Origin of the sequence: Bacillus sp. CH30_1T (assembly GCF_008364765.1) — a bacterium.
GTDB lineage: Bacteria > Bacillota > Bacilli > Bacillales > Bacillaceae_B > Rossellomorea.
Genome location: NZ_VTUY01000004.1, coordinates 1 through 115,343 on the forward strand (window position 1 = coordinate 1; position 115,343 = coordinate 115,343).

General features: G+C 40.9%; 118 protein-coding genes and 1 other annotated feature (1 of these 119 running past the window's edge). Of the genes, 109 read left to right on the forward strand and 9 right to left on the reverse strand.

Annotation, left to right across the window (positions count from 1 at the left end):
• On the forward strand, nt 1–250 hold a 250-nt coding region (locus F0342_RS07645), incomplete at its 5' end, for an IS3 family transposase (protein WP_149155403.1).
• A 57-nt stretch (nt 251–307) separates the two neighbouring features.
• On the opposite strand, the gene ytvI is transcribed toward F0342_RS07645, so the two are convergent.
• Both ytvI and F0342_RS07655 read right to left on the reverse strand, forming a co-directional pair.
• A complete protein-coding gene (gene ytvI, locus F0342_RS07650; protein WP_149155404.1) occupies nt 308–1,366 on the reverse strand; it encodes a sporulation integral membrane protein YtvI in 1,059 nt (352 codons plus the stop codon).
• Between the two features lie 213 nt (nt 1,367–1,579).
• Nucleotides 1,580–1,939 carry a YugN family protein gene (locus F0342_RS07655; protein ID WP_148968627.1) on the reverse strand — a complete coding sequence of 120 codons (360 nt, stop codon included), beginning with the start codon at nt 1,937–1,939 and terminating at the stop codon, nt 1,580–1,582.
• 252 nt (nt 1,940–2,191) lie between these two features.
• Here F0342_RS07655 and F0342_RS07660 point away from each other — a divergent pair, with 252 nt between their 5' ends.
• The gene (locus F0342_RS07660; protein WP_149155405.1) at nt 2,192–2,626 is read left to right on the forward strand and encodes a CBS domain-containing protein; all 435 of its coding nucleotides are present in this window, start codon (nt 2,192–2,194) and stop codon (nt 2,624–2,626) included.
• Nucleotides 2,627–2,851: 225 nt separating this feature from the next.
• A complete protein-coding gene (locus F0342_RS07665) occupies nt 2,852–3,895 on the forward strand; it encodes a CAP domain-containing protein (protein WP_262481675.1) in 1,044 nt (347 codons plus the stop codon).
• 60 nt (nt 3,896–3,955) lie between these two features.
• Here the strand turns inward: F0342_RS07665 and F0342_RS07670 are convergent, their stop codons facing one another.
• Nucleotides 3,956–4,444, reverse strand: a complete 489-nt coding sequence (locus F0342_RS07670) for a PaaI family thioesterase (RefSeq protein WP_149155407.1) — start codon at nt 4,442–4,444, stop codon at nt 3,956–3,958.
• A gap of 165 nt (nt 4,445–4,609) precedes the next feature.
• Here F0342_RS07670 and F0342_RS07675 point away from each other — a divergent pair, with 165 nt between their 5' ends.
• The 4 genes from F0342_RS07675 (at nt 4,610) to F0342_RS07690 (ending at nt 6,380) form a co-directional block, all read left to right on the forward strand.
• Nucleotides 4,610–5,026: a YlbD family protein gene (locus F0342_RS07675; protein ID WP_149155408.1), complete on the forward strand. Its 417-nt coding sequence runs from the start codon at nt 4,610–4,612 to the stop codon at nt 5,024–5,026.
• 13 nt (nt 5,027–5,039) lie between these two features.
• The gene (locus tag F0342_RS07680; RefSeq protein ID WP_149155409.1) at nt 5,040–5,282 is read left to right on the forward strand and encodes a YlbE-like family protein; all 243 of its coding nucleotides are present in this window, start codon (nt 5,040–5,042) and stop codon (nt 5,280–5,282) included.
• 95 nt (nt 5,283–5,377) lie between these two features.
• Complete coding sequence (locus F0342_RS07685) at nt 5,378–5,773, forward strand: hypothetical protein (protein WP_149155410.1); 396 nt, start codon at nt 5,378–5,380, stop codon at nt 5,771–5,773.
• A gap of 160 nt (nt 5,774–5,933) precedes the next feature.
• Complete coding sequence (locus F0342_RS07690; protein ID WP_113968331.1) at nt 5,934–6,380, forward strand: YlbF/YmcA family competence regulator; 447 nt, start codon at nt 5,934–5,936, stop codon at nt 6,378–6,380.
• 69 nt (nt 6,381–6,449) lie between these two features.
• Here F0342_RS07690 and F0342_RS07695 read toward each other — a convergent pair whose 3' ends face one another.
• Entirely contained in the window at nt 6,450–6,764 is a 315-nt protein-coding gene (locus F0342_RS07695) for a hypothetical protein (protein WP_149155411.1), read from the reverse strand.
• A 139-nt stretch (nt 6,765–6,903) separates the two neighbouring features.
• Here F0342_RS07695 and F0342_RS07700 point away from each other — a divergent pair, with 139 nt between their 5' ends.
• Nucleotides 6,904–7,179, forward strand: a complete 276-nt coding sequence (locus F0342_RS07700; protein WP_149155412.1) for a YlbG family protein — start codon at nt 6,904–6,906, stop codon at nt 7,177–7,179.
• Between the two features lie 87 nt (nt 7,180–7,266).
• Here the strand turns inward: F0342_RS07700 and F0342_RS07705 are convergent, their stop codons facing one another.
• Complete coding sequence (locus tag F0342_RS07705; RefSeq protein WP_149155413.1) at nt 7,267–7,656, reverse strand: DUF7147 family protein; 390 nt, start codon at nt 7,654–7,656, stop codon at nt 7,267–7,269.
• 99 nt (nt 7,657–7,755) lie between these two features.
• On the opposite strand from F0342_RS07705, the gene F0342_RS07710 reads away from it, so the two are divergent.
• The 4 genes from F0342_RS07710 (at nt 7,756) to coaD (ending at nt 10,915) form a co-directional block, all read left to right on the forward strand.
• Entirely contained in the window at nt 7,756–8,070 is a 315-nt protein-coding gene (locus tag F0342_RS07710; RefSeq protein ID WP_149155414.1) for a hypothetical protein, read from the forward strand.
• A gap of 87 nt (nt 8,071–8,157) precedes the next feature.
• On the forward strand, nt 8,158–9,567 hold the full coding sequence (locus F0342_RS07715; protein WP_149155415.1) for a hypothetical protein: 1,410 nt from the start codon (nt 8,158–8,160) through the stop codon (nt 9,565–9,567).
• Nucleotides 9,568–9,830: 263 nt separating this feature from the next.
• Nucleotides 9,831–10,418, forward strand: a complete 588-nt coding sequence (gene rsmD / locus F0342_RS07720; RefSeq protein WP_149155416.1) for a 16S rRNA (guanine(966)-N(2))-methyltransferase RsmD — start codon at nt 9,831–9,833, stop codon at nt 10,416–10,418.
• Nucleotides 10,418–10,915, forward strand: a complete 498-nt coding sequence (coaD, locus tag F0342_RS07725; RefSeq protein WP_149155417.1) for a pantetheine-phosphate adenylyltransferase — start codon at nt 10,418–10,420, stop codon at nt 10,913–10,915. Before rsmD ends, coaD begins: the two co-directional genes overlap by 1 nt.
• A 94-nt stretch (nt 10,916–11,009) precedes the next feature.
• Here the strand turns inward: coaD and ylbJ are convergent, their stop codons facing one another.
• The gene (gene ylbJ, locus F0342_RS07730; RefSeq protein WP_149155418.1) at nt 11,010–12,224 is read right to left on the reverse strand and encodes a sporulation integral membrane protein YlbJ; all 1,215 of its coding nucleotides are present in this window, start codon (nt 12,222–12,224) and stop codon (nt 11,010–11,012) included.
• A 177-nt stretch (nt 12,225–12,401) separates the two neighbouring features.
• Between ylbJ and F0342_RS07735 the strand changes: the two genes are divergently transcribed.
• Together F0342_RS07735 and F0342_RS07740 are read left to right on the forward strand one after the other, a co-directional pair.
• Complete coding sequence (locus F0342_RS07735) at nt 12,402–13,181, forward strand: patatin-like phospholipase family protein (RefSeq protein ID WP_149155419.1); 780 nt, start codon at nt 12,402–12,404, stop codon at nt 13,179–13,181.
• Between the two features lie 5 nt (nt 13,182–13,186).
• Entirely contained in the window at nt 13,187–14,230 is a 1,044-nt protein-coding gene (locus F0342_RS07740; RefSeq protein ID WP_149155420.1) for a SepM family pheromone-processing serine protease, read from the forward strand.
• 36 nt (nt 14,231–14,266) lie between these two features.
• Here the strand turns inward: F0342_RS07740 and F0342_RS07745 are convergent, their stop codons facing one another.
• Nucleotides 14,267–15,478, reverse strand: coding sequence for a nucleotidyltransferase (locus tag F0342_RS07745; RefSeq protein ID WP_149155421.1), 1,212 nt, complete (start codon nt 15,476–15,478; stop codon nt 14,267–14,269).
• A 239-nt stretch (nt 15,479–15,717) separates the two neighbouring features.
• On the opposite strand from F0342_RS07745, the gene F0342_RS07750 reads away from it, so the two are divergent.
• From F0342_RS07750 to F0342_RS07765, 4 genes are all read left to right on the forward strand, one after another.
• Complete coding sequence (locus F0342_RS07750) at nt 15,718–16,260, forward strand: YceD family protein (RefSeq protein ID WP_148968646.1); 543 nt, start codon at nt 15,718–15,720, stop codon at nt 16,258–16,260.
• A gap of 64 nt (nt 16,261–16,324) precedes the next feature.
• Complete coding sequence (gene rpmF / locus F0342_RS07755; protein WP_044337494.1) at nt 16,325–16,498, forward strand: 50S ribosomal protein L32; 174 nt, start codon at nt 16,325–16,327, stop codon at nt 16,496–16,498.
• A gap of 134 nt (nt 16,499–16,632) precedes the next feature.
• The gene (locus tag F0342_RS07760) at nt 16,633–17,391 is read left to right on the forward strand and encodes an enoyl-CoA hydratase/isomerase family protein (RefSeq protein ID WP_149155422.1); all 759 of its coding nucleotides are present in this window, start codon (nt 16,633–16,635) and stop codon (nt 17,389–17,391) included.
• Nucleotides 17,392–17,526: 135 nt separating this feature from the next.
• Nucleotides 17,527–18,150 carry an RsfA family transcriptional regulator gene (locus tag F0342_RS07765; RefSeq protein WP_149155423.1) on the forward strand — a complete coding sequence of 208 codons (624 nt, stop codon included), beginning with the start codon at nt 17,527–17,529 and terminating at the stop codon, nt 18,148–18,150.
• A 361-nt stretch (nt 18,151–18,511) separates the two neighbouring features.
• Here the strand turns inward: F0342_RS07765 and F0342_RS07770 are convergent, their stop codons facing one another.
• A complete protein-coding gene (locus tag F0342_RS07770) occupies nt 18,512–18,988 on the reverse strand; it encodes an N-acetyltransferase (RefSeq protein WP_149155424.1) in 477 nt (158 codons plus the stop codon).
• A 231-nt stretch (nt 18,989–19,219) separates the two neighbouring features.
• On the opposite strand from F0342_RS07770, the gene F0342_RS07775 reads away from it, so the two are divergent.
• The 46 genes from F0342_RS07775 (at nt 19,220) to pyrE (ending at nt 68,193) form a co-directional block, all read left to right on the forward strand.
• On the forward strand, nt 19,220–20,569 hold the full coding sequence (locus F0342_RS07775) for an acetyl-CoA carboxylase biotin carboxylase subunit (protein ID WP_149155425.1): 1,350 nt from the start codon (nt 19,220–19,222) through the stop codon (nt 20,567–20,569).
• 76 nt (nt 20,570–20,645) lie between these two features.
• The gene (locus F0342_RS07780; protein WP_113968315.1) at nt 20,646–20,861 is read left to right on the forward strand and encodes a biotin/lipoyl-binding carrier protein; all 216 of its coding nucleotides are present in this window, start codon (nt 20,646–20,648) and stop codon (nt 20,859–20,861) included.
• 85 nt (nt 20,862–20,946) lie between these two features.
• Nucleotides 20,947–22,488 carry an acyl-CoA carboxylase subunit beta gene (locus F0342_RS07785; protein WP_149155426.1) on the forward strand — a complete coding sequence of 514 codons (1,542 nt, stop codon included), beginning with the start codon at nt 20,947–20,949 and terminating at the stop codon, nt 22,486–22,488.
• Between the two features lie 137 nt (nt 22,489–22,625).
• Nucleotides 22,626–23,522 carry a ketopantoate reductase family protein gene (locus F0342_RS07790; RefSeq protein WP_149155427.1) on the forward strand — a complete coding sequence of 299 codons (897 nt, stop codon included), beginning with the start codon at nt 22,626–22,628 and terminating at the stop codon, nt 23,520–23,522.
• 1 nt (nt 23,523) lies between these two features.
• Nucleotides 23,524–23,910, forward strand: a complete 387-nt coding sequence (locus F0342_RS07795) for a DUF3397 domain-containing protein (protein ID WP_148968654.1) — start codon at nt 23,524–23,526, stop codon at nt 23,908–23,910.
• Nucleotides 23,911–23,999: 89 nt separating this feature from the next.
• Complete coding sequence (bshC, locus tag F0342_RS07800; RefSeq protein WP_149155428.1) at nt 24,000–25,619, forward strand: bacillithiol biosynthesis cysteine-adding enzyme BshC; 1,620 nt, start codon at nt 24,000–24,002, stop codon at nt 25,617–25,619.
• Between the two features lie 250 nt (nt 25,620–25,869).
• Nucleotides 25,870–26,301 carry a division/cell wall cluster transcriptional repressor MraZ gene (gene mraZ, locus F0342_RS07805; RefSeq protein WP_148968656.1) on the forward strand — a complete coding sequence of 144 codons (432 nt, stop codon included), beginning with the start codon at nt 25,870–25,872 and terminating at the stop codon, nt 26,299–26,301.
• 37 nt (nt 26,302–26,338) lie between these two features.
• Complete coding sequence (gene rsmH / locus F0342_RS07810) at nt 26,339–27,274, forward strand: 16S rRNA (cytosine(1402)-N(4))-methyltransferase RsmH (RefSeq protein WP_149155429.1); 936 nt, start codon at nt 26,339–26,341, stop codon at nt 27,272–27,274.
• Nucleotides 27,275–27,299: 25 nt separating this feature from the next.
• A complete protein-coding gene (gene ftsL, locus F0342_RS07815; protein WP_149155430.1) occupies nt 27,300–27,668 on the forward strand; it encodes a cell division protein FtsL in 369 nt (122 codons plus the stop codon).
• Entirely contained in the window at nt 27,668–29,869 is a 2,202-nt protein-coding gene (locus F0342_RS07820) for a penicillin-binding protein (RefSeq protein WP_149155431.1), read from the forward strand. Before ftsL ends, F0342_RS07820 begins: the two co-directional genes overlap by 1 nt.
• A gap of 231 nt (nt 29,870–30,100) precedes the next feature.
• A complete protein-coding gene (locus tag F0342_RS07825) occupies nt 30,101–32,017 on the forward strand; it encodes a stage V sporulation protein D (RefSeq protein WP_262481676.1) in 1,917 nt (638 codons plus the stop codon).
• A gap of 223 nt (nt 32,018–32,240) precedes the next feature.
• Complete coding sequence (locus F0342_RS07830) at nt 32,241–33,701, forward strand: UDP-N-acetylmuramoyl-L-alanyl-D-glutamate--2,6-diaminopimelate ligase (RefSeq protein ID WP_149155433.1); 1,461 nt, start codon at nt 32,241–32,243, stop codon at nt 33,699–33,701.
• Nucleotides 33,702–33,703: 2 nt separating this feature from the next.
• Nucleotides 33,704–34,114: a hypothetical protein gene (locus F0342_RS07835; RefSeq protein WP_149155434.1), complete on the forward strand. Its 411-nt coding sequence runs from the start codon at nt 33,704–33,706 to the stop codon at nt 34,112–34,114.
• A gap of 2 nt (nt 34,115–34,116) precedes the next feature.
• Nucleotides 34,117–35,091 carry a phospho-N-acetylmuramoyl-pentapeptide-transferase gene (mraY, locus tag F0342_RS07840; RefSeq protein ID WP_149155435.1) on the forward strand — a complete coding sequence of 325 codons (975 nt, stop codon included), beginning with the start codon at nt 34,117–34,119 and terminating at the stop codon, nt 35,089–35,091.
• Nucleotides 35,092–36,441 carry a UDP-N-acetylmuramoyl-L-alanine--D-glutamate ligase gene (gene murD / locus F0342_RS07845; RefSeq protein WP_149155436.1) on the forward strand — a complete coding sequence of 450 codons (1,350 nt, stop codon included), beginning with the start codon at nt 35,092–35,094 and terminating at the stop codon, nt 36,439–36,441.
• Between the two features lie 113 nt (nt 36,442–36,554).
• A complete protein-coding gene (spoVE, locus tag F0342_RS07850) occupies nt 36,555–37,655 on the forward strand; it encodes a stage V sporulation protein E (protein ID WP_149155437.1) in 1,101 nt (366 codons plus the stop codon).
• A gap of 667 nt (nt 37,656–38,322) precedes the next feature.
• Complete coding sequence (locus F0342_RS07855; RefSeq protein WP_149155438.1) at nt 38,323–39,108, forward strand: cell division protein FtsQ/DivIB; 786 nt, start codon at nt 38,323–38,325, stop codon at nt 39,106–39,108.
• Complete coding sequence (locus tag F0342_RS07860; protein ID WP_262481677.1) at nt 39,092–39,793, forward strand: DUF881 domain-containing protein; 702 nt, start codon at nt 39,092–39,094, stop codon at nt 39,791–39,793. The genes F0342_RS07855 and F0342_RS07860 overlap by 17 nt, the downstream gene beginning before the upstream one ends.
• 71 nt (nt 39,794–39,864) lie before the next feature.
• On the forward strand, nt 39,865–40,593 hold the full coding sequence (locus F0342_RS07865) for a DUF881 domain-containing protein (protein WP_149155440.1): 729 nt from the start codon (nt 39,865–39,867) through the stop codon (nt 40,591–40,593).
• Between the two features lies 1 nt (nt 40,594).
• The gene (locus F0342_RS07870) at nt 40,595–40,957 is read left to right on the forward strand and encodes a small basic family protein (protein WP_113968298.1); all 363 of its coding nucleotides are present in this window, start codon (nt 40,595–40,597) and stop codon (nt 40,955–40,957) included.
• 116 nt (nt 40,958–41,073) lie between these two features.
• The gene (ftsA, locus tag F0342_RS07875; RefSeq protein WP_148968668.1) at nt 41,074–42,372 is read left to right on the forward strand and encodes a cell division protein FtsA; all 1,299 of its coding nucleotides are present in this window, start codon (nt 41,074–41,076) and stop codon (nt 42,370–42,372) included.
• A 41-nt stretch (nt 42,373–42,413) separates the two neighbouring features.
• Entirely contained in the window at nt 42,414–43,586 is a 1,173-nt protein-coding gene (ftsZ, locus tag F0342_RS07880; RefSeq protein ID WP_149155441.1) for a cell division protein FtsZ, read from the forward strand.
• A 448-nt stretch (nt 43,587–44,034) separates the two neighbouring features.
• Nucleotides 44,035–44,961 (forward strand): sigma-E processing peptidase SpoIIGA, encoded by a 927-nt coding sequence (spoIIGA, locus tag F0342_RS07885; protein WP_149155442.1) that lies wholly within the window; start codon nt 44,035–44,037, stop codon nt 44,959–44,961.
• A 53-nt stretch (nt 44,962–45,014) separates the two neighbouring features.
• A complete protein-coding gene (sigE, locus tag F0342_RS07890; RefSeq protein ID WP_113968294.1) occupies nt 45,015–45,734 on the forward strand; it encodes an RNA polymerase sporulation sigma factor SigE in 720 nt (239 codons plus the stop codon).
• A gap of 200 nt (nt 45,735–45,934) precedes the next feature.
• Entirely contained in the window at nt 45,935–46,711 is a 777-nt protein-coding gene (gene sigG, locus F0342_RS07895) for an RNA polymerase sporulation sigma factor SigG (protein WP_113968293.1), read from the forward strand.
• Between the two features lie 524 nt (nt 46,712–47,235).
• Nucleotides 47,236–47,523, forward strand: a complete 288-nt coding sequence (locus F0342_RS07900; RefSeq protein ID WP_148968672.1) for a YlmC/YmxH family sporulation protein — start codon at nt 47,236–47,238, stop codon at nt 47,521–47,523.
• A gap of 50 nt (nt 47,524–47,573) precedes the next feature.
• On the forward strand, nt 47,574–48,401 hold the full coding sequence (gene pgeF, locus F0342_RS07905) for a peptidoglycan editing factor PgeF (protein WP_149155443.1): 828 nt from the start codon (nt 47,574–47,576) through the stop codon (nt 48,399–48,401).
• Nucleotides 48,398–49,072 (forward strand): YggS family pyridoxal phosphate-dependent enzyme, encoded by a 675-nt coding sequence (locus tag F0342_RS07910; protein WP_149155444.1) that lies wholly within the window; start codon nt 48,398–48,400, stop codon nt 49,070–49,072. The genes pgeF and F0342_RS07910 overlap by 4 nt, the downstream gene beginning before the upstream one ends.
• 16 nt (nt 49,073–49,088) lie before the next feature.
• Nucleotides 49,089–49,535, forward strand: coding sequence for a cell division protein SepF (locus tag F0342_RS07915; protein WP_149155445.1), 447 nt, complete (start codon nt 49,089–49,091; stop codon nt 49,533–49,535).
• 8 nt (nt 49,536–49,543) lie between these two features.
• Nucleotides 49,544–49,807 (forward strand): YggT family protein, encoded by a 264-nt coding sequence (locus F0342_RS07920; protein WP_149155446.1) that lies wholly within the window; start codon nt 49,544–49,546, stop codon nt 49,805–49,807.
• Between the two features lie 97 nt (nt 49,808–49,904).
• Nucleotides 49,905–50,675 carry a YlmH family RNA-binding protein gene (locus F0342_RS07925; RefSeq protein WP_149155447.1) on the forward strand — a complete coding sequence of 257 codons (771 nt, stop codon included), beginning with the start codon at nt 49,905–49,907 and terminating at the stop codon, nt 50,673–50,675.
• An 89-nt stretch (nt 50,676–50,764) separates the two neighbouring features.
• On the forward strand, nt 50,765–51,280 hold the full coding sequence (locus F0342_RS07930; RefSeq protein WP_098350955.1) for a DivIVA domain-containing protein: 516 nt from the start codon (nt 50,765–50,767) through the stop codon (nt 51,278–51,280).
• Between the two features lie 50 nt (nt 51,281–51,330).
• Nucleotides 51,331–51,568 (forward strand) — a binding site (T-box leader).
• Between the two features lie 106 nt (nt 51,569–51,674).
• Nucleotides 51,675–54,446, forward strand: coding sequence for an isoleucine--tRNA ligase (ileS, locus tag F0342_RS07935; RefSeq protein WP_149155448.1), 2,772 nt, complete (start codon nt 51,675–51,677; stop codon nt 54,444–54,446).
• A gap of 121 nt (nt 54,447–54,567) precedes the next feature.
• Nucleotides 54,568–54,849 (forward strand): hypothetical protein, encoded by a 282-nt coding sequence (locus F0342_RS07940; protein WP_149155449.1) that lies wholly within the window; start codon nt 54,568–54,570, stop codon nt 54,847–54,849.
• Nucleotides 54,850–54,955: 106 nt separating this feature from the next.
• Entirely contained in the window at nt 54,956–55,474 is a 519-nt protein-coding gene (lspA, locus tag F0342_RS07945; RefSeq protein WP_149155450.1) for a signal peptidase II, read from the forward strand.
• Nucleotides 55,422–56,333 carry an RluA family pseudouridine synthase gene (locus F0342_RS07950; RefSeq protein WP_149155451.1) on the forward strand — a complete coding sequence of 304 codons (912 nt, stop codon included), beginning with the start codon at nt 55,422–55,424 and terminating at the stop codon, nt 56,331–56,333. Before lspA ends, F0342_RS07950 begins: the two co-directional genes overlap by 53 nt.
• A gap of 187 nt (nt 56,334–56,520) precedes the next feature.
• On the forward strand, nt 56,521–57,066 hold the full coding sequence (gene pyrR / locus F0342_RS07955) for a bifunctional pyr operon transcriptional regulator/uracil phosphoribosyltransferase PyrR (RefSeq protein WP_113968281.1): 546 nt from the start codon (nt 56,521–56,523) through the stop codon (nt 57,064–57,066).
• Nucleotides 57,067–57,213: 147 nt separating this feature from the next.
• Complete coding sequence (locus tag F0342_RS07960) at nt 57,214–58,545, forward strand: uracil-xanthine permease family protein (protein WP_149155452.1); 1,332 nt, start codon at nt 57,214–57,216, stop codon at nt 58,543–58,545.
• 162 nt (nt 58,546–58,707) lie between these two features.
• The gene (locus F0342_RS07965; RefSeq protein ID WP_149155453.1) at nt 58,708–59,586 is read left to right on the forward strand and encodes an aspartate carbamoyltransferase catalytic subunit; all 879 of its coding nucleotides are present in this window, start codon (nt 58,708–58,710) and stop codon (nt 59,584–59,586) included.
• 16 nt (nt 59,587–59,602) lie between these two features.
• Nucleotides 59,603–60,889 (forward strand): dihydroorotase, encoded by a 1,287-nt coding sequence (locus tag F0342_RS07970; protein WP_149155454.1) that lies wholly within the window; start codon nt 59,603–59,605, stop codon nt 60,887–60,889.
• A complete protein-coding gene (locus tag F0342_RS07975; protein WP_149155455.1) occupies nt 60,886–61,977 on the forward strand; it encodes a carbamoyl phosphate synthase small subunit in 1,092 nt (363 codons plus the stop codon). Before F0342_RS07970 ends, F0342_RS07975 begins: the two co-directional genes overlap by 4 nt.
• Nucleotides 61,970–65,182 carry a carbamoyl-phosphate synthase large subunit gene (gene carB / locus F0342_RS07980; protein ID WP_149155456.1) on the forward strand — a complete coding sequence of 1,071 codons (3,213 nt, stop codon included), beginning with the start codon at nt 61,970–61,972 and terminating at the stop codon, nt 65,180–65,182. The genes F0342_RS07975 and carB overlap by 8 nt, the downstream gene beginning before the upstream one ends.
• Nucleotides 65,179–65,952 (forward strand): dihydroorotate dehydrogenase electron transfer subunit, encoded by a 774-nt coding sequence (locus F0342_RS07985; RefSeq protein WP_149155457.1) that lies wholly within the window; start codon nt 65,179–65,181, stop codon nt 65,950–65,952. The genes carB and F0342_RS07985 overlap by 4 nt, the downstream gene beginning before the upstream one ends.
• Nucleotides 65,949–66,890 (forward strand): dihydroorotate dehydrogenase, encoded by a 942-nt coding sequence (locus F0342_RS07990; RefSeq protein WP_149155458.1) that lies wholly within the window; start codon nt 65,949–65,951, stop codon nt 66,888–66,890. Before F0342_RS07985 ends, F0342_RS07990 begins: the two co-directional genes overlap by 4 nt.
• Nucleotides 66,862–67,569, forward strand: a complete 708-nt coding sequence (gene pyrF / locus F0342_RS07995; protein WP_149155459.1) for an orotidine-5'-phosphate decarboxylase — start codon at nt 66,862–66,864, stop codon at nt 67,567–67,569. The genes F0342_RS07990 and pyrF overlap by 29 nt, the downstream gene beginning before the upstream one ends.
• Nucleotides 67,570–68,193 carry an orotate phosphoribosyltransferase gene (pyrE, locus tag F0342_RS08000; RefSeq protein WP_149155460.1) on the forward strand — a complete coding sequence of 208 codons (624 nt, stop codon included), beginning with the start codon at nt 67,570–67,572 and terminating at the stop codon, nt 68,191–68,193.
• A gap of 108 nt (nt 68,194–68,301) precedes the next feature.
• Here pyrE and F0342_RS08005 read toward each other — a convergent pair whose 3' ends face one another.
• Nucleotides 68,302–70,005 (reverse strand): Rqc2 family fibronectin-binding protein, encoded by a 1,704-nt coding sequence (locus F0342_RS08005; RefSeq protein ID WP_149155461.1) that lies wholly within the window; start codon nt 70,003–70,005, stop codon nt 68,302–68,304.
• Nucleotides 70,006–70,217: 212 nt separating this feature from the next.
• On the opposite strand from F0342_RS08005, the gene F0342_RS08010 reads away from it, so the two are divergent.
• The 45 genes from F0342_RS08010 to sucD form a co-directional block, all read left to right on the forward strand.
• Nucleotides 70,218–72,899, forward strand: coding sequence for a cation-translocating P-type ATPase (locus F0342_RS08010; RefSeq protein ID WP_149155462.1), 2,682 nt, complete (start codon nt 70,218–70,220; stop codon nt 72,897–72,899).
• A 124-nt stretch (nt 72,900–73,023) separates the two neighbouring features.
• A complete protein-coding gene (locus tag F0342_RS08015) occupies nt 73,024–73,899 on the forward strand; it encodes a YicC/YloC family endoribonuclease (protein ID WP_149156051.1) in 876 nt (291 codons plus the stop codon).
• A gap of 56 nt (nt 73,900–73,955) precedes the next feature.
• Complete coding sequence (gene remA / locus F0342_RS08020; RefSeq protein WP_044337446.1) at nt 73,956–74,228, forward strand: extracellular matrix/biofilm regulator RemA; 273 nt, start codon at nt 73,956–73,958, stop codon at nt 74,226–74,228.
• On the forward strand, nt 74,229–74,843 hold the full coding sequence (gene gmk / locus F0342_RS08025) for a guanylate kinase (RefSeq protein WP_148968692.1): 615 nt from the start codon (nt 74,229–74,231) through the stop codon (nt 74,841–74,843). It begins immediately after the preceding gene.
• Entirely contained in the window at nt 74,844–75,065 is a 222-nt protein-coding gene (gene rpoZ, locus F0342_RS08030; protein WP_149155463.1) for a DNA-directed RNA polymerase subunit omega, read from the forward strand.
• 136 nt (nt 75,066–75,201) lie between these two features.
• The gene (gene coaBC, locus F0342_RS08035; protein ID WP_149155464.1) at nt 75,202–76,431 is read left to right on the forward strand and encodes a bifunctional phosphopantothenoylcysteine decarboxylase/phosphopantothenate--cysteine ligase CoaBC; all 1,230 of its coding nucleotides are present in this window, start codon (nt 75,202–75,204) and stop codon (nt 76,429–76,431) included.
• Entirely contained in the window at nt 76,418–78,841 is a 2,424-nt protein-coding gene (gene priA, locus F0342_RS08040; RefSeq protein WP_149155465.1) for a primosomal protein N', read from the forward strand. The genes coaBC and priA overlap by 14 nt, the downstream gene beginning before the upstream one ends.
• A gap of 32 nt (nt 78,842–78,873) precedes the next feature.
• The gene (gene def, locus F0342_RS08045; protein ID WP_149155466.1) at nt 78,874–79,356 is read left to right on the forward strand and encodes a peptide deformylase; all 483 of its coding nucleotides are present in this window, start codon (nt 78,874–78,876) and stop codon (nt 79,354–79,356) included.
• On the forward strand, nt 79,356–80,306 hold the full coding sequence (gene fmt / locus F0342_RS08050; RefSeq protein WP_149155467.1) for a methionyl-tRNA formyltransferase: 951 nt from the start codon (nt 79,356–79,358) through the stop codon (nt 80,304–80,306). Before def ends, fmt begins: the two co-directional genes overlap by 1 nt.
• Nucleotides 80,299–81,633 (forward strand): 16S rRNA (cytosine(967)-C(5))-methyltransferase RsmB, encoded by a 1,335-nt coding sequence (gene rsmB, locus F0342_RS08055; RefSeq protein WP_149155468.1) that lies wholly within the window; start codon nt 80,299–80,301, stop codon nt 81,631–81,633. The genes fmt and rsmB overlap by 8 nt, the downstream gene beginning before the upstream one ends.
• 318 nt (nt 81,634–81,951) lie before the next feature.
• Entirely contained in the window at nt 81,952–82,701 is a 750-nt protein-coding gene (locus F0342_RS08060; protein ID WP_149155469.1) for a Stp1/IreP family PP2C-type Ser/Thr phosphatase, read from the forward strand.
• Nucleotides 82,702–82,705: 4 nt separating this feature from the next.
• Entirely contained in the window at nt 82,706–84,730 is a 2,025-nt protein-coding gene (gene pknB / locus F0342_RS08065; RefSeq protein ID WP_149155470.1) for a Stk1 family PASTA domain-containing Ser/Thr kinase, read from the forward strand.
• Between the two features lie 140 nt (nt 84,731–84,870).
• A complete protein-coding gene (gene rsgA / locus F0342_RS08070; RefSeq protein ID WP_149155471.1) occupies nt 84,871–85,752 on the forward strand; it encodes a ribosome small subunit-dependent GTPase A in 882 nt (293 codons plus the stop codon).
• Between the two features lie 2 nt (nt 85,753–85,754).
• Nucleotides 85,755–86,405, forward strand: coding sequence for a ribulose-phosphate 3-epimerase (gene rpe / locus F0342_RS08075; protein WP_149155472.1), 651 nt, complete (start codon nt 85,755–85,757; stop codon nt 86,403–86,405).
• Nucleotides 86,406–86,465: 60 nt separating this feature from the next.
• Nucleotides 86,466–87,113, forward strand: coding sequence for a thiamine diphosphokinase (locus F0342_RS08080; RefSeq protein WP_149155473.1), 648 nt, complete (start codon nt 86,466–86,468; stop codon nt 87,111–87,113).
• A 113-nt stretch (nt 87,114–87,226) separates the two neighbouring features.
• Nucleotides 87,227–87,307: a stage V sporulation protein SpoVM gene (spoVM, locus tag F0342_RS08085; protein ID WP_032088878.1), complete on the forward strand. Its 81-nt coding sequence runs from the start codon at nt 87,227–87,229 to the stop codon at nt 87,305–87,307.
• A 681-nt stretch (nt 87,308–87,988) separates the two neighbouring features.
• Nucleotides 87,989–88,177 (forward strand): 50S ribosomal protein L28, encoded by a 189-nt coding sequence (gene rpmB, locus F0342_RS08090; protein ID WP_034755741.1) that lies wholly within the window; start codon nt 87,989–87,991, stop codon nt 88,175–88,177.
• A 322-nt stretch (nt 88,178–88,499) separates the two neighbouring features.
• The gene (locus F0342_RS08095) at nt 88,500–88,862 is read left to right on the forward strand and encodes an Asp23/Gls24 family envelope stress response protein (RefSeq protein ID WP_034755738.1); all 363 of its coding nucleotides are present in this window, start codon (nt 88,500–88,502) and stop codon (nt 88,860–88,862) included.
• Nucleotides 88,863–88,877: 15 nt separating this feature from the next.
• Nucleotides 88,878–90,542 (forward strand): DAK2 domain-containing protein, encoded by a 1,665-nt coding sequence (locus F0342_RS08100; protein ID WP_149155474.1) that lies wholly within the window; start codon nt 88,878–88,880, stop codon nt 90,540–90,542.
• Nucleotides 90,543–90,639: 97 nt separating this feature from the next.
• Nucleotides 90,640–91,302, forward strand: a complete 663-nt coding sequence (gene sdaAB, locus F0342_RS08105) for an L-serine ammonia-lyase, iron-sulfur-dependent subunit beta (protein WP_149155475.1) — start codon at nt 90,640–90,642, stop codon at nt 91,300–91,302.
• A 49-nt stretch (nt 91,303–91,351) separates the two neighbouring features.
• A complete protein-coding gene (sdaAA, locus tag F0342_RS08110) occupies nt 91,352–92,245 on the forward strand; it encodes an L-serine ammonia-lyase, iron-sulfur-dependent, subunit alpha (protein ID WP_149155476.1) in 894 nt (297 codons plus the stop codon).
• The gene (gene recG, locus F0342_RS08115) at nt 92,232–94,283 is read left to right on the forward strand and encodes an ATP-dependent DNA helicase RecG (protein WP_316252591.1); all 2,052 of its coding nucleotides are present in this window, start codon (nt 92,232–92,234) and stop codon (nt 94,281–94,283) included. The genes sdaAA and recG overlap by 14 nt, the downstream gene beginning before the upstream one ends.
• A 92-nt stretch (nt 94,284–94,375) precedes the next feature.
• On the forward strand, nt 94,376–94,957 hold the full coding sequence (gene fapR, locus F0342_RS08120; RefSeq protein ID WP_149156052.1) for a transcription factor FapR: 582 nt from the start codon (nt 94,376–94,378) through the stop codon (nt 94,955–94,957).
• Entirely contained in the window at nt 94,958–95,947 is a 990-nt protein-coding gene (gene plsX, locus F0342_RS08125; protein ID WP_149155478.1) for a phosphate acyltransferase PlsX, read from the forward strand.
• A gap of 1 nt (nt 95,948) precedes the next feature.
• Nucleotides 95,949–96,893, forward strand: coding sequence for an ACP S-malonyltransferase (fabD, locus tag F0342_RS08130; RefSeq protein ID WP_149155479.1), 945 nt, complete (start codon nt 95,949–95,951; stop codon nt 96,891–96,893).
• Complete coding sequence (gene fabG / locus F0342_RS08135; RefSeq protein WP_149155480.1) at nt 96,894–97,637, forward strand: 3-oxoacyl-[acyl-carrier-protein] reductase; 744 nt, start codon at nt 96,894–96,896, stop codon at nt 97,635–97,637. It begins immediately after the preceding gene.
• A gap of 92 nt (nt 97,638–97,729) precedes the next feature.
• A complete protein-coding gene (gene acpP, locus F0342_RS08140) occupies nt 97,730–97,963 on the forward strand; it encodes an acyl carrier protein (RefSeq protein ID WP_113968250.1) in 234 nt (77 codons plus the stop codon).
• A gap of 193 nt (nt 97,964–98,156) precedes the next feature.
• On the forward strand, nt 98,157–98,903 hold the full coding sequence (gene rnc / locus F0342_RS08145) for a ribonuclease III (protein ID WP_149155481.1): 747 nt from the start codon (nt 98,157–98,159) through the stop codon (nt 98,901–98,903).
• Nucleotides 98,904–98,914: 11 nt separating this feature from the next.
• On the forward strand, nt 98,915–102,481 hold the full coding sequence (smc, locus tag F0342_RS08150; protein WP_149155482.1) for a chromosome segregation protein SMC: 3,567 nt from the start codon (nt 98,915–98,917) through the stop codon (nt 102,479–102,481).
• Nucleotides 102,482–102,499: 18 nt separating this feature from the next.
• Nucleotides 102,500–103,489, forward strand: coding sequence for a signal recognition particle-docking protein FtsY (ftsY, locus tag F0342_RS08155; protein WP_149155483.1), 990 nt, complete (start codon nt 102,500–102,502; stop codon nt 103,487–103,489).
• 204 nt (nt 103,490–103,693) lie between these two features.
• Nucleotides 103,694–104,005, forward strand: a complete 312-nt coding sequence (locus F0342_RS08160) for a putative DNA-binding protein (RefSeq protein ID WP_395940676.1) — start codon at nt 103,694–103,696, stop codon at nt 104,003–104,005.
• A gap of 12 nt (nt 104,006–104,017) precedes the next feature.
• Nucleotides 104,018–105,361 (forward strand): signal recognition particle protein, encoded by a 1,344-nt coding sequence (ffh, locus tag F0342_RS08165; protein ID WP_149155485.1) that lies wholly within the window; start codon nt 104,018–104,020, stop codon nt 105,359–105,361.
• Nucleotides 105,362–105,479: 118 nt separating this feature from the next.
• On the forward strand, nt 105,480–105,752 hold the full coding sequence (gene rpsP / locus F0342_RS08170) for a 30S ribosomal protein S16 (RefSeq protein WP_032088859.1): 273 nt from the start codon (nt 105,480–105,482) through the stop codon (nt 105,750–105,752).
• A 12-nt stretch (nt 105,753–105,764) separates the two neighbouring features.
• Nucleotides 105,765–105,998: a KH domain-containing protein gene (locus F0342_RS08175; protein WP_149155486.1), complete on the forward strand. Its 234-nt coding sequence runs from the start codon at nt 105,765–105,767 to the stop codon at nt 105,996–105,998.
• A gap of 238 nt (nt 105,999–106,236) precedes the next feature.
• Nucleotides 106,237–106,623 (forward strand): YlqD family protein, encoded by a 387-nt coding sequence (locus F0342_RS08180; RefSeq protein WP_149155487.1) that lies wholly within the window; start codon nt 106,237–106,239, stop codon nt 106,621–106,623.
• A 17-nt stretch (nt 106,624–106,640) separates the two neighbouring features.
• Nucleotides 106,641–107,159, forward strand: a complete 519-nt coding sequence (rimM, locus tag F0342_RS08185; RefSeq protein ID WP_149155488.1) for a ribosome maturation factor RimM — start codon at nt 106,641–106,643, stop codon at nt 107,157–107,159.
• Nucleotides 107,159–107,893, forward strand: coding sequence for a tRNA (guanosine(37)-N1)-methyltransferase TrmD (trmD, locus tag F0342_RS08190; RefSeq protein ID WP_188048505.1), 735 nt, complete (start codon nt 107,159–107,161; stop codon nt 107,891–107,893). Before rimM ends, trmD begins: the two co-directional genes overlap by 1 nt.
• A gap of 136 nt (nt 107,894–108,029) precedes the next feature.
• Nucleotides 108,030–108,374, forward strand: a complete 345-nt coding sequence (gene rplS / locus F0342_RS08195) for a 50S ribosomal protein L19 (protein ID WP_032088854.1) — start codon at nt 108,030–108,032, stop codon at nt 108,372–108,374.
• Nucleotides 108,375–108,563: 189 nt separating this feature from the next.
• Nucleotides 108,564–109,103, forward strand: coding sequence for a signal peptidase I (gene lepB / locus F0342_RS08200; protein WP_149155490.1), 540 nt, complete (start codon nt 108,564–108,566; stop codon nt 109,101–109,103).
• A 28-nt stretch (nt 109,104–109,131) separates the two neighbouring features.
• Nucleotides 109,132–109,998, forward strand: coding sequence for a ribosome biogenesis GTPase YlqF (gene ylqF, locus F0342_RS08205; protein WP_149155491.1), 867 nt, complete (start codon nt 109,132–109,134; stop codon nt 109,996–109,998).
• A 100-nt stretch (nt 109,999–110,098) separates the two neighbouring features.
• Nucleotides 110,099–110,854 (forward strand): ribonuclease HII, encoded by a 756-nt coding sequence (locus F0342_RS08210; protein WP_149156053.1) that lies wholly within the window; start codon nt 110,099–110,101, stop codon nt 110,852–110,854.
• A 68-nt stretch (nt 110,855–110,922) separates the two neighbouring features.
• A complete protein-coding gene (locus F0342_RS08215) occupies nt 110,923–112,743 on the forward strand; it encodes a hypothetical protein (RefSeq protein WP_149155492.1) in 1,821 nt (606 codons plus the stop codon).
• On the forward strand, nt 112,740–113,021 hold the full coding sequence (locus F0342_RS08220; protein WP_149155493.1) for an EscU/YscU/HrcU family type III secretion system export apparatus switch protein: 282 nt from the start codon (nt 112,740–112,742) through the stop codon (nt 113,019–113,021). Before F0342_RS08215 ends, F0342_RS08220 begins: the two co-directional genes overlap by 4 nt.
• Before the next feature lie 262 nt (nt 113,022–113,283).
• Nucleotides 113,284–114,444 (forward strand): ADP-forming succinate--CoA ligase subunit beta, encoded by a 1,161-nt coding sequence (gene sucC / locus F0342_RS08225; RefSeq protein ID WP_149155494.1) that lies wholly within the window; start codon nt 113,284–113,286, stop codon nt 114,442–114,444.
• 16 nt (nt 114,445–114,460) lie between these two features.
• Nucleotides 114,461–115,343, forward strand: the 5' portion of a protein-coding gene (sucD, locus tag F0342_RS08230) for a succinate--CoA ligase subunit alpha (protein ID WP_149155495.1). It continues 20 nt past the right edge of the window; only the first 883 of its 903 coding nucleotides appear in the window; the start codon lies at nt 114,461–114,463; the stop codon falls past the right edge of the window.

The window sequence follows — 115,343 nt, forward strand, 5'->3', positions numbered from 1 at the left end:
ATTAAAGAAGAATAATGTATTCCAAAGCATGTCACGGAAAGCTACATGCGCAGACAACGCTGTAATGGAAAACTTTTTTGGTGTTTTGAAGCAGGAAATGTATTATGGAGAAAAATTAGTTACCTTTGAGGATTTAAGAAGCCGGATTGAAGAATATATCCACTGGTACAATCATGAACGTTCAAAAGAAAAATTGGATGGACTAAGTCCAGTCGAATACCGAACTCAGTCCATCCAATCAGCTGCATAACAAAACTCTAACTTTTGGGGTTAGCCACCTTCCCTGCGAATGGGAATTGGTCTTTTTTCATAACTTGAAATTCGTCTTTATTATACCTGCCTCTTTAGCCGAATTAAACACGATAAGGATGAGTGGCCCGATAATAAAGCCCAACATACCAAAGAGTTTTAGGCCGAGGTACATGGCGATTAATGTAGCAAGCGGGGATAATCCTATATGGGTACCCATCACTTTAGGCTCTACCGTTCTTCTTATGATAAGGAGAATGGCTGCCAATACTGCTAGTTGAGTTCCTAATGCAATATTACCTGTCAGCAGATGGAAAATAGCCCATGGTGCCAAAACGACGATTGAACCTATCAAAGGAATAAAATCAATCACCCATATGATAATCGACATCACGATTGCAACATCAGGAGCAATGAATAGAAGTCCGATTAAGGAAACGACAAAGATGATGATACTCACCAGGAATTGCGCTTTAAAGAATCCAAAAATAACATAGGTGAGTCGGGAAGTCATAAACGCGACTTTCTCTGCTGATCTTTCTGTCAGGTGACCATAAATGGATTTCTTAATTCGCGGTAAGTCCAACATGAAAAGAAAGAGCGCAATTAAGTAAACGAGAAAACTCACTAAGTAATTGGGTATATAAGATAAAAACACACTTATCTTTTCAATATTGACAGAGTTAAGAATCTTCGTCTTTCCGCTATTTAAAAAGTTTTGTACGTCTTCACTGAAACTTTTAACTAATTCATCAGGAAGATCTTCTGTAGCGTTCAACAGTCGATCCTCGTAATCAAGCCAAATATCGCTTAATTGGTTTACATATTTTGGTGCATCTTCTATCAGCTTGATACCTTCACCAACGACTTTTGTAGTAACAAAGAACGAGGAAACGCTTATAAGAAGCAGGAACAGTACAAAAACAGAAAGTACCGCCATTCGACGTTTTGCAAAGAAACGATTTTGTATAAAGCTAACGGCAGGCTCCAGGAAAAGTGCTGTTATAATCGCAGCAATCAAGGGGACTGAAACAGGTAATATAAAAAAAGCAACTATAGCAAGTATTAAGATGATAAGTGTGAACATTAAAACTTTTTTCGTGAAAAACTTGGACAATGGTGTACCCCTTTCTAACAGAAACCTATTACTATTATTATATGAGAGAATGAGAAGAATGAACAGTAGGAAGAAAGTGAAATTCCGAAGGTTTTACATCTATTTATATTAGAGTCCAAGCGTATATAGAATCTTAGTGATGAATTGATTCATGCTGTATGGATAATACAGAAAAGACTGTCCGAAGATAGACAGTCTTTTCATAAACAGATATTACCAGGCAAAGTTCGTTGCTTCTTTTTTGACATCTGCAATAAGTTTTTCACAAGAAGTGACCAGATGTTTAGGGAATTCTTCACCTTCACCGTATTCTATACCGTGTGGATAGTAATGTTTTCCTAATAATGGAGTCATTAGTTGAATAACGGCATCATGCTTTCCGATATCTCCCTCGACAGCAAGACCTTGGATTCGTAAATAGAAAATACCTTCTCTGATTTCAAATTTACGATCGTACGTCACTCTCTCATAATCCCATTGACCTGCACGAACAAGTCCGTGAGATTCCATGATCTCGTCTAATCGGTTTAAGTCCACTTTTAAGCTTTCAAATTCAGTTCCTTCAAAACGCATAAAAATTCCCTCCTATATTGTCCGGCATGAGGACTTTCGAGCCCTGATGCTTTTCGTATGGTAGAAGCATTTATATCGGTGTATGTACAATGATACTAAATGCGGTATTTCTCATTCTTAATAATAGTGGAAAAACCTTTATCTTGCAATGTCTTCAATCATTTGAATTTGTCATTTTTCTAAAATGTGAATATCCTGCAGGAGAAAGAGAAAAATATAGGTAGTAATTCGGAACGTATGAGGAGGATCCAAATGACAACAATCAGGGACATTATGACAATTGATATTGAAACTTGTTCGTTACTGGACAATGTGTTTGAGGTTGCTTTAAAAATGAAAGAATACAATGTAGGATCCATTCCCATAGTCGATGGTGATAGGATTGTGGGAATGATGACAGACAGGGATATAGTCCTCCGCTGTATTGCTGAAAAGCATCCTGCTTCTTCAAAAGTAGAAGATATCATGAGTAAACACCTAATAACGCTAGGACCTGACACCGAAGCACAAGAAGCGGCCAACATCATGGCTGAGCATCAGATACGAAGACTTCCAGTTGTCGAGGGAGATCGACTGATCGGTATGATATCTTTAGGTGATTTTGCTATTAGGGAGTCTCTGGGCAGACAGGCCTACGTTGCGTTGGAAAATATATCAGAATCAAACTTCAGAAATAAACCGTTTTAATCTAAGGGGGGATGATCCATACAGGATCATCTCTATTTAATTTGGTTTTGAAACCTTTCCCCACTCGAGATTCATTTGTTTTAGAAGGGATGAAAATATGCTATCCTTTATACTAGACTGAAGTTTTAGAATCATAAACCATGGTATAATAATTCTAGTATTTGTGGCATATCATGATAGAGAAAGTAGAGAGGAGGGAAATTTCTGAGAACTATTTTACGTATTTTGATCATTCTTGTCATTATTTTATTTATTGGTATTTATCAAGGTCAAAAACAAGAAAATGAGCCTCTTAAAGGACCAGAAACCCAAACTCTTAAAGAAGACAACGAAAACCAGTTAAATCAATCAATCGAAACTCCAGGTGAACGACCTGCATCAGGTTTATCAACTTGGATTGGCAAAGATACGATAAAGGTAACTGAAGCTTTTGGAGAACCAGAGCGGGTTGAACCAAGCTCCTACGGGTATGAATGGTGGATCTACCCGATATCGAATAAACAGTACATACAAATGGGCGTTAACAATCATAAAGTCGTTACGTTGTTTGCCATTGGGAATCAGGTGGATGTGGCTCCTTATAAATTGGGACAACGTTTAGAAGACATTTACCGTTTTACCATTGTGGATTCTGAAATCGTTGTAAATGACGAATCAGGTGCTTATCAGTTTGAATTAAATGAAGAAGACCTGAATACCCGGCTTCTCGTAACCCTCGGAGATATTTATGCCCAGCTTTATCTGGACAAATTCACAGGAAGGCTTACGAGTATCCGCTTTCTTGATAGTCAAACTTTGATCGAGATGCATCCATATGAAATGATGTATAGAGGGGAATTGGCTGAGGGACAAGAGCCAAGCGAGGAAGAATGGGATAAAGTGAATAGTGCAAGCGAAAAGCAGATCTTTGATATCACAAATGTGATCAGACATCAATTCGAAGCAGATATACTAAAATGGGATGAAGAAACGGCAATGGTAGCAAGAGGACATAGTCAAGAAATGTATGAAGAAGATTATTTTTCACATGATTCACCAACCTTCGGAAACCTATCCGAGCGTCTGGAAAGTGAAAATGTTATGTTCAAGACTGCAGGGGAAAACATCGCTTCCCAGTACACCGACGCTCCAGAAGCCGTTCATGGCTGGCTGAATTCGGAAGGCCATCGAAAGATTTTACTGGAACAACAATTCACCCATCTTGGCGTAGGGGTATATAAAAGGTACTACACACAAAACTTTATAGAGAAATTTGAAGACAAAGAATAAAAAGGTTGCTTCCCTGAGACGTATGGGGAAGCAACCTTTTCATATTGAAAAAAGGTCCGTCTACTGTTTCTTTTTGAAAATAAAAAACGAGCCGGTAGAATGAGCAACTACCTTACCATCTGAACTGATAACTTTCCCGTCCACTACAATTGTCTTGCTTCCCTGATGAACGATAGTAGCATGAGCAGTTAAACGATCTCCTATACCTGGTGCCAAGTAGTGTATGTTTAAATTTGTCGTTACAGCTCCATATCCTTCAGGAAGCATCATATTGGCTAATGTGCCCATAGCGGAGTCCACTAATGTAGCTGTTACTCCGCCGTGAACGATATGCAGTGAGTTATGTGTGACGGGTGTAATCGGGATACTTAATTCGAAATTCCCGTCTTTCACTTCTCGGTCCATGGCAAATATTCCGCCTATGATTGATCCATTTTCATTGTCTTTCTTACGTATAACTCCTTCGAGAAGCTGTTTCAAGATTAGAAGATCCTCATCCGATGCTCCTGAAAGACATTCATCTAACAACTGTTGTACTTGTTCTTTCATTTTCATACATCCTTTTCTTTATTCACAGCCAAAACATTCATTGGAAACTGTAAAATCAACGTTAATATACATGTAAATATTACTACAAAAAGGAATGTATCACCATTCTTTTGAATCCTTCATAAAGTGTAGTAGGTAGATGCCTGTAATGGAGGTGTTCATATAATGGGTAAATCACTACACCCTAAGGTAAAAGAGTTTAAAGGATTTGTGAGAAAGCATCCGAAAATTGTGAAAGATGTTCGTAATGGTGATGCCAATTGGCAGGATCTCTTTGAAGACTGGTACTTACTTGGGGAAGATGATACAAGGTGGGATAAGTATAAAGACGAAGCTGCGAAAGAATCAACCCCAACCAACAAAGGAAGTAAAAGCGGCTGGATGGATCAAGTTGGAGATATGGTGAAAAAAATGGACGCTAATCAATTGCAACAACATATTAACAGCTTAAGTGAAGCCTTAGGAGCAGTACAAGGAGTACTTAGTCAATTTCAGTCAAATAACAATAGAGGATCAGGGACAGCAACCAAAACTGAAACACCATCTAAACCCTCCCATCCATTTTCATTCCGGAAAGATTAGGGGGGTGCTAAAGATGCGAGCAGACATTATTGAGTATATTTATGCCAAAGAAGATCTGAAATTATTTTTAAGGGATCAGCCACAGTGGTATCGTACCCTTTCTCGAAATCCCAATGAATTAGAGAAATTCGAAATTGCCTCGATTAACCATTTTCAAAAAACGATTCCACATCGAGTACAAAAGTTTTCAAACGGAGTCCAAATGGCCACCATGATGATCAGTATGTTTCAATCAATGAATAGTGCCGATAGCTGAGGCACTATTTTTTTCTGTATGCAAGTACAAAATAATTTTGAGTAAAAAGCGAAACGGTTGGGCAAGGCTATTAGTAGTAAGGAGTGGTGTACACGATGAAGAAAATCATTTTTCTATCCATTACGTTACTTATGCTTTTAAGTGGATGTAAGGAAAAAATGCCTGAACCGGAAAGCTTTACGTTTACTAAAAAAGTTGAAGCTGCGAAATCTGAGGGAAAACCTCTTTCCATCAAACATATGGTACAAGGAAGTCAAGTGTATATTGAATGTATCGTTCCCAATATAACATTCACATCAGAAAAAAGCGGAGCGAAAAAAGGAAAGATCGTCGTTCGTTCAAATACCGGCAATTTGTATAAGGAGTATCATACAGCCGCCTTTGTTGTAAAAGGATTACCAAAGGGTGTGCATCTTCTCAACGTTGAAATAGTAGGGACGAATAACAAACCTTTAGGGATGAAGAAGCAGTTTTATGTGACGATTCAATAATCATTGATTTTCAATGTCCGTCGTGAAAATATTTTTTTACGGCGGTATTTTATATGGGTTGATACATCATTCAATAAAGTGGGAAAATCCAAAAAATTCATTTTGCATATTCGCTTCCTGAGGTGAAACGTGGTAAAATATCGTTACGGAGGTGAGCGTTATGCTTGCTACTATAGAAAGAATGGAAATATTGGATTCAGCTGACGAATTATCTCAGTGGATTTTAGAATCTGATGTGGCAGAAAATTATCGTAAGTCTTTATATAAACTTCGAAACAATTCTGAAACTCAACGAAAAGTACAAACCTTTTCTCGGATGAAAGAAAGTTACGAAGAAGTTCAACGCTTTGGTCGTTACCACCCGGACTACAAAACCATCATGAAAGAAATCCGTGAAGTGAAAAGAGAAATGGACCTTGATGAGAATGTAGCCGAGTTCAGAAGAGTGGAAAACGAGCTGCAAGATCTGCTTGATCAAGTGAGCCTGCTTATCGGACATTCTGTGTCTAAAAATGTAAAGGTTCCTTCAGGGAATCCTTTTTTCTCAAGTGGAGGATCATGCGGGGGAGGCTGCGGTTCTGGCGGAAGCTGCGGTTGTTCAGCCTAAACATATGAAAAGAAGAGCGGACAATGTGTCTGCTCTTCTTTTCATTTTATGGAGATTCATCCTTATCCCTTACTGTCTTAACCGAACACAATCCACGCAGAGGTTCCCACAGCAAAACATTTTTTCCTGGGGGACGTAGAACCGGTGCCGATATACATACAATGATTTTTCTTCCCTGAAAAAAATCGTATCAGAATGCAGTCTCTTTCCCCGCATTGCCCTAGCCGACCATTTTTTAATAGAGTACTCGATGTCACTTTTCTCTTTCATGGATCTTATATAGATAAATGGTATGCCTGCGCTCCATTTCACATGCGCATCTTCAATCCCGTCCTCTTGTCGAAGTTGATCGATAAAAAAGTCCCAAATCACATTCAAGTCCATGGTGGCCCTCCGTTCTCTCCTTCATTATGTAGTATTCACAGTACGCTCTGTTTAATGAAAGTTCGCACCATTACGTATTGCTTACCCCCGCATTATTATGCTAGACTTATAAAAAAGTGATTCCTAGAGGGGAAACTATATGTTAACGCAAAGACAAGGTTTAGTTGTTTGGTTACATAGTTTGAAGCATGCCAAATCCCTGAGGCGATTTGGGAATGTCCACTATGTATCGAAGAAAATGAAATATGTTGTACTTTACTGTAATCAGGATGAAATCGAAACGGTAATGGAAAGAATAGCTACCTATTCCTATGTGAAAAAGGTAGATCCTTCGCATAAGCCATTTATAAAGTCTGTTTTTGAAAATTCCCGCCCGGATAAGGCGAAGGAATATGATTACAAAATGGGATTTTAATGTTTGCTGCCAAAGAGTGTTGTTTTGGCAGCTTTTTTTTGGGGTGATACATTTCTCCGTTACAAAAAGCTGCACGATTAACATCCATTATTGTAAAGGCAGAATATAATGATTTAATCGCAGTATCGCGATCAGATGCTGATAGTACAATGCTTTTTCCGGATAGAGAGTGGAGGGTTTCACATCCATTTGGATGATGACCCTGTCTAATTCCTTAGCCGTTTCTTCAAAAAGGGAGTAGCGCTGGTTTGGTGTGATATTCGGATTTGGGATTCCTTCCCGGCAAACATAAATGGCTTGGAATTTGCCTTGTTCTGTAGGTTTCATCACAAGAGCCAAGGATGAAACGGCCCGCTTATTAACAATAGTATGAAATGCCATCATATGCTGTAAACGCTCTTTATTAGCTTTTGCAAGCTCCATTAGTTCATAAATATCTGAATATCCTTCTCCTAATTCAATAAAACGTTGAATCATTCATTCAATCTCCTTTTCTTACCGAGTTTATCAATTCCTTATTATTTCAAACATATAGTGATAAGTAAAGATTCAAAATAACTTATAGGGGTGATCGTGATGGTATGGTTATTTCTATTTATCGTCCTGGGACTATCATGTTTGTATGTTATTGGCGGGAGACACGATACGAAAGAAATTGATTTATTGAAAAGTGATTCTTTTATCGTGACAGCAATATTGTCTACACCGGCAGCACACGGAATTTTATCTCTGGTAGAGGAGGATGAATTGCAAAACTCTACTCTTCAAGATTTACAAGAAACTCTCATAAGTAATGGCTTTGTGGATAAAAGTGAATGGGATCAAATGCTTGTAGATCATTTAAACCAAGCTTCTTTTTCCGCAGACAGTAAAGATCTGGATATTGGTTAAATGATTGGAAATAATCTAAATATATTCCACCATCAGCTGCGTGAATCTGCTATTCTTTAAGTAACAGACGGAGTTAAGGAGTATAGTATGAAACGCATCCTATTTACATTTGGTCTACTTATGATTTTGATTAGTTCCAGCATTCTTTTCTTTCAATGGATGGGATTCACAACAGAAAGTGCCGAAGAGTCTGGGGCTGCAAAGGTAAATCAATCTTATTCCATCACGCATGAAGAAAACACATTTTTTGTGACACAAACCATTCATTTCCTATCAACAATCCCTAAACAAATAACCATTCAATGGCCAAGTGATGCAAGGGATTTTTCATGTGTGAATGACAGAGGGGATAAGTGTTTAATGAAAGAAAATGGAGAATTCCAATTAAATAATCTCTATAAAGAACTTAAGGAGATCACGATTACTTATTCATTCGATCAGCCGACTAAAACAGAAGGTATGTTGGTGAAAGATTGGCACCCTGCATTATCTTCTGTCGAAACATTAAATACAGATATTCACATAACAGAAAAGAGTTTGAGGACTGGAAAATGGGTAGCAGGATATAAATCTGCCAGCCATAAGAAAAAGAGTTATATCGATTATTATTCTTTCATTGGTCGGGGTGAGCCTTCCGCATTATATTGGACTGGAGATCCGTTGATGGAGAAAGCTTCATCTACAGTGAGAATGTTATACGACAGGTCCGTCATAAAAGAGGCTGAGACAGTCCAACCAGGCTCCTTTGAAGGGTTTGTGACCGTTATCATCACGGACAAAATAGGGCGCTATGTATCTCCATATTTGATTGTGAGGAACACAGCTGAAAAGGAGTTGCTAAATGAATTGAAAGGGAGCTTACTGTATCAACAGTATTTTTCCACTGATGAAGATGCTTGGCTTAAAGAATTTATCGTTAGCATCCTTTTGAAAAAACAACCGAACACTTCAAAATCTGCATGGGCTTATAAAGAAGTAGTGGAAGGACTGAGTCCTTCCCAATTGGATACATTTAAACGGAGGATGGAAGAGGACAAGACCAAATCGGTTGATGCAACAAAATTAGATGTGATGTTAGGAAAAGTTACAGGTTTTGACTCTACATTTTTTACTGAAAGTGTAAAAGGAAAAGAGAATGTCCCTATGATTCTTAAAAGCAATAATCCTGTACTCATCAACAAAATAACACATAACCTGTCTTACATTTCGTATAAACAGAAAGAACTTATTCAATTTCCAAAAGCAGTTAAGGCTTTGGGGCTGGAAATTAAAGAGATAGAGCCAAACGTATTCTTTACATCGTTAAATGGAAATACATTCAGGTTTTATGTGAATGAAGATTATTTTATTTATAATGAAGAAAATTACGGCTTATTAACGAATCCCATCCAAACGGTTGGGGGTTCCATTTATATGGATGTTCAATGGTTCGAGAAATTGTTCAAGGTAGAAGTGATGAATAAGGAAGTTTCCAGTAGAGATAATGAAAGAAAGTAAAAAGCCCTGCAGAACTTTCTGCAGGGTCCTTCTATATCCATTTCTGGAAAGAAGGCAAAGGGAGAGGAGAAACCGGAGGAAGAACTTATGGGGAATCGTAAGTCTTCTCCGCGGTTGGCAACAACATCAGTTAGGATGCTGTTACTTCCATTATCACCTATCAAAATGATTTTATACATGTTTTGGGACAATTTCAGTATGTAGCGATATCTGTCGAGATATGATAGGATAGTGAAGAAAAAATACATATATGGTGGATGATTATGAGAGTAATATCAGGTACGTTAAAAGGTAGACCGTTGAAAGCTGTTCCTGGCAGCGGGACACGGCCGACAACAGATAAGGTAAAAGAGTCTATATTTAATATGTTAGGTCCCTATTTTGAAGGGGGTACAGGATTGGATTTGTTTGCAGGAAGCGGTGGGCTCGGAATAGAAGCCCTGAGTCGCGGAATTGATTCTGTGATTTTCGTGGACCGTGATGCAAAAGCATTTCAAACCATTAAGGCAAACCTCCAGGATTGTAACCTGGCGGAGCAAAGTGAAGTGTATAGGAACGAAGCAACGAGAGCGTTAAAGGCAATTTTAAAAAGAGAGATAACCTTTGATTATATATTCCTGGATCCTCCTTATAAACAGCAGAAGCTTCAACAACTCCTGGAATTCATCGACGAGCACGATCTTCTAAATGAAAGCGGTTTCGTCATGTGTGAACATGGCTCGGATATTACATTGGGAGACAGGGCAGGGGGCTTGGAGAAAGTAAGGGAAGAAACGTATGGAATCATAAGGATCTCTATTTTCTCAAGGAGATCGAAGGAAGAAACGATAAATAGCGAGGGGGTAATATAATGACAAGCATTGCAGTTTGTCCGGGTAGTTTTGATCCCATTACATATGGACATTTAGATATTATTACACGGGGTGCAAAAGTTTTTGATCAAATTTATGTGGTGGTCTTAAATAACTCTTCTAAAAAACCACTATTCTCTGTAGAGGAAAGAATTGAATTGATTCGCGAGGTTACGGGGGATATTCCAAATGTAGTTGTCGATTCTTTTCAAGGGCTCTTAGTTGATTACGCAAAGAAAGTGAATGCGAAAGCAATCATTAGAGGGTTGCGTGCTGTATCAGACTTCGAATATGAAATGCAGATTACGTCAATGAACAGGGTATTAGAGGATGATATTGAGACGTTCTTCATTATGACGAATAATCAATATTCTTTCTTGAGCTCGAGTATAGTAAAAGAAGTAGCTAAGTATGGAGGCAACATTTCTGAATTAGTGCCGAAACGAGTGGAAGAATCGTTAAAGGAAAAATATAGTGATTTAAATAAGCCTGAATAAATAATACAGGGTTGATCCAAGTGTCAGACTTTACCATTCTCATGTTGTGAGAAGTATATTGTCGTAGGCAAAGTGATCAACCCATTCTTTATTTTTAAACTTGTCTTCTTGCATATAATACGATATAGAGAATCAAACTGAATATCGTGATCACTGGCCCTGCTGTCTTAAACCAATACAGCATTTCCGTCCAGAAGGCATCATTTTTCATGGCGAATACGGGTATGGCATTGGAGAGCTGCTCATCGGAAAATCTCTCGTATATCGGTTTCCAAATGATGATGGTCATGACGGAAGCGGCTATTCCATGAATAAATCGGGCATAGAAAAAGGGCTTGAATCGAATATCGGTTTCTGCTAATATGCTTGCAACTTGCGCTTGGACACTGAACCCACTGAACCCCAATATAAAACTTGTAATAATGGCTTGCTGAAGCAGAGTAGCTTCATTTACTCCACTTGTCAGCTTTGCGCCTAACGTGATTTCAAACAAGCCTGAAATAAAAGGAATGCTTAATTGCTCTGGTAATTGGAGCAGAATAAATAGAGTTGAAAAGCCTTCTGCAACAAAGGTCGTAATATGCAGATGATAAAGCATTTTATTAATGACCGAAAAAAGGATAATGAAACCACCGATCATCAGTAAGGTTTGAATGGAAGAGGTGACAGCATCTCCCAAGAGTTTCCCTATAGGGCGCTTATCTTGCAGTCTTGTGCGATGAAGAGCAGAAAAGGCTTCCCGAATGATAAAGCCTTTTTTCCCGGAAGACCGATTTCTCAATTCTTCCTTCTCTTTTCCACCATAGAATCTCATGACGACACCTACACAGATGTTTCCAATGTAATGAGCGGTAGCTAAAACAATTCCGAGGGTAGCGTTTTGAAAGAACCCAACCGACACAGCTCCAAATATGAATAAAGGATTGGAAGAATTCGTGAAAGAAACAAGGCGTTCCGCTTCTAATTTCGTGATCTGTTCTTCCTGTCTCAGACGGGCCGTCAGTTTGGCTCCCGATGGAAATCCTGATGCCATTCCCATTGCCCACACAAACCCGCCAACCCCGGGGACCCGGAATAATGGCCGCATCAAGGGTTCCAGCATGACCCCGATAAATCTGACTACACCAAATCCAATCAACATTTCAGACACGATGAAAAATGGCAATAACGAGGGAAATACGATCTCCCACCACATATCTAATCCCCGTATGGAGGCCTCAAGAGATTCTCCCGGCATTATGATGAGAGATGCCGCAAATAAAGTCACGCTCATCGATAAAGCCAAGGTTTTGATTTTCGATTTGAACAACCGGACTTCCCCCTCTTATGAAATAAGTTCCTTCTATATCAATTCCTTGTGAATTGGGAAAAGAATGATAAAATGGGATTAATTCAACTTGTCCTCATATTATTCAATATACTCATACATAATTGAAATAGACCATATGATGAAATGTACCGATAACTCGGCAAAAGGGGGAAGGGCATGGACAGACCCAAAATTGGATTAGCCCTCGGCTCGGGTGGGGCAAGAGGATTCGCACATTTAGGGGTGTTAAAGGCATTTGATGATGCAAAGATCCCTATAGATATGATTGCAGGTAGCAGTATGGGGGCTCTTGTGGGCTGCTTTTATGGGGTAGGGCATAAGATGGAAGACCTTTACAAGCTTTCCACGACCTTCAGAAGAAAATATTATTTAGACTTTACCGTTCCGAAGATGGGCTTTATTTCGGGTAAAAGGATAAAAGAATTCATTCAGCTTTTTACACATAATAAAAATATCGAAGATTTAAAAATTCCCATAAGTGTCGTTGCCACAGATATTACAAATGGTGAAAAAGTGGTGTTTACGACCGGTCCTATCTCAAGTGCGGTCCGGGCAAGTATTGCGATCCCGGGTATATTTGTACCTGAAAGAATAAACGGCCGCTTACTCGTGGACGGAGGAGTCATTGACCGAGTACCCGTTTCGGTTGTTAAAGAGATGGGTGCTGACATCGTCATCGGAGTCGATGTATCTCATGTGAAAAGGAATGCTGAAATCACAACGATTTATGACGTGATTATGCAAAGCATCGATATCCTTCAATTAGAAATCGTCGCACACCGTGAATTTGCTTCTGACTTTATGATCAGACCCCATGTACAAATGTATAGCACCAGAGCCTTTAAGAATATTGATGAAATCATCGATATGGGGGAGGAAGAGGCAAAGAAGGTTATTCCTTCTATTCAAAAAGCTTTAGATAATTGGAAGGAGTAAAGAGCATGAAAACGAAAACATTAATCAGAACTTTAGTCATCATGACCATTATCATGGTTGCTACATCCTTTTATTATCTTCCCTTTTATGTAACGAAGCCAGGGGGAGCCCATGAACTGGATCCGATCGTAGAGGTGAAGAATGGCTATGAGGACGAAGGTGAATTAATGCTTACAACCGTCAGGATGGGAAGAGCAAATATCTATGCCTATCTTATGGCAAGCTTAAAAAAATACGAATATATCTTTCCGGTTGAGGAAATTAGAAGCCCTCATGAAAGTGACGAGGAGTATAATCTTCGTCAACTGCACCTTATGGCTGACTCTCAAAACCATGCCATTGAAGTGGCCTTTAAAAAAGAGGGTAAACCCTATGAATATACCTACAAAGGTATATATGTCTTGAATATTTACCCATCAATGCCGGCAGAAGAAGTCTTAATGCCTGGTGATCGTATTACTGCCGTTGATGGGATTACATTTCAATCCTCAGAGGAATTCATTGAATATGTCAGTAAGAAAACAAGTGGGGATAAGGTGAAGATTACTTACGTTCGGGATAAGGAAGAAATGATGGAAACGATTTCCTTGGAATCTTTCCCTGATATGCCCGATAAAGTTGGTCTTGGAATTACGCTAAGTGACGATAAAGAAATCAAAACCGACCCACCGGTGGAACTGGATACTGAAGAGATTGGTGGCCCTTCCGCAGGATTGATGTTTAGCTTGGAGATTTATAATCAACTAACGAAGGATGACATTACGAAGGGTCATTCTATTGCGGGGACAGGGACGATTTCCGAAAATGGTGAAGTTGGACGCATTGGCGGTATAGAGCAGAAGGTCATTGCTGCTGACAAAGCAGGTGCAGAATATTTCCTTGCTCCACATGAAAACGTTACAAAAGAAATGAAAGAAAAGTATCCTGAACTTGAATCGAACTATATTGCTGCCAAAAGAACTGCTGAAGACATTGGTACTGATATGAAGGTAATACCTGTGAAAACCTTTGATGAAGCATTAGCATTTTTACAAACATTAGCAAAATAGTCAAAGAGGCTGTCCTAGGTCAGCCTCTTTCTATTTTTATACCATCATAGGCGGTTGGGACCATTCTTGATGAAGCAATTTTTTTCGGGCTGCCGTATTTTTTAATCCTAATGAAAATATTTCAGCTGCTCTGACATCTAATTCTATCTCGCTTTGATTAGCACTTGAAAGTTTACTGATTAAAGGCAAGGGCATTTCTTTTTTCTTAGAATGGAGAAAATCCCTCCCTATGTTGTTCATTCCAAGCAGGCGGATATAGCTTGGAGAGATGTGTCTGCAACGCATTTCTTCCTTGCGAGTATTCGTTAGAATATGAAGGAGCATTCGTTGAAGCCGTGTCCATGTATAGCGCTTTGTTTTAAGCTTCGTCATGAATTCTTCAAAGGAAGTCGAGATTTTAACATACTCCATCATCCGATTTTCTATCCCTTCTTCTATTTCATATATAACCTTCAATTCCTCTTTGGACGAAGAAAGAAGCTTATACTGCAAAATCGTCCAATAATTTTCCCAGCGATGGAATCCCCCATACTCGAGTTGATACTGAGTTAACTGATCTACAGATGTCGACGGGAGATAAGAATCTATCTTATGACCACCCTCGTTGCTGAATATATTTTTCCTTATGCTTGTTGCACTTGCAATTGAAGGAGAAGAGAAGTGTTGATCATGGTACCCGGCAGCTTCCCTTGTAATGGTGTACGCTTTTAGTGACGAGTGAATCTGGTTTCTCGCTTCCATATAATGAAACCCAAGTATATTATTTGGCTTACTTAAATCGATAACGGAGTCTCCGTTCCCTAATGTTTGAAAGGCTTTAGCAAGAGCGGAAGGATAGCTCATGCCATCCCGGATAAAACCACTAATATATGTGTTGTAACGCTCCCGATTTGCTTCAATGAATACGACCGTTTTCTCGAAAGTATCAATATCCCCATCCTCGCTTCCGAAACAAAAACTCTCACAGCCTATGGAATCAAGGAGTGAAATGGCTCCCCTCGAAAAAATTTCAGCATGCTGAGTGGCAAAACAATAGGGAAGTTCAATCACGATGTCAACCCCTGCTTCTAAAGCCATTCTGGTTCGGGACCATTTAGAGACCAGCGCAGGCTCACCACGCTGCAGGAAATGCCCACTCATAACTGCAACCACTACATCAGCTCCAGATACTATTCTCGTTTCCCTTAAATGATGTAAATGACCATTATGAAAGGGATTATACTCTACTACTACTCCTGTTGCTTTCATGAAATTCTCCACATCCTTTCTAAGTCAAAACTATCTGCTATATAGATTATTATATAAGGAAATGATATAGATTCTCTCCTTTTATGACATAACCATAACTAATATTATAAAATATTTGAAAGTCCTTATATTTAAACGTTATAATTACAACACTATGGTTGTAAAGAGTGTAAAGAAAAAATATTGACAAACGGTATTATGAAAGCTATAATTACCTTTGTTGCCTTGAGGTGATTACATTGAAATGGTCAATAATACAATTACAAAAATTTAGAGACAAGGGACTTTCCATTGACGAAACGATTAATTTGGATGAATTGAAAGAAATCGATCCCCAAATTATAGAAGTCTCACCTATTCGAGTGTCCGGAAAGGCAGATATCGGTTCAAACCGCGTCACTTTCCATCTCCATATAGAAGGGAAGTTAGTATTACCTTGCTCAAGAACCCTTGTGGATGTTGATTTACCAGTTGACATTCAAACGATTGAAACGTATCTTCTAAATGAAGCTGATTATGATCAGTATGAGGAAGAGGAAGTACATCGTATTCAAGGTGATGTTATTGATTTAAAACCTGCTATTAGAGAATTACTATTACTTGAGATTCCGATGCAAGTAATCAGTGATGAAGCGAGAGAACAAGATGAGATGCCTTCCGGTAAGAACTGGGAAGTACTAACGGAAGAACAAGCTTATCAAGTCGAGCAAGAGGAAGAGAAGAAAGTTGATCCCCGTCTCGCTGACTTAGCAAAACTTCTTGATCAAAACAAGAAATCTTAAAAGCGAAGTACCAGTTCGACTGGCTTCATAATGAGTATTAATCTCTTTTAAGGAGGTGGGAAGAATGGCAGTACCTTTTAGAAGAACATCTAAAACAGCAAAAAGACAACGTCGTACACACTTCAAACTACGTGTACCTGGTATGGTAGCATGCCCAAACTGTGGTGAAATGAAACTAGCACACCGTGTTTGTAAAGAGTGCGGAACGTATAAAGGTAAAGAAGTTGTAAACAAATAATATTGTTTACACCCGAAAAAAGCGTGAAAGAGGCCATGGCTCTTCACGCTTTTTTTATTGTCATTATTAAAGAAATATCTGTTCATCCCATACAGAAAACCATACACTATAAGTAAGACAGGAGGGGTCTGAAAGTGGGAGAATACATAATACATATGAACAAAGAGGGAATACTCCAGTTTATCATCAACCGCCCGGAGAAACGGAATGCAGTCAGTTATGAAATTATGGATGGGCTTGAAAAAGCTTTGAACGAGTGTATTAATAATAATCACGTGAAAGCGCTCCTAATAACGGGAAGCGGTGATCGTGCTTTTTGTTCCGGCGGGGATTTAACTCAATTTCATAACCTTAAGTCAGAGAGTGAAAGTTATGAAATGCTCAGTAAAATGGGGGGACTCATTACGAGGCTTGCCTTTCTGCCAAAGCCCACGATCGCCTTTATAAATGGAACGGCAATTGGCGGCGGATGTGAAATCGCAACGGCATGTGACTTTAGAATTGCTAAAAGAACTGCGAAAATGGGGTTCGTCCAAGGGAATCTTGCTATTACCACTGGTTGGGGAGGGGGAACCTTACTTCTTGAGAGGATTTCAGTGTCAAATGCGCTTTCACTCCTGATGACTGCGAGGGTAGGAGAAGCAGAATTCCTTCATGATATAGGGTTCGTAGATGAGTTAGTTGATGACATTGTGCCAATCCATGAAATTCCCCTCATTAAAATGATCTCATTGAAATCAGAGGGGGTATTGAAGGCATATAAGAAGCAACTCCTTGAGAGATGGGATAAAAAAAGAGTAGAAGAGAATATCACGAAGGAAATAAGGCAATGTGCTAAGCTCTGGGCAAGTGATGAGCACCACGAAGCAGTGGACAAATTTTTCGAAAAATAGGCGAAACATAACAAAAAGGAACAGGTGATAACTTCCTGTTTCTTTTTGTGTGTTTAAAAAAATAGTGGTGCAGATTCTATCTTCTCTAGTAAGAGCATATGTATGGATAAACTGGATCTTACAGGGGGGATGGAAATGTCTTCGAATAGACAGGATGCATGGAGTCAAGATGAAGATGTGTTGTTAGCTGAAGTGGTATTACGTCATATACGAGAGGGCGGTACCCAGCTTCAAGCATTTGAAGAGGTAGGAAGAAAACTATCAAGAACATCAGCAGCTTGTGGCTTTCGCTGGAACTCATTTGTTCGCAAACAATATAAATCTGGAATCGAACTGGCTAAAAAACAGAGAAAGCAGTCTAAGAAATATTCTCCAATTGTTAAGGTAAACGAGGAAAAGAAGGAAGTGCCGAAACAACAAGTTGAGAGTTCCCCGGAGCTTGAAGCTCCGGAAGTGTTTTCAATGGGAAGCATGATAAATTATCTTCAAAAAGCAGAGGAAGCCGTTCGAAATGGGGAAAAAGTAAAGAATGAAAATACTCAGCTGCATGGACAAATCTCTCTATTGAAAGAGAAGCTTCAAGATGTTGAAGAGGAGTTGAAAGAATACGAAGCAAAATTTAATCTCCTCGAAGAAGATCATAAGTCATTATTAGCTATTTTTGAAAAAGCAAGGAAAATGGCTCTATTGCAAGGAAATGAAGACAAAGTGAAGTTTCAAATGGATAAAAACGGAAACCTTCAGCGGTTGAATAAATGAAGAGGAAAAAGGCTGACTAAAGAATATCTTTAGCCAGCCTATTTTAGTTACTTGTGATTAGGGTGTAGTATGCTTGTCGCCTCTGGTCGAGCCGCCTCCGCTTTTGGTTTCATCCAGCTGTGGCGGCTAGAGGCTCGAGGTCATAAGTCAAACCTGCCAAAAAGGCAAAGGACGCCTTTCCAGCAGGTTCGTCTTATGCTTGTCGCCTCTGGTCGAGCCGCCTCCGCTTTTGGTTTCATCCAGCTACGGCGGCTAGAGGCTCGAGGTCATAAGTCAAACCTGCCAAAAAGGCAAAGGGCGCCTTTCCAGCAGGTTCGTCTTATGCTTGTCGCCTCTGGTCGAGCCGCCTCCGCTTTTGGTATTAACTTATTTTTTGTTCTTTAACTCCTTCAGGGAACCATACGTATGGATTTTCGCCTAAATCTCTTTCCACTTCATATGTCACGGCTGCGAAGCCCATTTTCTCCCAGAATCCCTGTGATTTAATACGGGAATTTGTTTTAATGGGTAAGCCAAGGCTTTTTGCGAATTCTACCAGCATTTTTCCATAGCTTTTGTTTTGATATTTTGGTAATACTTCAAGCTTCCATAGCTCCAAGTAATTTTGAGGAGGATCGAAATACTGATCAAATCGGGCATTGCGCTGGTACAAACTCATTCTTGCAACCAGTGTATCGCCAAAATAAATTCCATAAAATGGTGATTCGCTATCGTTTTCAATAATGTTTGCTTGTAAGTCTTCTAACATGGATAATTCCTGTACACCATATTCTTTAAATTTCTTAAACTCTTCGAGAGTTTTATAGTTTACTTTTAATTTCTCCACTTTCACTGCCATTGTATGACCTCCTAAAATGCTGAAAAATATATCTGGAAAACATGATGAATCATGTATCCGTTTACAGCTGATCGTATGATCAAGCAAGTATTTATTATTATTATATAACAAATAAACAAAAAATTCTGCACTTAATTAAGAAAACGTTTACAATAAAGAAGAAGGAATTCGACGATTTTTGTAGAATTCGTAATATGAACAGATGTGTTCTATAAAGAAAGGGGAGAGATTGTGCAGAAGATTCTAATTGCAAATAGGGGAGAAATTGCTTCAAGAATTATTAAAACCTGTAAACAATTAAACATTCAAACAGTCGCGGTTTATTCCGATGCAGATCAGGATATGCCCTTTGTTAAAGAAGCGGATATTGCTCACCGCATAGGTGAATCACAAGTGAACCGCTCATACTTGGTAGTGGACAATATACTCGAAGTTGCGAAAAAGGAAAAAGTGGATGGGATCCATCCTGGATATGGTCTCCTATCAGAAAATGCGGACTTTGCTAGAAGAGTTGCAGAAGAAGGCATCTCCTTTATTGGACCTGCTCATGATATCATCGAAAAGATGGGCGACAAGGTAGAGGCTAGAAGAGTGATGCAGGATGCGTCCGTACCAGTCGTGCCTGGAAGTGATGGAGGAGTGGAATCCCTTGATGCTGCCAAGAGTGTAGCATATGAAATTGGTTATCCTGTTATGTTGAAAGCCAGTGGTGGAGGCGGGGGAATCGGTATGATTCGCTGTGAAAATGAGCAAGCGCTCGTTCAAAGCTTCGATTCTACTAAAAACCGGGCTAAAGCCTATTTCGGGAAAGAGGAAGTCTTTCTTGAGAAATGTATTGAAAATGCGAGACACGTTGAAGTGCAAATCTTTGGAGATCATCATGGGAATTTGGTGCATCTATTTGAGCGTAATTGCTCTGTGCAAAGACGAAACCAAAAAGTGATAGAAGAATCACCTTCTCCAGGCCTTTCTCGAGAAACGAAGGAGAAAATGTTCGCATCTGCTATCCAAGCTGGTAAAGCAGTCGACTATACGAATGCTGGAACAGTTGAGTTCATCGTTGATGATGAGGAAAATTTTTATTTTTTGGAAATGAATACACGACTTCAAGTGGAACATCCGGTCACTGAAACCATCACGGGATTAGATTTAGTGAAGTGGCAGCTTTTGGTAGCTTCTGGAGAGCCTCTTCCTCTTTGCAAACAGGAGGAAATCCATATAAACGGTCATGCCATTGAGTTCAGGGTATATGCTGAGGACCCAAAGACTTTTTACCCGTCTCCAGGTCAGCTAACGACCTTACGATGGGGTATTGGGGATGATGTTCGAATAGATAGCGGTTATGAAGAAGGGAATAAAGTCACTCCTTTCTATGATCCGATGATTTCTAAATGCATCATCAAGGGAGATGATCGTGAAGACGCGTTACATAAAGCCAAGGTCTTCTTTAAAGGGGTAACCATTGAAGGAGTTAAAACAAATGTCACTCTCTTCAAGGATATCATTGAAGATAGAGGCTTTATTGAAGGAACTTATACAACGAAATGGCTTCAGGACTTTTTAAAGGCAAACCAGACGTAAAAACAATAAATACAGGACAATATGCTAGTGTCTGTAAAGAAATCAACTAAAAGAGAACAAACTGGAGGAATCAATCATGAAGGAAATTACATCATCAATGGCAGGAACGGTTTTAAATGTACTGGTAGAACAAGGTGGAGAAGTGTCTGTTGGAGATACTGTCTTAATGCTTGAATCAATGAAAATGGAAATCCCTGTTGAAGCTGAAACGGGAGGGAAGGTTTCTGAAATTAAAGTGAGTGTAGGGGATTTTGTCAATGAAGGGGATGTATTACTCGTTATTGAAGGTTAACTCGAGTATGCAGACATTAAGTCAGAGATGATGTGTTCATCTCTGACTTGTTTACGCTTTTACATAAAACGACGGAGGGGATATTATGTCGACATCTAAAACGATCATCAACACTCTCGAACAAACGAGAGAAAGGATTACTTCGGGTGGTCAGCCGAAATATCATGAGAAATTGAAAGAACAGAAAAAGATGTTTGTTCGTGATCGACTTCAACAATTATTTGATAATGGGGATTATCAAGAAGATGGTATGTTTGCAAACAATAAGGCCGACGATCTGCCTGCGGATGGAGTCGTAACGGCAATTGGAAAGGTTGGAGGACAAACTGTTTGTGTAATGGCCAATGATTCCACAGTTAAAGCAGGATCATGGGGAGCAAGAACCGTTGAGAAAATCATTCGAATTCAAGAGACCGCTCTGAATTTAAAAGTGCCTATATTTTATTTAGTAGATTCAGCCGGAGCTCGTATTACCGATCAGTTGGATATGTTCCCTAATCGACGTGGGGCAGGAAAGATTTTTCACAATCAAGTGAAAATGTCAGGAATGGTTCCGCAAATTTGTGTTCTTTTTGGTCCTTCAGCAGCTGGTGGAGCGTATATCCCTGCTTTTTGTGACATAGTGATCATGGTTGATGGGAATGCGTCTATGTATCTTGGTTCTCCTCGAATGGCAGAGAAAGTGATCGGTGAGAAAGTAACGCTTGAAGAAATGGGTGGTGCAAGAATGCACTGCACTGTCAGTGGATGTGGAGATCTTCTTGCAGCATCTGAAGAGGAAGCGATTGAAGAAGCGAAGAGATATATAAGTTATTTCCCAGCGAATTATCAGCACAAGCCTGACGTTAAGGAAGGCCTCGCTCCTAAGCATGAGAAGCTGTTAGAAGACATTATCCCGGAACACCAAAATGCACCTTTTAATATGTACGATTGCATCGATACATTAATTGATGAAGGAAGTTTCTTTGAAATGAAAAAACTTTTCGCTCCTGAATTAATCACGGGCTTTGGGCGCATGGATGGTAAAGTGGTCGGGATCATTGCCAACCAGCCAAAGGTAAAGGGAGGAGTCCTTTTCCATGATTCTGCGGACAAGGGGGCAAAATTCATCCAGCTATGTGATGCCTTCCATATTCCGTTGTTATTCCTGGCTGATGTGCCCGGGTTTATGATAGGAACAAAAGTGGAGAGAGCCGGGATCATTCGCCATGGAGCAAAGTTGATAGCTGCCATGAGTTCTGCAACGGTTACGAAGATATCTGTCATTGTAAGAAAAGCATACGGCGCCGGTCTATATGCAATGGCTGGTCCAGCTTTTGATCCGGATGTTTGTATTGCCCTCCCTACAGCCCAAATTGCTGTAATGGGACCGGAAGCAGCCGTAAATGCGGTTTATTCAAATAAGATACAAGCTATCGAAGATCCAAAAGAGAGAATTCAATATGTCCAAGAAAAGCAGAAGGAATATAAAGAGCATATAGATATTTATAAATTGGCATCGGAATTAATTGTAGATGAAATTACAGCACCGAATGAGTTGCGTTCTGTATTAATTCAACGTTATAAACTTTATGAAACCAAAGATGTTCAATTTAGTGAAAGAAAACATCCCGTATATCCTGTTTAAACAATGTTAGGTATGGCTCGTTCCTTTGGGACGAGTCTTTTCTTTCGAGTAAAGGGTGATTCTTTTAGCCTATGGTTTTCTAGTTGCCGAAAATTTGGTAAACTATTCTTAAAAACATGTACGAGTAAGGAGTCATTATGAAAATAGGGATCGTTGGAGGAGGAGCAGTTGGGCTTTTATTTGCAGGGTATTTGAGCCAAAAGTTTAATGTCACACTTATAGTAAGGAGAGAGGCGCAGGTTCAGAGCCTGTTAATGAACGGTATAACTGTACATAAAGGAGGCTCTTCATTCACAACACGAGTCCACTCGGATCTTATTACAGAAGTTCCCTTGAAGTTTGACTTCGTCATTGTGGCAGTGAAGGAATATGATTTGAAACCCCTGGAACATGTGTTGGAACTTATGGATAAGGATCAGCCACTATTATTTCTTCAGAATGGAATTGGGCATTTGGAATGGGTGAAATCTTTGCCCCACCACAATTTACTAGCGGGTTCCGTAGAGCATGGTGCTCTGAAAGAAAACGACCACGCGCTCCATCATTTAGGAGAAGGAAAGACAAATCTTGCTTTAATTAAAGGAGAATGGGGAGTTGTAGAAGAATTAGTATCACAGAGTATTCCTTCATTTCCATTCATATTAAAACAAGACTTTGAGGAAATGCTCCTAACTAAGTTATTCGTCAATGTACTAATTAACCCTCTCACGGCTTTGACCCGGGTAAAGAACGGGAAGCTGGTTGAAAACCCACATCTTCATCAATTACAAAGGGACTTATTCCAAGAAATGCTTCTCCTATTTCCTCATATGGAAAGAATTGTTTCTTTTGAAGGGGTGGAGGATATTTGCAAAAATACATACCAAAACAGGTCTTCCATGCTAAAAGACATTGAATCACAAAGGAAAACAGAAATAGAGTCTATCATAGGCTTTCTTCTGGAAAAAGCACAAAAAGAACACCATTTTGTACCCATCATGAATGTAATATACAGATTAGTTAAAGGAATTGAAAGAGAAGGTCTGGGGGGATAAAATGGCTTCGATTTTTTCAACCATCATTGCCATATTTGTGTTAATCCCGTTTTTGGGATATTTCATCAGTTTCATTCTAGCGAAAGAGATCATGAAGAACCATCGGAAAGCCGTTCATCTGGCCATCGATGTAACAACCTTTCTATTAATCGTCTCGGTTCACTTCATTGTCATCGCCATTTGGCAAACCTCTTATCTTTGGCTGATCTTCCTTATCATTTGCTCCATTGGAGTTCTATTTGCCATCATGTATTGGAAAGCAAAGGGGGAGATTCACTACCCTAAGGTGCTGAGAGGTTTCTGGCGACTGAACTTTCTGTTATTCTTTACTGCTTACATAACACTGATGATCACAGGATTGATCCTTCGTATTCTTGATTTATATTAGAAATTCAACAGGCAAGTTTTTTCCTTTTCTTAATGTAGAATGATATACTCATCGTTAGGATATAAAGAGCTAGAAAAGGAGTCATTCAAATGGAAGTGGAAAGCTTAAACATTCCAGCAATAAATAAGTTCGCCTCTCAATATTTAAAAAAAGAAGAGCCAGTCACTTCTTTTTTTCACTATAACGTAAACAGTTCTTCCGTCTTTTCTGATCGGATGAAAGATTTAGCTTCTCGTCAGTTTCAGAGAGAGGATCTTGCAGAATGTATATCTTCTTATATGAAGTCATTGCCGTCATCTGAAAAGGTAGAAGAATCATTGGGGAAATTGAGAAACGATGCCGTAACCGTCATCGCTGGGCAACAGGCCGGTCTAATGACTGGTCCACTCTACACAATACATAAAATCATTTCGGTCATTCAACTAGCCAGGCAACAGGAAGCCAAGTTAAAGCATCCTGTTGTACCTGTTTTTTGGATTGCGGGTGAAGATCATGATTATCAAGAAGTGAATCATATATACGTTGAAAAAGGATCAAAGCTTGAAAAGGTCGGATATCCGGAGAGAGTAGTAGAAAAGAAAATGACCTCTCATATTACGTATAATAAAACTGTAATGAAGAAATGGCTTGATGACATATTAGTGATGCTGGGAGAAACAGAACATACAAATCAGCTGTCATCTGACCTTACTAAGATGATTGAAGACGAAGAAGATATTGTTCGATTCTTTGCCCATTTTGTGATGAGCTTATTCAAAGATTTCGGATTATTGGTCATCGATTCTGCTTATCCACTATTAAGGAAGCTTGAATCAAGACATTTTCACCATTTGATTGAAAACAGTCAATCCATCACAGATAAGGTGCTTGAGCAACAAGAAGAAATCCGGAAGAATGGGTATGGAACTCAATTGGACATTTCCCCTATAGCCGCCAATCTCTTTATCCAACTTCAGGATGAACGTGCTTTGTTAGAGAGAGAAGGGAACAAGTTCTTTGAGAAGAATAGTGGTAAAGCATATTCCGGTCTTGAATTGCTATCCATTCTGGATGAAAGTCCAGAATCATTCAGCAATAATGTTGTCACTAGACCCATGATGCAAGAATGGTTATTTCCAACACTCGCATTTGTGGCCGGCCCTGGCGAAATTGCCTATTGGGGTGAATTGAAAAAAGCCTTTGAATATGTGGGCTTGAAAATGCCTCCGGTTGTCCCGAGGTTAAATATAACAATAGTGGAACGAGAAATAGATAAGAGAATCCAAGATCTTCAATTGACTCTGCATGGAGTGATTACAGAAGGGGTTTCTACAGCTCGTAATGCATTTTGGAAATCCCTCGAGCGCCCGGATTTAGAGTTTGAAATGATGGAAATCCAGGAAGAACTGCAGCGTAAATATGAAAAGATTCGCGAACAGGCAGTTAGTATTGATCAAGGGTTACATCCGATCATTGATAAGAATCTTGAATTCCACTTGAGTCAATTCGAATATCTGCGCAACAAAGTGGACAAAGCCTTGAAGGATAAGAATTCTTTAACCTTCAATCAATTCATGAAGGTGGAAAACAGCATCAGACCAAATGAAGGCCCACAGGAAAGAACGTGGAATGTCCTTTATTTCTTAAACAAATACGGACTTGATTTTGTAAAAGACCTGACACTTCTTGAATTTACATTTGATGGGACTCACAAAGTGGTATATATCTAATTGAAGGCATGTTCGGTATTAAAAGTCTCGACAAGTAAAAAAATAAAAGGACCTAATTCGTTTTATATTGCGAATTAGGTCCTTTTTACGTTGTATAAAGACAAATTTCACTTGTGAAAAATTGTCTGGAAAAGAGAGAAAAACACTAATGAAAAATAGAGGGAATATTTTGCAAGTAAAGAATTTAGAAAAGAGTGGAGAAAAGTGGGGGGATGTGGTACATTTGTGTTAGAAAGTGGGGGCAGTGCATATGTTCATGGGCGAATATCAACATAACATTGATAATAAAGGCCGTTTAATCGTACCTGCCAAGTTCCGTGATCACCTCGGAGATTCATTTGTCATTACCCGAGGATTGGATCAATGTTTATTTGGTTATCCCATGGATGAGTGGCGAGCTCTTGAAGACAAGCTCAAAGCCCTACCACTGACTAAAAAAGATGCCCGTGCCTTCACTCGATTCTTCTTCTCGGGAGCAACTGAGAGCGAATTAGATAAGACGGGTAGGGTGAATATTCCTGCTACACTTGTGAATTATGCACAATTAGATAAAGAATGCATTATTTTAGGAGTTTCCAATCGAATTGAGATTTGGAGTAAATCATTATGGGAAGACTATTTCACACAGTCTGAAGATTCATTTGCTGAGCTTGCAGAGAATATGGTAGGGTTTGATATTTAACCCCCACAAAACGTTCGATTGGAAAGGTGAATTCAACATGTTTAAACATACAACTGTATTATTAAAAGAAACGGTGGATGGCCTGAATATTAAAGAAGATGGAGTTTATGTAGATTGTACTCTGGGTGGAGCAGGGCATAGCGAGTATCTTGTGAACCAGTTATCACCGGGGGGGCATCTGTATTGCTTCGACCAGGATGAAACAGCCATCAACCACGCAAAAGAAAAGCTTTCATCCTACCAGGATAGAGTTACATTCGTTCAATCTAATTTCCGTAATCTAAAGGAAGAACTTGAACAACTTGGAGTACATAGTGTGGATGGGATTTTATACGACCTTGGTGTGTCATCGCCCCAATTGGATACTCCGGAAAGAGGGTTCAGTTATCACCATGATGCTCCACTCGACATGAGAATGGACTTGCAAGGTGAAGTAACCGCTTATGATGTGGTTAATCATTGGTCGTTTGAAGATTTGGTTCGGATTTTTTATCGATATGGAGAAGAAAAGTTCTCTAAGCAAATCGCGAGAAAAATTGAAGCGGCCCGTGATTTGAAGGCCATTGAAACAACGAGTGAACTTGTCGATCTCATTAAGGATGGTATCCCTGCACCTGCAAGACGAAAAGGCGGTCATCCGGCTAAGAGAGTCTTCCAAGCCATACGAATTGCAGTGAATGATGAATTGGGAGCATTTGAAGATTCACTTGAACAAGCCATAGAGCTTCTTCATAAGGGAGGAAGGGTGAGCGTGATTACATTCCATTCCCTAGAAGACCGTATTTGCAAAACGATGTTCAAAGAGAAGGCATCAGGACCTGACCTGCCTCCGGGATTACCGATTATTCCTGAAGGTTATGAAGCAGAACTGAAGCTTATAACGAGAAAACCGATCCTGCCTAGTGATGACGAATTGGAAGAAAATAATCGCGCTAGGTCAGCTAAATTAAGAATCGCAGAAAAAAATATATAAATAGAAGGAAACAGGAGGGAGATTTTTGAGTAACTTAGCCAGAAAGTACGAGCAGCAAAAAGTTGAGAAAACCCATCAATCCGTTCAAGCCAAGCCCAAGCGCCTTAGTGATGAGAGAAGATCCGTCATCACACCTGGGGAAAAAATCCTTGTTGCCATTTTTGCAGCAGTATTTTGCTTCTTAGCAGTTCAGATTGTGACAACACAAGCTGCCATCTATGATGTGAATAAAGAAGTCCAGCACGTTGAATCAACCATCGAAAAACAGGAAAAGGCAAATAATGATCTTAAACTTCAAGTTAGTGAGCTTAGTACTTATGAGCGTATTCTTGAAAAAGCAAAAGAGCTTGGACTTAACTTGAAAGAAAAGAACGTTAAGGTTGTTGAACAATAATGAAAAAAAGACCAAGCATGAACATAGGGGCAGCCATCCTTTTCGGGATTTTCGGCTTGCTCTTTTTTGTATTAATGGTTCGCTTTGTCACGATTCAGGTCACCGGGGAAGCTGAAGGTAAGGTCCTGGCATCACAAGCGGCAAAAAAATATATAAAAAGCCACATTTTAGAAGCTCACAGGGGGACAATTTTTGACGGGAAAGGTGAAGTTATTGCAGAGGATACTTCAGCCTATACACTCGTGGCCATTTTAGATCCGAGCATCACGAGTGATCCGAAAAAGCCCAAACATGTGACAGATCCGGAGAAAACAGCAAAGGCTCTGGCTCCATATCTTGATTTGAAAGAAAGCGAAATATATGACCGTCTCAATCAGGATGGTCCGTATCAGGTGGAATTTGGATCTGCTGGTAGAGATCTGTCTCATCAAATGATGCTCGAGATTAAAGAAGAAAACATACCTGGAATCTCATTCAGGAAGGAAGCAAAGCGATTTTATCCTAATGGTTCTTTCGCATCCCATCTAATCGGATTTGCCCAAAAATCCACTTCTGATAATGATGAATCCGATACTGTCGGGAAAATGGGTGTTGAAGCAAGCTTCAATGACGTGTTAAGCGGCAAGGATGGTTCGGTTGAATATAAGAGTGATGTTTGGGGATATTTACTTCCTAATGCAGATGAGCATGTTACCGCTCCCCAGGATGGAGATGACATCTATTTAACGATTGATAAAAAAATTCAAACGTTTCTAGAAGAAGCAATGAATGAAGTCCAGAAAAAGTATAAACCTAAGAAAATGTTTGCCATCGTATCTGACCCAAAAACCGGGAAAATTCTAGCAATGTCACAGAGGCCAACATTTCATCCGGATTCGAGAGACGGTTTATTGGACAACTGGACTAATATCATCGTAGAGGATACATACGAACCTGGCTCGACGATGAAATCCTTTTCGCTTGCAGCGGCTGTGAATGAAGGAAAGTTCAATCCAAATGAATTGTATGAATCAGGTAAATTTTATGTTGAAAATGTCCCTAATCCTATCCGGGATCATAATGGTGGGGAAGGTTGGGGGACGATTTCCTATTTAGAAGGGGTTCAAAGATCTTCCAATGTAGCATTTGCGAACCTTTTAGATAAAATCGGTTATAAGAAGTACGAAGATTACTTACATGAGTTTGGGTTCGGAAAAGCAACCGATGTCGGATTACCGAATGAGGCGTCTGGATCTATTCTTTATCATTATCCAATTGAAAAGTACACGACCATTTTTGGACAGGGCACGACTGTTACACCTCTTCAAATGATTCAGGCAGAATCTGCGATTGCGAATAACGGTGAAATGATGAAACCTTATGTGATCTCTAAAATAGTCGATCCGAATTCAAAGAAAGTAATCAAAGAGACAAAACCCGAAGTTGCTGGGAAACCCATTTCTAAAGAAACAGCTGAAAAGACAAGGGAATATCTTGAAACAACAGTCTCTTCTGAAAATGGTACAGGCACGAGATTTGCCATCGAAGGTTATCGAGTTGGAGGGAAATCGGGCTCTGGCCAGATTCCTGATCCAGAAACGGGTCAGTACATGAGAGGAAAAGAAAACTATCTTTTTTCATTCATGGGCATGGCTCCAATCGAAGATCCTGAGTTAATTGTTTATGTTGGTGTTCAACAGCCTGAGTTAGAGCCGAGTGAAATAGGGTCTGACCCCGTTTCGGCTATTTTTAGGCCGGTTATGCAGAATAGCCTAAAGTACTTAAACATTAAGCCGCAGGAAAAAGTGAGCTTGAAGAAGTTGACGCTTCCCGATACGAAAGAAATGAGTATAGATGAAGCAAAAAAAGCTCTGAAGGCATCAGGTGCTTTACCTGTAGTGGTTGGTAATGGCTCTGAAGTAGTAAAGCAATTGCCTCAAGCAGGCAGCGATATTCTGCAAGGGGAAAGAGTTGTAATCAAAACCGATGGAGACACTACGCTTCCGAATATGGAGGGGTGGTCTGTAAGGGATGTCTTTAAAGTGGCAAATCTTGCAGGTCTGAAGATCAATATGGTTGGAAATGGCTATGCCGTCAGTCAAAATATTCAACCGGGGGTTCCTGTGGAAAAAGAAGAGCCTCTAGTGGTTAATTTTAGTACTCCGGAAGAACAAGTACAGCAAGATGAAGATGAGAATACGGGAGAACCACCACTGAACTAAATAAACAGGGCTGACTTATGTATGTGACTCACTCGAGAGCACCTGGATCGATTTCTTTTGAACCGATTTAGGTATGAGTGCCATTCACTTCGAAGTCGCCCTTTTCTTATGGAACCAATCGATTAAATTGCCGTGAATGATAAGCCTTCCTCATCCTTTAAAGGATTTCGAACATACCCAAATAAGTCCAAGCATATAATGGAACGAGCCATAGAAGGGGAGGTTCCATTAGTGAAAAGAGTATCCAATGTAACGGTAAGGAAAAGGTTAGCAGTAGCACTTATAGTAGGAGTCCTGATTTTCTCCATTATTGATATAAGGCTGGGGTATGTTCAGTTCTTTAAAGGGGACTGGCTTACTGGTTTAGCAAAGGACTCCTGGAGTCGAAATATCCCATTTCAACCGGAGAGAGGGAAGATTGTGGACCGGAATGGGGTGGAACTAGCTGGAAACCAAAGTGCCCCGACGATATTTGTCGTCCCGAGACAAATCACTGATCCTCAGGGAACAGCGGATAAACTGGCAGCTGTTCTTAATATTTCAGTAGAATCTGCATATAAATATGTTACACAGAGAGACAGTATGGTGTTGATTAAAGAAGCGAGAAAGATTTCCTATGAAAAAGCGAAAGAGGTCAGGGACCTAAATTTAAAAGGGGTTTACTTAGGCGAAGATTCTAAACGTTATTATCCATACGGCAGTTATTTATCCCATGTGCTTGGCTTCGCGGGAATTGATAATCAGGGGCTGATGGGACTTGAATTGTCATATGATGAGGAGCTTAGTGGAGATAAAGGGTATGTCAAATTTTTTTCTGACGCTAAAGGGAAACGAATGCCTGATATGGCAGATGACTTTGAAAAACCGGAAAACGGACTTGATTTAAAGCTTACGATAGATACGAAAGTCCAAACTATCGTGGAACGTGAATTGGATATTGCTCAAGCAACTTACAATCCTGATGGAATGATTGCTATTGCCATGAACCCTAAGAGTGGTGAGATATTGGCGATGTCAAGCAGGCCGACTTTTGACCCGGCGAATTTTCAGAATGTCCCACAGGAGATATATAACCGGAATTTACCGATTTGGAGCACCTATGAACCCGGTTCTACGTTTAAAATCATTACTCTTGCCGCAGCGCTGGAGGAAAATAAGGTGGACCTTTATAAAGATAAATTCCATGATCCCGGTCATGTGGAAGTTGCCGGATCCACCCTTCATTGTTGGAAGCGGGGAGGACATGGAACCCAAACATTTTTGGAAGTGGTCCAAAATTCATGTAACCCGGGATTTGTAGAGTTAGGTGAGAGGTTAGGGAAAGAAAAACTTTTCAGCTATATTCATGATTTTGGATTTGGACAAAAGACCGGCATTGATCTTCAAGGAGAGGGGAAAGGGATTCTCTTTAATCTTGATCGAGTCGGTCCAGTAGAACAAGCTACGACTGCCTTCGGTCAGGGGGTGGCCGTTACGCCGATTCAACAGGTAGCAGCTGTATCAGCAGCCGTCAATGGAGGAATCCTGTATCAACCGTATATAGCTAAGGAGTTGATTGACCCTTCAACTGGAGAAGTGGTGATGAGAAAAACACCTCAAATGAAGAAGAGGGTCATTTCAGAAGAAACATCCAAACAGATTCGTGAAGCATTGGAAAGTGTTGTAGCGAAAGGGAGCGGTAAGAAAGCTTTTGTAGATGGTTATCGGGTAGGAGGGAAAACTGGAACCGCTCAAAAAGCAAAGGATGGTAAATACTTAGAAAACAATCACATCGTTTCCTTTATGGGAATTGCGCCTGCAGATGACCCTGAAATTGTTGTGTACGTAGCTGTCGATAATCCGAAAGGTACCATTCAATTCGGTGGAGTCGTAGCAGCTCCTATTGGAGGTAGTATCATAGGCGATAGTTTAGAAGCAATGGGAGTACCGAAACGTAAAGGTCAAATTGAGAAAGAGATGACGTGGACCGATATTCCATTGATTGAAACCCCTGACTTAGTTGGATTAACGAAAAAAGAGCTACAGCAGCAGTTAGTAAACCTTGAACTGGATGTAAGTGGAAGTGGAGATAAAGTGGTTAGTCAATCTCCTGATCCGGGAGTGAAGATCAAGCAAGGCTCAAAAGTGAGGGTGTATCTTTCGGAATGATTTAAGGGAAGAAAGTCAACATGATTGTGTATTTGTGATATACTTTTTATTTATGCCGGGGGCTTTATATCCGTAAGGGGGAGCCCCGTTTTTCTTTAATTAGTAAGGCAGACTGCCATTTTTTCATAATGATAACGAACTAAGTTAAAAGGTTTATAGCTTTCATACGCATTTTTTTGTAAAATATAAAAAGGTTGCTTTCTACCTGTGAGGAGTTGAAAAGATGAGATTGCACACTTTGCTGGAAGTACTGCCGTTTTTCTCAGTAGAGGGTGAAGGGAATCCAGCTATTTCAAACATCGCTAACCACCATAAGAAAGTGAAAAATGGTGATCTATTTATCTGTATTAACGGATTAGAGGTTGATAGCCATTCACTCGCTCCACTTGCAGAGAAGAACGGTGCAGCTGCGATTCTCGCTGAGAGGAGCATAGAAGCAAGCGTACCGGTTATTATCGTTCCGGATACGAAGAAAGCAATGGCCATTCTTGCAGACTACTTTTATAAGCAGCCCTCCCATCAGCTTTTGTTGGTAGGGGTGACTGGCACAAATGGAAAAACCACGACCACCCATCTGATTGACCAGGTGCTTACACACTGTGGAATGAAGACCGGTTTAATTGGTACAATGCACATAAAAGTGGGGGATGAGTTACAAGTAAGTCATAATACGACTCCTGACAGCTTAACGCTCCAACAAACGTTTAAACAGTTTTGTGATAAAGGGGTACGAAGTGCAATCATGGAAGTCTCTTCACATGCGCTACATCAGGGCCGGGTTCACGGCTGTGACTATGATATTGCCGTATTTACAAACCTGACTCAGGATCATCTGGATTATCACAAGTCCATGGACGATTATCGAAATGCAAAAGGCTTATTGTTTTCACAATTAGGGAATACTTATTTTAAGAAATCTCCTAAATACGCCATCATTAATAAAGACGATGAAGCAGCTGATTTTTTTATCAGAGCAACGGCCGCACATGTATTTACATATGGTCTGTCTCCTTCTGCTGACTTCTATGCCAGAGATATTGTCCTGAAAGCAACAGAGTCCGCTTTTACACTCGTTTCACCATTTGGAGAAAGAGAGATGGTATTAAAATTAGCGGGGCGATTTAATGTATATAACGCTTTGGCTGCGATTGCAACAGCTAGTGCAGCAGGTATACCCATCGAGGGCAGCGTAAGAAGCCTGGAGAGAGCACATGGAGTCAGGGGACGGTTTGAAACGATCTCTGAAGGCCAGCCCTACTCGGTTATCGTTGATTACGCACACACTCCAGATGGTCTGAAAAATGTATTAGAAACAATACAATCGATAACTAAGGGAAATGTTATTGTGGTGGTGGGGTGTGGAGGAGACCGTGATAAGATTAAGCGGCCTATAATGGCAGAGATTGCTTGTGAATATGGGGACTTTGCTATCTTCACCTCTGATAACCCCAGAACAGAGGATCCTGATAGTATACTCGAGGATATGGAATCTGGAGTGGTCGGCAAACAGTATCAATTAATAGTTGATCGGAAAGAAGCAATTAAAAAGGCTTTAAGTCTTGCAAAAGCTGACGATATTGTCCTGATCGCTGGGAAAGGTCATGAAACCTATCAAATTATAGGAAACAACGTATATGATTTCGATGACCGCGAAGTGGCCAGACAAATCATAAAGGGGATGTAAGAATGCTCTTTTATGATGATGTAAAGAAATTATTTCCTGAAACAACAGGAATACATCTACCAGGCTTTACGTTTCTAGTAGTTTCAAATTCAACTAGTATGGGAATGGAGAAGGGACTATATGTCCCTTTTGGTGATGAAATAAACCTTTTCGAAAGTATTGATTCAGGAGCGATTGCTTCACTTTGGCCTAAGAATAAAGAAGTACCTTCATTTGTTCCAAACCACTTTCCATTATTTATGGTTGAAGATGTTTATAAAGCTTACATTGACTTACTAGAGGATTACAAACAAAATTACAATCAAGAAAAGTGGGAAATTATGACGAAGTTTATTTTTAACAACGAATCTGAACGAAATCAAACAACAGACGTATCATCGAACGAATCCGGTAACGGAAAGGGAGGGGAATAACGATGATGGAACAAGTGATCTTTTTTACAATCATTATGGCATTTCTCATAACAGTATTGCTTGCCCCCGTTTTTATCCCTTTCCTGAGAAGATTGAAGTTTGGGCAGAGTATCCGTGATGAAGGCCCTCAGTCTCACCAAAAAAAGACAGGCACACCTACAATGGGTGGAATTGTGTTCCTGGTCTCCATCGTGATTACTACATTTGTAATGACTGGTAAATATTCAGAGCCTGGTCCTGAAACCTATTTAATGATTCTTGTGACGGTCGGTTTTGGGCTATTAGGCTTCCTTGATGACTTTATTAAAGTTGTAATGAAGAGGAACTTAGGACTCACATCAAAGCAAAAGCTTTTAGGTCAGATTGTCATTTCTGTCATTTTTTATCTCATCTTTAAGCAAAATGACTTTCCGACTACAGTTTCGATTCCGTTAACGGATCTTTCATTTGAATTAGGTTGGTTTTATTGTTTATTCATTATCTTTTGGCTTGTAGGATTTTCAAATGCTGTCAATTTAACAGATGGTTTAGATGGATTAGTTTCAGGAACGAGCGCCATTGCTTTTGGTGCACTAGCCGTATTAGCCTGGAATCAATCCCAGTATGATGTCGCGATTTTCGGAGTGGCAGTAGTCGGGGCGGTACTCGGATTCTTAGTATTCAATGCTCACCCTGCTAAAGTATTTATGGGAGATACTGGATCTTTAGCATTAGGTGGAGCGATCGCGACGATTGCCATTTTAACCAAATTGGAGATCATCTTAATTCTTATTGGTGGAGTATTTGTCATTGAGACACTATCCGTTATCTTACAGGTCTCATCATTTAAGACAACAGGAAAGAGAATATTCAAAATGAGCCCACTGCACCACCATTATGAGTTAGTCGGTTGGTCTGAGTGGCGTGTTGTTGTAACGTTTTGGACCGTCGGTTTGCTATTTGCCGTTTTAGGAATCTATATTGAGGTGTGGTTATAATTGAAGAAGATAACGAAGTTCAAACATAAAAAAGTTCTAGTATTAGGTTTAGCAAAAAGCGGGGTAAGTGCTGCCTCTCTTCTACATAAGTTAGAAGCATTTGTAACGGTAAACGATCAAAAGCCCTTGGCTGAAAATCCGGAAGCTCAGGGACTTCTACAGGAAGGTATTAAAGTGATTTGCGGAAGTCATCCCATCGAACTTCTTGATGAAGGTTTTCAGTATGTGATTAAGAATCCAGGAATTCCCTATCACAACCCATTAATTAAGAAAGCAATCGAAAAGAACATACCCGTTCTGACAGAAGTTGAGCTTGCCTATTTAATTTCTGAGGCAGAATTGATTGGAATTACAGGAACAAATGGAAAAACCACGACGACGACACTCCTGTTTGAAATGCTTGAAGAGGCCGATCAAAAGCCTCTTATTGCAGGAAACATCGGAACGGTCGCTTCTGAAGTAGCCCAGGAAGCGAAAGAAAATGAAAAAATGGTAGTTGAGCTTTCCTCTTTTCAACTGATGGGGATCGAAGAATTCGCTCCTCATATTGCCATCATTACGAATTTATATGATGCACATCTGGATTACCATGGAAACCTGGATGAATATTGGAAGGCGAAAACCAATATAACGAAAAATCAAACAGAACATGATTATCTCATCTTTAATGCTGATCAAGAGCATGTTATAGATTCAGTTGCCTTTACAAAAGCGCAATTGATTCCATTTTCAACGAAGAAAGTAGTAGCGGAAGGGGCCTATATTAAAAACGGGGCAGTCTATTTCAAAGATGAGTTGATTGTCGAAGTTGATTCAATTGTATTACCGGGTGCACATAACCTGGAGAATATCCTTTGTGCAGTTGCCGCGTGTAAAATCTATGGAGTACCCAATGAAAGTATTAAGAAGGTCCTTGGCACCTTTACAGGAGTGAAACACCGAACGCAATTTGTCCGGGAAGTGAAGGGTGTAAAGTTTTATAATGATTCGAAAGCAACGAATAGCCTGGCAACGAAAAGCGCTCTTCATGCGTTTGAGGGTCCTACGATCCTGCTTGCTGGAGGCTTAGACCGTGGAAATGATTTCGATGACCTGATTCCATATTTGAAAAATGTAAAAATGTTAATCACCTTCGGGGAAACGTCTGAGAAGTTCATGAATACAGGAGAAAAGGCAGGGATACAATCCATTATTCCTGTCGATAATGTTGAAAAGGCAGTTCCTGTTGCTTTTGAACATGCCGAAGAGGGAGATGTTGTTTTACTATCCCCTGCATGCGCAAGTTGGGATCAATATCGAACTTTTGAAGAACGTGGTGACATTTTTATAGAAGTGGTGCATAAGCTTTAATAAGGGCTTGTCCATGAAGAGCATCCGTACTTTAACAGCCAGTATACCAATCCAAGATAAGTAGTTTTCTTTGCTCGAACGGCTCAAAATTTGTCTATTCGAGGTGTTTAAGATTGCCTTTAAAAAAATCGACTCCCGATTTTATCCTCATTATGGTTACACTCACTTTACTTGCGATTGGATTGATTATGGTATACAGCGCAAGCGCTGTATGGGCTGACTACAAATTCGATGACTCCTTTTTCTTTGCCAAAAGGCAAGTGCTCTTTGCGGGCGTAGGGTTATTCGCTATGTTTTTCATCATGAATGTAGAGTATTGGACCTGGAGAAATTGGGCGAAAATTATCATCATCATTTGCTTTGTCCTTCTTGTACTGGTATTAATTCCGGGTATCGGGGTTCTAAGGAATGGTTCCAGGAGCTGGATAGGAGTTGGGGCGTTTTCCATTCAGCCTTCAGAATTTATGAAACTTGCCATGATTGCGTTTCTCTCAAAGTATTTATCGGAAAACCAAAAGTATATTACTTCCTTTAGAAAAGGAGTCCTACCGGCGCTTCTGCTGGTGTTCGCTGCTTTTGGAATGATAATGCTACAGCCGGATCTGGGTACGGGTACTGTCATGGTTGGTACTTCAGTAGTGATGATCTTTATTGCAGGAGCGAGGGTCATGCATTTTGTCGGTCTCGGGATGATTGGATTAGTCGGCTTCATTGGACTTGTTATATCTGCACCTTATCGCATTGCACGGATAACGTCATTTTTAGACCCATGGCAGGATCCATTGAATAGCGGATTCCAAATCATTCAGTCACTATATGCAATCGGCCCGGGAGGCTTATTTGGATTGGGACTGGGACAAAGCAGGCAGAAGTTCTTCTATTTGCCCGAACCTCAAAACGATTTTATTTTTGCAATATTAGCAGAAGAGCTCGGTTTTATCGGGGGAACTTTAGTCCTGCTTCTGTTTTCTTTGATTTTATGGAGAGGGATCAGAATTGCTCTAGGGGCTCCTGACTTATTCGGAAGCTTTCTGGCGTTAGGGATCGTTTCAATGATTGCAATCCAAGTAATGATCAATGTTGGGGTCGTAACCGGCCTCATGCCGGTCACGGGCATCACACTCCCCTTTCTTAGCTACGGGGGATCCTCATTGACCCTCATGCTAATGGCTGTGGGAGTGCTGCTGAATATTAGCCGTTATACGAGACGGTAATGACTTAACAAAGAGATTGACTGTGAAACAGCTCGGAAAAGAAGTGAATGGTAAAAGCCTGATAGTCAGGAACGCAACATTCATATCCTCCCCTGTTTTTATGGTCAGTCTCTTTTTGAATTAAAGAAAAAAACGCTGAAATTCCTCGTTTTTATTGAAATAACAATAGGATATTCATTGGTGAGATGTTACAATTAATTACATATACGTAATGCATTATAATCAGACCTTTTCAAAATAAAGGAGAGTTTATTACTTTTGTTAGCCAAATCTTTTACAATTCAATGACATACCTTCATTATGTGGAAATTGATGTTTAAAATAGAGTACAAGAGTGTAATAAATAGGATGGCTTCTTTCTGAAAAGGAATGGACGTACATATACGAAAAGTTGTATGGACAATGTATCTTAGGAAATGCTGGATTATTTTGATCAGTGACATGAGAACTAACTCCTGAATATCCATCCTTCAACTCTACCATAATGGTTTCTCGTTCAACATTATGTTATATGGCAGAAAATAACGTTCTGTTCCTCTTTTAACATTTGCTGCCTTCATATAGAATGTAAGGTATCCCAATGTAAAGAGTACTTTCATTATAAGACGTGGTGAGAATTTTCTTATTCATGACTTAATGATTACAAAGTGAAATTGAGGAGAACGAAATGAAAAAAGAAAATGTTGTTTCCCTTGAAGATCGTATTCCTAAATTAAAACAACACCGAAAAAAGAAAGCGAATCGCAGACTGTTATTTTTACTTTCTTTGTTCTTACTCATGATTCTATCGGTGGTTTACTTTCAATCACCTTTAAGTCATGTGAAAAAAGTGGTGGTTCATGGGAATGAGCTTGTTTCAAATGAGGCGGTTCTTCAGCAAAGTGGAATTGACAGCGGCATGAATTTGTGGAGTGTAAACAAAGATAAAACCGTGGAACAATTAAAGGAGCTTCCTGAAGTAAAAAATGCAACGGTAAAAATGTCCTTTCCGAATTCCTATGAAATACGCATCCAAGAATATGATAAAAAGGCATATCTATCGAAAGATAATAAATTCTTTGTCATATTAGAGAATGGGAACGTTCTGGATAAAGGTACTGAATCAATACCCGTTGATGCTCCTTTACTCAGAGGTTTCGAGGAAGATAAGGTCTTAGTGAAAATGGTAGAAGAATTAAGGGAGCTTCCGAAAGAAGTTCAGCACCTCATATCTGAGATTAACCTGGCTCCAAAGGAAACAGATCAATATCACTTGACCCTATTCATGAATGATGGATTTGAAGTCAGTGCCACCATCCGGACCTTTTCAGAGAAAATGGTGCATTATCCCTCTATTGTCAGTCAATTGGATCCTTCAGTAAAAGGTGTCATTGATTTAGAGGTAGGTTCTTATTTCAGAGCATATGAAACGGAAGGTGAACAAAGCGATGAAGAGGATGAGGGTGAGAGGTAAGCATGTAATCCTCTCTCTTGTATGTCTGGTGTTAGGTTTCATCCTTGCTTTTTCATTTAGTCTAGCTAACACAGAACAAGCGGAACGTGGGAATCGAACGAATGGTCAGTGGAAACAGGAAGAAGCATTGAGAGATCAAATCCTTGAGTATCAGCAGCAGAATAATAATCTGCAAGAGGAACTCTATGAGAAGCAGGAAAAGGTCGTCAACATGGAGAAGGAATTCTCTAAAGAGAAACAAATATATTTTAACCTGGCAGAAGATGCGGAGAAGTATCGTATGTACCTGGGCAAAACGAAAGTGAAAGGGCCTGGGATAAACGTGACATTATCAGACGCTGACTACGATTCCAATGAGGAAAACGCCAATAATTATATTGTTCATGAACACCATGTATTTAAGGTGATCAATGAATTATACATTGCGGGGGCTTCTGTCGTTGCGATAAATGGACAAAGGCTAAAGCATGATTCATACATACTGTGTAACGGTCCCGTTATTCAAATTGATGGAATCGAATATCCTGCTCCGTTTGAAATTACCGCTATTGGAGATCCGGAAGTACTATCATCAGCCATGAATATCACGGGCGGGGTTAAAGACCAGCTTGTAAATGATAATATCATTTTTAAACTGGAAAAAAAGAATACGGTAATTTTAGAACCAAGCATTAGTGAATCATAAGCAATGAAATGTCCCAATGGTTATTCGGACTGTTACCAAGTAAGGTCAGCTGTGAAAGTAAGGTGCAATGAATGGACAACAAGTTAAAAATAAGCTTTACCATTATTACGATAATTATTGGGTTTATGATTGCTATACAATTCCAAACAGTCAAAGAACCTGTTGTCCGGGATACACGAGATATATGGGAACTACGAAATGCATTATTAAAAGAAAAAGAAGTCAATTCCAATCTTTATGCAGAAATGCGTGCGGTTGAAGCAAAGTTGGAACAATATAAGACAGAACAGCAGTCTAGTCCAGAACGTGCTTTGAAACAAACTTTAGAGGAATTGAGAACAGAAGCAGGTTTGACTGAAAAAACAGGACCAGGTGTCATTTTAACGATTGAACCAGCCATGGAAGAAATCCTTCTTGGTGAAAAAGTTCAAACTATATCACCGGAACTGTTGGAAAGACTGGTAAATGAGCTGAATCGATATGATGCAATGGATATTTCCATTGATGGTCATCGCTTAATCAATACCTCGGTCATTCGGGATATTAATGGAGAAACCAAGGTAGATGGATATTCAATTAAAAAAATACCATTTGAAGTGAGAGTATTAACCAAAGACTTGGACTCTGCAAAAGGCTTGTATAACCGAATGCAGGTATCACAGTCTGTTGAGGACTTCTTTATCGATAATCTTCGAGTCTCAATTTCAAAGCCTTTAGAAAAAGTGGTGGTTCCACCATATGAAGATACCATCCGGGTCCGTTTAATGGAACCGGTGAAGGAAAGAGGAGGGAACGGGTAATATGTGGCTTCCCCTTTTAGGGTTGCTGGTAGGGGTCGTATTGGGGCTTCTTACAGATATTAGAATTCCAGATGAGTACTCGAATTATTTATCGATCGCCGTCCTGGCAGCATTGGATACATTATTTGGCGGCATACGTGCCCACCTCCAAAATATTTATGATGATAAGGTCTTTGTTTCTGGGTTCTTTTTTAATATTTTACTGGCAGCAAGTTTAGCTTTTCTAGGCGTACATCTTGGTGTAGACTTATATCTGGCGGCTGTATTTGCTTTTGGAGTAAGATTATTCCAGAACATTGCAGTGATTAGACGAATACTTATTAGCAATTGGTCAAATAATCAAGAAAAAAGAGAAAAAAATTAGAATTTTAAAAGGGAATCGTTTTTGTTACGACGAATATCTTAATTAAGATATACTTAGAATAATGTTTTTCTAGGGTTGTTGTTCCAAATAAACATTCTTTAAGGAGGTGCCATAGAGTGAACAGCAATGAAATTTACGTTAGCCTAGACATCGGTACATCCACAGTAAAAGTAATCATTGGTGAAATGACAAATGATTCCTTAAACATTATCGGTGTAGGAAATGTGAACTCAGAAGGAATCAGAAAAGGTTCCATCGTAGATATAGACGAAACTGTTCATACAATCAAGAAAGCAGTTGAACAAGCCGAAAGGATGGTTGGTTTATCTATAAGCCAGGTCATCGTAGGTATTACCGGCAACCATGTGTCGCTTCAATCGTGTCATGGTGTAGTGGCAGTATCAAGTGATAATCGGGAAATCGGCGATGAAGATGTTCTAAGAGTGATGGATGCAGCCCAGGTTGTTTCTATTCCTCCAGAAAGAGAAATCATCAATGTAATCCCAAGACAATTCATTGTTGATGGATTGGATGAGATTACAGATCCACGCGGTATGATTGGTGTTCGATTGGAAATGGAAGGCACCATCATTACGGGATCTAAGACGATTTTACATAATACTCTCCGTTGTGTAGAAAAGGCCGGCCTTGAAATTGTCGATATCGTTCTTCAACCTCTTGCGGCTGGTTCAGTTGCTTTGTCAAAGGATGAGAAGAACCTCGGTGCTGCGTTAATCGATATTGGCGGTGGCTCTACAACGATAGCGGTTTTCGAACAAGGCCACCTTAAAGCTACAACTGTACTTCCTGTAGGGGGAGAACATATTACTAAAGATTTATCGATTGGATTAAGAACCTCAACGGACGATGCAGAGAAAATCAAAACTAAATATGGACATGCTTATTATGACCATGCATCAGAAGATGAAGTGTTTAGCGTGCCAATTATTGGTAGCGATCAACACCAGCAATTTAATCAATTAGAAATTTCTGATATCATAGAAGCAAGGCTGGAAGAGATCTTAGACCTCATTAGCCATGAGCTGAAACGAATGGGAATCAGAGACCTGCCAGGTGGATATGTGTTAACTGGTGGTGTAGCAAATCTTCCAGGTGTGTTAGAATTAGCACAAATCGTTTTCCAAAATCGTGTACGGGTGGCAATTCCTGATTATATTGGAGTTAGGGAACCTCAGTATACGACTGCAGTAGGTTTGATTAAATACGCTCAAAAGAATGCTAGATTACAAGGAAGATCTGTTAGTGCAGAACCAGTGCCTGTAGAGGCTGCTGAGAAGCGACAATCGAAACCAGCTAATAAAAAGCCAAAGCCTGCGAAGGTAAAAGAAGAAGAACATGAAGATGAGAAGGCCATGTCAAAAGTGAAAAAGTTCTTTGGATACTTCTTTGAATAAATAAAGGAATCCATAGATTCGACGAGTTAGGAGGATTTGTCATGTTGGAGTTTGATACAAATTTAGATTCTTTAGCGACAATAAAAGTTATCGGTGTCGGTGGTGGAGGTAACAACGCTGTAAACCGCATGATCGAGCATGGTGTACAGGGTGTTGAATTTATCGCTGTAAATACAGATGCACAAGCTTTGAATCTATCAAAAGCTGAAATAAAAATGCAAATCGGTGGTAAATTAACCAGAGGATTAGGAGCAGGTGCCAATCCGGAAGTGGGTAAAAAAGCTGCTGAAGAAAGTAAAGAACAGATCGAAGAAGCTCTAAGAGGAGCAGATATGGTCTTCGTTACGGCTGGAATGGGCGGAGGAACCGGAACTGGTGCAGCTCCGGTAATCGCTCAGATTGCTCGAGAAATCGGAGCATTAACGGTCGGTGTTGTGACACGACCTTTCACCTTTGAAGGCAGAAAGCGTTCAAATCAAGCGAGCGGTGGTATCGCTGCTATGAAAGAAGGAGTAGATACCCTTATCGTTATTCCAAACGATCGTCTGCTTGAGATCGTAGATAAGAGCACGCCAATGCTTGAAGCATTCCGAGAAGCAGATAACGTATTAAGACAAGGTGTTCAAGGTATCTCAGATCTAATCGCAACTCCAGGTCTTATTAACCTTGACTTTGCCGACGTAAAGACAATCATGTCTAACAAAGGTTCAGCACTTATGGGCATCGGTGCAGCTTCTGGTGAAAATCGTGCGACGGAAGCCGCAAAAAAAGCCGTTTCAAGTCCATTACTTGAGACATCCATTGATGGAGCTCAAGGTGTACTGATGAACATTACAGGTGGTACATCTTTAAGTCTATATGAAGTTCAAGAAGCTGCGGACATTGTAGCATCTGCTTCAGATCAAGAAGTGAACATGATTTTCGGTTCCGTGATTAATGAAGATTTAAAAGATGATATCGTAGTAACCGTTATTGCAACCGGGTTTAATGAAGAGGTCATTCAACCTCCTAAGCAAACTCGACCAACATTTGGTGGAATGAAACCAAATCAAAGTCCAAACCCAAGCCCAAGCCAATCTATCAAGCGCGAACAACCTAAACGCGAAGAGCCTCAACACCAAGAGCCGGTGAGAACCTCTTCCAATCAAAATCAGGGAGCGGAAGAAACATTGGACATCCCAACTTTCCTTCGCAACCGTAATCGCCGTAGATAAATTAAAAGCGGAGGGGCTTTGCCCAGAGGCGACAAGCATAAGATGAGCCACCCGAAAAGGCGTCCTTCGCCTTTTTGGGTGGATTAGCTTATGACCTCGAGCCTCTAAGCCCCGTAGCTGGACAATAAAAGCGGGCTGCTTTCTCAGGCCCGATAAGCACAACAAGGAATCCCCAAAGGCATTTAATGCCTTTGGGGATTTTTTTGGTCTGATATATTTTCCACGTATCCATCCAATCAAAATCCAATCAACAAAGCTATTTTTTATACCTCGAATCAGGAATAAATTTAGTGACATATTTCGTTCTTATCTCCGAAAAGTTTTCCTCTGAAGCATACAAAAAATGACAACCTTTTAAAGGGTATGTACGATATACTTCTGATAAGTCATTCCTATCTTGAAATTTAAATAGCTGTAACTGGGTGAAGTTTCAAAAGGAGGGTAGAGATTGACCTTATATCTGGATGTCATCTGGTTGTTAAATCTATTGGTAGACTTTTTCTTATTATGGTTAACTGGAATCATCTTAAAAAGACAATATGCCCTGTGGAGAATTGGACTTGGCAGTTTGATAGGATCGATCATCATTCTCCTTGCCTTTTCACCTTATGCAACTCTTATAGGAAACCCTCTTATGAAATTATTATTTTCAATTATCATGGTGTACTCAGCTTTTGGGTATAGAAGATTGCGCTATTACTTATCTAATCTTCTTATGTTCTATTTTGTTACCTTTTTTACAGGTGGGATATTAATTGGGACTCATTATTTTATTAGTTTCGACCCTGGTACAGAATCCTCCATGTTGCTTGCAAGCATCCGTGGTTTTGGAGATCCGATAAGCTGGGTATTTGTTATGCTTGCCCTGCCTCTTGCCTGGTATTTTTCTAAGGGCAGAGTGGATAGCATTGAGCAAGTGAAAATTCAGTATGATCAGCTTCTGAAGGTAAGCATAAAAATTGAAGATTTTCAATGTACCGTAAACGGTCTTGTAGACAGCGGTAACCAACTTCAAGACCCCATATCCAAAAGTCCGGTCATGATACTCTCCATCGCTGAGATAGAGGGGGGAATTCCAGAAGAAGTGAGGGCACTATGCCACGATGTTGATGAAATCTTCTCTGGAGAGAAAAACATCGACACACGCTGGTCTGACCGGATGAGAATTGTCCCCGCCCAATCAGTGGGAAGAAAAAGTCAACTTCTAGCCGCTATCAAGCCTGATTCTCTCATTCTAAAGGATCATGAATCAGAATGGACGATCCCGAATGGACTGATTGCCTTCAGAGAGGATCCGCTTTCAGCAGATGGGAATTTTCAAGCGATCGTTCATCCGAAAATGGCTTCGCGAAAGCCGGTACTTAATGTTTCTTAAGTCAATTATTACTACTATACTCACAATTTAAAGAAATAGAAGGGGGAGCAACAATGAAAAAATTCAAATTTAAATTTTTATACTATTGGTACAAACTGTTAATCAAACTTGGACTGAAGACAGATGAAATTTACTACATAGGTGGTAGTGAAGCACTTCCCCCTCCATTGACGAAAGAGGAGGAAGAAGTATTACTCAATAAATTGCCTAAAGGTGATAAAGCTGCCCGCTCTCTGTTGATTGAACGAAACTTAAGGTTAGTCGTATATATCGCCAGGAAGTTTGAAAATACAGGAATAAATATTGAAGACTTGATCAGCATCGGTACGATTGGCTTGATTAAGGCAGTTAACACATTCAATCCAGAAAAAAAAATCAAATTAGCTACATATGCTTCCAGGTGTATTGAAAATGAAATTCTTATGTACTTAAGAAGAAATAATAAAATCCGCTCAGAAGTTTCGTTTGATGAGCCACTCAATATTGATTGGGACGGAAATGAATTACTATTATCAGACGTACTTGGAACAGATGAAGATATTATTACAAAAGATCTGGAAGCGACCGTAGACAAAAAACTGCTCTTTAACGCTCTTCACCAGCTCTCTGATCGTGAAAAACAAATCATGGAGCTCCGGTTTGGTCTAATGGGAGAAGAAGAAAAAACCCAAAAAGATGTAGCGGATATGCTTGGTATCTCCCAGTCCTATATCTCTCGTTTAGAAAAGAGGATTATTAAGCGTCTAAAGAAGGAATTTAATAAAATGGTATAACCTGATAAAAACTGACCTTTTCTATTGAGAAGGTCAGTTTTTTTTGTTTAAACCCATTAAAATTTTTTTATATGAATTTATCCAGATATCTAAAGGGATTTGGGGAGTATGAACCGTTACTTGTCAGAATGAAATGCATATTTTTCCTCTTCAAGGAAATACTGAATTTTGTACAGCAGCTCCTACAAGGAGGGGAAAGAATGACACGTAATAAAGTCGAGATTTGTGGTGTAGATACTTCCAAATTACCAGTTCTCAAAAATGATGAAATGAGAGTACTATTCAAGCAAATGCAAGCGGGCGACATTACCGCAAGAGAAAAACTTGTAAATGGGAATTTGCGCCTCGTCTTAAGTGTAATTCAACGCTTTAATAACCGTGGTGAGTATGTTGATGATTTATTTCAAGTAGGGTGTATCGGATTAATGAAATCCATCGATAATTTTGATTTAGGTCAAAACGTTCGATTCTCTACATACGCGGTTCCGATGATCATTGGGGAAATCCGACGATATTTAAGAGACAATAATCCAATAAGAGTGTCCCGTTCACTACGAGATATTGCGTACAAGGCTCTACAAGTAAGAGAGAAATTAATGGGGGAAACATCCAAAGAACCAACTGCAGAAGAAATTGCCAAAGTTCTTGATGTATCCCACGAGGAAATCGTATTTGCATTGGATGCTATACAAGATCCTGTCTCTTTGTTTGAACCCATTTATAATGATGGAGGAGACCCAATATTTGTGATGGATCAACTAAGCGACGAAAAAAATCGCGATTTCCATTGGATTGAAGAAATTGCTCTTCAAGAAGGAATGAGACGATTAAATGATCGTGAAAAATTGATTATCAGCAAACGCTTCTTTCAAGGGAAAACTCAAATGGAAGTGGCTGACGAGATCGGAATCTCACAAGCACAAGTATCAAGACTGGAAAAAGCAGCAATCAAACAAATGAACAAAAATATTCAATAAGTAAAGAAAAGCGGAGGCGGCTCGATCAGCCCCGACAAGTAAAATGGGAAACCCCCATAAGGCGCCCTATGCCTTATGGGGGTTTCCCGTTGTCACCTCGAACTTCTAAGCCCTGTAGCTGGACAAAAGAAAAGCGGAAGGGCTTTGCCCAGAAGCGAAAAGCATAAGGCGAACCATCCGGAAAGGCGTTCTTTGCCTTTTTGGATGGTTTGACTTATGACCTCGAGCTTCTAAGCCTTGTAGCTGGACAAAAGAAAAGCGGAAGGGCTTTGCCCAGAAGCGAAAAGCATAAGGCGAACCATCCGGAAAGGCGTTCTTTGCCTTTTTGGATGGTTTGACTTATGACCTCGAGCTTCTAAGCCTTGTAGCTGGACAAAAGAAAAGAAAGGTGGATCTCCTTCGGGTAGGTCTGCCTTTTTTTTTGTTGCATACACTAGTAATAACTACTTGAATTGGGTGAAAGAACAGTCTTTGAACATATAGGTACACAAATGAGAAACAACAAGAAGAGAGGGTGAAAACAGATGGTACGTATATCTGAATTTCAGGTGAAAGATGTCGTGAGTATATCTGACGGACGGAAATTAGGGAATATAGGGGATATAGAAATTAACCTGGATACTGGAAGAATTGAGGCCATTGTCATCGGAGGTGGAGGAAAGATATTGGGTTTCTTCGGAAAAGATGAAGATATTGTGATTCCTTGGAGCAGTATTGTAAAAATAGGGGAGGATGTTATTCTTGTTAGATATAAAGAAAGTCATTATATTCAAGGTCAACTGCAGGAACCGAAACAAGCCCCCGATACATGACGAATCTTCAGAGAATATGGTACACTTAATAAAAACGAGGGAGATTCAACGTGTCAAAGGATCCTTTTAATAGAGAAACAGAAGCTTATTATTCTATAGGTACATGGACGAAAAATAATCCTGGGCTAGTTGCAGGGATCACTACAAGATGGGGTGGTGTCAGTACCGGACCATTTCACTCTTTTAATATGGGATTGCACGTGGGAGACGATGAATCTTCAGTGGTTCATAATCGTCAATTACTTGCTTCCAGTTTAATGATGCCTGTTGAATCGTGGGCAGCTGCTGAACAAACCCACGGAAACAACATTCATCAAGTAGGAGAAGTAGACAAGGGAAAAGGTGCAGAGCTTTATCACACCAGCATTCAGGATACCGATGGTTTTATTACAGGAGATGAGAATATTCTATTAACGATGTGCTATGCGGATTGTGTTCCCCTCTATTTTCTGGACAGAGATTCGGGTACAATCGGATTGGCACATGCCGGATGGAAAGGTACTGTTTTACAAATAGGGCCCAAAATGGTCGATGCATATATGGAGCGAGGGGCCTCCAAGTCTTCCCTGGAGGTTGTGATCGGGCCATCCATATGTAAGAATTGCTATGTAGTTGATGACTGTGTGATCGATAAAGTGAAAAAAACACTAGAAGATGAAAACAACTTACCCTATAATTTAAAGGAAGAGGGACAATATTACCTCGATTTAAAGAAGTTGAATGAAAAGCTTTTAGTGCAAACTGGTTTAAATGCTGAACAAATCCACACTTCTAGTTATTGTTCATCCTGTCACAATGAGTTTTTCTCATACAGAAGAGATGGTGGTAAAACAGGAAGAATCATGAGCTTCATTGGCTGGAAGGAGAAAAAAAGATGAAGGTATCTGAAAAATTTATAATCATCCAGAAAAACATTGAAAATGCATGTAAGAACAGTGGAAGAAACCCTGAAGACGTACATGTTGTAGCGGTCACTAAATACGTTTCAATCGAGAGAGCCGAAGAAGCGGTTGAAGCCGGCCTTATTCACTTAGGTGAGAACCGTGACGAAGAACTGCTCTCCAAGCAGGAAGTTCTACAGGACAAGCCTCTGTGGCATTTTATTGGATCTCTGCAATCTAGAAAAGTAAAAAACATCATTGATAAAGTATCATACATACATTCTCTGGATCGTCTGTCACTAGCTAAAGAAATTCATAAAAGAGCGGACAAGCCTGTGTCTTGTTTTGTTCAAGTGAATGTTTCTGGAGAAGATTCTAAACATGGGTTATCACCTCAAGAAGTAAAAGGATTTATTGTGAGTCTTAAAGACTTCACAAATATTAATGTCGTAGGATTAATGACAATGGCTCCACATACGGACGATGAACCATTCTTACGGACTTGTTTTAGACAGTTGAAAACAATCCAGGAAGAAATCAACGCATTAAACCTTCCTTATGCCCCTTGTACAGAATTATCAATGGGGATGAGCAATGATTACATGATTGCAATCGAAGAGGGAGCTACGTTTATTCGTATTGGAACTGCATTAGTTGGAAATGACTGAGAGGGGATGAATACAAATGGGTATCAAGTCAAAGTTTAAAACGTTCTTTTTGCTGGATGAAGATGAATATGATTATGAAGAAGAAAAGTTTGAAGAAGAATACGAGGAGAAAAAGCCCATGAAGTCGCAGTCGCTTTCAAATTCGAAACAAAATGTTGTAAGTCTTCAAAGTGTTCAAAAGTCTTCTAAGATGATACTGGTTGAGCCGAGAGTATACGCTGAAGCTCAAGAAATTGCTGATCACTTAAAGAATAGACGCTCTGTCCTGGTAAACTTACAGCGGATTCAACATGATCAAGCAAAACGCATTGTCGACTTCTTAAGTGGAACTGTGTACGCAATTGGCGGCGACATTCAGCGAGTTGGAGATAATATTTTTCTTTGTACGCCTGATAATGTGGAAGTGAGCGGGAATATCTCTGAGTTCCTTAAAGAGGAAGATCTATCAGATTCGAGGTGGTAATGTAAATTATGGTGATGCTTTATGAGATTTTATACAACCTTATTCGCATATACTCCTGGGCTTTAATCATTTATATATTAATGTCCTGGTTTCCAAATGCAAGGGAGACGTCGATTGGACAGTTCCTTGCAAGAATATGCGAACCGTATTTAGAACCATTCAGACGTTTTGTTCCATCGATCGGAATGATTGATATTTCACCAATCGTGGCATTCATTGTGTTGAACTTGGCACAATCTGGTTTATACCAATTATTTAGATGGCTGATTTAATCGGCGAGTATGCGATCAAATATCCTTTAAAGAACTGAAACCGGATTGAACAGTTTCAGTTCTTTTATTTTGGGTAAATTACATAGGAGGTGAAGTTGTGTCTTCAATTTACCAACATTTCAGGCCGGATGAGAGAGGGTTTGTGGATGCTGTACTGGAGTGGAAACTGGCAGTGGAAAATCAATATACAGCGAAACGAACGGACTTTTTGGACCCAAGGCAGCAGCATATTGTTGAGTCCGTCATTGGAAATAACGATGAGATCATCCTTTCCTTCTATCCGGAAAATACGGAACGGAAAAGAGCGTTATTGTATCCCCCTTATTTTCAGCCTGAAGAAGAAGATTTTGGTATTAAGTTATTTGAAATACAGTACCCGTCCAAGTTTGTTACAATAGAGCATAGACAGGTACTAGGGACTCTCATGTCATTAGGGTTGAAACGGGAAAAATTCGGGGATATTTTATCTGAGGACGATACCATTCAACTCATGCTCGCAGGTGAGATTTCTGAATACGTCCGGATGGAACTCACTCAAATAGGCAAAGCAAAGATCTCCATGAAGGATATTCCAATGAAAGATCGAATCGAAAGTAAGGAAGAATGGTTGGAAAAAGTGACTACTGTAAGCTCCCTGCGGTTAGATGTCGTTCTCGCAGCAATCTATAATGATTCCCGCCAAAAAGCTCAAACATTGATTAAAAGCAATCATGTAAAAGTCAATTGGAAAACGGTCGAAAATGCCTCTTTTGAAGTAGAAGCCGGGGATGTAATTTCAGCAAGAGGGTATGGAAGAAGTAAGTTATTGTCCATTGAAGGAAGAACGAAACGGGATAAATGGCGAATTTCTGTTGGAATACTGAAATAATTTAAGAAAATTAAAGGGATTCTCCCACATACTGTCGAAATTTTAGTTATAATAAATATGTAATTCACCAAGTACTGGAGGTGGCTCCCATGCCTTTAACGCCATTAGACATACATAATAAAGAATTTAGTCGTGGCTTTCGTGGTTATGATGAGGACGAGGTTAATGAATTTTTAGATCAAATTATTAAGGATTATGAAATTCTTATCCGCGAGAAGAAGGAAACGGAAGAACGTTTAAACTCCTTGAATGAACGTTTAGGTCATTTTACAAACATCGAGGAAACGTTAAACAAGTCAATCGTCATTGCTCAAGAAGCAGGGGAAGAAGTTAAGCGTAATGCAATGAAAGAATCGAAGCTGATCATTAAGGAAGCCGAGAAGAATGCTGATCGCATCGTTAACGAATCATTATCCAAAGCCCGTAAGATTGCCATTGAGATTGAAGAGCTCAAGAAGCAGTCAAAGGTGTTCCGAACTCGTTTCAAAATGTTAATCGAAGCCCAGCTTGATTTACTTGATACAAATGACTGGGATCAATTAATGGAATTCGATCTGGACGCAACAGATTTAAAAACTTTAAAAGAAGAAGAGACATTGTCTTGACGAAAAGCGCAATACTTTCATATAATTGAACAACAATCTAAATTGCCATAATGAAGGCTAAGACAGGGACAGTACGTTTCTTATGATATTTCCTTTCTAGCGAGTCGGGGACGGTGTAAGCCCGACAAGGAACAAAGGTACGGAAGATCACCCTCGAGCTCTACTCATGAAATTCACTTCCGGAGAGTAATGAATAGCGTCTTGTTCACGTTACGAATCAATACGAGTGAAGATCGATTTAGATCTTTATGAGGGTGGTACCGCGGGAAAAGCTTTCTCGTCCCTTTCCAGGGACGAGAAAGCTTTTTTTTGTTTCCAAAAGGGATAGCCTGATTAAGAATCGCGGGATTTAGAAAAGATGGCAATTAAGAGAAACGTTTAGGAGGAAGATTTCATGGAGTATAAAGATACATTATTGATGCCGAAGACGGAATTTCCCATGAGAGGAAATTTACCGAAACGCGAACCGGATACACAGACGAAGTGGGAAGAAATGAATATTTACCAAAAAGTGCAGGAGAGAACGAGTGATCGTCCTTTATTTGTTCTTCACGATGGGCCTCCATATGCCAATGGAAATATTCATATGGGTCACGCATTAAATAAAATTCTTAAAGACTTTATCGTCCGCTATAAATCCATGAGCGGATTCCATGCACCATATGTTCCAGGCTGGGACACTCATGGTTTACCAATTGAGCAGGCGTTAACGAATAAAGGCGTAAAGCGTAAAGAAATGACTATCGCAGAGTTCCGTAAATTGTGTGAAGAATATGCTTATAAGCAAGTTGATAACCAACGCACTCAGTTCAAACAATTAGGGGTACGTGGTGATTGGGATAATCCATATATTACCTTAAAGCCTGAGTACGAAGCTCAACAGATTAAAGTATTCGGTGATATGGCGAAGAAAGGCTATATCTATAAAGGTAAAAAACCAGTGTACTGGTCTCCTTCAAGTGAATCTGCTTTAGCAGAAGCAGAGATCGAGTATCAGGATAAGCGTTCTCCTTCCATCTACGTCGGCTTCGCCGTTACAGAAGGTAAGGATGTTCTTGAAAAAGGGACTCAATTAGTCATCTGGACGACAACTCCTTGGACGATTCCTGCCAATCTGGGAATTGCCGTGCATGAAGATCTAAGCTATGTCGTTGTAAATGTGAATGAAAGCAGCTATGTAGTAGCAGAGGATTTACTGGAAGAAGTTGCGAAGAATCTGGAATGGGAAGTTTACTCAGTATCCAAAAAGGTTAAAGGAGCGGAGCTTGAGCATATCGTGGCAAAACATCCATTATATGATCGGGATTCACTTGTTGTACTTGGTGAACATGTTACGACTGATTCAGGTACAGGGTGTGTTCATACCGCACCAGGACACGGGGAAGATGACTTTCTGGTTGGTAGGAAATATGGCTTGGATGTGTTATGTCCGGTAGACGATAAAGGAGTAATGACCTCAGAAGCACCTGGATTTGAAGGCTTGTTCTACGATAAAGCCAACAAACCGATTACCGAAAAGCTACAGGAAACAGGAGCATTGTTAAAGCTTAACTTTATCACACACTCCTATCCACATGATTGGCGTACGAAAAAGCCTGTTATCTTTAGAGCGACGGCACAATGGTTTGCGTCAATCGATAAATTCCGTAAAGAACTGCTGGAAGCCGTAAATGAAACGAAATGGGTACCTGCTTGGGGGGAAACACGCCTGTACAATATGGTCAGAGACCGTGGAGACTGGTGTATTTCAAGACAACGTGCATGGGGAGTGCCAATCCCGGTATTTTATGCTGAGAATGGCCAGGAAATCATTTCAGATGAAACCATTGAGCATGTATCAAAGCTTTTCCGTGAACACGGTTCAAACATCTGGTTTGAAAAAGAAGCGAAGGATCTTCTACCTGAAGGGTTTACCCATAAAGGAAGTCCGAATGGGAAGTTCACGAAAGAACAGGATATCATGGATGTCTGGTTTGACTCAGGTTCTTCACATCAAGCCGTACTTGAAGAAAGAAATGACCTTCAGCGTCCTGCAGACCTTTATTTAGAGGGATCTGACCAATATCGCGGATGGTTTAACTCTTCCTTGACTACAAGTGTAGCAGTGACAGGTAAAGCTCCATATAAAGGCGTGTTAAGTCATGGATTTGCTCTTGATGGTGACGGAAGAAAAATGAGTAAATCATTAGGGAACGTAGTCGTTCCTGAAAAAGTGATGAAGCAGCTTGGAGCCGATATCCTTCGCCTTTGGGTTGCATCGGTTGATTATCAAGCAGATGTTCGAGTATCAGATCCAATCTTGAAGCAAGTGGCTGAAGTGTATCGTAAAATCCGTAATACGTACCGTTTCTTATTAGGAAACCTTTCTGACTTTGACCCAAGTACCAATGCGGTATCCTTCGATCAATTAAGAGAAGTGGATCAATTCATGCTTGTGAAGTTGAATGATCTAGTGAAAAATGTGAGAAATTCATACGACAAATATGAATTTGCAAGCATCTATCACGCTGTAAATAATTTCTGTACGCTGGATTTAAGTTCATTCTATTTAGACTTTGCGAAGGATGTTCTTTATATCGAGTCAGAAAATCATGACGAGCGTCGAGCAATCCAAACTGTGTTATATGAATCCCTGGTTGCTCTAACTAAACTGATGTCTCCAATCCTTTCTCATACAGCTGATGAAGTGTGGGCTCATATCCCTGGAGTAGTGGGAGAAAGTGTTCAACTTACTGATATGCCTGAAGTGCAAGAGTTAAGAAATGCTGATGAGTTGAAGAAGAAATGGAATGCTTTCCTGGAGTTAAGAGATGATGTATTAAAAGGTCTTGAAGAAGCTCGTAATCAGAAGTTGATCGGGAAATCATTAACGGCTAAAGTGACTCTTTACGTGAATGATGAAACGCAAGCTTTACTCGGTTCCATTAAGGAAGACTTAAAACAATTGTTCATCGTGTCCGCCTTTGAAATCGGGGGAGCAGTGAACTCGGCACCAGAACATGCATTAAGTCTTGGTGAAAACAATATTGTCGTCGAAAAAGCCGAGGGTGAAACATGTGACCGCTGTTGGGTTGTTACAACCACAGTAGGCGAGGATCAGGATCATCCTACGCTTTGCACACGCTGTGCATCAGTAGTGAAAGAAAGCTATTCTCACCTGGCATAATAATATCGAAAGGCTGGCCGCATATTATGTGAGTCAGCCTTTTTTATATTCCAAAATTGCTATATCTTGCAACGCAATTTTCAGGTGTGTTTCCCCCATACTATGAATGGAGGGATCAAAGATGACATATGACCGATACACATCCATTGTTCAAGAGCTTACAACATCCTTGAAAGAGCTAGAGGCAAGTCGATCTCAACATCCTTTAATTCAGCAGTATATTGATGATGAAATTACCGAAGTGAAACAAGCCCTAAATCGTGTTAGAGATAATCAATACGGCTACTGTGAAATGAGCGGAGAAGAAATACCCTTTGATTTCATTAAGATGAACCCTACCTGCACAACGCTTCACGGTGCATTGGAATGGAGACGATTTGGAAAAATCTCATCTTATTCCTGAAGACTTAAGCGGGTTTCATCGTCCACATTTAGTTTAAGTGTCTTTATTTCCCCTTTTATGCTAAAATGCAAAGGTAATCATTTTACGATGTTCGGAGGTTGCCTTTGTGTTTTATTATTTATTGGCTTTGGTTGTGATTGGACTCGATCAATTAACAAAATGGTTGGTTGTGAAACGAATGACAGAAGGAGAAAGTATAAAGATCATAGACAATTTTTTATATCTTACTTCTCATCGAAATCAGGGTGCAGCATGGGGAATACTTCAAGGGCAAATGTGGTTTTTTTACATTATTACAGTAGTAGTGATTGTAGGTATCGTGTATTATATGCAAGTCCATGCAAAAGGGCATTCTTTATTCAGTTTAAGTTTAGCCTTTATGCTTGGTGGAGCTATTGGAAACTTTATTGACCGTGTCTTTCGAAAAGAAGTGGTTGATTTCTTAAATACATACATCTTTTCCTATGATTTTCCGATCTTTAATATTGCCGATGCAGCATTAACCATTGGAGTAGCATTGTTACTAATTTACATGTATTTAGACGAACGAAAAGCAAAGAAGGAGAACAAAAATGGAAGTAATTCAGCACAACATACAGCAGGAAAACCAGGGAGAACGAATTGATAAAGTCGTAAGTCAGTTGAACAAGGAATGGTCCCGTTCACAGGTTCAACAATGGATAAAAGAAGGTCATATTAAAGTGAATGGTGAGGCGATAAAACCTAATTTCAAATGTCCAGCGGATGCATTAATCGAGGTTTCGATCCCGGAACCCGAAGAGTTGGATGTAGAACCGGAAGACCTCAATCTTGACATTGCCTATGAAGATGGGGACGTCATAGTTGTAAACAAGCCAAAGGGAATGGTCGTTCACCCTGCACCTGGGCATTATTCAGAGACAATGGTGAATGGTTTGATGTATCACTGTAAGGATTTATCCGGCATTAATGGAGTTCTAAGACCAGGAATCGTCCACCGTATAGATAAGGACACTTCAGGCTTACTGATGGTGGCGAAAAATGATATGGCTCACGAGCATTTGGTTAATCAGCTGGTAGAAAAATCCGTAACAAGAAAATATACAGCCATCGTACATGGCCTTATTCCCCATGAATACGGCACCATTGATGCTCCGATCGGAAGAGACCCTAAAGATCGCCAAAGTATGGCTGTAGTGGATAACGGTAAACAAGCGGTGACACATTTCAGAGTGCTGGATCGCTATAAAGATTTCACATTAGTCGAATGTGAATTGGAAACGGGACGAACGCATCAAATCCGTGTGCACATGAAGTATATCGGCTTCCCGCTTGCGGGGGATCCAAAGTATGGACCACGAAAGACATTGAGCATAGAAGGACAGGCCCTTCATGCTGGAGTGTTAGGATTTGTCCATCCAAGAACAGAAGAATATATGGAATTCCACGCGGAGTTACCTCAGGAGTTCACTAAACTTGTGAAGCATCTTGAAAATAATCGTTGACAAATTCCGACTGGACCTTTATGATTTAGTTAATTGAATAAGTAACCTTTAATACGGTCCCGTGAGGCTGAGAAGGAGCATGTACGACCAAATCATTTTGGCGTGCAATCAGATCATAACGATAAGTGTGCCCTCTCATCCCTACGGTGAGAGGGATTTTTTATTTTAATGAAACGAGGTGGCGTAAATGACTAAAAAAGCTACGGTTCTGGATCAACCCGCCATTCGAAGGGCGTTGACAAGAATAGCCCATGAAATCATCGAGCGTAACAAAGGAATTGAAGATTGTATTTTGGTTGGTATCAAAACAAGAGGCATTTACATCGCTAATCGATTAGCTGAGCGAATTCATGATATTGAAGGTGAGCAAATTCCCGTAGGGGAAATAGACATCACCCTATACCGGGATGATTTATCTAAGAAAACAGAGGATCATGAACCAGAGGTCAAAGGTTCTGACCTGCCTGTTGATATTACGAACAAGAAAGTCATCCTGGTAGACGATGTATTATTCACAGGAAGAACGGTCCGGGCAGGTTTGGACGCATTAATGGATCTTGGACGACCGAGTCAAATTCAACTTGCGGTACTGGTTGACCGGGGACATAGAGAATTACCGATAAGGGCAGACTTTGTCGGAAAGAACATTCCAACATCAAGCTCCGAAAAAATCATGGTTGCCTTAACAGAGGTAGATCAGGAAGATATCGTTGCAATTCACGAAAAAGAATAACGTAAGTCCTTTTAAGAGTGGTCCCGTGAGGCTGACAAAGGATGGGAATGAAGGTAGATATAGGCCTTCTTGTACCCTCTTTGTGCCCTCTTTAGGACAAAGAGGGTTTTTTTATGGGGAATATGGGTATTAGAGGAGGAAACATAAATGAATCAAAATCATACGGTTGTGTTAGACGTAGAAGAAGTACCGAAGTTAGGAAAATGGATCACATTGAGTATCCAGCATCTATTCGCCATGTTTGGGGCTACTGTGTTAGTTCCATTCCTGGTAGGGCTAAGCCCTGGGGTTGCCCTTATCTCAAGTGGATTAGGCACACTTGCTTATCTCTTGATCACAAGGGGAAGAATCCCTGCTTACTTAGGATCATCCTTTGCATTCATTGCACCTATCTTAGCTGCAAAGAGCTTTGGAGGTCCTGAGGCGGCCATGATGGGAAGCTTTCTCGCCGGGATAGTTTACGGAATCGTAGCATTGCTCATCTCAAAGCTGGGGCTGAAATGGCTTGTGCGGATTCTTCCGCCGATAGTTGTAGGGCCAGTGATTATGGTTATAGGATTAGGACTGGCAGGAACGGCTGTTAATATGGCCATGTATGAAAATCCTGGAGCAGAAGAATTGGTTTACAGCAACATACACTTCATGGTGGCTCTTGCCACTTTAGGCATTACCGTGATTTGCTCGATATACTTTAAAGGCTTTCTCGGAATGGTGCCGATTTTAGCCGGAATCGTTGGAGGGTATATCATAGCGGTTTTTGCGGGATTAGTGAACTTTCAACAAGTGTTGGATGCGCCGCTCTTACAAATGCCGGACTTCTTTATCCCATTCGTTGACTACACGCCGAGCTTCTCTTGGGAAATCGTGTCCATCATGGTACCTATAGCCCTCGTAACCTTGGCAGAGCATACTGGAGACCAGATGGTTCTAAGTAAAGTAGTAGGACGAAACTTCATTGAAAAGCCAGGACTTCACCGCTCCATTCTTGGGGATGGGGTAGCAACTGTGATTGCATCCTTCCTCGGTGGACCACCCAATACAACGTATGGTGAAAACATTGGAGTATTAGCCATAACAAGGGTATTCAGCGTTTTCGTCATCGGAGGAGCCGCGGTTCTTGCCATCATGTTCGGGTTTATCGGGAAGATAACAGCCTTGATTGGATCGATTCCATCAGCCGTCATGGGTGGAGTGTCCATCCTTCTGTTCGGAATCATCGCCTCTAGCGGACTGCGAATGCTGATTGATAACAAAGTAGACTTAGGAAACAAGCGAAACCTGGTGATTTCCTCAGTGATCCTGGTGATCGGGGTAGGAGGGGCATTCGTGAAGGTCAACGAGCAGGTATCCTTATCAGGGATGGCACTTGCAGCGATTGTCGGAGTTCTTCTAAACCTTGTCTTACCAGGTAGAGAAGAAAGCGAAGGGAAAAACAACTTATTCGAAGAAGAAAATACAAAGCAGCATGATGTTGCATAGATGCACCTTTTAACATGGTCCAGAGAGTCTAAGAAGGGTGAATTTGAACAAGACAGGTACGTGAGATTTTTCGCACTGTCCCTGTTGGAATGTTCAAAAACACCCTGTCAGAAAATTGGCAGGGTGTTTTTTTGAAAGAAGAGAAGAAAGGGTTGTCCCATGATGAAGAACTTGTTGACAATGAATGATTTAACAAAAGAGGAAATCATTAAAATATTAGATGCAGCTGAACGCTTTAAAGAGGGAGAAACATGGAAGGAAGGCTCCAATAAATATGTAGCCAATCTTTTCTTCGAGGCAAGTACCCGGACGAAATGCAGTTTTGAAATGGCGGAAAGGAAGCTTGGACTCGAGGTCATTCCATTTGAAGCACAGACTTCAAGTGTACAAAAGGGAGAAAGCTTGTATGACACGGTGAAAACATTAGAAAGCATCGGTGTAGAAACCGTAGTCATCCGGCACTCACTTGAACGATATTTCGATGAACTTGCACCACTTAATATAAGCGTCATCAACGGAGGAGATGGATGTGGCAATCATCCTACTCAATGCCTACTGGACCTGCTGACCATTCGTCAGGAATTTGGAGGGTTTAAAGGACTTAAGGTATCGATCATTGGAGACATTGCCCATAGCCGAGTGGCAAGATCCAATGCAGAAGCGTTAACAAAGCTGGGAGCAGAAGTGATGTTCTCTGGACCAAAGGAATGGTTCCCATCACAGGATCGAGATCAATATATGCCGATAGATAAATGTATAGCAGATTCGGATGTGGTCATGTTATTGAGAATTCAACATGAGCGACACGATAGTACATCAAGCTTAACGAAAGAGGAATACCATGAAAGCTTTGGCTTGACGGAAAGTCGAAAATCGCGAATGAAACCAACCGGTATCATTCTTCATCCGGCACCGGTCAACCGTGGAGTTGAAATTGCAGATTCATTGGTGGAATGTGATCAGTCAAGAATCTTTAAGCAGATGGAAAATGGAGTATACGTCAGAATGGCTGTTTTAAAGAGAGCACTTGAAATCAACTAACTAGGGGGAATTTGAAATGAATTGGTTAATCCGAAATGCACGTACTTTAGCAAAGAATGGTGATCTTGAGATAGTGGATGTGAAGGTGGAGAATCAGAAAATCATCGAGATGGGAACAGACCTCAAACGTACCAATCACCAGGTATTTCAAGCGGATGGGTTATTGATTTCCCCAGGATTTGTTGACCTTCATGTCCATTTAAGAGAACCGGGGGGCGAGCACAAAGAAACAATCGAAACGGGAACAAAAGCTGCTGCGAAGGGTGGTTTCACGACCATCGCTGCAATGCCTAATACAAGACCCGTACCTGACTCAGTAGAAAATCTGCAAGCCCTTAACAAGAAAATCTCTGAAACAGCAAGTGTTCGCGTGTTACCTTATGCCGCCATCACAGAGAGACAAATGGGGAAAACGCTTAATGACTTACCTTCCTTAAAGGAAAATGGGGCATTTGCATTCACAGATGACGGGGTAGGGGTGCAATCAGCAGGCATGATGTTTGAAGCCATGAAGAAGGCAGCAGACATCAATGCATCCATAGTGGCCCACTGTGAAGAGAATACCTTGATTTATGGAGGAGCGGTCCATGATGGAACATTCTCCAAAGAATATAACCTGAAAGGAATACCTTCAATCTGTGAAGCCGTACATATATCCCGGGATGTGCTGCTGGCAGAAGCAGCAGGCGTACATTATCACGTATGTCATATCTCAACGAAAGAGTCAGTAAGAGTGGTCCGCGATGCTAAAAATGCCGGGATCAATGTGACAGCTGAAGTAACACCACACCATCTTCTCCTATGCGAAGAAGATATTCCGGGACTTGATCCGAATTTCAAAATGAACCCGCCTCTTAGAAGCAAAGGAGATCAGCGAGCGTTAATAGAAGGGTTGCTGGATGGCACCATCGACTTTATCGCGACGGATCATGCACCTCATACAGAAGCAGAGAAATCTGAAGGGATGCAGCTCGCTCCTTTCGGAATTGTTGGATTGGAAACAGCCTTTCCGTTACTCTACACACGCTTTGTAGAAGAGGGAATCTTCACGTTAAAGCAGCTAATTGATTGGATGACGATTAAACCAAGCAAAGCCTTTAACCTTCCGTTTGGACTACTAGAAGTAGGAGGAGAAGCTGATTTTACGCTTATAGATTTAAATGAACAAAAAGTGATTGATCCAGCCGGATTTTTATCAAAAGGAAAAAATACTCCATTTAAAGAATGGGAGTGCAGAGGCTTTCCGAAAGCTACTTTTTATCAGGGATCTCTTGTATGGAATGAAGGAGGAAACAAACAATGAAAAGACAACTCATTTTAGACGATGGAACAGTATTCGTAGGAGAAGGCTTTGGAGCGAACAAAGAAACGATTGGAGAAGTGGTTTTCAACACAAGTATGACAGGATATCAGGAAATTCTTTCAGACCCATCATACTGTGGACAGCTTGTCACTTTGACCTATCCCCTCGTAGGGAACTACGGAATCAATCGCGACGATTTTGAGTCCATCACACCTGCTATCAAAGCGTTCATCGTGAGAGAAGTTGCAGATTTCCCTTCAAATTGGAGAAATGAATCAACTTTGGATGAATTATTTAAAGTAAAAGGTATTCCAGGAATTTCAGATATCGATACAAGAAAGTTAACAAGGATCATCAGACAGCATGGGGCAATGAAAGGCATCATTTGTTCAGCAGAGTTGGATCCAAAAGAAATGCTTGAGAAATTGCATGATACTGCACTAAGATCCGATCAAGTCATGCAGGTTTCAACGAAAACAGCATATGCCAGTCCGGGAAGAGGATATCGTGTCGTGTTAATGGATTTTGGGATGAAGCACGGAATCCTGAGAGAATTAAACAAGCGTGATTGTGACGTGATTGTGGTTCCTTACCATACATCAGCGGAAGAGATTCGTCGTTTGCAGCCTGACGGGATCATGCTCTCAAATGGGCCTGGGGATCCGAAAGATGTACCTGAAGCAATAGAAACGGTTAAAGAGCTCCTGGGAGAAATTCCCCTATTCGGAATTTGTTTAGGGCATCAATTATTTGCTCTCGCGTGTGGAGGCGACTCCTTCAAAATGAAATTTGGTCACAGAGGAGGCAACCATCCAGTAAAAGACTTGAAAACTGGAAAAGTAGCACTGACTTCCCAGAACCACGGTTATGCTGTAGATGAAAAGTCGTTGATAGGAACAAGACTTCAAGTTACTCACATGGCCATCAATGATGGAACAGTAGAAGGTTTAAAGCATTTAGACTACCCTGCCTTCACGGTTCAGTATCACCCGGAAGCATCTCCAGGACCTGAGGATTCAAATTACTTATTCGATGATTTCTTACAACTTATGAAAGAAGAGAAAAGAAAGGAGATTCAACATGCCTAAACGTACAGACATCAAAAGCATCTTAGTTATCGGGAGCGGACCCATCATCATAGGACAAGCGGCAGAATTCGATTATGCGGGGACTCAAGCATGTATCGCCTTAAAAGAGGAAGGGTATCGTGTCATCCTCGTAAATTCAAACCCTGCTACGATTATGACCGACGCTGAAATGGCAGATAAAGTGTATATCGAACCACTGACGCTGGAGTTTGTCAGTAGAATCATTCGTAAAGAACGTCCGGATGCGGTTCTTCCTACATTAGGTGGTCAAACGGGATTAAACCTGGCTGTTGAACTTGCTAAATCAGGAGTTTTAGAAGAATGCGGAGTGGAAATTCTCGGAACGAAGCTTTCGGCAATAGAGAAGGCAGAAGATCGTGACTTATTTAGAAATTTAATGAATGAACTCGGGGAGCCGGTTCCTGAGAGCGAAATCATCCGAACGGTGGATGAAGCGTTTCATTTCGTAGAAAGCGTCGGCTTTCCAGTGATCGTAAGGCCTGCCTACACACTGGGTGGGACCGGCGGAGGGATCTGTCACAATGAAGAAGAATTAATCGAAATTGTAACCTCAGGCCTGAAGTACAGCCCGGTAACTCAATGTCTACTGGAAAAAAGTATCGCAGGTTTTAAAGAGATTGAATACGAGGTTATGAGAGATGCAGCCGATAATGCCATCGTGGTATGTAATATGGAGAACATCGACCCGGTGGGAATCCATACGGGAGATTCGATTGTCGTAGCTCCAAGTCAAACTCTAAGTGACCGGGAGTATCAAATGCTCCGTAATACAAGCTTGAAGATCATCCGAGCATTAGGGATTGAAGGGGGCTGTAACGTCCAGCTTGCCCTTGATCCGGACAGCTTCCAGTATTACATCATCGAAGTGAATCCAAGGGTGAGCCGTTCCTCTGCACTAGCATCAAAAGCAACGGGATACCCAATTGCGAAGCTTGCAGCAAAAATTGCAGTAGGACTTACCCTGGATGAAATGATGAATCCTGTAACAGGTAAAACATATGCATCATTCGAACCTGCACTGGACTATGTGGTGACGAAAATTCCAAGATGGCCGTTTGATAAATTTGAAGCTGCCAAGCGTAACCTCGGTACGCAGATGAAAGCAACCGGTGAAGTAATGGCGATTGGCCGAACGTTCGAAGAGTCACTTCTTAAAGCGATTCGTTCCCTCGAAAGCAATACGTATCATATGGAGTTAAGTGATGCTGAACAATTTACAGACGAGTGGATCGAGAAGAGAATCCGCAAAGCAGGAGATGAACGACTCTTCTATATCGGAGAAGCACTTAGAAGAGGAGTGACGATTGAAACCATTCATGATTGGAGCAAAATCGATCTTTTCTTCCTGTATAAAATGAATAGAATCGTAGAATTCGAACAGGAATTAACCTTACATCCCTTCAATCTCGAGCTGGGACAAAAAGCAAAGCGAATGGGCTTTTCAGACATCACCATTGCCAAGCTATGGAATAGTACAGAAGCAGAATTGTATAGCTGGAGAAAAGAAAATGATTTAATACCTGTCTATAAAATGGTAGATACATGTGCGGCTGAGTTTGAATCAGAAACTCCTTACTTCTATGGAACCTATGAGGATGAGAATGAATCCAAGGTCACTTCGCGGGAGAGTGTCATCGTTCTTGGGTCAGGACCGATCAGGATCGGTCAGGGAGTAGAATTTGATTACGCAACCGTTCACTCTGTCTGGGCCATTAAAGAAGCGGGCTATGAAGCGATCATCGTAAATAACAATCCAGAAACGGTTTCGACAGACTTCAGCATCTCGGATAAATTATACTTTGAACCTCTCACGGTAGAAGATGTCATGCACATCATCGATCTTGAAAAGCCTAAGGGAGTTGTCGTGCAATTTGGTGGGCAAACCGCGATCAATCTGGCAGATGAGCTGGTGAGAAGAGGAGTCACGATTCTCGGTACATCACTTGAAGATTTAGATCGTGCAGAAAACCGGGATAAATTCGAACACACTCTGAACGAACTTGGCATTCCTCAACCTGAAGGAAAGACAGCGGTATCTGTTGAAGGAGCCCTTAAGATCGCAGAAAACATCGGATACCCTGTGTTGGTCAGACCGTCTTACGTCCTTGGTGGAAGAGCGATGGAAATTGTTTACCGAGAAGAAGAGCTTCTTCAATACATGAAGAACGCAGTAAAGGTGAACCCGCAACATCCGGTTTTAATCGACCGTTACCTGATCGGAAAAGAAATTGAAGTGGATGCCATTTCTGACGGAGTAGACGTAGTAGTCCCTGGAATCATGGAGCATATCGAACGGGCTGGAGTTCACTCCGGAGATTCCATCGCGGTTTATCCTCCACAGCAGCTGACAGGGGAACAGAAACAAACCATTGTCGATTATACAACACGACTTGCGAAAGGCCTAAACATTGTGGGGTTACTGAATATCCAATATGTCATCTCGAAAGGCGAAGTATTTGTTCTGGAAGTGAATCCACGCTCCAGCCGTACAGTGCCATTCATCAGTAAAATCACGAATGTACCGATGGCGAATATTGCAACCAAGTCCATTCTAGGGATCTCCCTTAAGGATCAAGGATATGAATCAGGATTAATACCTGAAAAACATGGTGTATATGTGAAGGTTCCTGTATTCTCCTTTGCCAAACTAAGACGGGTGGACATCACTTTAGGTCCTGAAATGAAATCAACAGGTGAAGTAATGGGGAAAGACCTTACTTTGGAAAAAGCCCTCTACAAAGGAATGGTTGCAGCAGGAATGCAAATGAAAGAATATGGATCTGTACTCATGACCGTAGCAGATAAAGACAAAGACGAAGCGGTTCTCCTGGCGCAACGCTTTATCGATATCGGGTATCAAATCCTTGCAACAAAAGGTACGGCCGAGCATCTGACAAAAGCAAATATTACCGTACGTGAAGTGGATAAGATCGGATCCAGTGGACCAACCCTGTTGGATATCATCCAAAGTGGAGAAACACAACTGGTCATCAATACCTTGACAAAAGGAAAACAGCCTGCCCGGGACGGATTTAGAATCCGTAGAGAATCAGTAGAAAACGGCATCCCATGTCTTACATCACTGGACACAGCAGAAGCCATCCTGCGAGTGATTGAATCCATGACATTCTCTGCTGAGGCTCTTCCATCACAACCGAAAACGAGAGAGGCGGTTTTTCAATGATCGTAAATGAAAAGATGGTGGTGCTTTCTCATGAAAGAATAGCTGAAAACATCTTTGAATTAGTTCTACAAGGAGAATTGGTGAGAGAGATCAAAGCTCCAGGACAATTTGTCCATATTAAAGTGGGAACGGGAATCGACCCTTTACTGAGGAGACCGATTTCCATCGCCTCCCATAATCACGAAGAACTCACCATAACATTGATCTATCGTGCAGAAGGGAAGGGAACTAACCTTCTTTCGCAAGTGATAAGTAATGAAAGGATCGACGTATTGGGACCTTTGGGAAATGGATTCACAGTAGCAGGTAGGAGTAAGACCGCTCTATTAGTAGGTGGAGGAATTGGAGTTCCTCCCCTCTACGGTCTTTCTAAAAATCTAGTTGAAAATGGTTGGAAAGTGAAACACATCCTCGGTTTTCAAACTGAATCCGTGAGTTTTTATGTGAACAAGTTCAGAGAATTGGGAGAAACCTTTGTCGCTACAGTGGACGGAACCCTCGGAACCACCGGGTTTGTAACAGACGTTATTCGAGAAAAAGCACCGGCCTTTGATGTGTTCTATTCCTGTGGTCCGACACCGATGCTGAAAGCACTTCAATCACAATTGGGTGACCGACGCGGCTTCATTTCTTTAGAAGAGCGCATGGGATGCGGGATTGGTGCTTGCTTCGCTTGTGTTTGTCACAAACAGGATGATCCACAAGGGTCAAGCTACGTTAAGGTTTGCAGTGACGGACCTGTATTTCCAGTAGGGGTGGTGCAATTATGAAATCATTACAAATCGAATTACCCGGATTAACATTAAAAAACCCTGTCATGCCGGCTTCAGGCTGCTTTGGCTTTGGACGCGAATACAGTCAGTTCTATGATTTAAGCGAGCTTGGAGCGATTATGATCAAAGCTACTACGGAAGAAGCGCGCTTTGGAAATCCGACTCCCCGGGTTGCTGAGACGAATGCCGGTATGCTGAATGCAATCGGGTTACAAAATCCCGGGCTCACAGGTGTGATGAGAAACGAACTTCCTTGGCTTTCCAAGTACGATGTACCGATCATCGCTAATGTGGCGGGGTCTCAGATGGAGGATTACGTGGAGGTGGCAAGAGTCATCTCAACCGCAGAAAACGTTAAGGCCCTTGAATTGAATATCTCCTGTCCAAATGTAAAAACAGGGGGAATAGCCTTTGGCACCATCCCAGAAGTGGCAAAAGAATTGACCGAGAGAGTAAAAGAAGTCTCGCAGGTCCCACTATATGTAAAGTTATCACCGAATGTCTCCAATATTGTCGACATGGCCAAGGCTGTTGAAGCAGGGGGAGCAGACGGCCTGACAATGATCAATACACTCCTCGGGATGAGACTGGATATGAAGACAGGAAAGCCGATCCTGGCAAATAAAACAGGGGGGTTATCCGGACCAGCCATTAAACCGGTTGCGATTCGTATGATTTATGAGGTAAGTCAACAGGTGGATCTTCCGATTATCGGGATGGGTGGCATACAAACTGCTGAAGATGTGATTGAATACTTTTATGCAGGGGCAAGCGCCATAGCCGTCGGTACAGCAAACTTCGTGGATCCATTCGTGTGTCAGCGTATCATAAAGAATTTACCGCCATTACTTGACGAACTGGGAGTGGAGCATATATCCCAATTGACCGGAAGGAGCTGGGGGAAGCATGAATCAAAAGCCGTTTATTGCTCTTGATTTCCCATCATGGGAGAAGACATCAATCTTCTTAGATCAATTTTCAGAGAGTTTAAATGTAAAAGTCGGTATGGAGCTATACCTTCAAAATGGACCGGTTATCATCGAAAAGATTTTAAATAAAAATCATCGTATTTTCCTGGACTTAAAGCTACATGACATTCCCAATACAGTATATGGCGCCATGAAGGGACTTGCCGGGTTCGACCTTGACCTGATCAATGTGCATGCTTCAGGTGGCGGAATGATGATGGAAAAGGCGTTAGAGGGTTTACATGCCGGCACACCTGCTAATCATTCACGCACAAAATTGATTGCCGTCACTCAATTAACGTCAACAACGGAAGAACAAATGCAGGTAGAGCAACTAATACCTAAAACGATCAATGAATCTGTCTTACATTATGCAACACTCGCAAAAATGGCGGGCCTTGATGGAGTGGTATGTTCTCCTCATGAATCCTCTCTTATAAAAGAACATTGTGGTGTAGATTTTATTCGGGTCACTCCGGGGATCAGGTTGGCAGATGATCAAAAAGGAGACCAAAAAAGAGTCACCACACCACGTATGGCAAAAGAAATGGGTTCTTCCTATATTGTCGTGGGAAGAAGTATTACAGGAACGAGTAATCCGGTTGAAGCATATGAACGAATTGTACATGAATGGGAGGGCCTCTGAATGAAACAAGAAATCGCCAAAAAATTATTAGACATCGAAGCCGTATTTTTAAACCCGTCGGAGCCATTTACATGGTCATCGGGAATAAAGTCGCCAATCTATTGCGATAATCGACTGACCTTATCTTACCCTACAGTGCGGGATGAAATTTCTACGGGTCTTGTTGAGATTATTAAAGAGCAGTTTCCGGATGTGGAAGTCATTGCAGGGACTGCAACAGCTGGAATTCCACATGCTGCATGGGTAAGTGAAAAACTAAACCTGCCGATGTGTTATGTTCGCTCGAAAGCTAAAGCTCACGGAAAAGGAAAGCAGATTGAAGGGAAAGCTGCGCCTGGTCAAAAAGTGGTGGTGGTTGAAGACCTCATCTCGACAGGCGGCAGTTGTATTACAGCTGTGAACGCTTTAAGAGAAGCGGGCTGCGACGTATTAGGGGTAGCTGCTATTTTCACCTACGAGTTAGAAAAAGGGAAAAGGATGCTTGAAGAACACGACATTAAGGCATTTGCACTATCCGATTACTCAAGTTTATTGGCTGTAGCGCTTCAAAACTCGATCATTCGGGAAGAAGAACTGGAACAATTGAAGCTTTGGGGTGAAAATCCGGAGAAATGGGGCAGTTAAGGTAGAAAGCAACTCTTTTGTGAGTTGCTTTTAGTTTTTTTGATAAGGGAAAAACAAAAGCACTCCCACCCTATTTCAGACTGAGTGAAAGTGCTTCATTAATTAATATCAATTCTTCAGCGAACGGACCAAATCCAAATCAGGTGTCACATATACCGTTTGCTGTCCTTCATAAATGACAAACCCCGGCTTGGCTCCTTTTGGTTTCTTTACCTGTTTGACTTCAGTGAAATCAACAGGCACCGAGCTTGATTCCCGTGCTTTACTAAAGTAGGCAGCAATTTTAGCTGCTTCCTTAATCGTCTCCTCCGAAGGATTCGGACTCTTGATTACAACGTGAGAGCCTGGAATGTCTTTCGTATGAAGCCATACCTCTTCTTTCCCTGCGACTCTGTTGGTTAAATAATCATTTTGTTTATTGTTTTTTCCGACTAAGATTTGTGTGCCGTCGCTTGAAGTGTATGTTTCCAGAACAGGTTTCACGTTTGCCTTTTTCTTTTTCGTTTGTTTACGGACCCTCAGGTAGCCTTCTTCTTCCAGCTCTTCTCTGATTTCTTCAACGTCTTTTGTTGATGCCGATTCTAATTGTTGAAGTAATTGTTCTAAGTAGACAATCTCTTCGTCGGCTTTTTCAATTTGCTCATGAACGATTTTTATTGCATTCTTTGCTTTTTGATAGCGTGAAAAATAGTTTTGGGCATTTTCTGATGGAGACTTTTGCGGGTTGAGGGGGATCATGATACTTTCCCCGTTTTCATCATAATAATTTACCACGCTAACCTCAGTCATTCCTCGTTCAACCGCATATAAATTCGAAGTAAGGAGTTCACCGAGCAATTGATATCTATCTGCCTGCTGGGCATCCTCCAACGTTTTCTTTAATTTTTCAATTTTATTTACATTTTTATCCCGTTCGTTTCGGATGAATCGTTCCAAGTCGTTTCCTTGTTGCTTCACCCGGTCTCGTGCAGCCTTCTGATAGAAGAATCGGTCCAATAGTTCACTTAACGAAGGAAAGGTTTGTTTCTCTCCTTGCAGATGTTCAAGATCCATCCAGTAAAACGTTTCTTTCTCCCCACTAATGAGGGTTGGTGTAGAGTCAATCGATTTTGCATACTGAATCAATTCTAAGAATGATTCGGAAATCGTAGACTGGTTGCCGATTCCTGCACGGTGAACAACTTCTTTTGCATAAAGAGGAGAAATGCCTGCAAAAGCTTGGACAATCTGCTTATCCAGTTTGCCGGAGTTAAAGTCCAGTGCTCTCAGAACATCTTCACTGGTAGCATTAAGTGGATTTTTTTTATCTTGTTGTGGTGGTAAAACATACGTATGACCAGGCAAAACAGTACGGTGTGTATTCATGCTTGGTGATATATGCTTGATACTATCCAGAATCATATTTCGTTCTTTATCAACTAGAATGATGTTACTATGGCGCCCCATTACTTCGATGATTAACTGTTTGTAGGAAATATCGCCGATTTCATTTCTGCCCTTCACTTCAATTATGATCATCCGGTCCAGTTCAACCTGTTTGATCCCCTCTACAATATACCCTTCCAGATGCTTTCGTAGAAGCATACAGAACATGGGAGGGACAGAAGGATTTTCATAGTTTTCTTTTGTTATTTGTACCCTTGAATAACTGGGGTGGGCGGATAATAGAACTTTGTGATTTTTTCCATTCGCCCGGATAATCATGATGATTTCATTTTTATAAGGTTGATGTATTTTGTTGATGCGTCCGTGCAATAAGTTCTCGTTCAATTCTTTGGTCATGCTTCTAGTAAATAATCCATCAAATGACATATATAACATCCTTTGCTTTAAACGATTTCGGTGTATTTTATATCTGCCAAGCTTGATCTTGGTCTCTGTGTATCAAATGTAACCGATTTTACCCCTCTCACAGGTGAAATGCAAAACATACATAAATCATATCATTTTTTAGGACGAGTCTGAATAAGAATGCTATGAGAAGGACAACTTTTCGTATCGTAGGAGGAGAGTGACATGGTTGCATGAAATTTCATGAGATGAGACAAGAGGACATAGAGCAGTCATTAAATACCAATTATCTAGAGGGTCTTTCAACAGATGACGTAGCAAAGAGACGGGAACAGTTTGGGTACAATCAATTGGAGGAAGCTGAGAAGCAGTCGGCTTTGTTATTATTTTTCAGTCAATTTAAGGACTTTATGGTTCTTGTGTTATTGGCAGCCACACTCATTTCAGGATTACTGGGAGAATACATCGATGCGATTGCCATCATAGCCATTGTGTTAATAAACGGTTTTCTAGGTTTTTTTCAAGAGCGTAAAGCAGAAAGGTCCCTGCAGGCTTTAAAGGAACTTTCGGCACCTCAGGTTTCGGTGTTGAGAGATGGTAAGTGGGTGAAAGTTGTTTCTAAAGAGGTCATTATCGGTGATGTCATCCGCTTTGGAAGCGGGGATCGGATCGGGGCAGATGTGCGGCTCATTGAAACGAACAATCTGGAAATAGAAGAATCTGCTTTAACAGGGGAATCTGTACCTGTCACAAAATCGACGAACCCCGTCAATGGTGAAAACATGAGTCTCGGAGACTTAGAGAATATGGCATTTATGGGGACGATGGTAACTAGGGGTAATGGTATTGGTGTTGTGACATCAATCGGAATGAAGACAGCCATGGGACAAATCGCTGATATGATTCAAAAAGCTGAAACGATGATAACCCCACTTCAAAGAAAACTTGAAGAATTAGGAAAAATACTGATTTCCGTTGCTCTCGTGTTAACTGCATTGGTCGTAGGAATCGGTGTGATTCAGGGTCACGATATGTACACTATGTTCTTAGCTGGGGTTTCTTTGGCAGTTGCGGCCATTCCAGAAGGTCTACCTGCCATTGTAACCGTTGCCCTTTCCCTCGGCGTTCAGCGAATGATCAAGAAGAAAGCGATCGTCCGAAAGCTGCCGGCTGTTGAAACATTAGGCTGTGCATCGGTTATTTGCTCAGATAAAACAGGAACTCTGACTCAAAACAAAATGACGGTAACACATCTATGGAGTGGAGGCAGAACGTGGACAGTAACGGGAACCGGATATGAACCGGATGGCCAATTTTACAGCGGAGATCAAAGGGTAACTCCTCACAGTGAAAATGCTCTTCAACAATTATTAACCTTTGGTATGCTGTGCAACCATGCGGAACTCGTAACACGTGAAGAAAACTTTGTAGTTGATGGGGATCCTACAGAAGGGGCTCTTCTTGTGGCGGGGTTGAAAGCTGGATTGAGCCGGGAATCTTTGCAGAAGAAATTTACGATTGTTAAAGAATTCCCCTTTGATTCTACTAGAAAAATGATGAGTATCATCGTTGTCGACCAAAATGGGAAACACTTCTCTGTAACGAAAGGTGCTCCCGACGTTTTAGTCGGCAAAAGCGAATCCATCTTGTGGGAAGGAAGACTTCAATATAAATCAGCTGAAATAGCCCAAAAAGTAGAAGAGGCAATCAGTGAAATGTCGTCCAATGCGCTTCGAAACATTGCGATTGCTTATAAACCCCTCAATGAAAGATCCATCGAGGGGATTAAGGAAAATGACATTGAAGAAGGGGTGACCTTCATTGGCTTACAAGGTATGATCGATCCTCCCAGACCTGAAGTGAAGCAGGCAGTGAAAGAGTGTCGGGCAGCCGGCATTAAGACGGTGATGATTACAGGTGATCATATTTTAACGGCTAAAGCGATTGCCAGACAGCTAGGAATCTTAAAAAACAAAGATCGCGTTCTGGATGGAAGAGCCCTGAATCATATGGAAGTACATGAACTGGAAGAAATCGTGGAAGAAGTTTCGGTTTTTGCACGTGTTTCTCCTGAGCATAAATTAAAAATCGTCAAAGCCCTGCAAAACCGGGGACATGTGGTGGCGATGACCGGGGATGGAGTGAATGACGCTCCGGCAATAAAATCTTCGGATATTGGAGTAGCCATGGGAATTACCGGAACAGATGTAGCCAAGGAATCTTCCTCACTTGTCCTGTTGGATGATAACTTTGCAACGATTAAATCAGCAATCCAGGAAGGCAGAAACATCTATGAGAATATCAGAAAGTTTATTCGGTACCTGCTGGCATCAAATGTAGGGGAAATTCTCGTCATGCTGTTTGCCATGATCCTGGCACTTCCACTTCCATTGGTGCCGATCCAGATACTTTGGGTGAACCTTGTGACAGATGGACTTCCTGCCATGGCACTTGGTCTCGATAAGCCAGAAGATGATGTCATGAAGAGAAAACCAAGGCATCCAAAAGAAGGCGTCTTTGCCAGAGGATTAGGCTGGAAGGTAGTTTCAAGGGGCTTCTTAATCGGTGGTGTCACTCTACTTGCCTTCATGTTGTCGTATAAGACTCACCCCGATCACTTGGCGTATGCCCAAACCGTTGCCTTTGCTACATTGGTTATGGCACAGCTCATTCATGTGTTTGACTGTCGAAGTGATGTTTCTGTATTTTCAAGAAATCCCTTCGGAAACATGTACCTTGTATGGGCCGTGTTATCTTCACTCGTATTGATGCTTCTCGTGATATACATCCCATCCTTGCAGCCGATCTTCCATACAGTACCAATCGTGTTAAAGGACTGGTTCTTGATCATTGGTTTAAGCTCGGTTCCAACGTTTTTACTGGCAGGGTCATTTTTTGCAAGAAAAAAACAGTGAAATGTGGTATAATCCTAAAGGTAATAGAGAATAACCTCTATTACCTTTTTTATATAGTGAGAGTGCAAGCATGAAATCAGTTGATCTACATACGAATATCGTCAAAAGATTGGATGTGATCGTAATGGTTGTCAGTATGACAGGCTTTGGAAGAAGCAAAGTAGACTCTGAACAACATACTGTAACGGTTGAAATGAAATCCGTTAATCACAGATTTAGTGAATGTTTCATAAGGATGCCCCGACAATTAATGAAACTTGAGGATAAAATTAAAAAACAAGTATCCCAGTCCGTTAAGAGAGGGAAAGTGGATATTTTCATCACCATAACCGGCGATGGCTTAGTACATAAAAATCTACATATTGACTGGAAGCTCATTCAAGATTATTATCAGTTAGTAAATAAAGTGAAAGAAACCTTCTCCCTAAAAGATGAACTGCAATTATCCCATCTCTTAAACAGAGAAGAATTTGTGATGATCGAAGAAATGGAAGAGGAAAACGAAGAGCTTGAGCAGTTGGTGTTAAAAGCTGTAGCACAAGCGGCGAATGACCTTAGACAAATGCGTGAAAAAGAAGGAGAGCTCCTCAAGAAAGATTTTCTCACTCATCTGAATCATTTTGAGACTAAAATTGGTGAACTTGCCGATCATGCTCCTAAACTGGTTGATCAGTATAGAGAACGGTTAAGAAAGAGGATTCTTGAATACAATGAAACTTCCTTCGATGAAAGTCGTTTGCTCACTGAGGTTGCCATTTTTGCTGATAAATCGGATATTACCGAGGAACTGACGAGGTTAGAAAGTCATATTCAGTACTTTCATTCCTCATTGACCGGTGAAGGACCTGTAGGCAGGAAGCTGGATTTCATGATCCAGGAAATGAATCGGGAAGTGAACACGATTGGTTCGAAAGCAAATGATTCCTTCATTGCCACGATTGTTGTGGAACTGAAATCAACACTGGAGAAGCTTAGGGAACAAGTGCAAAATGTAGAATAAGAAGTTTAGTTTCCTGTCATTCCGGCGAAACTAAACTATTGATTAGGAGGAGCGTTATGTCGATTAAGCTCATCAATATAGGATTTGGAAATATTGTTTCAGCTAACCGGATCATCTCAATTGTAAGTCCCGAATCAGCACCAATCAAACGCCTGATTCAAGATGCAAGAGACCGGGGAACACTCGTTGATGCTACATACGGAAGAAGAACAAGGGCGGTAATTATTACGGATAGCGATCACGTTATTCTTTCAGCTGTTCAACCCGAAACCGTTGCTCATCGTTTAACTGATAAAGAGGATATAGTAGAAGAAGGGCAGGGTAAATAAATGAAAGAAAAAGGATTGCTGATCGTTCTTTCCGGACCTTCAGGTGTAGGAAAAGGAACCGTTCGTAAAGCGATTTTTTCCCAAGAAGATACAAAGTTTGAATATTCCATTTCCATGACCACTCGTAATCCCCGTGAAGGAGAAGTGGATGGTGTAGATTATTTCTTTAAATCAAGAGAAGAGTTCGAAGTACTTATAGAGCAAGGTAAACTGCTGGAGTATGCAGAATTCGTTGGAAACTATTATGGCACCCCTGTTGATTACGTTCGAGAAACACTTGATGCCGGAAGAGATGTTTTTCTTGAAATTGAAGTACAAGGTGCACAACAGGTCAGGGATAAATTCCCTGAAGGTTTATTTATCTTCCTGGCACCGCCTAGTCTTTCTGAACTTCAGAATCGCCTCGTAACAAGAGGAACCGAGACGGATGATTTAATCCAGGGGAGAATGAATACTGCAAGAAAAGAAATTGAAATGATGAATCTGTATGATTACATTGTTGAAAATGATCAAATTGAACATGCAGTTGGTAAGATTAAATCCATTGTTCAAGCAGAACACTGCAAACGGGAAAGAGTGCAACAACGATACTTAAATATGCTGGAGGTTGAATAAATGTTAAACCCATCCATTGATTCATTAATGAAGAAGATCGATTCTAAATATTCGTTAGTCAGTATTGCTGCTAAGAGAGCAAGAAACCTGCAAGATACCGGGGATTACCGTTTGAACCAATATGAGTCCCATAAGTTTGTAGGAAAAGCCCTTGAAGAAATTCAGGCCGGTCAATTATCTATGAAAGAAAGAGATGCCAAAGCGGTTTATTCTGATGAATAAGCTTCATCATGCTTAATGAAAAACTCTAGGGGGTTGACTCGAAAGATTTCATGATCTTTCGGGACAACCCTATTTTCTTTTTCTATCAATATCCTTCATAATAATAGAAGGATAAAGTGTAATGGGGGAAAGCAGAATGATCAAGGGGAAAAAAATACTGTTATGTGTATCTGGTGGAATTGCTGTATATAAAGCGGCTGCTTTAACGAGCAAGCTGGTCCAAAGCGGTGCCGATGTGAAGGTCATCATGACAGAATCAGCGCGGAAATTTGTGGCTCCACTTACTTTTCAGGCATTATCCCGTCAAGATGTATACTGGGATACCTTTGATGAAAAGGATTCATCAAAGATTGCTCATATCGACTTAGCTGACTGGGCAGATCTTGTACTGGTTGCACCAGCCACTGCCAACATCATTGGGAAGCTGGCGAACGGAATTGCAGATGACATGATTACAACAACCATTTTGGCAACGACAGCGAAAGTATGGATTGCCCCAGCCATGAATGTACATATGTATGATCACCCGGCGGTGAAGCGGAATATTGATACCCTTTTTGAGTTTGGATACCAATTTGTCGAACCAAGTGAAGGGTATTTAGCTTGTGGATATGTTGGAAAAGGAAGATTAGAAGAACCTGAGAAAGTAGTGGAACTGGTTGATCGCTATTTTTCTAATCGTGATAGTGAAAGGAAGATATTACAGGGAAAAAAAGTCGTCATAACTGCCGGACCGACAAGAGAAATGGTCGATCCCGTTCGTTTCTTCTCCAATCGCTCAACAGGGAAGATGGGCTACGCCCTTGCAGAGGCGGCCGTGTCTCTTGGGGCAGAGGTTGTCTTGATTTCCGGACCGTCTCAATTACCCGTTCCAAGTGGTATTGAATTTGTCTCCGTAACAAGTGCTGAAGATATGTACAATGCTGTTCATGAAGCGTTTTCAACAGCGGATATCGTTGTGAAGAGCGCTGCAGTCGCTGATTATCGTCCGAAAGAAACCTTCAAGGATAAGCTGAAGAAAAAAGATGGTAATCTAGTGATTGAATTTGAACGGACAAAGGATATATTAATGAGTCTTGGTGAGCGTAAGAAACATCAATATCTAATCGGATTTGCTGCCGAAACAACAAACGTTTACGAGTATGCGAAAGCAAAGCTTGAGAAAAAGCGGGCAAACATGATTGTTGCAAATAATGTAAAAGAAACTGGGGCAGGGTTTGGAACGGACACGAACAAAGTATCGATTGTAACAAGCGAAGGTACCATTCGAGAGCTGCCATTATTATCAAAGGTAGAGGTAGCGAAAGAAATCTATAAAGAAGCGATCCGGCAAATGAAGAAGGGTTCCTCACATGAACGTAGCTAGTGTCATCGTAGATGTTCCTGCCATGCAGACGGATCGAGCCTACGACTATAGTATTCCGGCTGAATGGAGAGGCAGCATCGTTCCCGGCATGAGAGTCATCGTTCCTTTTGGACCAAGAAAAATCCAAGGCTTTGTCATTGAATTAAAAGAAAAAGGCGAAGTCTCTAAACTGAAATCGATAGTTGAGCCGATGGACCTTGTACCGGTCCTGAATAAAGAACTACTAACATTGGGGAACTGGCTTACAGAGAAGACCCTTTGCTTTAAAATCTCAGCATTTCAAGCGATGCTTCCGGCAGCCATGAAAGCGAAATATGAAAAAATCTTCCAACTAGAGGAAAATAAGAGTCCGGGTGTACTTCATCTTTCGCTCCAGCACTTCTTTCAAAATGGAAGAGAAGTGTCCTGGAAAGCGATCGAAGAAAACGGCCTGCTCCCTCTCGTTCATAAAGAGGTAAAACAAGGTTCGGTTGAAGTAATTTACAGAGTGAAAGCGAAGGGGAATAAGAAAACGGTCCGAAAACTGTATCTTAATGTACCTGAAGATGATTTAGAAGAAGTGAAGAACAGTCTGCCTCCTCAAGCAAGTAAGCAGAAACAAATCATAGAATACATGAGTGACTCCGCTCCTGGTGGGGACGGAATCCTTGCCACAACACTCCTTGAAGAGATGGCAACTACCTCATCAACTGTTAAATCCTTAGTCAATAAAGGGGTTCTGATTGAGAAAAATGTTGAAATGTATCGTGATCCCTTTGAAAAAAGGACGTTCGAGAAGACCTCGCCGCTTTCGTTAACGGCTCAACAGGACCAGGCGATTTGTCCTATACTGAACACCATTGATGAAGAAAAACATCACACATTCCTTCTTTACGGAGTAACAGGAAGTGGTAAAACGGAAATTTATCTTCAATCCATTCAACGGGTCTTGCAAGAAGGGAAGGAAGCGATTGTATTAGTCCCTGAAATTTCGCTTACTCCCCAAATGGTTCACAGGTTCAAGGGCAGGTTCGGAAATGATGTAGCTGTTCTACATAGCGGTTTGTCAGTTGGTGAAAAGTATGATGAATGGAGAAAGATTCAGCGTAAGGAAGTAAAAGTGGTGGTCGGTGCCCGCTCAGCTGTTTTTGCTCCTTTTGAAAATATCGGAATCATCATTATTGATGAAGAGCATGAAACAAGTTACAAGCAAGAAGAAAATCCTCGTTATCATGCCAGGGACGTGGCCATTTATAGAGGGGAATACCATCAATGCCCTGTCATTTTGGGAAGCGCCACACCTTCTTTGGAAACCTTTGCTCGAGCATCAAAAGGTGTGTATGGGCTCCTCACGCTGGATAAACGGATGAATGATGGACCACTTCCTCAAGTAGAAATTGTGGATATGAGAGAGGAACTGAGGAAGGGGAACCGTTCCATGTTCTCAACTGAACTTTTCGAAAAGCTTCAGGACCGAATTGAGAAAGGAGAGCAAACCGTTCTATTCCTAAATAGAAGAGGGCATTCATCATTCATCATGTGCAGAGATTGCGGCTTTGTCCTTCAATGTCCAAACTGCGATATCTCTTTAACCTACCACCGCTTTTCAAACGGCATGAAATGTCATTACTGCGGCTACGAAGAAGGAGTTCCCACTACTTGCCCTGAGTGTACGAGTGAGCATATTCGTTATTTTGGGACAGGAACTCAAAAAGTAGAGGAAGAATTGACGAAACTTATCCCCGGGGCTCGAATCATTCGTATGGATGTGGACACAACCTCCCGAAAAGGGTCACATGAAAAACTATTGACAGCCTTTGGGGAGGGAAAAGCAGATATACTTCTTGGTACACAAATGATTGCCAAGGGTCTGGATTTTCCGAATATCACTCTCGTCGGGGTCCTCAGTGCGGATACGATGCTTCATCTTCCAGACTTCAGAGCTGCAGAGAAGACGTTTCAATTACTTACTCAAGTAAGCGGACGTGCAGGCAGGCACACTCTGCCGGGAGAAGTAGTGATTCAAACCTATACTCCGGAGCACTATTCAATCGAGTTAGCGTCTAATCATGATTACAACCGTTTTTATCAACAGGAAATGATGATGAGGAAAATGGGCTCCTATCCTCCCTTTTACTACATCACTCTCGTCACATTAAGTCATGAAGATTTAATGAAAGTTGTCGATATTGCAGAGAAGATGACGAAATATATCCGTTCAAAGCTATCTGAAACAACGATCATTCTTGGACCCGTGGCGTCACCGATCCCCAGGATAAAGAATAGATATCGGTATCAATGTTTGATAAAATACAAGCGGGAACCAAATCTTGGTACTACATTGAAAACAGTATTAGATCAGTACCAGCAGCAATATGCGTCTCAAGGGTTAACAATCTCTATAGATGTGAACCCTTATATGATGATGTAACTATATTTTTTACGGGAAAATGGAGGAGACTTATGGCAATACTTCCAATTGTAATGCACCCTGATCCAATCTTAGAAACAGAATGTGAGAAGGTAACGGCATTTGATAAGAAATTAAAAAAATTATTGGCAAATATGTATGACACAATGCTTGAAGCGGATGGTGTTGGCCTTGCAGCTCCTCAAGTAGGAGTCGACCTTCAGGTAGCGGTGGTGGATATCGGGGATGACTCCGGTACCATCGAGCTTATCAATCCGGAAATCGTCGAAGCGGACGGATCTCAAACCGACCTTGAAGGGTGCCTGAGCTTCCCGGGGTTATATGGGGAAGTGACGCGTCCTTATTCCATCAAGGTCCGAACGTTTGACCGAAAAGGAAGAATGATTGAATTTCAAGCCCAGGACTTTTTAGCCAGAGCGATTCAACACGAAATTGATCATCTTCACGGTGTTCTATTTACCTCAAAGGTAGAAAAATATGTGACAGAAGAAGAATTAGAAGGGTATGAAGCTTAATGACGAAAGTAATTTTCATGGGAACGCCTGACTTTTCCGTTCCTGTTCTTCAATCTCTATTAGACGAAAACTATGATGTAATTGCGGTCGTGACACAGCCCGATCGCCCAGTGGGTAGAAAGAGGATCCTTACGCCTCCACCTGTAAAGGTAGCAGCTGAAAAGAACGGGATACCAGTCTATCAACCAGAGAAAATTAAGGATGAAGATGAGTTAAACAAAGTGCTTGCATTAGAACCTGACCTTATCGTAACGGCCGCTTTCGGACAAATTCTTCCCAACGCATTATTGGAAGCCCCTCAGTATGGATGCATCAATGTTCACGCCTCTTTACTTCCTGAACTTAGAGGGGGAGCGCCCATTCATTATTCCATTCTCCAAGGAAAAGAGAAAACGGGCATCACCATCATGTATATGGTCGAAAAGCTTGATGCAGGTGACATTATTAGTCAAGTGAAAGTCGATATTGAAGAACGTGACCATGTCGGAACCCTACACGATAAATTAAGCGTTGCAGGTGCAGCGTTACTCATTGAAACGGTGCCCAAATTATTGGCAGGGGACATAGCCCCGGTCAAGCAGGATGATTCAAAAGCGACGTTTGCACGAAACATCAAACGCGAACAAGAAAAAATTGACTGGACGAAAGGTGGAGAAGAAATCTACAACCATATTAGAGGACTTCACCCTTGGCCAGTTGCGTACACCACATTAGAAAATTCAGTGATCAAAGTTTGGTGGGGAGAAAAAGTCAGCGGAACTTCTGCTGCTCCTGGAGAAATCATGAAGATTGAAGAGGATGGATTCGTTGTTTCTACAGGCACTTCAGTAGGAATAAAAATAACCGATTTACAGCCTTCGGGGAAAAAGAGAATGAGTGCAAAGGATTATCTGCGTGGAGCAGGTTCTCACCTGAAAGCAGGAATGATGTTAGGAGAAACTAATGAGTAAACGAAATAAGACCGTCCGTGAAGCTGCACTTGATGTCATTGAAGCAGTAGAAAAAAATCAATCGTACAGTAATTTATTACTCAATTCTGTGATTGAAAAAAATCAGCTGCCAAGAAAGGATATTGGGTTATTAACGGAGCTGACCTATGGAACCATTCAACGGAAAATGACGCTGGATTTTTATTTAGCTCCATTTCTTAAAGGGAAGTTGGATGAGTGGGTTCGTCATCTATTGCGTTTATCCCTCTATCAGCTTGTGTACTTAGATCGAATTCCTGACCGTGCTGTTTTCTATGAAGCTGTAGAAATTGCTAAGAAGAGAGGGCATAAAGGCATTTCAGGGTTGGTGAATGGGGTCTTGCGTTCTGTGCAAAGGAAAGGGCTTCCTTCCCTTGACACTATTAAAGATCCAATCGAGCGTGTGGCCATCGAAACGAGTCATCCTTATTGGCTTGTGAAGAGATGGGGAGAGCAATTTGGCCTGGAGAAAACGAAAGAAATGTGTGAAACCAATTTAATTGCACCTAATCAAACGGCACGGGTGAATACAACCAAAATCACTCGAGAAGAGCTTATCCAACTCTTGACGGATAATGGAAATGAAGTGAAAGAAAGCCCGATTGTTCCGGAAGCGGTCCAGTCACTTCGAGGGAATCTGGCAAAAACAGATGAATATCGTAACGGACAATTCACCATCCAAGATGAAAGTTCCATGCTTGTCTCCTATGCTTTGAAGCTTGAACAAGGGATTAAAGTGTTAGATGCATGCGCAGCACCAGGGGGGAAAACGACTCACATAGCCGAAAAACTATCAGGAACCGGAGAAGTCCATGCATTGGACTTACACAAGCATAAGGTCAAATTAATTGACGAAAATGCAACTCGTCTTGGATTAAATAATGTAAAGACTGCAACCCTTGATAGTCGAAAAGCAGGAGAGAAGTTTGAAAAAGAAAGCTTCGATCGCATTCTAGTGGATGCCCCATGTTCTGGACTAGGTGTATTAAGAAGAAAACCGGATATAAAATATGCTAAAAAAGAATCCGATCTTCTATCACTGCAAAAGATTCAGCTGGACATTCTTTCAGCCGTTGCACCATTGTTAAAAAAAGATGGACTGTTAGTTTATAGCACTTGTACTGTGGACCAAAATGAGAATGAAGGTACTGTGTCGGCTTTCTTAAGTGATCATCCAGAATTTGTTCCTCACCCATTAGATGAACTTCCGGATTCCATCACACCATTTATTAAAGAAAATCAATTACAAGTATTTCCTCAGGATTTTGGCGGGGATGGATTCTTTATTTCATGCTTTAGAAAAAAATAAGTCGAAATTGCTCAAATGTAGAAAGTAAAGCAGGAAAATTCACCAGAAAAGTCGTAAAAGTACAATAGCCCTTAATGAATCTTTGATTATCCATTACTTTGTAATCATATGTTTATTTCATCAAAAGTGATAAAAGCTGAAAATATTCTCTCTTTTCATTATCAACCTATTCAGCTCCCATTCAGAACGAATGGCAAGCTGAATGTATTTAACGAAGATAATCAAAGTGAATTCATTTTTTTGAACTAAAGTTGCACCCTACTATGAGTATAAGGAGCTACTTGAAACAGGTGCAGAAGAAGAGACGAGGTGACATAAGTGAAAACTGTATATTTTACGGACAAAGGGAAAGTGCGTCAACTAAATGAAGATAGTGCCGGCGTATTCGTGAATCATCATGGCGATCATTTAGCTGTTGTAGCAGATGGAATGGGCGGCCACAGAGCCGGAGACGTTGCCAGCGAGCTTACCATCTCCATCTTAAAGGACTTATGGGAGAAAACAGAGAAGTTTCACACCGCTGATGAAGCCGAAAATTGGTTAAAATCAACTATTAACGAAGTAAACAAAGAAGTATATACTTATTCTCAGTCTAATCCAGAGTGTGAAGGAATGGGGACGACTCTCGTTGGAGCCATTTGCACCTCCTTGTTTGCAACTATTGTCAATATTGGTGACAGCAGAGGATATATACTGAATGAAAATGGTTTTCATCAGTTAACAGAAGACCATACACTTGTAAATGAATTAGTCAGAAGCGGCGAAATTTCAAAAGAAGATGCAGAGCATCATCCAAGAAAAAATGTGATACTTAGAGCGATAGGTACGGAAGCTTCAATTACGATGGATATTAAAACGATAATGTTTGAAGAAGAAGACGTTATTTTATTGTGTTCAGACGGTCTTTCTAATAAAGTCTCCCAAAAAGAAATGAAAGAGATATTGGTTCAGGACCACTCCCTTGAGAGTAAAGGAGAGTCGCTTGTTCATTTAGCCAATGAATATGGCGGTGAAGATAATATTACCGTAGTAATTGTAGAGTTTGCCGCTGAAACGGAAAGCGGGTGATAACATGATGGAAGGAAAGCGCATCAGTGGGCGTTACAGAATCATTAAACTAATCGGCGGCGGAGGAATGGCCAACGTTTATTTAGCTCACGATGTGATTTTGGATCGTGAAGTGGCTATTAAAATGCTCCGGATCGATTTTGCCAATGAAGAGGAATTCATTAAACGATTCCAACGGGAAGCTCAATCTGCTACTAGCTTGACTCATCCGAACATTGTGAGTATATACGATGTAGGAGAAGAAGACGATCTATACTATATTGTCATGGAATATGTCCATGGTATGACCTTAAAGCAATACATACAGCAACATTCACCTGTTCAAGTAGACAAAGCGCTGGATATTATGAAGCAGTTAACCCTAGCGATGTCTCATGCTCATCAGAATCATATTGTACACCGGGATATTAAACCCCATAATATCCTTCTTGATGAAGAAGGAAATGTGAAGATAACGGATTTCGGGATCGCGATGGCTCTTAGTGCCACTTCGATCACCCAGACCAATTCAGTCCTGGGATCGGTCCACTACCTTTCTCCTGAACAGGCAAGGGGTGGAATGGCTACGAAAAAATCTGATATTTATTCACTGGGAATCGTCATGTTTGAATTGTTAACGGGAAGACTGCCTTTCTCTGGAGAATCAGCGGTCTCGATTGCCTTAAAGCATTTGCAATCGGAAACACCATCTTTAAAAAGGTGGAATCCTGATATTCCCCAGAGCGTTGAAAATATCGTATTAAAAGCAACGGCCAAGGATCCATTCAGACGGTACGAGAGCCTGGAGGAGATGGATGAAGATCTGTTTTCAGCGCTTGACCCTGGTCGGATGAATGAGCCTAAATTTGCCGTTCCCCTTGATGACGAAGCAACAAAAGCAATACCTGTCATTACTGATCAGAAGGCGTATTCGAATCTAGATGATACGATTGTTCATCATCATGCGGACACAGACAAACTTCAAACGAAGCCGACTCCTCCAGTCCAAGACGGTAAGAAGAAAGGCAAGAAGAAAAACAAGAAGGGTGATCCTAAGAAAAAGGGTAAAAAGAAGTGGCCGATATTCATTATTAGTTTGTTCTTTTTGTTGATTCTTTTAGGAGTTGCTGCTGTTACTTTTGTTCCCGAGCTGCTGGGGCCTAAGGAAGTCCAGGTACCGGATGTGGTTGAAAAAGATCAAACTGAAGCCATTTCCACCATCGTTTCAGAGGGGTTTGTCGTCGGAGAAACAAAAAAACAATCCCATGAATCGATTCCTGAAGGTTTTGTAATCAAGACAAACCCAAAGGCAGGACGGATGGCGAATGAAGGTACGGCTATCGATATCTATGTAAGTACAGGAAAAGAAAAAGTGGAAGTCGAGGACTATGTCGGAAAAGATTTTGAAGAAGTGTCCTCTGAACTTGAAGAAAAAGGTTTCACTATAGAAAAAGAAGAAGAATTCGATGAAGGAGAACCTGCAGGAACCATTCTCAACCAGGATCCGTCAGCTGGAGTAGAGGTCGTGGCAGAAGAAACGACAATTACCTTTACAGTGAGTAAGGGAACTGAGAAGTTTGATTTGGGAAGCTTGGAAGGTTTTGATCAAACTGCACTTGATAAATATGAAGCTTCGAATGAGATAAATATCATTGTTCAGAGTGAAGAATTTTCAGATGAGGTTGAAGAAGGTAGGGTGATTTCTCATAAGCCGGTTGCGAGTACTCCGATTAGTAAAGGTGAGGATGTTTACGTTATCATGTCTAAGGGTCCTGAGCCGCCGAAGGAAGTACCGACCAAGGAAGAAACATTAAAGGTAACAGTTCCATATACAAAAAATGATGGCACCCCTCAACCAGTGGAAATACTAATTAAGGACAAGGATAGTACTTTTGAGGATAGTGAACCGGATCAGATCGATGGTATTACGAAGGATACGGAGTTCACACTTACCTTTACATTGGAAGAAGGTACAGTAGGGGAATATCGAATATTGAGAGACGGTCAAGAGTATAAAACAGGTACTGTCGAGTATCCTAAAGATGAATAAATGACAATTGACAAAGGGCTGTACCCGGGTTTTAATGAACCTAACGGGACAGTCCTATTGTTTTCATTTATAATAGTAGTGATACATAACGCAGACGACTTAATTATTTTTTATAATATATTCTGAATAGGAGGTTTCGAATGCCTGAAGGAAAAATTGTTAAAGCATTAAGTGGATTTTACTATGTGCTTTCAGAAGGAAGCGTTACACAATGTCGGGGCAGAGGTAATTTCCGTATAAATAAAATAACACCCCTGGTGGGTGATTATGTTGAATTTCAAGCGGAGAACAAAACGGATGGATACATTCTGAAGGTCTGTGACCGTAAGAATGAGTTAGTACGTCCCCCGATTGCAAATGTCGATCAAGCGATATTGGTCTTCTCTGCAAGCGAACCGAATTTTAGCCCGGCTTTACTTGACCGCTTTCTTGTGTTGGTAGAGAGTAAAGAAATAGAACCGCTTATTTGTGTAACCAAGATGGACTTACTTACATCTGATCAAACAAACAAAATTGAACGATTTGTGAAGGATTACCGCTCATTCGGGTATGAAGTCCTGATGACGTCTTCGAAAACGGAGCATGGTGTAGAGGAATTGACTCCGTATTTACGTGATAAAATTTCTGTGTTTGCAGGGCAGTCCGGAGTAGGGAAATCGTCCTTGCTTAATGCCTTGAAACCTGAACTTGAATTAAAGACGGCTATGATCTCATCCCACTTAGGCAGGGGGAAACACACGACTCGTCATGTTGAACTGATTGATATTGAAGATGGGTTAGTAGCGGATACCCCTGGGTTTAGTTCATTGGAGTTTTCAGAGCTTGAAATTGAAGAGCTGCCACGATGCTTCCCTGAAATGGTTGAAGTGTCTGAGGACTGTAAATTTAGGGGCTGCCTCCATATCAATGAGCCGAAATGTGCCGTTAAAGCTGCCGTAGAAGCAGGCGAAATCCCTACTTACCGTTATGATCACTATTTAACGTTTCACAAAGAAATAAAAGATAGAAAGCCGAGGTACTAAATATGAAAATCGCACCTTCCATTCTGTCTGCTGATTTTGCAGAGTTAGGGAATGAAATTAAAGATGTTGAAAAAGGGGGAGCCGATTATATCCATGTGGATGTGATGGATGGTCACTTCGTACCGAACATAACATTGGGTCCAATGATCGTGAAAGCCATTAGACCGTTAACAACGTTACCACTGGATGTTCATCTTATGATTGAAAATCCAGGGCAATATATTGAAGCTTTTGCAGATGCTGGAGCTGACTATCTTACCGTCCATGTAGAAGCAGATCCCCATTTGCATAGAACGATTCAGATGATCAAAAGCAAAGGCGTAAAAGCGGGAGTCGTCCTAAATCCTGCAACACCGGCAGAAATGATCAAGCCGATTTTGCAAGATGTCGATATGGTTCTGCTTATGACTGTGAACCCTGGATTTGGCGGACAATCGTTTATTCCGTCTGTCGTTCCGAAGATCAAACAAATTCGTGAATGGGCGAATGAAGTAAACCCAGCACTTGAAATAGAAGTTGATGGAGGCATTAACCCTGAAACGGCAGCCATTTGTGCTGAAGCAGGAGCTGATGTGTTTGTAGCTGGTTCTGCCATCTACAACCGTAGCGATCGAGCGGCGGCAATCGAAGAATTAAAGAGATCTCTTGTATAAGAGACGACAGGGGCTGATCCTTTTGGGTCAGTCCATTTTTGTAGAAAAGGAGTGGAGATAATGATAATCAATATAGTCGCAAGTGGTCCAGGAAGATATATCCCTGAATTGAAGGTGTACGACGGGGAAGTAGTGAAGTGGATAGGGGTCGATCGGGGAGTTTATACACTATTGGAACAGTCCATAGAACCATGGGTAGCATTTGGGGATTTTGATTCGGTTTCCGATGAGGAATGGCTTCTGATTCAAGAAAAAGTCCAGGAAGTCAATCGCTATAAGCCTGAAAAGGATGAAACGGATCTTGAACTTGCCCTAAACTGGGCCATCGATCAGAACCCAGACAATATTAACATATTTGGTGCGACTGGAGGACGCCTTGATCACTTCATGGGAAATCTTCAATTACTCATGATGCCAAGCCTAGTGGAAAAGGATATTCAGGTGGAAATCATCGATGTACAAAATCGACTATACCTTGCATCAGCAGGGGAACATTCCGTGGAGAAAAACAAGGATTTACACTATATTTCCTTTGTTCCCGTCACCGATTTTGTTGAGAATATCACCCTCTCAGGCTTTAAATATCCATTAAAAAAACGGAATATTTTCAGAGGTTCCACACTATGTATTAGTAATGAACTTATACAATCATCTGGTACTTTTTCCTTTTCAAATGGCATATTAATGGTGATAAGAAGCAGTGATTAAAGCTTCTAAAAACCAGGTAGAAAAGAAGACGTACTTAACTGAGACTGCTTGAATAGACTAAACTGTTGTCAAGCGAAACATTACGTTCTTTAGATTGTGGGGAGGGACTAAAAATGCGCTTTTATACAATCAAATTACCAAAATTCTTGGGTGGACTTGTGAGGGCGATGTTAGGAACGTTTAAAAAAGAATAAATGGTTTGTTGAAGGTGGCTTTTGCCATCTTCTTTTTTTTTTTTTTGAAGAAAGAGAAGTGGGTTTGAGAAAAATGAGAGTATAATTGCTATATGGTAATAGGGAAATGATGATAAGGGCCTACAATAGTGCCCTGGACATGTTTTTTAGGCTGAGTTGAGTCCTCCAGGGGGGAGACTTGTGCCACATTCACACAAACATGTGCCACTTTTTGAGTTTATTGCGCCAAATTGTGAACAGTCGTGTTCCTGCCCCAGGGCGAGCCCTTTCCGCTTTTCTATATGTCCAGCTCCGGCGGCTAGCCCCTCGAGGTCATAAGGCGAATCAACCAAAAAGCAAAGAACGCCTTTCCGGTTAATTCGCCTTATGCTTGTCGGGGCTGGGCAAGCCGCCTCCGCTTTTCTTCGATGTCCAGCTCCAGGGGCTTGAGGCTCGAGGTCATAAGTCAAACTAACCAAAAAGGCAAAAGCGCCTTTCAGGTTAGTTCGTCTTATGCTTGTCGCCTCAGGGCGAGCCCCTTCCGCTTTTCTTGGTGTAAAGTATTTTTTCTTGAAAGGTTTTAATTGTAGTATTGCATTATAGAAAGTTGTGTGATAAATTATTAAAGTATCTTTATGATAATAAGCGAAATGTGGAACTGAAATTAACTTCAGCTTCTTGTTAGTGAGGAGGGAATATATTATGGCAAAACAATGCGTAGTAACAGGCCGTAAAGCTAGCTCAGGTAACGCTCGCTCTCACGCAATGAATGCGAACAAGCGTACTTGGGGTGCAAACCTGCAAAAAGTTCGAATTCTTGTAGACGGAAAGCCTAAGAAAGTATGGGTTTCTGCAAGAGCGTTGAAATCTGGTAAAGTGGAACGCGTATAATACTTAAAACGAGAAGACGTCTAGTTTCTAGGCGTCTTTTTTCTATCTTCTGGCGGATTGGGGCAAAGTGATCTGCTAGACACACAGAAAATCAGGACAATTCTTGATTAAGTATCTGGAACATGACTAATCCTTTCTCTAAAACACGAGTATCAACACTCACTTCACCTGAAGTAAAAATGATTAATCTTTGCATATTAAGGAAAAAATAGTGGGCATGACCCGACAAATCATGTAGAGATAATAGTTTAGCTTTCAAAAACAGCATACTTATAGTAAAATGTTTTTAGCCAAGCATGTAATTAAAGGGGGAAAACATTCCATGTCCATCGAATTGAAAACGCAGTACGGACAAATTGATATTACGAATGATGTCATTGCAATGATTGCTGGAGGTGCAGCGGTGGATTGCTACGGAATTGTTGGAATGGCTTCAAAGAACCAAATTAAAGACGGTTTCACAGATATCTTACGTAAGGAAAATTTCACTCGCGGAGTGATTGTTCGTCAAGATGAAGAGGAAGTACATATTGATATGTATATTATTGTGAGTTATGGTACAAAAATTTCTGAGATTGCTCATAATGTACAATCCAAGGTTAAATATACTCTTGATAAGACCGTCGGCTTGGCGGTAGATTCAGTAAATATTTTTGTGCAGGGGGTTCGTGTCACGAACCCGTAGTGAGGAGGAAGATTCGTGTCGATTACATCTTTGGAAGGAAAACGTTTTGCTGAAATGGTGATACAAGGTGCCACTCAATTATCTGCCCATGCGCAGCTGGTTGACGCGCTGAACGTTTTTCCTGTTCCTGATGGTGATACTGGAACAAATATGAATTTATCCATGACTTCTGGTGCGAAGGAAGTTCAAAATCATATTCAAGGTCATATTGGAAATGTGGCTGCTGCTCTTTCAAAAGGGTTATTGATGGGAGCAAGAGGTAACTCAGGTGTTATCTTATCCCAATTGTTCAGAGGCTTTGGTAAAGCGATTGAAGGGAAAGAATCCTTATCAAGTGCAGAATTTGCCAATGCACTTCAAACAGGTGTAGAAACGGCTTATAAAGCAGTTATGAAACCTGTTGAAGGAACGATTCTAACGGTTGCGAAAGATGCTGCAAGAAAAGGTGTTTCTGTAGCTGAAACAGAAAATGATTTCGTAAAGCTAATGCAGGCAATCGTCGATGAGGCTCAGGCTTCGTTAAATCGTACACCTGATTTACTTCCTGTTCTAAAGGAAGTGGGAGTGGTTGATAGTGGTGGTCAAGGACTATTATTCGTATATGAAGGATTTTTAGCTGACCTAAAGGGAGAAAAGGTTTCAAATCAAGCCTCGTTACCTTCCATGAATGATCTCGTGAGTGCTGAGCATCATAAAACAGCTCAAGATTTCATGAGTACGGAGGATATTGAATTTGGCTATTGCACAGAATTCATGGTCAGATTTGAACAAGGCAAACAATCATTTGATGAAGAAGATTTCCGTCAGGATTTAAGCGGATTCGGTGATTCCCTGCTTGTCATAAGTGACGATGAATTAGCTAAAGTACATATCCATTCTGAACAACCTGGTGATGTATTGACATATGGTCATAAATACGGAAGTCTCATCAATATCAAGATTGAGAACATGAGACAACAGCACAGCAGCATCGTTGGTGAAACGAAGCCAGTGAAAGCGCAAGCTTCTGTTGCACCAAAAGAAGTTGACTTTGCCATTATTACGGTTGCGATGGGTGAAGGGATTTCCGAGTTGTTCAAAAGCATCGGCGCTACCGCTGTGATCGAAGGTGGTCAAACGATGAATCCAAGTACGGAGGATATCGTGAAAGCTGTAGAAGAAGTGAATGCGAAGAGAGTCATTATCATGCCGAATAATAAAAACATTATTATGGCAGCAGATCAAGCGGCAGAAGTTCTTGAAATGGAAGTAGCTGTTGTCCCAACGAAGACAGTACCTCAAGGAATGGCTGCATTACTTGCTTTTAATCCATCAGCCTCTGTTGAAGACAACAAGCAGTTAATGACTGAAGCTTCAAAGCAGGTCAAAACGGGTCAAATCACGTTTGCTGTAAGAGATACGAATATTGATGGTGTTGCCATTGCGAAAGATGACTTTATGGGAATAGCAGAAGGTAAGATTGTTATTTCTGATCATGACCGTCAAAAGTCGGCGCAAAGCTTATTAGAGAAAATGCTGGATGAAGACTCCGAAATTTTAACCATTCTATATGGTGAAGATGTAACAGAAGAGGACGTGCATTCATTAAAAGAGTATGTAGAAGAACATTATGAAGATGTGGAAGTGGAAGTTCATAATGGTAAACAACCACTTTACTCCTATATATTCTCAGTTGAATAAGGAATAAAGGAAGGGGGGCAGCTCTATGTGGAGTTTGTCCCCTTCAATTATGTTAGAATGGTTGTATAGTTTGGATGTTAAGTGAGGGGGAAAAGTCATGAAATACAAAAGTGTATTTGATATTATCGGTCCTGTTATGATTGGTCCATCAAGCTCACATACGGCTGGTGCTGCCAGAATAGGAAGAGTGGCGAGAAACCTGTTTCGCAGGGAACCGAAATGGGCGAAGATATCCTTTTATGGATCATTTGCAAAAACGTACAAGGGTCATGGAACAGATGTAGCCATTGTAGGTGGAATCCTCGATTATGATACATATGATGAACGAATTATCGAATCAATCAATGTAGCAAAGCAAAAAGGGATAAAGATCAAGTTTCAAGAGGAAGATGCCATTACGGATCATCCGAATACCGCTCGTATCAGGATGGGAGATGACAAAGGAGAAATCGAATTGGTGGGTATCTCCATTGGTGGAGGGAAAGTTGAAATTATCGAACTTAACGGATTTGAACTCAAATTGTCAGGTCATCATCCTGCTATTCTGGTCGTTCATGACGACCGATTTGGGGCGATTGCATCTGTATCCAATATCATTGCCAAACATCAATTGAATATCGGTCATATGGATGTTTCGCGTAAAGAAAAGGGTCAGATGGCATTGATGACAATAGAAGTGGATCAACCGATTGATGAAGCTGTCATCAATGAATTAACGTCACTGCCCAATATTACTCAAGTTACCCGGATTTCCGATTAATCAATTACTATAATGATAGCGTTTACATTCAGGCGAGGAGGTCATTTTAATGTTTCGAAATGTAGCAGAGTTAGTAGAACTTGCTGAAAGTCAAAATAAGAAAATTTCTGATATTATGATTGAACAAGAAATAGAATTTACAGGCAAAACCTTTGATGAAGTATACAGTCAAATGGAGAGGAATCTTGAAGTGATGGAACAGGCTGTAGCCAGAGGGCTGGAAGGTGTGAAATCACATTCAGGTTTAACAGGCGGGGATGCTGTGCTTTTACAAAAATATATTGAAAAAGGCCGCTCTCTTTGCGGAGACACCATCCTGGATGCAGTAAGTAAAGCGGTAGCAACCAATGAAGTGAATGCTGCAATGGGGACGATTTGTGCGACGCCAACTGCAGGGTCTGCAGGAGTTGTTCCAGGAACATTGTTCGCTGTTAAAAATAAGCTGAATCCTACAAAAGATGAAATGATCCGCTTCTTGTTTGCGTCTGGAGCGTTTGGATTTGTTGTAGCGAATAACGCTTCCATCTCAGGTGCAGCGGGTGGATGTCAGGCTGAGGTTGGATCTGCCAGTGGAATGGCTGCAGCAGCGATCGTTGAAATGGCAGGAGGAACCCCCAGTCAATCCGCAGAGGCCATGGCGATCACCTTAAAGAATATGTTAGGGCTTGTGTGTGACCCGGTTGCGGGACTCGTTGAGGTACCCTGTGTGAAGCGGAATGCAATGGGAGCCGCCAATGCGATGGTTGCAGCGGATATGGCACTTGCAGGCATAACGAGTCGTATTCCATGTGATGAAGTGATTGACGCCATGTACAAAATCGGTCAAACAATGCCTGTGGCTCTCCGTGAAACGGCTCAAGGAGGATTGGCTGCCACCCCTACAGGCAGGGAGCTTGAAGCGAAAATCTTTGGGGTTTCCCTGAATAAACGTGAAGACTCATAATGAAGGACTAACGATCCAGGACATCAAGGGGATTGGTGAAGAAACAGCTGTACAGCTGAATGCAATGGGGATTTTTTCTGTTCTGGATTTGTTAGAATACCTGCCTTACAGGTACGAGGATTACAGGCTTCGAGACTTGGAAGAAGTGGCCCATGATGAGCGTGTCACAGTGGAAGGGAAGGTCCATTCAGAACCTGCATTAATGTATTATGGGAGAAAAAAATCCCGTTTAACCCTGCGAATATTGGTTGGAAGAAATTTAGTCCAGGCCGTATTTTTTAATCAGCCGTATTTAAAGAAGAAAATAAACCTTCACGATACGGTGACGGTTACAGGGAAATGGGATAAGAACAGGCAAATCATAACGGTTCAATATTTTCAGTCTGGCCCCCATGGGAAACAGGGGGATTTTGAACCTGTTTATTCATTAAAAGGCTCAATAAAAAACAACACACTTAGAAAATTCATTAAGAAGGCTTTTCAGGACTGCAGTTATTTGTTGACGGAGAACCTGCCTCATCATCTAATGGAGAAATATAAGCTGGCAAGTCGAAATGATGCTCTTTACCATCTGCATTTTCCAGATTCCACCGAAGACATGAAGCAGGCAAGAAGACGATTTGTGTATGAAGAGTTCTTGTTGTTTCAACTGAAAATGCAGGCGCTTAGAAAATTTGAAAGAGAACATTCGTCTGGAGTGCAACAGCATTATGATTTAGATAAGGTCAAAGAGTTTATTGACTCTTTGCCATTTCCTTTAACTGATGCACAAAAGCGCGTGGTAAATGAAATTTCAGCAGATATGAAGTCCCCTTATCGCATGAACCGCCTTTTACAGGGTGACGTTGGTTCCGGGAAGACTGTCGTGTCGGCAATTGCATTATACTCCAGTGTAACCGCAGGATATCAAGGGGCTTTAATGGTTCCTACAGAAATTCTGGCTGAACAGCACGCAAACTCTCTGAGTGAATTGTTGGAACCTGTGGGTCTTTCTGTAGCCCTGTTAACAAGTTCGGTAAAAGGAAAAAGAAGAAGGCTTTTATTAGAAAAATTAAAAGACGGAGAAATTGATATTCTTATTGGAACGCATGCACTTATTCAGGAGGATGTTCAATTTAAGCATCTGGGACTGGTTGTAACCGATGAACAACATCGCTTTGGGGTAAATCAAAGACGTGTACTCAGGGAAAAAGGGGAAAGTCCTGATGTATTATTTATGACAGCGACTCCGATTCCACGGACTCTAGCCATTACGGTGTTTGGTGAAATGGATGTAAGTATAATCGACCAAATGCCAGCAGGAAGAAAGGTGATTGAAACTTATTGGGCTAAAGCGGATATGCTACCAAGGGTGCTTTCGTTTATGGACAAGGAGTTGGATCAAGGCAGGCAGGCCTATGTGATATGTCCGCTGATTGAAGAGTCTGACAAACTGGATGTTCAAAATGCGATAGATGTTTACAATCAATTGCTGCACTACTTTGAAGGACGTTACAACGTCGGCTTGATGCATGGAAGGCTTCACCCCGACGAAAAGGATGAAGTGATGAGGGAGTTTAGTACAAACCATCTACAAGTACTAGTATCCACCACGGTTGTCGAAGTTGGTGTGAATGTTCCGAACGCTACTTTCATGCTGATATATGATGCCGAGCGCTTTGGGTTGTCTCAACTTCATCAGTTAAGGGGAAGGGTTGGACGCGGTGAACATCAATCCTATTGCATTCTTCTTGCCGAACCGAAAACCGAAGTTGGAAAAGAACGAATGAAGATCATGACAGAAACCAATGATGGATTTGTTTTGAGTGAAAAAGATCTTGAACTAAGGGGTCCAGGGGATTTCTTTGGAAGAAAACAGAGTGGGCTCCCTGAGTTTAAAGTGGCTGATATGGTGCATGACTATCGTGCGTTGGAAGTTGCGAGAGATGATGCTGCAGGCTTAATTCATTCCGATCATTTTTGGAAGGATCCCGAATATGAACCGCTCAGGGAGTATTTATCCGGGGCGGGAATATTAGAGGGTGAAAAGCTAGACTAGACAGGCAGATTGTGAGATTATTTCTTGCAATCTGCTTTTTTTGATTATATACTACTATTAGTACCTAGTACTAATACTGGACGGTGTTGATATTGAGACTTTCAAAGAAGGAAAGACAAGGAAACCTTACAGACACGATAAAGGAAAATCCTTTCATAACAGATGAAGAATTAGCTGAACGTTTTCGAGTGAGTGTGCAGACAATCAGGTTGGATCGTATGGAATTATCAATCCCTGAACTTCGTGAACGGATTAAATATGTCGCAGAGAAATCATTTGAAGATGAAGTGAAATCATTACCTATTGAAGAGATTATTGGAGAAATTATTGATATAGAGTTAGATCAGAGTGCGATTTCTATTTTTGATGTGAAACACGAGCATGTTTTCGTACGAAATGGGATAGCGAGGGGGCATCATTTATTTGCTCAAGCGAACTCTCTTGCCGTTGCCGTAATTAATGATGATCTAGCGTTAACAGCCAAGTCAACGATTCGATTTACCCGACCTGTAAAGGAAGGTGAGCGTGTTGTTGCGAAAGCGAAAGTGATACATATGAAAGATCAAAAGGATCGAACAACCGTAGAAGTTCAAAGTGTAGTCGGTGGCGAACTGGTTTTCACAGGTGAATTTGAGATGTATCGCTCTAAAAAATCTGCAAAGGATGAAGCATAGATGAAGTTAGCCGTAGATGCAATGGGCGGAGATCATGCTCCTAAAGAAATAGTTCTTGGTGTAAAACGGGCATTAAGTGAATTTAATGATTTAGAAGTGATCTTATACGGAGATGAAAATCAAATCAAACAGTACATCACACCAGTTGATCGATTGACAATCGTTCACACGGATGAAGTGATCGAAGCGACAGACGAACCTGTAAGAGCCGTCAAACGCAAGAAGAATGCATCGATGGTTCTGATGGCACAAGCGGTCAATAATGGAGAAGCGGATGCTTGTATTTCAGCGGGAAATACAGGTGCCCTTATGACAGCTGGATTGTTCATTGTAGGCAGAATTGATGGAATTGAACGACCTGCCTTGGCACCTACGCTTCCAACATTGGATGGTAAGGGATTTCTCATGCTCGATTTAGGTGCAAATGTCGATGCCAAGCCTGAACATCTCTTGCAATATGCCATCATGGGGAGCATATATGCCGAGAAAGTAAGAGGTATCAACAATCCTCGCGTAGGTTTATTAAACATCGGGACCGAAGATAAAAAAGGGAACGAATTAACCAAGAGGACATTCCAATTATTGAAAGACGCTCCCATCCATTTTATTGGAAATATAGAGTCCAGGGATTTACTTGATGGTCCTGCAGATGTCGTCGTAACCGATGGTTTCACCGGGAATATGGTGTTGAAGACGATTGAGGGAACGGCTCTTTCTGTTTTCTCTATGCTTAAAAAGACGTTCACAGCGTCAACAAAAAATAAATTGGCTGCAGGATTAGTGAAAAATGATTTAAAGCAAATGAAAAATATGCTTGATTATACAGAGTATGGAGGCGCGGGCTTATTTGGTCTGAAGGCACCGGTGATTAAAGCCCATGGTTCCTCAAATGAAGTTGCCCTATATAATGCCATGAGACAAGCCAGGGAAATGGTGAAACACAATGTCTCCAATACCATAAAAGATGCTATCAAGGGGAGTGAAGAATAACATGAGTAAAATTGCGTTCGTTTTTCCCGGACAAGGTTCTCAAACTGTTGGGATGGGAAAAGAATTAGCTGACAAATACCCTGAAGTACAATCGTATTTCACTAAAGCGGATGAAAGATTGGAATCAGAATTAACAAGTGTTATATTTGATGGACCGCAAGAAGAGCTTACTCAAACGACAAATGCTCAGCCAGCTTTATTAACAACGAGCATCGCGATTCTAGATCGTTTAAGAACAGAAGGTATTACAGCAGATTATACGGCCGGACATAGCTTAGGTGAATATTCCGCCCTGGTTGCTGCGGGTGCCCTCCGCTTTGAAGATGCGGTGTATGCCGTTCGTAAGAGAGGGGAATTCATGGAAGAAGCGGTTCCAAGTGGAGAAGGCACGATGGCTGCTGTTCTGGGTATGGCAAGAGAGCCACTAAAAGAGATTACCGATCTTGTAACTGAAGAGGGACATCCAATAGGGCTGGCAAACTTAAATTGTCCTGGTCAAATTGTGATTTCAGGTACGGTGAAAGGAGTGGAACTTGCTTCAGAGAAAGCCAAAGATGCTGGAGCGAAGAGGGTCATTCCACTTCAAGTGAGTGGTCCATTCCATTCTCAGTTAATGAAACCAGCTGCAGATCAGTTTGTTTCAATTTTGGATTCAATTACGATTGAAGATGCAGCTGTACCGGTCATTGCAAATGTGACGGCAGAACCGGTAACCAATCGCGAAGAAATCAAGCGATTATTAATCGAACAATTATACTCACCAGTGCTATGGGAAGATTCTGTTGAGAAATTGCTTGAATTAGGTGTGGATACGTTCATTGAAGTTGGACCTGGTAAAGTACTTTCAGGTTTAGTGAAGAAAGTGAATAGACGGGTGAAAACGTATGCTGTTCAAGATGAAGCATCTTTGGAGCAAACCATCCAAGCGTTAAAGGAGGAAGCATAAATGAATTTAGAAGGTAAAGTTGCCCTTGTAACGGGAGCATCCCGGGGAATCGGAAGGGAGATTGCTCTTGAGCTTGCACGTGAAGGATGTAATGTAGCCGTCAACTATTCTGGTAGTGAAGCGAAGGCTAATGAAGTCGTCGATGAGATTAAAGGTTTAGGCCGCGAAGCCATTGCCGTACAATGTAATGTATCAGATAGTGATGCTGTTCAGGCTATGGTGAAGGAAACGATTGGCCAATTCGGTTCAGTGGATATTCTTGTTAATAATGCTGGAATCACGAAGGATAATTTATTAATGAGAATGAAAGAAGCAGAATGGGATGATGTCATCAACATCAATCTTAAAGGCGTTTTCCTTTGCACCAAGGCTGTTACACGCCAAATGATGAAGCAAAGAAGCGGCCGAATCATCAATATTTCTTCAATTGTCGGTGTAAGTGGAAACCCTGGACAAGCAAACTATGTGGCGGCTAAATCTGGTGTGATCGGATTAACAAAAACAACAGCCAGAGAATTGGCACCCCGAGGTATCACGGTAAATGCAATCGCTCCGGGTTTCATTTCCACGGATATGACGGATCAGCTTCCGGAAGATGTACGTAATGAAATGTTAAAGCAAATCCCTTTAAGCCGCTTTGGAGATCCTCAGGATATTGCGAAGGTGGTAACGTTCGTTGCATCTGAATCTGCTTCTTATATGACAGGGCAAACTCTTCATATCGATGGTGGAATGGTCATGTAACGGCAAAAAATAATAATTTATAAATTGTTTTCGTGGATACTCTTTTCATTAGAGGTCAAAATGTCTATAATACTTGAGGGGAGGTGACAAAAATGGCAGAAGTATTAGATCGTGTAACAAAAATTATCGTAGATCGTCTAGGTGTAGATGAATCTCAAGTAACTCTTGAAGCTTCTTTCAAAGAAGATCTAGGAGCTGACTCCCTTGATGTAGTTGAGCTGGTTATGGAACTTGAAGATGAATTTGACATGGAAATCTCTGACGATGATGCTGAAAAAATCGGCACAGTAGGTGATGCTGTGAACTACATAAAAGCAAAAGCTTAATCGTTAGATTGAATTAAAAGAGAAGCACATGCTGATCTTACATTCAAAACCATTTGAAACTTGGTAGAGGTCTCACCTCTACCAAGTTTATTTGTGTTCTGAGATGCGCAAGAAACTTTTGCGTAATTGCTTTTTTTAGCATAAACTTGATAAGTAGAAAAAAGAGAACATATAGAGCAAGGTGGAGTGCCTTATGCGGAAGCAAAGTAGAAACAAAGGAATATCCAGACATAAAAATGATAGTAAGTTTAAAACGTTTCAAGATGAAATCGGAATTCAATTTAATGATGAAAAACTACTTAAACAAGCTTTTACTCATTCATCCTATGTGAATGAGCATCGTCGTAAACCTTATGAAGACAACGAACGCTTAGAATTTCTTGGTGATGCCGTTTTGGAATTAACGGTTTCTCAATTTTTATTCAAGAAGTATCCAATGATGAGTGAGGGTGAACTTACGAAATTAAGGGCAGCCATAGTATGTGAGCCATCCCTGGTTAAGTTCTCGATTGAAATGAATTTCGGTGAACTCATCTTACTTGGTAAAGGTGAAGAAATGACAGGCGGTCGGGAAAGACCAGCATTACTCGCAGATGTCTTCGAGGCGTTTATCGGAGCGGTATATTTGGATCAAGGGTTAGAAACAGTGATTTCAATCCTTGAAAAAGTCGTCTATCCAAAAATTAACGTCGGTGCTTTTTCTCATGTGATGGATTATAAGAGTCAGTTACAAGAACTGGTCCAACGAGGCAGTGCAGGGATGATTGAATACAGCATCCTTGAAGAAAGCGGGCCTGCCCATAACCGGCAGTTTATTTCCCGGGTCAGTTTAAATAATGAAGAATTAGGCATTGGAAAAGGCCGATCTAAAAAGGAAGCTGAACAACAAGCCGCACAGAAGGCTCTTGAGAAGCTAAAACAAAAGCTAGACGCTAAATAGGGGGAAAGAAGATGTTCCTCAAACAACTAGAAGTAATGGGGTTTAAATCTTTTGCAGAAAGAATATCCGTGGAGTTTGTCCCGGGTGTTACAGCTGTTGTAGGACCAAACGGCAGTGGAAAAAGCAATATTATAGACGCGATTCGCTGGGTACTGGGTGAGCAATCAGCGAAAAGTCTGCGCGGATCAAAAATGGAAGATGTTATATTTGCCGGGAGTGATTCAAGGAAAGCCCTTAACATAGCAGAGGTAACCCTTGTCTTGGATAATGAAGACGGTACCCTTCCAATCGATTACAGTGAAATCAGTGTTACAAGACGAGTGTATCGCTCTGGAGAAAGTGAGTATTTACTTAATAAGCAACCTTGTCGATTGAAAGACATCATTGAATTGTTTATGGATTCAGGTTTAGGGAAAGAAGCGTTCTCCATTATCAGTCAGGGGAAAGTGGAGGAAATTCTAAATAGTAAGCCTGAAGAACGTAGAACCATTTTTGAAGAGGCAGCCGGGGTTTTGAAGTATAAAACACGGAAGAAAAAGGCGGAGAATAAGTTATTCGAAACACAGGAAAATCTTAATCGTGTGAATGACATTCTTCATGAGTTAGAAGGGCAGGTAGAACCCCTTAAAATTCAAGCTTCGATGGCACGTGATTATTTGGAGAAAAAAGAAGAGCTGGAGAAGTTCGAGGTCGCATTGACGGTCTATGATATTGAGGATTTACATAAGCAGTGGGAAAAGCTAAGTGAAGAATTTGAACATCATGGAAAAGAAGAACTGGCACTTTCCACGCGTATACAAAAGAAAGAAGCCGTTCTGACCCAGACCCGTGATAAAATTGCCGCTCTTGATGAGTCGATTTCAAATCTTCAAGAAGTGCTCCTGGCTACGAGTGAAGAATTGGAGAAACTTGAGGGTAGGAAGCAAGTATTAGTGGAACGGAAGAAAAATTCGTCTTCCAATGAAGCTCAATTAAAACAATCGATAGAAGAAGCAGAGGAACAAATTCAACAACTGACTTCTGAAAAAGAAAAAGCAGAAATGGAATTCAAGTCTATCGATTCAGACGTTAAGGAACTAAAAGAGCTGCTCATAACGAAACAGAATCAATTTAAGCATTACAATGAAAATATTGAAGATGTAATTGAATCTTTCAAAAGTGATTACATTGAAAAGCTGAATCAGCAGGCGTCAGCCAAAAATGAAATTCAGTACCTTGAGCAGCAGCTGGAGCAGCAATCCAATCGAAGCGGCCGATTAGAAGCAGAAAATGAAAAGTATGTGATTCAACGTGATGAATTGCATCTGAGTCATAAAGAACTTTCGAAAAAGCTGCAGGAGCAAAAAGAGGTAATCGATGAGCACATATTCTTCTATCGTGAGGAACAGCAAAAGCTTGAATCGGTAAAGGCAAAATATGAAAAGCAAGAAAAAACCCTATATCAAGCTTTCCAATTCCTGCAACAGGCGAAATCCCGGAAAGAAATGCTCGAGGAAATGGAAGACGACTATACAGGTTTCTTCCAGGGGGTGAAAGAAGTCCTTAAGGAACGAGACGGAAAGTTAACTGGGGTTCAAGGAGCGGTTGCGGAACTGATAACCGTACCTAAATCATATGAAACGGCTATGGAGACAGCTCTGGCAGCCTCCATGCAGCATATCGTAGTTGATACAGAAGAAGATGGCCGAAAAGCCATTGCTTTCTTAAAGAAAAACCAATACGGCCGTGCTACTTTCTTACCGATGAACGTGATCAAAGGGAAATCGATACCTGATAGTCAAAAAAATATGCTGAAGGGTCATTCTTCCTTTATAGGAGTTGGAACCGATCTCCTGAATTATGATCACCGCTTCCAAATGGTGATTTCGAACCTGGTTGGAAATGTGATCATCACGAAGGATTTAAAGGGAGCAAATGAAATCGCTAAGCTTATACAATATCGCTACCGTCTAGTTACCCTGGACGGAGATGTGGTGAATCCCGGTGGGTCCATGTCCGGTGGTACCGTGAAGCAGAAGAAAAATTCGCTTCTATCCAGAAAAGGTGAGCTTGAAGAAATGAAAGAAAAGCTGGCAACGATGGAAAGCCAGACTGAAAAGCTTCAATCTCAAGTGAAATCACTGAAAGAAGAAAGCAGCTTCAGAGAGAAGAAGCTAGAAGAAATGAGAGTGAAAGGAGAGCATTTGCGACTCAAAGAGCAAGAGCTTCTTTCCCAACTTCGTGAAAATGAATTATCCCAGCAGAATCTGGATGAAAGGCTTTCGCTATATGATTTGGAGAAAAAAGACTTTACGTCGGTTAAAGAGAAGCATGATTCCAGAACGAAAGAATTAAGAGCGTCTCTGGATGAAATAGGAGAAGATATTAGAAGGCTCGATCAAAAGATTAGCGAGCTTACTCTCCAAAAGAATAGTGAACGAACGTCCAAGGATGCTTTATTGAATGAAATCAGTGATATAAAAGCAAACCTGGCCGCACGAAACGAGCAATTGGTTAACGGTCGCAATCAATTAATTCGTCTGCAGGAAACGATTGTTGATACAAACAAGCGAAAGGCGACTTTACAAGATGATTTGGAGTGGCTGCAAACTCAAATGAAGGATAATTTTTCAGGAGAAGAGCAGATTGGGAAGAAGGCTGAAGAGTGTTCGGTTCAAAAATCAGAAACTTCAAATTTGATTTCTATACGACGGGAAGAGCGCTTAAATCTTCAACATGCGGTTGAAGACGAGGAGCTCGAGTTGAAAGAATTAAAGCGTCAGCACAAAGGGTTGGTAGGAGCTTTAAGGGACGAGGAAGTGAAAATCAATCGTCTGGATGTTGAACTGGAAAATCGACTTGATCATTTACGTGATGAGTATATGCTTTCGTTTGAAGCGGCTAAGTCAGACTACCCCTTAACGATTGAGGTCGAAGAAGCGAGAAAGAAAGTGAAACTTGTGAAATTGGCCTTGGAAGAACTGGGAACCGTTAATCTCGGTGCCATCGATGAATATGAAAGAGTGAAGGAAAGATACGAATTTTTAGTAGAGCAGAAGAATGATCTGACGGAAGCTAAGGACACTCTTTACCTGGTCATCAATGAGATGGACACAGAAATGATCAAACGCTTTGACCAAATCTTCACGGCGATTCAAGTTGAATTTGAAGGGGTATTTAGAGCATTGTTTGGAGGGGGAAGAGCGCAGTTGAAACTGACAGACCCATCTGATCTCCTTCATACGGGGGTTGATATAGTAGCTCAGCCTCCAGGGAAGAAGCTGCAGAACCTTGGGCTGATGTCCGGTGGAGAACGAGCCCTAACGGCCATTGCCCTGCTATTTTCAATCCTTAAGATCAGGCCTGTACCATTCTGTATACTGGATGAGGTAGAGGCAGCTCTTGATGAAGCAAATGTACAGAGGTTCAGTCAATATTTAAAGAAATTCAGTGACGAAACACAATTCATCGTCATTACCCATCGTAAAGGAACAATGGAAGAAGCACACGTGCTGTACGGTGTAACGATGCAGGAATCCGGTGTGTCCAAATTAGTATCAGTCAGACTGCAAGAAACAAAGGAATTGTTAGAAACTTAATGAGTGGGGTGTGAAAGGTTGAGTTTTTTTAAGAAGCTTAAAGATAAATTTACACAATCGAGTGACAACGTATCAGAGAAATTTAAAGATGGACTAAGTAAAACGAGAAATAACTTTACATCAAAGGTCAATGATCTGGTTGCGAGATACCGCAAAGTGGATGAAGAATTCTTTGAAGAGCTGGAAGAAATCCTGATCGGAGCGGATGTTGGGTTTGACACGGTCATGGAACTAATAGACGAACTGAAGCTTGAAGTGAAGCGAAAGAATATTCAAGACACTGAAGATGTTCAATCAGTCATTTCAGAGAAGCTTGTTGAAATCTACCAAGGAGATCGTTATGAAGACAGCAGCCTGAACATTCAAGATGATCAGCTGACGGTTTTGCTGTTTGTCGGAGTGAATGGTGTAGGAAAGACGACGACCATTGGGAAGATGGCTCATATGTTCAAGGAAGAAGGAAAGAACGTGGTACTTGCAGCAGGTGATACATTCCGTGCAGGCGCAATCGAACAGCTTGAAGTATGGGGGGAGCGTGTAGGAGTTCCAGTCATTAAACAGGCTGCAGGAAGCGACCCGGCAGCGGTTATGTTCGATGCAGTTCAATCAGCGAAAGCAAAAAAAGCGGATATTCTTATTTGTGATACAGCAGGAAGATTACAAAATAAAGTGAATCTGATGAAAGAGCTTGAAAAAGTGAAGCGGGTGATTGAAAGAGAAGTTCCAGGCGCTCCTCATGAAGTTTTACTCGTTCTCGACGCGACCACAGGTCAAAATGCCATGGTGCAAGCGAAAACCTTTAAAGAAGCGACAAATGTCTCAGGAATCGTCCTGACGAAGCTGGATGGTACAGCAAAAGGGGGTATTGTCCTTGCGATCAGAAACGAGCTCGATATCCCTGTGAAATATGTAGGTCTGGGAGAAAAAATGGACGACCTCCAGCCGTTCGATGCTGAAAAGTATGTATACGGCTTATTCTCTAACCTGGTTGATAAAGAAGAAGAATAGATTCAAGAATCGATAGGGTAGCCTGATGGAAGACTTTAAGAAGTCGGCTTGCAGGTTACTCTTCTTTTGTGTGGAGAGTTTGGGATATTCTCTATGAAAAATCCATAAGTATCCTTGACAAACGCCCGTAAACACTGTATTCTTCATATGTAAAGGTTTTTCACTTAACAAGGAGGGATATCCGTGCTGGAGAAAACGACCAGAATGAATTATCTCTACGATTTTTATCAATCTTTGTTAACTCCTAAGCAGAGAAGCTATATGTCCCTTTATTATTTGGATGATTTCTCTTTAGGAGAAATTGCTGAAGAGTATAATGTTAGTCGACAAGCAGTGTATGATAACATTAAACGAACAGAGGCTATGATCGAGGAGTACGAAGAAAAGCTTTTATTATTTAAAAAATTTCAAGAACGCAACGAGATTCTTGATCAACTCAGACAAAAAATAGGAGAATCATCAATCGATGCTTCTCATTGTTTAAAACTCATTGATGATCTTGAAATATTGGATTAGGAGGCGGCATGAATGGCATTTGAAGGATTAGCCGACCGACTGCAAGGAACAATACAAAAAATCCGTGGAAAAGGAAAGATTTCAGAAGCGGATGTAAAAGAGATGATGCGTGAAGTTCGTCTTGCTCTTTTGGAAGCAGACGTTAATTTTAAAGTGGTGAAGCAATTCGTCAAGAAAGTAAGTGAACGGGCTGTCGGACAAGAAGTCATGAAGAGCCTTACACCAGGACAACAGGTCATTAAAGTTGTTCAGGAAGAGCTTACAGATTTGATGGGTGGCGAACAAAGTCAGATTGCTGTCGCTAAACGTCCTCCAACTGTCATTATGATGGTTGGTTTACAGGGTGCAGGTAAAACGACGACCACTGGAAAGCTTGCGAACCTGCTTCGAAAGAAACATAACCGCAAACCACTATTAGTGGCTGCTGATATTTACCGTCCCGCTGCCATCAAGCAGCTGGAAACCATCGGGAAGCAATTAAGCTTACCTGTGTTTTCACTGGGAGATCAGGTGAGTCCGGTTGAAATTGCGAAAAGAGCTATCGAAAAGGCAAAAGAAGAACATCACGATTATGTTCTGATTGATACAGCAGGTCGACTTCACATTGATGAAAACCTGATGGGAGAGTTGAAAGAAATTAAAGAACTCTCAAACCCAGATGAGATATTCCTCGTAGTGGATGCCATGACAGGTCAAGATGCGGTTAATGTTGCCCAAAGCTTTAATGAAGATCTTGGCATTTCGGGTGTTGTGCTGACAAAACTTGATGGCGATACACGAGGCGGGGCTGCATTATCAATCCGTTCAGTCACTGAAAAACCAATTAAATTTGTTGGGATGGGTGAAAAGATGGATGCGTTAGAAGCATTCCATCCTGAACGTATGGCATCACGAATCCTTGGTATGGGAGATGTTCTTTCCCTTATTGAGAAAGCTCAGGCTAATGTTGATGAAGAGAAGGCCAAAGAACTTGAACAAAAAATGCGTACAATGTCTTTCACTTTTGATGATTTCCTGGAGCAATTAGGTCAAGTTAGGCAGATGGGCCCGCTTGATGAGTTACTAAAAATGATGCCTGGAGCAAACAAAATGAAGGGCTTGGATAAGATTCAAGTCGATGACAAGCAGATCAGTCATGTTGAGGCGATCATTCAATCGATGACGAAGGATGAGAAAATTCATCCTGAAACCATCAATGCTTCACGTCGTAAAAGAATTGCGAAAGGGAGCGGAACATCCATTCAAGAGGTAAACCGACTTCTCAAACAATTCGAGGACATGAAGAAAATGATGAAACAAATGAGCGGCATGCAAGGAAAAGGTAAGAAAAAAGGGATGAAATTCCCATTTATGTAAGCGATTCGTTCGATTTTCCAAAAGAAAAATTGAACTGTTAAGAAAAAACACTTTACAAACAAAATACACATTTGATATTATACTAACTTGTGTGAAACTATTCGGAGGTGCTTTAATTATGGCAGTAAAAATCAGATTAAAACGTATGGGAGCAAAAAAATCTCCTTTCTATCGTATCGTAGTTGCAGATTCTCGTTCACCACGTGATGGACGTCAAATCGAAACAGTTGGAACTTACAACCCGGTTGCAAAACCAGCTGAAGTAAAAATCGATGAAGAGTTGGCTCTTAAATGGTTATCTAATGGTGCTAAACCATCTGACACAGTTCGTAACCTATTCTCAAAACAAGGCATTATGGAAAAATTCCACAATGCTAAAAACAGCAAGTAATCGATTAGATCGATGAAAGATCTTATTCTAACGATTGTGAAACCCTTAGTTGACCATCCGGACTCGGTCCACATTGAAACTGATGAAGGATCGAACGGCATAACCTATAAGTTAACTGTGCATCCTGAAGACATGGGGAAGGTCATTGGGAAACAAGGGAGAGTAGCTAAATCGATTCGAACTGTGGTATACGCTGCAGCAGGATCTTCACAACAGAAGAAAATCTTCTTAGAGATAGTGGAGTAAGGAAGCAAGCATTTGGCTCTTTACACGAAAGGGTCCTAAGACCTTGAACACCGACTCTATAGAATCAGGGGACTGACCCACAAAGGTTACTATATAGCCTTAAGACGTCAGTCCCCTTTTTCATAGGCTTATGCTGCTTTATCTAAAGAAAGACCTGCACAATCCAAGACTCCCCCAAGAGAACACCCTAAGATGTAGAACCACAGCGTGGGGTGAATAAAAGGAGGAGGAAGAACTTTTGAATGTGATACATACGATTACGATTAAACAGGTGTTAACCGAAAAGAGTAAGGATCTGTTAATGAAACGATATGAAAATCAAAAGTTTCATTTAGCCAAGGAAAGCGATCAGTTGCAGTTCGAAATGAAAAAGATTGAACGCAGCAAGAAATACCCGTCTCATAAATTAAATCAGCACTTCGAAAGAGAATTGAATGAGCGGGCTGAAAAGATCAAGCTCTTAGATTTCCAAATCGAGCAGTTAAATATCCTTCCTATTGGAAGCGAGCTAAAGGAAAAGGAAGTCCAAGGTATGGTTGACATTCAAGTTGGTGACAATTGGGAAGAGGAAGCACTTTCTAAGACAATTATTATTGAAGATGGTATTGTGAAAGAAATTCGTTGATGCAAGAGGTGAAAGCGATGGAAAAGTGGTTTAAAGTAGGTAAGATTGTCAATACTCATGGAGTTAAAGGAGAATTAAAGATCGTTTCTACGACAGATTTTCCTGAGGAGCGATATCAAAAAGGGAACACACTTTATTTGTTTCAAGGTCAAAACCAAGAACCGATCAGTCTCGTGATCAAATCTCATAGAAATCATAAGAGCTTTGATTTATTGACCTTCGAAGGGTATGAAAATATCAATGAGGTTGAGAAGTTTAAAGAAGGTATCTTGAAGGTGCAGGAAGACCAATTGCAGGAACTTGAAGAAGGAGAATACTATTTCCACGAAATCGTAGGCTGTAAGGTCTTAACAACTGCTGGGGAAGAGCTTGGTACCATAGAAGAGATTCTAAGCCCGGGAGCGAACGACGTATGGGTTGTAAAGGGTCAAAGAGGGAAAGAATACCTTATCCCTTATATAGAGGATATCGTGAAGACAATCGACATAGAGAAGCAGATCGTTACGATTGAACCGATGGAAGGCTTGTTGTCATGATGAGAATTGATGTCCTGTCTTTATTCCCATCTATGTTCGAGGGGATCTTTGGTGAATCGATTCTTAAGAAGGCTTACGAAAAAGAAGCCGTAAGCTACAATGTGATTAACTTCAGGGAATACGCTGATAATAAACATAATCAAGTTGATGATTATCCTTACGGTGGAGGAGCCGGAATGGTATTAAAGCCACAGCCTATCTTTGATGCAGTCGATGCATTAAAGAATGAACAACAATCAAAGCCAAAGGTCATCCTGATGTGTCCGCAAGGGGAACGCTATACACAGCAAAAGGCAGAGGAACTTGCCAAGGAAGAGCATCTCGTATTTATATGCGGTCATTATGAAGGCTACGATGAGCGAATAAGGGAGCATGTTGTAACGGACGAAATATCGATTGGAGACTATGTATTAACGGGTGGAGAACTTGGTGCCATGGTTGTCATCGATAGTGTAGTTCGCCTGCTTCCAGGAGTGCTGGGGAATGAGGATTCACCCATTCAGGATTCGTTCTCATCAGGACTCCTTGAGCATCCCCATTATACCCGGCCGTCGGACTTTAGGGGGATGAAGGTGCCAGATGAGCTGATTTCAGGGAATCATCGTCTGATAGATGAATGGAGAGAGAAAGAGAGTCTCAGAAGAACCTTTGAAAGGAGACCGGATCTATTAGAAAGCTATACACTCACAGATCGACAAAAAGCCTGGATAGAGGATTGGAGAAAGTCTAAATAAGCTATTGCATCCAGGTTGGCTGTGTGATATTATATTCTTTGTGGCTTGAGGGGATTTCCCCTGTTGCCATTGATCCCGATGTTCCGCTGCAATCTATCGCTTTTGTAAGAGCATCTGTTGGAAGGAGTTGAAAAAGATGCACAAATTAATCGAAGATATTACGAAAGAACAACTTCGCTCTGATCTACCATCTTTCCGTCCTGGTGATACAGTACGTGTACACGTTAACATCGTTGAGGGTACTCGTGAACGTATTCAGGTATACGAAGGAGTAGTAATCAAACGCCGCGGTGGCGGTATCAGCGAAACATTTACTGTTCGTAAAATTTCTTACGGTGTAGGTGTTGAACGTACTTTCCCAGTACACACACCAAAAATCGCTAAATTAGAAGTTATTCGTCGCGGTAAAGTCCGTCGTGCGAAACTTTATTACCTGCGTAACCTGCGTGGTAAAGCGGCACGTATTAAAGAAATTCGATAAGAACGTAAGAAAAGGAGCTTGGAGACAAGCTCCTTTTCCTTATTCTACAAGAGTTTATATTTTATAATAAATGAAACGTCCGCGGAAGACGGCATGCCTATTTTAATGACGCCACCTTTTTTTAATGAGAAATACAAGAATTTCTAGTAGAATAGAAAAAGATAGAAAAATACATTGGGTGGTGGAGATGTGGTTAAAGAGAAAAATGAGTGGTGGGAGTGGATGAAGGCACTGTTGATCGCAGTAGGTTTAGCTGCAATTATCAGATTCTTTTTATTTGCACCCATTGTTGTCGATGGATTATCAATGATGCCTACTTTACATAATGGAGATCGAATGATTGTAAGTAAATTAGGGGAGCCGGAGCGATTTGATATCGTCGTTTTCCATGCACCTGAACAAAAGGACTATATTAAACGCGTCATCGGGCTCCCGGGGGATGAAGTAGAGTACAAAAATGATACATTATATATTAATGGAAAAGCGTATACTGAACCATACTTACAAGAGTATAAAGATCAATTAAATGAAGGTGTGTTAACAGAAGATTTTACTTTAAATGATATCATTGAAAAAGGCACTGTTCCTGAAGGGGAAATCTTTGTGATGGGTGACAATCGCCGTTTCAGCAAAGATAGCCGTCACATCGGTACAGTTCCAATGGAAGAAGTGATTGGTGATACAAAAGTGATCTATTGGCCTGTTAAAGATATAGGTTTCGTGAAATAATAGAAAAAAGTTGTTTGGAGGTGGTCATATGACAATACAATGGTTCCCAGGGCATATGGCTAAAGCTCGTAGACAAGTTACTGAGAAGTTAAAACTTGTAGACATTGTGATTGAATTAGTAGATGCGAGAATACCGTTATCGTCAAGAAATCCAATGATAGAAGAAATTATTGGACAAAAGCCGCGACTAGTTTTGTTAAATAAAGCAGACATGGCAGATACAAATAGAACAAATCAGTGGATTTCTTATTTTAAAGAGCAAGGAATAACAGCTCTTGCTGTAAATGCACAGGCTGGTAAAGGACTTCAAGTCATAGTGCAAGCAGCTAAAGAAATATTAAAAGAAAAGTTTGACCGCATGAGATCAAGAGGAATGAGACCTCGTGCCATAAGAGCCATGATTGTCGGTATTCCTAACGTAGGAAAATCCACTTTAATCAATCGCCTGGCTAAAAAAAATATAGCGAAAACAGGAAATACTCCTGGAGTGACAAAAGCCCAACAATGGATCAAAGTAGGGAAAGAGCTTGAACTACTCGACACGCCGGGGATATTATGGCCTAAGTTTGAAGATCCGCAAGTTGGATATAAACTGGCATTGACCGGTGCCATTAAAGATACCATCCTGAATTTACAGGATATCGCCGTTTATGGTTTGCGATTTCTTGAAGAGCACTATCCAGAGCGATTAGAAGAGCGCTACGGCCTCGAAGAAATACCTGAAGAAGTAGTGGATAGCTTCGATAAAATTGGAGCTAAAAGAGGCTGTCTGATGGCTGGTGGAGAAGTGAATTATGACAAGACATCTGAAATTATCGTCCGTGACATTCGAAATGTTCAACTAGGACCCATGACGTTTGATATCATTGGTGAGACTGAGCGAGAGAACGATTAAAATAGAGGCTGTAAAAAGAGGGAAACTCTTTTGCGCAGCCTCTTTATTTATGTGAAGTACATCCGATATAGATAGGAGGAGCAATGTGAATAGAGTACATATGACAATTAAAGAAATAAGGGAAATCATCAAGTCTGCATCTGCACATGATCCGATACTTGAAGAATTGAAGAAGGACGAAAGAATTGGTGTCCAGAAACTATTAAAACAGATTGAACGCGAGCAGTTGAAACGAGAGAAGGAAAGAGAAGAATTTTCCTTCCTTACTAAATATGAAAGTGTACTTCACCAGCAAGGATTTACCCTTATTGCAGGAATCGATGAAGTAGGTAGAGGTCCTTTAGCAGGTCCTGTGGTAGCGGCTGCCGTCATTCTGCCTCATGACTTCTATTTGGCGGGATTAAATGATAGCAAGAAGATAACAGAAGCAAGAAGAGAGGATTTCTATGAATATATCAGGGAACACGCAATATCTATTGGAGTAGGAATGGTACATGCGGATGAAATTGATTCCATAAATATTTATCAGGCTACAATAAAGGCTATGAGTGAAGCGATTGTCAGCCTGCCGGTTCAGCCTGAGTATTTACTGATCGATGCGATGAAAATTCAATCGCCCTTTCCGAGTCAGTCGATCATTAAAGGAGACTCGAAAAGTATATCCATTGCCGCAGCATCCATCATTGCCAAGGTGACACGTGATAGACTGATGAAGGAGTATGCTACCACCTATCCTGGATATGCGTTTGAGAAGAATGCAGGATATGGAACAAAGGATCACTTACGCGGACTAGAGAAATTAGGAGTGACGCCCATTCATCGAAAGAGCTTTGCACCTGTGAAGGGGCTGCTATAGATTAGCAGCCGGTTGGACTGAATAAACAATGAAACGTGTATGATTCACAATGAACGGGAGACAGGGATATGACCCATATTCATGGTATTAACAGTAATCAGCCCCTTGACCAAAAGCCCTTTTCCATTCAAAGTGGAAAAGTTCTATTTATCAGCGTCCATAAGCTGTTAGGAGAGGGCAATGCAGTGGTGTCAGCAAATGGACAACGGTTTATTGCGAAAATTGAAGCACCAGTGGAAGCTGGGGATCGTTATTGGGTAGAAGTGAAACAATCTGAAAGTAGTGTAAGTCTACATCTAATCCCAAACCGTGGTCAAAATGGAGTAGAAAATGGAAAGCATGCAGCAGCAAATCTATTACAGCATTTTTCCATATCAACAAATAGGAAAGAAATGACAGAAATTGTTATGGAACTAATGAAAAAAAACATTCCCATTCATAGAGAACTGCTTTTATTCGGAGAGAAACATTTGAAAGGGAAAGATTCATCAGGAAATGTAAAAACCTTGGTTGAAATGGCTAAGAGGAACATGCCGCTTTCTGACAGGGTCTTTCTCTCAATGAGATCTGGAACATCAACAGACAGCATTTTATCCATGTTAAATGAGCTGGCTTCAAAGTTAAGGGAAACTGAAAGGGACACGGCCACACTTCATTTACTTACTGGAATCCAAAAACCGTTGAATAGGCTGGTCACGGAAAAACTTGTTATAAATGCATTATCTAGTTTAATTGATTCATCCCAAACCTTCTCTAATCGATTAGGCCATTTTGATCTATTGAAATCACTGGGAGTCATTCCGAAAGAAATTCCTATGAATCAATGGAGGAAAGGGTTAAAGACAACGGTTTTAGAAGAAATGAAACAGTCTTCACACGGGCAGTTGGAAAGAAAGATAGATCTTCTAAGAACCCAATTGGCAAATTATCCAGGTCCAGCGCCCGTAAAGCTTCGAAATGACCTGAATCAGCTACTATCAACGACTGCCGGCGGGGGTTCGGGATTTCCTAAACTATCTGATACTCATATCGATAAATGGTTTAATATTATATTGAATTCGGAGACTGTACTAAATGGAGAAAGGGACGAACCTTCCTTTGTGGCAGCTAAAGAGCTGATGGGAGTAGTTGGAGAAGGAAAGTGGCGGTCCTTTGAGATGAACTATTTGAGGCTCTTGCAATCTTATGGAAGAGGCGCACCTGCATCGAACATGGAACAGCTATTTCAAAAACTACACCTACAGATTGAACAAGAACTCACTCAGACGATTCGGGGAGAAGAACTGGCAAGTGTGTTGAAAAAAGTAATTGGAACGTTTGGGATTAATTTTGAAGCTCAATTACAAAAAAACGGACAAGAACTTCAAAATCATCCTACAATTAAACAGCATCTCATTGGGTTAAGTCAAAATCACCCACTATCAGATATTCGAATATTAGCCGATGATCTTGTTCTTAAGATGAACCACCAAGTGCTTCAATCACAGGAGAGTTCTCCTTTTCTAACAATCGTACAACAATTCCCATTTTCTCTATATGGACAGAGCACCGATATCACCCTTCAATGGACAGGGAAAGAGAAGGAAAAAGGTGTGATTGATGGAGACTACTGCCGGGTTTTATTTTATTTAGAGCTGGATATCATGAAAGAGACATTAATCGATATGCAGGTTCAAAACCGAGTGGTCACCTTGACCGTTTGGAATGACCACCAAAACGCAGAGAGAATGTCCAGATCATTTATTCCTGGATTAAAAGAAGGTCTGGAAAAGCTGGACTATCAATTATCTATGGTAAAGGTGAAAGCTCCTGATAAACAGGTTGAGCTTTCTGATAAAATCATGGCAGAACGCTTTAAAACGTTTTCGGGAGTTGATTTAAAGATATGAAAAACACTCATGAAAGAAAAGAAGCGATTGCTTTAGGCTATAATCAAAGTAGTGAATCAGCTCCAAAGGTCCTTGCTAAAGGGAAGGGAATCATTGCTGAAAACATTTTGACTCAAGCAAAAGACCATAAAATACCGGTACAAGAAGACAAGAGCTTACTCTCACTTCTTGGGAACCTGGATATAGGAGAAGCAATACCCGAAGAATTATATGGGGCTGTAGCGGAGGTTTTTGCTTTCATCTATCGATTAGATCGGGATATAGCGGGGAAGGGATAATTTGTTTGACAATCTAGTATACTCCAAGACACTAAACTGCATGAGACCAAGAATTAGAATACTAAATTATATTTTTTAAGAATAATAATTTCAAGGATAATCCCTTCAAGAACAATGGAACATATGGAGTAATCCTACTGTTTTAAGTTCAGAATTTTAAAATTAATATAATATTTTTAGCATAATGGTAGACAGATATACTGTCATTTTATACAATGAAAGCGCAGTCTATTTTTTGAAGAGTTTGATAGGAGGATGGAAAATGAATATCCATGAATATCAAGGTAAAGAAATCCTCAGAAATTACGGGGTATCCGTACCAAATGGTAAAGTGGCTTTTACAGCTGAAGAAGCAGTTGAAGCGGCGAAGACATTAGATTCCAGCGTGTATGTAGTGAAAGCCCAAATCCATGCAGGTGGTCGAGGTAAAGCTGGCGGAGTGAAAATCGCTAAAAGCCTGGACGAAGTACGTACATATGCAGATGAGTTAATCGGTAAAACTTTAGTAACTCACCAAACAGGTCCTGAAGGTAAGGAAGTAAAGCGCTTACTTATTGAAGAAGGCTGTGATATTAAGAAAGAATATTACGTAGGTCTGGTATTGGACCGCGCGACTTCCCAAGTTGTCCTGATGGCTTCTGAAGAAGGCGGAACAGAAATCGAAGAAGTAGCAGAAAAAACACCAGAAAAAATCTTTAAAGAGTATATTGATCCAGTTGTTGGATTAACAGGTTTCCAAGCGAGACGTATTGCATTCAATATCAATATTCCTCAAAAACTTGTTGGAAAAGCAGCTAAGTTCATGATGGGTCTTTACAACGTGTACGTCCAAAAGGATGCTTCTATTGTCGAAATCAATCCTTTAGTTGTAACAGGTGATGGAGACGTAATGGCATTGGATGCGAAGTTCAACTTCGATTCAAATGCATTATACCGTCAGAAAGATGTGATTAAATTACGCGATCTTGAAGAAGAAGATGCAAAAGAAATCGAAGCTTCTAAATATGACTTAAGCTATATTTCCCTGGATGGAAATATCGGTTGCATGGTTAACGGAGCAGGTCTTGCCATGGCAACGATGGACATCGTAAAGCATTACGGCGGAGATCCCGCTAACTTCCTTGATGTTGGGGGCGGTGCGACAGCGGAAAAGGTAACAGAAGCATTTAAAATCATTCTTTCTGATGAAAACGTTAAAGGTATTTTCGTCAATATCTTCGGTGGAATCATGAAATGTGATGTTATTGCAACAGGTGTTGTAGAAGCAGCTAAGCAAATCGGTCTTCAAGTTCCACTAGTGGTTCGTCTTGAAGGTACAAATGTTGACTTAGGGAAAGAAATCCTTAATAAATCAGGACTGAATATCATTGCAGCTGAATCTATGGCGGACGGCGCACAAAAAATCGTTGAGCAAGTAGGCTGAGAAAGGCGGGGGACTAATGAGCGTATTTATTAATAAAGATACCAAGGTTGTTGTACAAGGGATTACAGGATCAACAGCTCTTTTCCATACGAAGCAAATGCTTGAATACGGTACACAAATCGTAGCAGGTGTAACACCTGGAAAAGGCGGAACTGAGGTTGAAGGCGTACCTGTTTTCAATACAGTTGAAGAAGCAAAGAAAGCAACTGGCGTAAATGCATCCGTCATTTATGTTCCTGCTCCGTTTGCAGCAGATGCAATCATGGAAGCGGTAGATGCCGAGCTTGATTTGGCAATCTGTATTACTGAACATATCCCGGTATTGGATATGGTGAAGGTTAAGCGTTATATGGAAGGCAAGAAAACTCGACTTGTAGGACCGAACTGTCCAGGAGTCATCACTCCTGAAGAGTGTAAAATCGGGATCATGCCTGGTTACATCCATACAAAAGGTCATGTAGGGGTTGTTTCACGCTCTGGTACTCTTACGTATGAAGCAGTTCACCAACTTTCACAAGCGGGAATCGGTCAGTCAACGGCAGTCGGAATCGGTGGAGACCCTGTGAACGGAACAGACTTTATCGATGTATTGAAAGCATTCAATGAAGATGAAGATACGTATGCTGTCATCATGATTGGAGAAATCGGCGGTACTGCTGAAGAAGAAGCTGCTGAATGGATTAAAGCCAACATGACTAAGCCTGTAGTAGGATTCATTGGAGGACGTACGGCACCTCCAGGCAAACGCATGGGCCATGCAGGTGCGATCATTTCAGGCGGTAAAGGAACAGCTGATGAGAAAATTCGCGTTATGAATGAATGCGGAATTCAAGTTGCTCCTACACCTTCAGATATGGGCGAAACGTTAATAAAGGTTCTTAAAGAAGAAGGAATCTTAG

Coding starts and splice junctions, on each gene's coding strand:
- F0342_RS07660 (WP_149155405.1), top strand. CDS start 2,192: ATGACAACAATCAGGGACATTATGACAATTGATATTGAAACTTGTTCG.
- priA (WP_149155465.1), top strand. CDS start 76,418: ATGAACGTAGCTAGTGTCATCGTAGATGTTCCTGCCATGCAGACGGAT.
- F0342_RS08095 (WP_034755738.1), top strand. CDS start 88,500: ATGTCCATCGAATTGAAAACGCAGTACGGACAAATTGATATTACGAAT.
- sdaAA (WP_149155476.1), top strand. CDS start 91,352: ATGTTTCGAAATGTAGCAGAGTTAGTAGAACTTGCTGAAAGTCAAAAT.
- coaBC (WP_149155464.1), top strand. CDS start 75,202: ATGATCAAGGGGAAAAAAATACTGTTATGTGTATCTGGTGGAATTGCT.
- mraY (WP_149155435.1), top strand. CDS start 34,117: ATGATGGAACAAGTGATCTTTTTTACAATCATTATGGCATTTCTCATA.
- sdaAB (WP_149155475.1), top strand. CDS start 90,640: ATGAAATACAAAAGTGTATTTGATATTATCGGTCCTGTTATGATTGGT.
- rimM (WP_149155488.1), top strand. CDS start 106,641: ATGGAAAAGTGGTTTAAAGTAGGTAAGATTGTCAATACTCATGGAGTT.
- F0342_RS07690 (WP_113968331.1), top strand. CDS start 5,934: ATGCTTGCTACTATAGAAAGAATGGAAATATTGGATTCAGCTGACGAA.
- gmk (WP_148968692.1), top strand. CDS start 74,229: ATGAAAGAAAAAGGATTGCTGATCGTTCTTTCCGGACCTTCAGGTGTA.
- F0342_RS07780 (WP_113968315.1), top strand. CDS start 20,646: ATGAAGGAAATTACATCATCAATGGCAGGAACGGTTTTAAATGTACTG.
- F0342_RS07865 (WP_149155440.1), top strand. CDS start 39,865: ATGGACAACAAGTTAAAAATAAGCTTTACCATTATTACGATAATTATT.
- F0342_RS07920 (WP_149155446.1), top strand. CDS start 49,544: ATGGTGATGCTTTATGAGATTTTATACAACCTTATTCGCATATACTCC.
- ylqF (WP_149155491.1), top strand. CDS start 109,132: ATGACAATACAATGGTTCCCAGGGCATATGGCTAAAGCTCGTAGACAA.
- F0342_RS07835 (WP_149155434.1), top strand. CDS start 33,704: ATGCTCTTTTATGATGATGTAAAGAAATTATTTCCTGAAACAACAGGA.
- rsmD (WP_149155416.1), top strand. CDS start 9,831: ATGAGAGTAATATCAGGTACGTTAAAAGGTAGACCGTTGAAAGCTGTT.
- pknB (WP_149155470.1), top strand. CDS start 82,706: ATGATGGAAGGAAAGCGCATCAGTGGGCGTTACAGAATCATTAAACTA.
- remA (WP_044337446.1), top strand. CDS start 73,956: ATGTCGATTAAGCTCATCAATATAGGATTTGGAAATATTGTTTCAGCT.
- rsmB (WP_149155468.1), top strand. CDS start 80,299: ATGAGTAAACGAAATAAGACCGTCCGTGAAGCTGCACTTGATGTCATT.
- F0342_RS07675 (WP_149155408.1), top strand. CDS start 4,610: ATGGGTAAATCACTACACCCTAAGGTAAAAGAGTTTAAAGGATTTGTG.
- sigE (WP_113968294.1), top strand. CDS start 45,015: ATGAAAAAATTCAAATTTAAATTTTTATACTATTGGTACAAACTGTTA.
- F0342_RS08215 (WP_149155492.1), top strand. CDS start 110,923: ATGACCCATATTCATGGTATTAACAGTAATCAGCCCCTTGACCAAAAG.
- F0342_RS07655 (WP_148968627.1), bottom strand. CDS start 1,939: ATGCGTTTTGAAGGAACTGAATTTGAAAGCTTAAAAGTGGACTTAAAC.
- F0342_RS07740 (WP_149155420.1), top strand. CDS start 13,187: ATGAAAACGAAAACATTAATCAGAACTTTAGTCATCATGACCATTATC.
- def (WP_149155466.1), top strand. CDS start 78,874: ATGGCAATACTTCCAATTGTAATGCACCCTGATCCAATCTTAGAAACA.
- F0342_RS07950 (WP_149155451.1), top strand. CDS start 55,422: ATGGAAGTAATTCAGCACAACATACAGCAGGAAAACCAGGGAGAACGA.
- F0342_RS07870 (WP_113968298.1), top strand. CDS start 40,595: ATGTGGCTTCCCCTTTTAGGGTTGCTGGTAGGGGTCGTATTGGGGCTT.
- F0342_RS07715 (WP_149155415.1), top strand. CDS start 8,158: ATGAAACGCATCCTATTTACATTTGGTCTACTTATGATTTTGATTAGT.
- F0342_RS07735 (WP_149155419.1), top strand. CDS start 12,402: ATGGACAGACCCAAAATTGGATTAGCCCTCGGCTCGGGTGGGGCAAGA.
- F0342_RS07795 (WP_148968654.1), top strand. CDS start 23,524: ATGGCTTCGATTTTTTCAACCATCATTGCCATATTTGTGTTAATCCCG.
- smc (WP_149155482.1), top strand. CDS start 98,915: ATGTTCCTCAAACAACTAGAAGTAATGGGGTTTAAATCTTTTGCAGAA.
- pyrR (WP_113968281.1), top strand. CDS start 56,521: ATGACTAAAAAAGCTACGGTTCTGGATCAACCCGCCATTCGAAGGGCG.
- F0342_RS07855 (WP_149155438.1), top strand. CDS start 38,323: ATGAAAAAAGAAAATGTTGTTTCCCTTGAAGATCGTATTCCTAAATTA.
- rplS (WP_032088854.1), top strand. CDS start 108,030: ATGCACAAATTAATCGAAGATATTACGAAAGAACAACTTCGCTCTGAT.
- F0342_RS07970 (WP_149155454.1), top strand. CDS start 59,603: ATGAATTGGTTAATCCGAAATGCACGTACTTTAGCAAAGAATGGTGAT.
- rsmH (WP_149155429.1), top strand. CDS start 26,339: ATGTTTAAACATACAACTGTATTATTAAAAGAAACGGTGGATGGCCTG.
- rsgA (WP_149155471.1), top strand. CDS start 84,871: ATGCCTGAAGGAAAAATTGTTAAAGCATTAAGTGGATTTTACTATGTG.
- F0342_RS07940 (WP_149155449.1), top strand. CDS start 54,568: ATGACATATGACCGATACACATCCATTGTTCAAGAGCTTACAACATCC.
- bshC (WP_149155428.1), top strand. CDS start 24,000: ATGGAAGTGGAAAGCTTAAACATTCCAGCAATAAATAAGTTCGCCTCT.
- F0342_RS08220 (WP_149155493.1), top strand. CDS start 112,740: ATGAAAAACACTCATGAAAGAAAAGAAGCGATTGCTTTAGGCTATAAT.
- F0342_RS08005 (WP_149155461.1), bottom strand. CDS start 70,005: ATGTCATTTGATGGATTATTTACTAGAAGCATGACCAAAGAATTGAAC.
- F0342_RS08210 (WP_149156053.1), top strand. CDS start 110,099: ATGACAATTAAAGAAATAAGGGAAATCATCAAGTCTGCATCTGCACAT.
- F0342_RS07705 (WP_149155413.1), bottom strand. CDS start 7,656: ATGATTCAACGTTTTATTGAATTAGGAGAAGGATATTCAGATATTTAT.
- pyrF (WP_149155459.1), top strand. CDS start 66,862: ATGAATCAAAAGCCGTTTATTGCTCTTGATTTCCCATCATGGGAGAAG.
- sigG (WP_113968293.1), top strand. CDS start 45,935: ATGACACGTAATAAAGTCGAGATTTGTGGTGTAGATACTTCCAAATTA.
- fmt (WP_149155467.1), top strand. CDS start 79,356: ATGACGAAAGTAATTTTCATGGGAACGCCTGACTTTTCCGTTCCTGTT.
- fabD (WP_149155479.1), top strand. CDS start 95,949: ATGAGTAAAATTGCGTTCGTTTTTCCCGGACAAGGTTCTCAAACTGTT.
- F0342_RS07770 (WP_149155424.1), bottom strand. CDS start 18,988: ATGGCAGTGAAAGTGGAGAAATTAAAAGTAAACTATAAAACTCTCGAA.
- F0342_RS07860 (WP_262481677.1), top strand. CDS start 39,092: ATGAGGGTGAGAGGTAAGCATGTAATCCTCTCTCTTGTATGTCTGGTG.
- F0342_RS07960 (WP_149155452.1), top strand. CDS start 57,214: ATGAATCAAAATCATACGGTTGTGTTAGACGTAGAAGAAGTACCGAAG.
- rpe (WP_149155472.1), top strand. CDS start 85,755: ATGAAAATCGCACCTTCCATTCTGTCTGCTGATTTTGCAGAGTTAGGG.
- F0342_RS07930 (WP_098350955.1), top strand. CDS start 50,765: ATGCCTTTAACGCCATTAGACATACATAATAAAGAATTTAGTCGTGGC.
- F0342_RS08080 (WP_149155473.1), top strand. CDS start 86,466: ATGATAATCAATATAGTCGCAAGTGGTCCAGGAAGATATATCCCTGAA.
- F0342_RS07765 (WP_149155423.1), top strand. CDS start 17,527: ATGTCTTCGAATAGACAGGATGCATGGAGTCAAGATGAAGATGTGTTG.
- F0342_RS07745 (WP_149155421.1), bottom strand. CDS start 15,478: ATGAAAGCAACAGGAGTAGTAGTAGAGTATAATCCCTTTCATAATGGT.
- F0342_RS07695 (WP_149155411.1), bottom strand. CDS start 6,764: ATGGACTTGAATGTGATTTGGGACTTTTTTATCGATCAACTTCGACAA.
- F0342_RS07985 (WP_149155457.1), top strand. CDS start 65,179: ATGATCGTAAATGAAAAGATGGTGGTGCTTTCTCATGAAAGAATAGCT.
- F0342_RS08015 (WP_149156051.1), top strand. CDS start 73,024: ATGGTTGTCAGTATGACAGGCTTTGGAAGAAGCAAAGTAGACTCTGAA.
- rnc (WP_149155481.1), top strand. CDS start 98,157: ATGCGGAAGCAAAGTAGAAACAAAGGAATATCCAGACATAAAAATGAT.
- pyrE (WP_149155460.1), top strand. CDS start 67,570: ATGAAACAAGAAATCGCCAAAAAATTATTAGACATCGAAGCCGTATTT.
- sucC (WP_149155494.1), top strand. CDS start 113,284: ATGAATATCCATGAATATCAAGGTAAAGAAATCCTCAGAAATTACGGG.
- F0342_RS08160 (WP_395940676.1), top strand. CDS start 103,694: ATGAATTATCTCTACGATTTTTATCAATCTTTGTTAACTCCTAAGCAG.
- mraZ (WP_148968656.1), top strand. CDS start 25,870: ATGTTCATGGGCGAATATCAACATAACATTGATAATAAAGGCCGTTTA.
- F0342_RS07900 (WP_148968672.1), top strand. CDS start 47,236: ATGGTACGTATATCTGAATTTCAGGTGAAAGATGTCGTGAGTATATCT.
- rpoZ (WP_149155463.1), top strand. CDS start 74,844: ATGTTAAACCCATCCATTGATTCATTAATGAAGAAGATCGATTCTAAA.
- acpP (WP_113968250.1), top strand. CDS start 97,730: ATGGCAGAAGTATTAGATCGTGTAACAAAAATTATCGTAGATCGTCTA.
- F0342_RS07915 (WP_149155445.1), top strand. CDS start 49,089: ATGGGTATCAAGTCAAAGTTTAAAACGTTCTTTTTGCTGGATGAAGAT.
- F0342_RS07700 (WP_149155412.1), top strand. CDS start 6,904: ATGTTAACGCAAAGACAAGGTTTAGTTGTTTGGTTACATAGTTTGAAG.
- fabG (WP_149155480.1), top strand. CDS start 96,894: ATGAATTTAGAAGGTAAAGTTGCCCTTGTAACGGGAGCATCCCGGGGA.
- F0342_RS07685 (WP_149155410.1), top strand. CDS start 5,378: ATGAAGAAAATCATTTTTCTATCCATTACGTTACTTATGCTTTTAAGT.
- F0342_RS07910 (WP_149155444.1), top strand. CDS start 48,398: ATGAAGGTATCTGAAAAATTTATAATCATCCAGAAAAACATTGAAAAT.
- F0342_RS07680 (WP_149155409.1), top strand. CDS start 5,040: ATGCGAGCAGACATTATTGAGTATATTTATGCCAAAGAAGATCTGAAA.
- spoVM (WP_032088878.1), top strand. CDS start 87,227: ATGCGCTTTTATACAATCAAATTACCAAAATTCTTGGGTGGACTTGTG.
- trmD (WP_188048505.1), top strand. CDS start 107,159: ATGAGAATTGATGTCCTGTCTTTATTCCCATCTATGTTCGAGGGGATC.
- F0342_RS07975 (WP_149155455.1), top strand. CDS start 60,886: ATGAAAAGACAACTCATTTTAGACGATGGAACAGTATTCGTAGGAGAA.
- coaD (WP_149155417.1), top strand. CDS start 10,418: ATGACAAGCATTGCAGTTTGTCCGGGTAGTTTTGATCCCATTACATAT.
- F0342_RS07790 (WP_149155427.1), top strand. CDS start 22,626: ATGAAAATAGGGATCGTTGGAGGAGGAGCAGTTGGGCTTTTATTTGCA.
- ffh (WP_149155485.1), top strand. CDS start 104,018: ATGGCATTTGAAGGATTAGCCGACCGACTGCAAGGAACAATACAAAAA.
- plsX (WP_149155478.1), top strand. CDS start 94,958: ATGAAGTTAGCCGTAGATGCAATGGGCGGAGATCATGCTCCTAAAGAA.
- rpmF (WP_044337494.1), top strand. CDS start 16,325: ATGGCAGTACCTTTTAGAAGAACATCTAAAACAGCAAAAAGACAACGT.
- F0342_RS07830 (WP_149155433.1), top strand. CDS start 32,241: ATGAGATTGCACACTTTGCTGGAAGTACTGCCGTTTTTCTCAGTAGAG.
- F0342_RS07990 (WP_149155458.1), top strand. CDS start 65,949: ATGAAATCATTACAAATCGAATTACCCGGATTAACATTAAAAAACCCT.
- ileS (WP_149155448.1), top strand. CDS start 51,675: ATGGAGTATAAAGATACATTATTGATGCCGAAGACGGAATTTCCCATG.
- F0342_RS07670 (WP_149155407.1), bottom strand. CDS start 4,444: ATGAAAGAACAAGTACAACAGTTGTTAGATGAATGTCTTTCAGGAGCA.
- F0342_RS07785 (WP_149155426.1), top strand. CDS start 20,947: ATGTCGACATCTAAAACGATCATCAACACTCTCGAACAAACGAGAGAA.
- F0342_RS07710 (WP_149155414.1), top strand. CDS start 7,756: ATGGTATGGTTATTTCTATTTATCGTCCTGGGACTATCATGTTTGTAT.
- rpmB (WP_034755741.1), top strand. CDS start 87,989: ATGGCAAAACAATGCGTAGTAACAGGCCGTAAAGCTAGCTCAGGTAAC.
- F0342_RS08010 (WP_149155462.1), top strand. CDS start 70,218: ATGAAATTTCATGAGATGAGACAAGAGGACATAGAGCAGTCATTAAAT.
- rpsP (WP_032088859.1), top strand. CDS start 105,480: ATGGCAGTAAAAATCAGATTAAAACGTATGGGAGCAAAAAAATCTCCT.
- ftsZ (WP_149155441.1), top strand. CDS start 42,414: ATGTTGGAGTTTGATACAAATTTAGATTCTTTAGCGACAATAAAAGTT.
- F0342_RS08175 (WP_149155486.1), top strand. CDS start 105,765: ATGAAAGATCTTATTCTAACGATTGTGAAACCCTTAGTTGACCATCCG.
- F0342_RS07965 (WP_149155453.1), top strand. CDS start 58,708: ATGAAGAACTTGTTGACAATGAATGATTTAACAAAAGAGGAAATCATT.
- carB (WP_149155456.1), top strand. CDS start 61,970: ATGCCTAAACGTACAGACATCAAAAGCATCTTAGTTATCGGGAGCGGA.
- F0342_RS07820 (WP_149155431.1), top strand. CDS start 27,668: ATGAAAAAAAGACCAAGCATGAACATAGGGGCAGCCATCCTTTTCGGG.